This is a genomic window from Clostridium sp. KNHs214 (assembly GCF_000744935.1).
Classification (GTDB): domain Bacteria; phylum Bacillota; class Clostridia; order Clostridiales; family Clostridiaceae; genus Haloimpatiens.
This window is the reverse complement of the sequence record NZ_JQMW01000011.1, coordinates 288358-403700: the sequence shown is the minus strand read 5'-3', so window position 1 is coordinate 403700 and position 115343 is coordinate 288358. Positions and strand designations below refer to the sequence as shown.

General features: G+C 31.7%; 99 protein-coding genes, 5 pseudogenes, 3 riboswitches and 1 other annotated feature (1 of these 108 running past the window's edge). Of the genes and pseudogenes, 59 read left to right on the top strand and 45 right to left on the bottom strand.

Annotated elements, in window-relative coordinates:
• Positions 1–508: 508 nt before the first annotated feature.
• A pseudogene (locus CC89_RS10520) lies at positions 509–685 on the top strand (response regulator); the annotation flags it as partial.
• 152 nt (positions 686–837) lie between these two features.
• Here the strand turns inward: CC89_RS10520 and CC89_RS10515 are convergent.
• The 14 genes and pseudogenes from CC89_RS10515 to CC89_RS20525 form a co-directional block, all read right to left on the bottom strand.
• A complete protein-coding gene (locus tag CC89_RS10515) occupies positions 838–1641 on the bottom strand; it encodes an ExeA family protein (protein WP_035289163.1) in 804 nt (267 codons plus the stop codon).
• Positions 1634–2893 (bottom strand): DDE-type integrase/transposase/recombinase, encoded by a 1260-nt coding sequence (locus CC89_RS10510; RefSeq protein ID WP_035289160.1) that lies wholly within the window; start codon positions 2891–2893, stop codon positions 1634–1636. The genes CC89_RS10515 and CC89_RS10510 overlap by 8 nt, the downstream gene beginning before the upstream one ends.
• Before the next feature lie 107 nt (positions 2894–3000).
• Positions 3001–3576: a DUF6431 domain-containing protein gene (locus CC89_RS10505; RefSeq protein WP_035289157.1), complete on the bottom strand. Its 576-nt coding sequence runs from the start codon at positions 3574–3576 to the stop codon at positions 3001–3003.
• Between the two features lie 256 nt (positions 3577–3832).
• Positions 3833–4267 carry a hypothetical protein gene (locus CC89_RS10500; RefSeq protein WP_035291951.1) on the bottom strand — a complete coding sequence of 145 codons (435 nt, stop codon included), beginning with the start codon at positions 4265–4267 and terminating at the stop codon, positions 3833–3835.
• Entirely contained in the window at positions 4215–4619 is a 405-nt protein-coding gene (locus CC89_RS10495) for a PrgI family protein (protein WP_035291950.1), read from the bottom strand. The genes CC89_RS10500 and CC89_RS10495 overlap by 53 nt, the downstream gene beginning before the upstream one ends.
• A 21-nt stretch (positions 4620–4640) precedes the next feature.
• The gene (locus CC89_RS10490) at positions 4641–5510 is read right to left on the bottom strand and encodes a VirB6/TrbL-like conjugal transfer protein, CD1112 family (RefSeq protein WP_035291948.1); all 870 of its coding nucleotides are present in this window, start codon (positions 5508–5510) and stop codon (positions 4641–4643) included.
• 15 nt (positions 5511–5525) lie between these two features.
• Positions 5526–5624, bottom strand: a pseudogene (locus tag CC89_RS21130) (Maff2 family mobile element protein); the annotation flags it as partial.
• An 86-nt stretch (positions 5625–5710) separates the two neighbouring features.
• Positions 5711–7324, bottom strand: a complete 1614-nt coding sequence (locus CC89_RS10485) for a recombinase family protein (protein WP_035291946.1) — start codon at positions 7322–7324, stop codon at positions 5711–5713.
• A gap of 110 nt (positions 7325–7434) precedes the next feature.
• On the bottom strand, positions 7435–7629 hold the full coding sequence (locus CC89_RS10480; protein WP_035291944.1) for a transposon-encoded TnpW family protein: 195 nt from the start codon (positions 7627–7629) through the stop codon (positions 7435–7437).
• Positions 7630–7642: 13 nt separating this feature from the next.
• Positions 7643–8485, bottom strand: a complete 843-nt coding sequence (locus CC89_RS10475) for an ATP-binding protein (RefSeq protein ID WP_035291942.1) — start codon at positions 8483–8485, stop codon at positions 7643–7645.
• A complete protein-coding gene (locus CC89_RS10470) occupies positions 8482–9228 on the bottom strand; it encodes a phage replisome organizer N-terminal domain-containing protein (protein WP_035291939.1) in 747 nt (248 codons plus the stop codon). The genes CC89_RS10475 and CC89_RS10470 overlap by 4 nt, the downstream gene beginning before the upstream one ends.
• Positions 9218–9424, bottom strand: a complete 207-nt coding sequence (locus CC89_RS21125) for a hypothetical protein (RefSeq protein ID WP_009255336.1) — start codon at positions 9422–9424, stop codon at positions 9218–9220. The genes CC89_RS10470 and CC89_RS21125 overlap by 11 nt, the downstream gene beginning before the upstream one ends.
• 187 nt (positions 9425–9611) lie before the next feature.
• The gene (locus tag CC89_RS10460) at positions 9612–10133 is read right to left on the bottom strand and encodes a DUF5720 family protein (protein WP_035291936.1); all 522 of its coding nucleotides are present in this window, start codon (positions 10131–10133) and stop codon (positions 9612–9614) included.
• 42 nt (positions 10134–10175) lie between these two features.
• A complete protein-coding gene (locus CC89_RS20525; protein ID WP_185750737.1) occupies positions 10176–10418 on the bottom strand; it encodes a hypothetical protein in 243 nt (80 codons plus the stop codon).
• Positions 10419–10452: 34 nt separating this feature from the next.
• Between CC89_RS20525 and istA the strand changes: the two genes are divergently transcribed.
• Both istA and istB read left to right on the top strand, forming a co-directional pair.
• Positions 10453–12045: an IS21 family transposase gene (istA, locus tag CC89_RS10455; protein WP_051931461.1), complete on the top strand. Its 1593-nt coding sequence runs from the start codon at positions 10453–10455 to the stop codon at positions 12043–12045.
• Positions 12046–12804, top strand: coding sequence for an IS21-like element helper ATPase IstB (istB, locus tag CC89_RS10450; protein WP_035289149.1), 759 nt, complete (start codon positions 12046–12048; stop codon positions 12802–12804).
• A 399-nt stretch (positions 12805–13203) separates the two neighbouring features.
• Here the strand turns inward: istB and CC89_RS10445 are convergent.
• The 8 genes and pseudogenes from CC89_RS10445 to CC89_RS10410 all read right to left on the bottom strand — a co-directional run.
• Positions 13204–14347: pseudogene (locus tag CC89_RS10445) on the bottom strand (relaxase/mobilization nuclease domain-containing protein); the annotation flags it as partial.
• Positions 14319–14717 (bottom strand): plasmid mobilization protein, encoded by a 399-nt coding sequence (locus CC89_RS10440; RefSeq protein WP_035291932.1) that lies wholly within the window; start codon positions 14715–14717, stop codon positions 14319–14321. The gene CC89_RS10440 and the pseudogene CC89_RS10445, both read right to left, overlap by 29 nt.
• Before the next feature lie 557 nt (positions 14718–15274).
• Entirely contained in the window at positions 15275–15478 is a 204-nt protein-coding gene (locus tag CC89_RS10435) for a helix-turn-helix domain-containing protein (RefSeq protein ID WP_035291930.1), read from the bottom strand.
• The gene (locus tag CC89_RS10430; RefSeq protein ID WP_035291928.1) at positions 15468–15914 is read right to left on the bottom strand and encodes an RNA polymerase sigma factor; all 447 of its coding nucleotides are present in this window, start codon (positions 15912–15914) and stop codon (positions 15468–15470) included. Before CC89_RS10430 ends, CC89_RS10435 begins: the two co-directional genes overlap by 11 nt.
• A 150-nt stretch (positions 15915–16064) precedes the next feature.
• Positions 16065–17435: an MATE family efflux transporter gene (locus CC89_RS10425; RefSeq protein ID WP_035291926.1), complete on the bottom strand. Its 1371-nt coding sequence runs from the start codon at positions 17433–17435 to the stop codon at positions 16065–16067.
• A complete protein-coding gene (locus CC89_RS10420; protein ID WP_035291924.1) occupies positions 17428–17877 on the bottom strand; it encodes a MarR family winged helix-turn-helix transcriptional regulator in 450 nt (149 codons plus the stop codon). The genes CC89_RS10425 and CC89_RS10420 overlap by 8 nt, the downstream gene beginning before the upstream one ends.
• 683 nt (positions 17878–18560) lie before the next feature.
• Positions 18561–19163, bottom strand: coding sequence for an ECF transporter S component (locus CC89_RS10415; RefSeq protein ID WP_035291922.1), 603 nt, complete (start codon positions 19161–19163; stop codon positions 18561–18563).
• 357 nt (positions 19164–19520) lie between these two features.
• Positions 19521–20903, bottom strand: coding sequence for an MATE family efflux transporter (locus tag CC89_RS10410; RefSeq protein WP_035291920.1), 1383 nt, complete (start codon positions 20901–20903; stop codon positions 19521–19523).
• A 319-nt stretch (positions 20904–21222) separates the two neighbouring features.
• On the opposite strand from CC89_RS10410, the gene CC89_RS10405 reads away from it, so the two are divergent.
• Positions 21223–22614 (top strand): MATE family efflux transporter, encoded by a 1392-nt coding sequence (locus tag CC89_RS10405; RefSeq protein ID WP_035291919.1) that lies wholly within the window; start codon positions 21223–21225, stop codon positions 22612–22614.
• Positions 22615–22698: 84 nt separating this feature from the next.
• Here the strand turns inward: CC89_RS10405 and CC89_RS10400 are convergent, their stop codons facing one another.
• The 3 genes from CC89_RS10400 to CC89_RS10390 form a co-directional block, all read right to left on the bottom strand.
• Positions 22699–23163, bottom strand: a complete 465-nt coding sequence (locus CC89_RS10400; RefSeq protein ID WP_035291918.1) for a GreA/GreB family elongation factor — start codon at positions 23161–23163, stop codon at positions 22699–22701.
• Positions 23164–23354: 191 nt separating this feature from the next.
• Positions 23355–23699, bottom strand: coding sequence for a hypothetical protein (locus CC89_RS10395; RefSeq protein WP_035291916.1), 345 nt, complete (start codon positions 23697–23699; stop codon positions 23355–23357).
• 120 nt (positions 23700–23819) lie between these two features.
• Entirely contained in the window at positions 23820–24137 is a 318-nt protein-coding gene (locus tag CC89_RS10390; RefSeq protein ID WP_035291913.1) for a hypothetical protein, read from the bottom strand.
• A 606-nt stretch (positions 24138–24743) separates the two neighbouring features.
• On the opposite strand from CC89_RS10390, the gene CC89_RS10385 reads away from it, so the two are divergent.
• From CC89_RS10385 to CC89_RS10365, 5 genes are all read left to right on the top strand, one after another.
• A complete protein-coding gene (locus tag CC89_RS10385) occupies positions 24744–25430 on the top strand; it encodes a response regulator transcription factor (protein WP_035291912.1) in 687 nt (228 codons plus the stop codon).
• A gap of 21 nt (positions 25431–25451) precedes the next feature.
• Complete coding sequence (locus tag CC89_RS10380) at positions 25452–26501, top strand: sensor histidine kinase (RefSeq protein ID WP_035291909.1); 1050 nt, start codon at positions 25452–25454, stop codon at positions 26499–26501.
• A 119-nt stretch (positions 26502–26620) separates the two neighbouring features.
• A complete protein-coding gene (locus CC89_RS10375; protein ID WP_035291906.1) occupies positions 26621–27391 on the top strand; it encodes an ABC transporter ATP-binding protein in 771 nt (256 codons plus the stop codon).
• A 113-nt stretch (positions 27392–27504) separates the two neighbouring features.
• Positions 27505–29475 carry an FtsX-like permease family protein gene (locus CC89_RS10370; protein ID WP_035291903.1) on the top strand — a complete coding sequence of 657 codons (1971 nt, stop codon included), beginning with the start codon at positions 27505–27507 and terminating at the stop codon, positions 29473–29475.
• 46 nt (positions 29476–29521) lie between these two features.
• Positions 29522–31117 (top strand): FtsX-like permease family protein, encoded by a 1596-nt coding sequence (locus tag CC89_RS10365; protein WP_353601469.1) that lies wholly within the window; start codon positions 29522–29524, stop codon positions 31115–31117.
• Positions 31118–31277: 160 nt separating this feature from the next.
• Here CC89_RS10365 and mraY read toward each other — a convergent pair whose 3' ends face one another.
• Complete coding sequence (mraY, locus tag CC89_RS10360) at positions 31278–32231, bottom strand: phospho-N-acetylmuramoyl-pentapeptide-transferase (protein WP_035291901.1); 954 nt, start codon at positions 32229–32231, stop codon at positions 31278–31280.
• A gap of 446 nt (positions 32232–32677) precedes the next feature.
• On the opposite strand from mraY, the gene CC89_RS10355 reads away from it, so the two are divergent.
• From CC89_RS10355 to CC89_RS10320, 9 genes are all read left to right on the top strand, one after another.
• A complete protein-coding gene (locus tag CC89_RS10355) occupies positions 32678–33538 on the top strand; it encodes a helix-turn-helix domain-containing protein (RefSeq protein ID WP_035291899.1) in 861 nt (286 codons plus the stop codon).
• A gap of 217 nt (positions 33539–33755) precedes the next feature.
• Positions 33756–33938: a hypothetical protein gene (locus CC89_RS10350; RefSeq protein ID WP_035291897.1), complete on the top strand. Its 183-nt coding sequence runs from the start codon at positions 33756–33758 to the stop codon at positions 33936–33938.
• 294 nt (positions 33939–34232) lie between these two features.
• Positions 34233–34483: a binding site (T-box leader), on the top strand.
• A 67-nt stretch (positions 34484–34550) separates the two neighbouring features.
• Positions 34551–36329: an alanine--tRNA ligase gene (locus tag CC89_RS10345; protein ID WP_035291896.1), complete on the top strand. Its 1779-nt coding sequence runs from the start codon at positions 34551–34553 to the stop codon at positions 36327–36329.
• Positions 36330–36387: 58 nt separating this feature from the next.
• Positions 36388–36891, top strand: a complete 504-nt coding sequence (locus tag CC89_RS10340) for a kinase (RefSeq protein ID WP_035291895.1) — start codon at positions 36388–36390, stop codon at positions 36889–36891.
• Between the two features lie 76 nt (positions 36892–36967).
• On the top strand, positions 36968–37498 hold the full coding sequence (locus CC89_RS10335) for a signal peptidase II (RefSeq protein ID WP_185750736.1): 531 nt from the start codon (positions 36968–36970) through the stop codon (positions 37496–37498).
• A 106-nt stretch (positions 37499–37604) separates the two neighbouring features.
• The gene (locus CC89_RS10330) at positions 37605–37826 is read left to right on the top strand and encodes a hypothetical protein (protein ID WP_035291894.1); all 222 of its coding nucleotides are present in this window, start codon (positions 37605–37607) and stop codon (positions 37824–37826) included.
• A 26-nt stretch (positions 37827–37852) separates the two neighbouring features.
• The gene (locus CC89_RS20520) at positions 37853–38011 is read left to right on the top strand and encodes a hypothetical protein (RefSeq protein WP_185750735.1); all 159 of its coding nucleotides are present in this window, start codon (positions 37853–37855) and stop codon (positions 38009–38011) included.
• 88 nt (positions 38012–38099) lie between these two features.
• Positions 38100–38615 (top strand): GNAT family N-acetyltransferase, encoded by a 516-nt coding sequence (locus CC89_RS10325; protein ID WP_051931710.1) that lies wholly within the window; start codon positions 38100–38102, stop codon positions 38613–38615.
• Between the two features lie 178 nt (positions 38616–38793).
• Positions 38794–39258 carry a helix-turn-helix domain-containing protein gene (locus CC89_RS10320; RefSeq protein WP_035291893.1) on the top strand — a complete coding sequence of 155 codons (465 nt, stop codon included), beginning with the start codon at positions 38794–38796 and terminating at the stop codon, positions 39256–39258.
• Positions 39259–39823: 565 nt separating this feature from the next.
• Here the strand turns inward: CC89_RS10320 and CC89_RS10310 are convergent.
• The 5 genes from CC89_RS10310 to CC89_RS10290 form a co-directional block, all read right to left on the bottom strand.
• On the bottom strand, positions 39824–41149 hold the full coding sequence (locus CC89_RS10310; protein WP_035291891.1) for a DUF4317 domain-containing protein: 1326 nt from the start codon (positions 41147–41149) through the stop codon (positions 39824–39826).
• A 530-nt stretch (positions 41150–41679) separates the two neighbouring features.
• Positions 41680–42429, bottom strand: coding sequence for an ABC transporter permease (locus CC89_RS10305; protein WP_185750734.1), 750 nt, complete (start codon positions 42427–42429; stop codon positions 41680–41682).
• Positions 42423–43385, bottom strand: a complete 963-nt coding sequence (locus CC89_RS10300; RefSeq protein WP_035291887.1) for an ABC transporter ATP-binding protein — start codon at positions 43383–43385, stop codon at positions 42423–42425. Before CC89_RS10300 ends, CC89_RS10305 begins: the two co-directional genes overlap by 7 nt.
• A complete protein-coding gene (locus CC89_RS10295; protein ID WP_353601467.1) occupies positions 43386–43832 on the bottom strand; it encodes a GyrI-like domain-containing protein in 447 nt (148 codons plus the stop codon).
• 36 nt (positions 43833–43868) lie between these two features.
• Positions 43869–44732 (bottom strand): AraC family transcriptional regulator, encoded by an 864-nt coding sequence (locus CC89_RS10290; protein ID WP_035291881.1) that lies wholly within the window; start codon positions 44730–44732, stop codon positions 43869–43871.
• 285 nt (positions 44733–45017) lie between these two features.
• Here CC89_RS10290 and CC89_RS10285 point away from each other — a divergent pair, with 285 nt between their 5' ends.
• From CC89_RS10285 to CC89_RS10280, 3 genes are all read left to right on the top strand, one after another.
• Positions 45018–45500 carry a GNAT family N-acetyltransferase gene (locus CC89_RS10285; protein WP_035291878.1) on the top strand — a complete coding sequence of 161 codons (483 nt, stop codon included), beginning with the start codon at positions 45018–45020 and terminating at the stop codon, positions 45498–45500.
• Between the two features lie 90 nt (positions 45501–45590).
• The gene (locus CC89_RS20515) at positions 45591–45740 is read left to right on the top strand and encodes a hypothetical protein (RefSeq protein WP_185750733.1); all 150 of its coding nucleotides are present in this window, start codon (positions 45591–45593) and stop codon (positions 45738–45740) included.
• A gap of 118 nt (positions 45741–45858) precedes the next feature.
• Positions 45859–46458, top strand: coding sequence for an HAD family hydrolase (locus CC89_RS10280; RefSeq protein WP_035291875.1), 600 nt, complete (start codon positions 45859–45861; stop codon positions 46456–46458).
• Between the two features lie 212 nt (positions 46459–46670).
• On the opposite strand, the gene CC89_RS10275 is transcribed toward CC89_RS10280, so the two are convergent.
• From CC89_RS10275 to CC89_RS10260, 4 genes are all read right to left on the bottom strand, one after another.
• Positions 46671–47120 carry a GyrI-like domain-containing protein gene (locus CC89_RS10275; RefSeq protein WP_035291872.1) on the bottom strand — a complete coding sequence of 150 codons (450 nt, stop codon included), beginning with the start codon at positions 47118–47120 and terminating at the stop codon, positions 46671–46673.
• Positions 47121–47226: 106 nt separating this feature from the next.
• Positions 47227–47472, bottom strand: coding sequence for a hypothetical protein (locus CC89_RS10270; protein ID WP_035291869.1), 246 nt, complete (start codon positions 47470–47472; stop codon positions 47227–47229).
• A 71-nt stretch (positions 47473–47543) separates the two neighbouring features.
• Positions 47544–48515, bottom strand: a complete 972-nt coding sequence (locus tag CC89_RS10265; RefSeq protein WP_035291865.1) for a helix-turn-helix transcriptional regulator — start codon at positions 48513–48515, stop codon at positions 47544–47546.
• 318 nt (positions 48516–48833) lie between these two features.
• Positions 48834–49244 (bottom strand): lipase-like domain-containing protein, encoded by a 411-nt coding sequence (locus tag CC89_RS10260; protein ID WP_035291862.1) that lies wholly within the window; start codon positions 49242–49244, stop codon positions 48834–48836.
• Between the two features lie 128 nt (positions 49245–49372).
• Here CC89_RS10260 and tnpA point away from each other — a divergent pair, with 128 nt between their 5' ends.
• Positions 49373–49792, top strand: coding sequence for an IS200/IS605 family transposase (gene tnpA / locus CC89_RS10255; protein ID WP_035288110.1), 420 nt, complete (start codon positions 49373–49375; stop codon positions 49790–49792).
• 69 nt (positions 49793–49861) lie between these two features.
• On the opposite strand, the gene CC89_RS10250 is transcribed toward tnpA, so the two are convergent.
• The gene (locus CC89_RS10250; RefSeq protein ID WP_286161339.1) at positions 49862–50827 is read right to left on the bottom strand and encodes an esterase/lipase family protein; all 966 of its coding nucleotides are present in this window, start codon (positions 50825–50827) and stop codon (positions 49862–49864) included.
• 310 nt (positions 50828–51137) lie between these two features.
• Here CC89_RS10250 and CC89_RS10245 point away from each other — a divergent pair, with 310 nt between their 5' ends.
• The 26 genes from CC89_RS10245 to CC89_RS10120 all read left to right on the top strand — a co-directional run bounded on the left by CC89_RS10245 (position 51138) and on the right by CC89_RS10120 (position 87750).
• Positions 51138–51659, top strand: a complete 522-nt coding sequence (locus CC89_RS10245) for a GNAT family N-acetyltransferase (RefSeq protein WP_207641505.1) — start codon at positions 51138–51140, stop codon at positions 51657–51659.
• Positions 51660–51862: 203 nt separating this feature from the next.
• Complete coding sequence (gene sigY / locus CC89_RS10240) at positions 51863–52399, top strand: RNA polymerase sigma factor SigY (RefSeq protein ID WP_035291856.1); 537 nt, start codon at positions 51863–51865, stop codon at positions 52397–52399.
• Between the two features lies 1 nt (position 52400).
• Complete coding sequence (locus tag CC89_RS10235) at positions 52401–52778, top strand: hypothetical protein (RefSeq protein ID WP_035291853.1); 378 nt, start codon at positions 52401–52403, stop codon at positions 52776–52778.
• Positions 52778–52975 (top strand): hypothetical protein, encoded by a 198-nt coding sequence (locus tag CC89_RS10230; protein ID WP_035291850.1) that lies wholly within the window; start codon positions 52778–52780, stop codon positions 52973–52975. The genes CC89_RS10235 and CC89_RS10230 overlap by 1 nt, the downstream gene beginning before the upstream one ends.
• A 48-nt stretch (positions 52976–53023) precedes the next feature.
• Entirely contained in the window at positions 53024–53206 is a 183-nt protein-coding gene (locus CC89_RS10225; RefSeq protein ID WP_207641504.1) for a PLDc N-terminal domain-containing protein, read from the top strand.
• 155 nt (positions 53207–53361) lie between these two features.
• Positions 53362–54300 carry an ABC transporter ATP-binding protein gene (locus CC89_RS10220; RefSeq protein ID WP_035291845.1) on the top strand — a complete coding sequence of 313 codons (939 nt, stop codon included), beginning with the start codon at positions 53362–53364 and terminating at the stop codon, positions 54298–54300.
• Entirely contained in the window at positions 54290–55036 is a 747-nt protein-coding gene (locus CC89_RS10215; protein ID WP_035291843.1) for a hypothetical protein, read from the top strand. Before CC89_RS10220 ends, CC89_RS10215 begins: the two co-directional genes overlap by 11 nt.
• Positions 55037–55187: 151 nt before the next feature.
• Positions 55188–56729: a hypothetical protein gene (locus CC89_RS10210; RefSeq protein WP_035291842.1), complete on the top strand. Its 1542-nt coding sequence runs from the start codon at positions 55188–55190 to the stop codon at positions 56727–56729.
• A 176-nt stretch (positions 56730–56905) separates the two neighbouring features.
• Positions 56906–57110: riboswitch (cobalamin riboswitch) on the top strand.
• 327 nt (positions 57111–57437) lie between these two features.
• Positions 57438–60026 carry an LPXTG cell wall anchor domain-containing protein gene (locus CC89_RS10205; RefSeq protein WP_035291840.1) on the top strand — a complete coding sequence of 863 codons (2589 nt, stop codon included), beginning with the start codon at positions 57438–57440 and terminating at the stop codon, positions 60024–60026.
• A 182-nt stretch (positions 60027–60208) separates the two neighbouring features.
• Positions 60209–61687 (top strand): DUF4430 domain-containing protein, encoded by a 1479-nt coding sequence (locus tag CC89_RS21120; RefSeq protein WP_051931708.1) that lies wholly within the window; start codon positions 60209–60211, stop codon positions 61685–61687.
• A 14-nt stretch (positions 61688–61701) separates the two neighbouring features.
• Entirely contained in the window at positions 61702–62589 is an 888-nt protein-coding gene (locus CC89_RS10195) for an energy-coupling factor transporter transmembrane component T (RefSeq protein ID WP_035291838.1), read from the top strand.
• The gene (locus CC89_RS10190) at positions 62562–64469 is read left to right on the top strand and encodes an ABC transporter ATP-binding protein (protein WP_035291835.1); all 1908 of its coding nucleotides are present in this window, start codon (positions 62562–62564) and stop codon (positions 64467–64469) included. Before CC89_RS10195 ends, CC89_RS10190 begins: the two co-directional genes overlap by 28 nt.
• The gene (locus CC89_RS10185; protein WP_051931706.1) at positions 64433–65371 is read left to right on the top strand and encodes an ECF transporter S component; all 939 of its coding nucleotides are present in this window, start codon (positions 64433–64435) and stop codon (positions 65369–65371) included. The genes CC89_RS10190 and CC89_RS10185 overlap by 37 nt, the downstream gene beginning before the upstream one ends.
• Before the next feature lie 287 nt (positions 65372–65658).
• Positions 65659–65865, top strand: a riboswitch (cobalamin riboswitch).
• Positions 65866–66031: 166 nt separating this feature from the next.
• The gene (locus tag CC89_RS10180; RefSeq protein WP_035291833.1) at positions 66032–68923 is read left to right on the top strand and encodes an Ig-like domain-containing protein; all 2892 of its coding nucleotides are present in this window, start codon (positions 66032–66034) and stop codon (positions 68921–68923) included.
• A 78-nt stretch (positions 68924–69001) separates the two neighbouring features.
• Positions 69002–69760: a class B sortase gene (srtB, locus tag CC89_RS10175; RefSeq protein WP_051931704.1), complete on the top strand. Its 759-nt coding sequence runs from the start codon at positions 69002–69004 to the stop codon at positions 69758–69760.
• Between the two features lie 62 nt (positions 69761–69822).
• Entirely contained in the window at positions 69823–72420 is a 2598-nt protein-coding gene (locus CC89_RS10170; protein WP_035291831.1) for a prenyltransferase/squalene oxidase repeat-containing protein, read from the top strand.
• A gap of 45 nt (positions 72421–72465) precedes the next feature.
• A complete protein-coding gene (locus CC89_RS10165; protein ID WP_051931702.1) occupies positions 72466–73461 on the top strand; it encodes a DUF4430 domain-containing protein in 996 nt (331 codons plus the stop codon).
• On the top strand, positions 73461–74348 hold the full coding sequence (locus CC89_RS10160; protein WP_035291828.1) for an energy-coupling factor transporter transmembrane component T: 888 nt from the start codon (positions 73461–73463) through the stop codon (positions 74346–74348). The genes CC89_RS10165 and CC89_RS10160 overlap by 1 nt, the downstream gene beginning before the upstream one ends.
• Complete coding sequence (locus CC89_RS10155; protein WP_035291826.1) at positions 74321–76021, top strand: ABC transporter ATP-binding protein; 1701 nt, start codon at positions 74321–74323, stop codon at positions 76019–76021. Before CC89_RS10160 ends, CC89_RS10155 begins: the two co-directional genes overlap by 28 nt.
• Positions 76003–76947, top strand: a complete 945-nt coding sequence (locus CC89_RS10150) for an ECF transporter S component (RefSeq protein WP_081897029.1) — start codon at positions 76003–76005, stop codon at positions 76945–76947. Before CC89_RS10155 ends, CC89_RS10150 begins: the two co-directional genes overlap by 19 nt.
• An 859-nt stretch (positions 76948–77806) precedes the next feature.
• The gene (gene nuoE / locus CC89_RS10145) at positions 77807–78286 is read left to right on the top strand and encodes an NADH-quinone oxidoreductase subunit NuoE (RefSeq protein ID WP_035293517.1); all 480 of its coding nucleotides are present in this window, start codon (positions 77807–77809) and stop codon (positions 78284–78286) included.
• A gap of 9 nt (positions 78287–78295) precedes the next feature.
• Entirely contained in the window at positions 78296–80191 is a 1896-nt protein-coding gene (locus CC89_RS10140) for an NADH-quinone oxidoreductase subunit NuoF (protein ID WP_035291824.1), read from the top strand.
• Positions 80192–80209: 18 nt separating this feature from the next.
• A complete protein-coding gene (locus CC89_RS10135) occupies positions 80210–81943 on the top strand; it encodes an NADH-dependent [FeFe] hydrogenase, group A6 (protein WP_035291822.1) in 1734 nt (577 codons plus the stop codon).
• A 1092-nt stretch (positions 81944–83035) separates the two neighbouring features.
• Positions 83036–83137, top strand: a riboswitch (purine riboswitch).
• A gap of 223 nt (positions 83138–83360) precedes the next feature.
• A complete protein-coding gene (locus CC89_RS10130; protein ID WP_035293515.1) occupies positions 83361–84662 on the top strand; it encodes a nucleobase:cation symporter-2 family protein in 1302 nt (433 codons plus the stop codon).
• 235 nt (positions 84663–84897) lie between these two features.
• Positions 84898–85473, top strand: a complete 576-nt coding sequence (locus CC89_RS10125) for a xanthine phosphoribosyltransferase (RefSeq protein ID WP_035291820.1) — start codon at positions 84898–84900, stop codon at positions 85471–85473.
• Positions 85474–86247: 774 nt separating this feature from the next.
• Positions 86248–87750, top strand: a complete 1503-nt coding sequence (locus CC89_RS10120; protein WP_035291819.1) for a DUF1846 domain-containing protein — start codon at positions 86248–86250, stop codon at positions 87748–87750.
• 233 nt (positions 87751–87983) lie between these two features.
• On the opposite strand, the pseudogene CC89_RS21510 reads toward CC89_RS10120, so the two are convergent.
• The 4 genes and pseudogenes from CC89_RS21510 to CC89_RS10105 form a co-directional block, all read right to left on the bottom strand.
• Positions 87984–88100: pseudogene (locus CC89_RS21510) on the bottom strand (ATP-binding protein); the annotation flags it as partial.
• A gap of 549 nt (positions 88101–88649) precedes the next feature.
• Positions 88650–89021: pseudogene (locus tag CC89_RS21505) on the bottom strand (sensor histidine kinase); the annotation flags it as partial.
• A gap of 1084 nt (positions 89022–90105) precedes the next feature.
• A complete protein-coding gene (locus tag CC89_RS10110) occupies positions 90106–90807 on the bottom strand; it encodes a response regulator transcription factor (RefSeq protein WP_286161338.1) in 702 nt (233 codons plus the stop codon).
• Between the two features lie 122 nt (positions 90808–90929).
• Complete coding sequence (locus CC89_RS10105) at positions 90930–91568, bottom strand: hypothetical protein (protein ID WP_286161337.1); 639 nt, start codon at positions 91566–91568, stop codon at positions 90930–90932.
• 837 nt (positions 91569–92405) lie between these two features.
• Here CC89_RS10105 and CC89_RS10100 point away from each other — a divergent pair.
• The gene (locus CC89_RS10100) at positions 92406–92912 is read left to right on the top strand and encodes a GNAT family N-acetyltransferase (RefSeq protein WP_035291816.1); all 507 of its coding nucleotides are present in this window, start codon (positions 92406–92408) and stop codon (positions 92910–92912) included.
• 742 nt (positions 92913–93654) lie between these two features.
• On the top strand, positions 93655–93864 hold the full coding sequence (locus tag CC89_RS10095; RefSeq protein ID WP_035291814.1) for a hypothetical protein: 210 nt from the start codon (positions 93655–93657) through the stop codon (positions 93862–93864).
• Between the two features lie 627 nt (positions 93865–94491).
• On the opposite strand, the gene asnB is transcribed toward CC89_RS10095, so the two are convergent.
• Positions 94492–96363 (bottom strand): asparagine synthase (glutamine-hydrolyzing), encoded by a 1872-nt coding sequence (asnB, locus tag CC89_RS10090; protein WP_035291812.1) that lies wholly within the window; start codon positions 96361–96363, stop codon positions 94492–94494.
• A gap of 223 nt (positions 96364–96586) precedes the next feature.
• Here asnB and CC89_RS10085 point away from each other — a divergent pair, with 223 nt between their 5' ends.
• The 4 genes from CC89_RS10085 (at position 96587) to CC89_RS19550 (ending at position 101799) form a co-directional block, all read left to right on the top strand.
• A complete protein-coding gene (locus tag CC89_RS10085) occupies positions 96587–97285 on the top strand; it encodes a response regulator transcription factor (RefSeq protein WP_035291811.1) in 699 nt (232 codons plus the stop codon).
• 250 nt (positions 97286–97535) lie between these two features.
• A complete protein-coding gene (locus tag CC89_RS10080; RefSeq protein ID WP_035291809.1) occupies positions 97536–99440 on the top strand; it encodes a DUF4396 domain-containing protein in 1905 nt (634 codons plus the stop codon).
• Between the two features lie 38 nt (positions 99441–99478).
• Complete coding sequence (locus CC89_RS10075; protein WP_035291807.1) at positions 99479–100705, top strand: cell wall-binding repeat-containing protein; 1227 nt, start codon at positions 99479–99481, stop codon at positions 100703–100705.
• Between the two features lie 158 nt (positions 100706–100863).
• Positions 100864–101799, top strand: coding sequence for a hypothetical protein (locus tag CC89_RS19550; protein WP_051931696.1), 936 nt, complete (start codon positions 100864–100866; stop codon positions 101797–101799).
• Between the two features lie 349 nt (positions 101800–102148).
• Here CC89_RS19550 and CC89_RS10065 read toward each other — a convergent pair whose 3' ends face one another.
• On the bottom strand, positions 102149–102406 hold the full coding sequence (locus CC89_RS10065; protein ID WP_035291806.1) for a DUF1657 domain-containing protein: 258 nt from the start codon (positions 102404–102406) through the stop codon (positions 102149–102151).
• Positions 102407–102659: 253 nt separating this feature from the next.
• Here CC89_RS10065 and CC89_RS10060 point away from each other — a divergent pair, with 253 nt between their 5' ends.
• Entirely contained in the window at positions 102660–103148 is a 489-nt protein-coding gene (locus tag CC89_RS10060) for a hypothetical protein (RefSeq protein ID WP_341457741.1), read from the top strand.
• A gap of 755 nt (positions 103149–103903) precedes the next feature.
• On the opposite strand, the gene CC89_RS10050 is transcribed toward CC89_RS10060, so the two are convergent.
• Together CC89_RS10050 and ltaE are read right to left on the bottom strand one after the other, a co-directional pair.
• Positions 103904–105454: an FAD-dependent oxidoreductase gene (locus CC89_RS10050; protein ID WP_035291802.1), complete on the bottom strand. Its 1551-nt coding sequence runs from the start codon at positions 105452–105454 to the stop codon at positions 103904–103906.
• Positions 105455–106120: 666 nt separating this feature from the next.
• Entirely contained in the window at positions 106121–107149 is a 1029-nt protein-coding gene (ltaE, locus tag CC89_RS10045; protein ID WP_035291801.1) for a low-specificity L-threonine aldolase, read from the bottom strand.
• Between the two features lie 364 nt (positions 107150–107513).
• On the opposite strand from ltaE, the gene mscL reads away from it, so the two are divergent.
• Positions 107514–107945, top strand: coding sequence for a large conductance mechanosensitive channel protein MscL (gene mscL, locus CC89_RS10040; protein ID WP_035291799.1), 432 nt, complete (start codon positions 107514–107516; stop codon positions 107943–107945).
• 302 nt (positions 107946–108247) lie between these two features.
• Entirely contained in the window at positions 108248–110791 is a 2544-nt protein-coding gene (locus CC89_RS10035; protein ID WP_035291796.1) for a putative bifunctional diguanylate cyclase/phosphodiesterase, read from the top strand.
• Between the two features lie 956 nt (positions 110792–111747).
• Here the strand turns inward: CC89_RS10035 and CC89_RS10030 are convergent.
• Entirely contained in the window at positions 111748–112422 is a 675-nt protein-coding gene (locus CC89_RS10030; RefSeq protein WP_035291793.1) for a DUF421 domain-containing protein, read from the bottom strand.
• A gap of 492 nt (positions 112423–112914) precedes the next feature.
• Between CC89_RS10030 and CC89_RS10025 the strand changes: the two genes are divergently transcribed.
• Positions 112915–114381 carry a spore germination protein gene (locus CC89_RS10025; RefSeq protein ID WP_035291790.1) on the top strand — a complete coding sequence of 489 codons (1467 nt, stop codon included), beginning with the start codon at positions 112915–112917 and terminating at the stop codon, positions 114379–114381.
• A 70-nt stretch (positions 114382–114451) separates the two neighbouring features.
• A protein-coding gene (locus CC89_RS10020; RefSeq protein WP_035293507.1) for a GerAB/ArcD/ProY family transporter crosses the window boundary here: on the top strand, positions 114452–115343 show its 5' portion. 215 nt of this gene lie beyond the right edge of the window; the window shows 892 of its 1107 coding nt (coding positions 1–892); it begins with the start codon at positions 114452–114454; its stop codon lies beyond the right edge, outside the window.

Below are 115343 nucleotides of genomic sequence, written 5' to 3'. Positions count from 1 at the left end.
TAAATTCTTTATAAGCATGCAGCATTAGTAATTCTTGATGAACCTACAGCAACTCTTGACCTATTAAGTGAATATGATATATCAAAGATTTAATGATAAATTAAGTTAACGGAGGAAAGATTATTATGAAAAGTGTAGCTTTTATTTTTCAGTATATAATAAACAATTTAGAGTATAAGGCATTTCTTTAGAAAATCTTTAGAATTACCACAACTATATCTTAAAAAAATAGATATAGAATGGATTTGTAGAATAAATAAGGGGGGAATGCAGTAATATGAATGCAGAATTATATAAAAGCTATGATATTATATATTTATGACATTAGGTACATGAAAAGAAATAACAATTCAAAGATGTTAGTCTATTTTGTGTCAGGCAAGGAAACAGGTTCTGTCTTTGTTAGTACTATAGGCGAGTTCTGCTGACGCAGTATGACGCAAAATAGACTAGCATACTGACTTATTATTTATTTGAATGTGCCTTAACACAGAAAGAGGTAAGGAAAATGAATATGTATAATATTTTAGTTTTAGAGGATGAAAAAGATATAGCTATGGGAATAAGGACTTATTTGGTAAATCAGGGATATAAAGTTTTTATTGGAGAAAATGGAGTTCAGGGATTAGAAATATTAGAAAAGGAAGAAATTCATTTAGCTATAGTTGATATTATGATGCCTAAATGTTAAACGTCAAATTTCTCCTAATTTAAACGTCAGTTTATTTCTATAATTATAGTACAATTTACGTCAAATTATTTCTACAAAATCACTTTATTTTTAATGAAAAATCATTTTGCACCTAAAAGAAAAAGGAGCTAGCGCTCCTTGTGATTTTAATGCAGTGATATTTCATTGGCGGCAGCCATTATTATATCAGTATCGATTACGTTTTTTTCGTGCTGCGCACCTATTATTAAAGCCTTAGTTAATATCATATTTAAGCGTCTTATAGAGCCAGCACAGCTTCTATATGCAGCCAAAACAGCATTATTATCAAATATTTCTGGCGAAGCCCCTGCTAATGATAATCTAGAATTAATATATTCTAAAGCTTCAATTTCAGAAAATCCTTCAAAATTATAATTTATTATTATTCTTTGTTTTAATGCCTCGTGTATCTGCTTTTCTAAGATATTATTTAACACAGGTTGTCCTATCAAAACTAAGGAAAAGCAATCTTTTGAGTCCATAGAGAAGTTCATAAGTAGCTTTAAATCCTTTAAAATATCATTATTTAGATATTGTGCTTCATCCCAAACTAATATATAATGCACACGTTTATCTGTACTCATACTTTCCATATAGTCTTTTATGCTCTTAAACATGTCAGATTTACGAGAAGAAGGTTCAATTCCTAAGGAGATGCAAAATTGCCTATAGAACTCAGTAGTAGTTACAGTGGTAAAGCAAAGATATATAACCTTTGTTAAATTAGGGTTTACTTTTTTAGCAAAGCACCTTAAGGCAAAGGTTTTTCCACTACCTGGTGAAGCTGTAAATAAGCCGATTCCCCTAGCTTCATTAAGATACTCAAGTCTTGATATCATCTCTTTTAGATCATTTGACATATAGGCATCTTTTTCTTTTATGCCTTTTTCAAATGGATTCATTGTCATACCATAAAATTGTTTAAACATTTTTAACACCATCCTTTGAATAGTCTATAGTAAATGCATTCCTGCGTTTGGTTTTACCATTTTCAATCTTATTTGTTTTTCTAATGCTGTATTTAGCATTTTCATAATATACATATGCATTATCCATATCATCAGGTAAATATCTTACTTCAACTTTCTGTCCTATAAATTGCATAGGTACATCATAAGATATTTTATCAATGCTTATGGTTGAGTCATTATTAACTCTTCGTTGTATGCGATTCATAAAGCAATTATCCAGCCACTCACTATCAGTAGCTACCTTAACATGAGCTAAATCGCTTTTATATCTATCGATCGGACGTTGAGATGTAGCTGAATGTACTGTTACATTATGCTTGTTTATATATGCGAATAGCTCATCATTTAGCTCCGCTAAGGAGGATATAGATTCTACATCTAGAGTGTTTAGCCATCTACTTTTTAATGTTCTAAAATTTCTTTCTACTTTTCCTTTGGATGCTCCATCCCTTACCATAGTGTGCAGTTCTACTATTCCAAGAGATCCACAGATAAGACTTAATTGCTCATTTTTATAAGGAGAACCGTTGTCCAAGTAAAGTTTATTAGGTATGCCATATCTAGCGATAGCTTCTTTAAGTACCTTTTGAAAATTATAAGAGTTATCATTGTAAAAGAATCTTCCGCCAACGATAAGTCTTGATTTATCATCAATTAGCATAATTAGATATGTTCTTTTACGTATGCCATTTTCAGTAATATACGGGCCATAGCATGTATCACCTTGGTACATGCCAGTTGCAAACTCTTCTTCAAAGGCTTTTCTATCTTTCATATTTATGCATCTAGCAGATTTAAGATCATTATTTTTTATAAATCTTTGAACTGTAGATAATGATATATTTTTTTCATTGATAAAGCCATCTTCGATAAGTTTATGATATATAAGAGTAGCATTAATTTTAGGAAATGCATTTTTTAGCATATATATCTGTTCTATAGCTACATCATTTAACTTTCTGGTTTTCCCTATGTCGCTACGCGTCTTCGGTAGAAGGGCATCAAAACCAAACCTATTATAATCTGATTCCCAATTAGATAGTGTTCCAGGACTATATAAAACTGACTTACCGTTAGGTAATTTTACAGGAGTAGCAGCAACACGTCTATAGTAAGCAATTTTCGAGCTTTCAGTATAAGTATTATTTATAGCTGGAGCTATTAGTGCTAGTCTAATAGAAGCTATTTCAATCATTTCTTTGTTATTCATTTCAACATCACCTCTATAAAAATGCTATCATGGGGAAATTATAATATCCATTATCGTATTAAGTGGTATATATAAAATAAAATAAAAAGTATATAGCTATAGCTTAATTATGATGTTCCTTGAAAAAAGGATAAGCCGTTTCTATTAAAAAAGTTTGTTATAAAGGTTTCAATTTCAATAAAGGTACTATTTATAACACGCTGTATAAAACTTAGATTAGAAATAAGCTTGTCTTGTAGAAGTCCAAGCCATAGTTGTTTATGTTTTTTGAACTTATTTAAAATTCGATAGAATGTGGATATTGCTATACAATAATGTTCACACATAGCTTCTACAGAGGTAAATTTATGTACAAGATAATCATGAATAATAGACACAGTAAATTTAAAGCTAAATGACATGTAGGGCACAATTACCGAAGGTAGGATAGCATGAGTATGTCCACATGACGGGCAAATATATCTATTGATAGTTATTATATTATCGTGAACTTCATTATTATCATAAGTCACAAGATGGCGTTTATAAGAGGCAAATAGGGATAGATCGTGTTTAGATCCGCAGACTGGACATACCAAAGCCTCTGAATTAACCGTTTTCATATACTCTTCAAAAATATTTATCTCATTTTCAAAAGAAATTTGTTTAAAACACTTGCATAGTTGTGAAAATAATCTTATCATAATAATAGGTTGTAAGAGCTTACGCTCTTATTTTTAGGGAAGAACCTTCGCTTTGCACGGCTTGGGGTTCTTCCCTTTCCTTTCTCTAGTTTTTATAATAAGCTTAAAATAACCTCCAAATGATGTCAAGTCATTAGGAGGTTTTATTTAGCAATAATATGATTATTTAAAATGCATTTAATTACTGGATAGTTATTGGAGTTATAGTTATAATTTGACTTAGAAATGCAGTTTTCAAAAGCTATATTTTGACGCACTACAGCATATCCGAATACTCGGCGCGAATGGAATTAAAAGCGTCCTCCTGCGCCGGAATGTCGATAGCCTTTTGTGCTTCGCCGCGCTGCGTCCCTTGATTGATAAAGGAAAGCTGCACCGATACGGAAGCGTCAAAATAGTTTAAGAAGTCGCACCAGTTTTCAAAAATGCCCGTCTTTTCGTCTGCCTGTGCAAGCTGATAGTTAATATCTTCAAACGAAAGGCTCTTTGAATACCGTTTTTCCGTTACCCTGCATATCCCGTCCGGGTACATCTGCAAGTAGGGAATAGTCTGCTGCGCGGTGTGCGCCTTTCCGTCGCCCTTTGCCTTTTGGATAAGGGCGGCAATCTGTTTTTTCTCGGCGCGGGTCAGCTTGCGTTTAGCCTTTGCGGGGCTTGCCCCCTGCGCCTTTTTTGTTTGTGTCTTTGACAATAGCCGATACCTCCTTTTCAAGTTTTCTCTGCCGTTCTAAAACGGCGTATAGGTTATCTGTCTGATAGGGTCGTTCCTTTGGTCTTATAAACTTTGTCTGAATGATGTTTTTTACCACCACTTCAAGGGGCTGTCCATGCTTTTCATACATGGCAAGGAGAAAGCAGGGAAGCATGACGACAATCATCACCATTGCCGCAAGGCTCGTCCCTGCGCTGTCTTTGAGTAAAAAGAAAAGCGGCAGTCCTACAAGGAGAGCCGCCGAAAAGCAGACAATCTGCCGCTTCGTAAGGTTTAACGCCACCTTTGTCTTGACTTTGGATAAGTCTTTGGGTACGGGTACATACGCCAAGCGATAACCTCCTTTCTGCCCTTAATGGGCGTTAAAAATTGACTTTGCAAGCGCGCCGGATTTGAACAGGGAGAAGCACAAAATAACGGTATAGGCTGCAAGGGAAAAAATCGCGCTGTGCAGATTGTCCGCTATAATCATGCTGTTTACCAAAACCGCGTAAATGCCGACGCATACCATAATCAAGAAGCCTTGAAAGCCGAGGGCGATTAGAGCTTTGAGGTAGTTGTTCCCTATCTGCCCCCACTCCCTGTTAGTCATTGTTGCGAATGGGATAGGTGAAACCGAGCAATAGCAGTATATTTCTATCATTCTGCCGTATAGGATTACCGTTATCAGCACCGACATGATTTTCATGCAAAGGCTAACTAAAGACGTTTCCATAACAAGCAGTAAAAGTTCGGGGATTTCCATTGCGTCAAGCCCCTCCTGCATGGCTTCAAGGGCGGCGGCGACATCAATATTGGTGTCGCCGCCGATTACCCCCGCCGCGCCCGATACGACGTGCTGCGCCATATCGAACACCGCCATAGTGATAGTAAAGGTGTTCGTCACAAGGTAAACAGCGACAAATGCCTTAAAAAACCACTTAAAGAACATGAACGTGTCAACGTCGTGCATATTGTTCTTTTCCGTTACCATGCTGATTAGTTCCACGCATAGAACGTAGGTAATGACAAGCCCCGCAATGGGTACGATTATGTTTTCCGATAGGGTCTGTATCATGGAAAAGATATTCGCGTTCCACCCCTGCGGGGTCTTGCCTACCTCGGCGGCGATTGTGCCGACTTTCTCGTTTACGTCCCCGAACATAGTTGACAGATTACCGTTAATGGCTCCGATTAAGATACCTTTTATCCATTCGTTAATCGCGTCAAGTATGCTCTGCATAGGCTGTTACCCCGCTTATACGGTGAACAGGCCGGACAGAAGCGGTACAAGCACCATGCCGATAAGGGCAACGCCGCCGCCTGCCATGAGCTGTTTCATGCCCTGTGATTTTGCTTATGTGTGATAAAGAAGTAATAGAAGTGTAAAAAATTTTGCCGTTCCTATCCGGCACTTGCGCAGGGTGTCGGATAGGTCGGGCTTTATTCTTCGGGTAAGTCAATCTTGCCTACAAAGCTGTAATAAATATCAATGCGCTGGCGGCGTACTTCGTTCTCGTCATACTCACATTCATAAACAACGATTTTCTCCACCATTTCACGCAAAAGAGTGTGTGTCAGTTCTTCGATAGAAAGGTACTTGCGGACAACGCTCATAAACTTTTCAGCGTTTACCGTGGCTTCCTGTGCCTTGTCCAGCTCGCCCTGCAAAGCGGCGGCTCTGTCTTTCAGTTCCCGCTGCTCGGCTTCGTAGTCTGCGGACATTTCCATGAAACGCTCATCACTGATTTTCCCGTTTACATTGTCCTCATACAGACGCTTGATGTAGCGGGAAAGTTCTGCAATGCGGCTCTGCACCTGTTCAAGCTGCTTGGCTGCCGCCGCCAGCTTCCGCTTGCCGCCCATTTCATTCTGCTGGATAAGCAGCTTCACGAACCGGGCTTCGTGCTTCTGTGCATAGGCGGTCACTTTCCGCAGATTGTCCAGCACACCCGCCGTCAAAAGGTCGGTGCGGATGAAGTGCGCCGTACAGTCGGCGGTGCGCTTCTTATAGCTGCCGCAGATGTAGCAATCCTGCTTTCTCTTGTCGGTCTGATACCGCTGCTGGTACATCACATGACCGCAATCGGCGCAGAACAGCAAGCCGGAGAACAAGCCCACATCATCGTAGCGGTTGGGGCGTTTGCGCTGCTTGCGTAACTCCTGCACCCGTTCCCATGTCTGCAAGTCGATGATTGGCTCATGGTGGTTCTCGAAAATCGCCTGTTTCTCAATGGGATTGTCTACGCTGTGCTTCATCTTGTAGGATGGTTTTTCCGTCTTGAAATTCACAAGACAGCCTGTGTACTCCCGGTTTTCCAGAAGATGAACAACAGTATTGGTCGCCCACTTACATTCATAGCCAGGGTGGTAGCGGCGTGTGCTGCCTGTGCGCTGGTATTCCAGCGTCCCCGGCGTGGGGATTTGCTGCTCGGTCAGCATACGGGCTATCTTGGTAGGCCCGTTTCCGGCAAGGCAGAGTTGGTAAATCTGCTTGACTACCGGGGCGGCTTCCTCGTCAATGATGAAATTTTCGTCCTCGTCCATGAGGTAGCCGTACACGGGCTTGCTGGTAACAGGCTTGCCGCTCATGCCTTTTGCTTTCTTAACTGCCTTAATTTTTTTGCTCGTATCTCTCACCATCCATTCGTTGAAAAGATTACGCAGCGGGGTAAAATCGTTGTCGCCCATTGCGCTGTCCACTCCGTCATTGATAGCGATAAAGCGGACGCCTTTCTGCGGGAAAAGCATTTCTGTATACATTCCCACCTGTAGATAATTTCGCCCTAAACGGGACATATCCTTGACGATGACTGTGCCGACTTTCCCGGCTTCAATGTCTGCAAGCATGGCTTGAAATCCGGGTCTTTGGAAGTTCGCACCACTATAACCGTCATCCGTGTACCAGCAGAGGTTGGTAAAGCCGTTCTGTTTGGCGTAGGATTCCAAAATCTGCTTTTGGTTGGATATAGAGTTGCTTTCTCCTTGCAGTTCATCTTCATGGGATAATCTCGGATAAAGGGCGGTAATAAGGTTTTGGGTTGTCTGTCTTAACATGGTTTCCTCCGTTTCCGACAGCCAGCCCCACTATTCCGTACTGCGATTGTACCATACAGCGGGGCGGCTTGTATAGCGGCAAAGTGTAAAAAGTGCTTCTTTACCGCCCGTCATATTGCCGATTTTTGTGTAGCAGCTTCCGCTTCCAGCACCTTAGCCATTTTGTCGGCTGCGGTTTCCGTGGCACTCTGCTTGAAAAAGCCGGACACCACAAGAACAGAGTTCCCTATGCGGATTTCCGTCACGCAGTCGGCGGGGGCGGTACTTTTCATGCTGTGCTTGGTATGCGGGTTCTTATCTGTCATAGGCAAACTCCTTTCAATCGTTCATCAGCTTTTTCAGCCGTTCCATTTTCTCCTGTGCCTTTTCTCTGCGGAAGTTCACGCCGGAGAAGCAGACAGGGGTACACATTTCTGTTACCCGGTCATAAATCCGCTTGTGGGCGGTGTCCGGGGGATTGTTCAACTCGTCAAGGCTTAGATTGGTCGTGACGATCAGCGGCTTTTTGCTTCGGTAACGGCTGTCAATCACATTGTAGACCTGCTCTAAGCCATACTCTGTGCCACGCTCCATTCCAAAATCATCAAGGATAAGCAGCGGATAGCGGCAGAGGTTGGAAATATATTCGTTCCTGCCCTCAAAGGTGGCGGCAAGGTCATTAAGGACAGCGGCAAAGTTCGTCATTTTCACGGAGATTTCCTGCTCCATGAGGGCGTTTGCAATGCACCCGGCAAGATAGCTTTTCCCTGTGCCGACGCTGCCCCATAAAACCAAACCGTGGTTGCCCGCCTGCATTTTCTCCCATTTCGCAACATAGCTATGCGCCGTTTTTATCTGCGGGTTTCTGCCGTTGTCATTGGCAAAAGTCCATTCCCGCATAGCCGGGTCGGTAAAGCCCCGGCGTTTCAGTTCTTCTACCTTGTCCCGATGTTTGCGCTGCTGTTCAGCGGCTTCACGCTCCATGCGCTGCGTCCGCTGGCAGTCACATTCTGCCGGGTGGCGGTCACGCCCAAACAGGGCGATTTTATCCGCCGGGAAATAGGCTTCTTTCGGTGTCCGGCACTTGCCGCAGTAGAGCAGACCGTCCTCACCTGTGTAGTCCTCCGGCTCGGCGGTGGTTGCTGGTATCTGTAAATTCATATCTTCAAAAGCTGGTTTCATAGACTTTCTCCCTCCTTGTAGCTGTAATCGGGTATGCCCTGTTTCGGGGCAGCTTTAGCGGTATCGTCAGCCGCCCATCTGCGGATAGTGGCGGCATGGTTCTTGTATTTCCTCCCGGTGGAAGCGATATAGCCGGATAGCCGGTCAATGTAATACTCCCACTTGCCGGGAAGTTCTGCTTGCAGTTCGGAAAGTTCCATCTCTGTCAAAATCACATTTTTGTATCTGCCGTAAGCGGCGGGGGCGGCTCGTCCCTGTTCTGACTCTCTCTCTTTTTCTATCTCTATATCTATCTCTTTCTTTATCTCTATCTCTGGTGGACAAATGTCCGCTTTTGCTTCGGACACTTGTCCACTAAGCCGTTTTTGCTCTGAAATCTTCATTCTTGCCCTGCGCTTACGCTCCCCCTCGGTAGAGGACTGACCGATGAAAAGCTCGATATTGCTCATATACAAAGCCCCGTTGTCCAGCGGTTCAACAAGCCCCAGCTTCATAAAGATTTGCAAAGCCCTCTCGACTGTGCCGACCTGCTGGCGGGTAATGGTGGCTATCATTTGGGCGGTGTAGGGGATATTCTCGTCAAGCTGCAAAGTGCCGCCGTATTTCAGCGATTTTAAGTACAGCTTCAAGAGGATATTGGAATACAGCATACCGTCCTGCATACTTTCCAGCAGCACGATAGCGTCATCGTCAAAATAGCTTTCTTTCAGTTTGAGGTAATAATATTTGCGGTTATCTGACATAATCTTGGTTCTCCTTATCTGTGGGGCGGGCTTTCCATCTCTTTGAATAATACCGGGGGCAGAGTACCACGATAGCCCTAAAACTCTGCTTGCAGTCATGGGTACAGCCCCGGCAAAGGGCATTGAAAGTAATGCGGTTTCGCTCATTGAGGAAGAACGCCCATTCCAGCCGCCGCTTCTTGCTCATTCTCGGCATGAAAAAACGCTCCTTTCTTCGGTTTGGTCGGGTATGAGGGGACAGGGGCAAAATCTGTATGTTCCCGGTGTCATTTTCGGGAAAAATCTGCCCTGTAAGCCCCGTTGGAAAGGTCAGGGGTATTGCGGATAGGGTAAGCTATACCCCCAGACTTTTGTATGGTTTCGGTATCATTTCGGGGCGGTTTTTAACGGTCACGCCCCGGCTTTTTATCCGGGTACAGACTTCCGCAGCATACGGCGGCATGGCTGCGGATTTTAGCTTCTCCCCGCTGTTCGCTTGCCTTTGCGTTCTTGTAGCCCTCGTCAGAGAGGAAAAAGCGGTAGCGTTCCCCCTTGTACCCAACGGGGCTGTCATTGCTCAAAATATCAACCACAATCATGTGCCGGGTCTGTGACAGATAGCGTTCAAAACCCGTAAGGTCATGCCCCTGCATAATCGGCTCTTTCGCCTGTGCCTTTGCTTCGGCAAGCCGCTGCCGGATAGAGTTGTCCCGTTCTTCAAGGAAACGGGCTTTGGTATCAGCGATAAAGCGGCTGCACTCCGGCTCCGGGATTTTTTCCAGCTTGTCTATGGTGTTTTCCACGATTGCCTTTGTGAGAGGGTCTTTGAGTACGGGGACAATCTCTGCAAGCCCCGCAACGGTAGCCGCCCGGTCAGCAGCGGCGTACTGGTAAATCATTTCTAATTCGCTTCTTGTGAGTTTCATGGTGCATCCTCCTGTTCTTATTCGGTATCAATTCGGGGCGGTTTATCGCTCCTGTTCCTGTTTTTTCTGTCGGCTCGGTGTGCCGTGTAGTATCTGCTCTGCGTTCCGTTTGGCGGTGGCAAGCTGCTCATACTCGGCTTTTGCGGTGCGGTAGGTGTTGTAAGCTGCGTTTTTCTCGGAAATGAGGGCTTCAATCTCCGTATGCAAATAATATAATAAGAATGTAGGAAAAATACAAAATAAAAATGTATAAAAACCTACATTCTTATTTTGTATTTTGGACATAATTGCTATACTTCTACATGGAGGTATAACAACTATGATTAACAACTTACAAGGAGAGCTATTTCTAATGAATAGCATAGGAATTAAACCAAATTACGCCCAACTGGCAAAAAAATATGGTATGGATTGGAGGACTGTAAAAAAGTATGATCAAGGCTACAAAGGGAAACCAAAAACGAGAATTAAGAAAAGCAAGCTTGACCCATATCGTGTAGAAATTACTGATAAGTTAGCAATTCGTAGGATTACAATGAAAGGTGTTTATGAATTTATGGTGGATAAACATGGGATTAATACTATAGGTACCTATTCAAATTTCATCACTTATATCAAGAAAAACAAGTTACTACCTAAACAAAGTAATACTGGCCATCCACGTTATGAAACAAAAATTGGAAAACAAGGGCAAGTTGACTGGAAGGAGGATATAACACTTACTTCAAGATCTGGGGAAAAATACACTATAAATATTTTGCATGTAACACTTAGTTTTTCAAGATATAGCTACTTAGGACTATCCATTCAAAAAAAAACAGATGATGTTTTTAGATGTCTTATTAATTCCTTTGAAGCCTTTGGAGGAATACCAGAAGAGCTTTTGTTTGATAACATGTCCACTGTTGCAAATGTACATGGAGTAAAGAAAAAGATTACTGAAACAATGGGTAAGTTTGCAAAAGATTTTGGATTTAATGTCAGATTGTGTGGGGCAAGAAAGCCTGAAACAAAAGGGACTGTTGAAGCAAAAAATAAGGTAATTGACTGGATTCGGGCATATGATGGTGAATTTGATACATTAGATAATTTATTAGAGAAACTAAAGGAAATTAATTTAAAAATGAATATAAATATTAATACGGAAACAGGCATGTCGCCAACCGCTCTGTTTTATAAGGAAAAGGAATATCTGCATTCTTTACCAAAAGCTTCAATTATTGATACCTATCTATCACCAAATAAATATAAAGTTTCAAATGAAGCACTAATTAGATTTGGAGAGAGCAAATATTCCGTACATCCTAAGCTTATTAATGAGGAAGTTAGCGTTGATATCCTCGACAATAAACTATATATCTATTATAAAGGAAAACTTGTAACATTTCACTCAATTAATAAAAATCCAATTAATTATGTTCCAGAACATTACACGATACTTATGAAAGGGAAGGTTAAGGCTGCAGATTTAGAGGCTGTAGCTAATGAAAATTTAAAACTTATGGATAGATTATTAGAATCAAGAAAAATAGATATTTCAAATATAGAGGCTACAAAGTCACCCGAAGCATTATTAGCATATATGAATGGGAGCCCCTATGGTAACTGGATTATAGGGCAGTATGCCCATATGTCAAAAGAAAATCGAAGCACCTTTATTAAAGGAATGAATTTAGTACTTCCTTATGTAAAGAATAAAGAAATCTTCATGTCTAATTTAAAATTTTCAGTTAAAAACAATTGGTGTAAGCAATTAGATTATGATTGCTGGATAAATGATTTTATGGCAGTATGCGATGCAGAATGCATTCTAACAGATGAAGGATATAAAATAATTCATAATAAATATGAAAAAGAAATACAGGAGTTTACCTTAGGGCAGGCTCCAGGGATCGTGAGGATGAATTGCTAAATGAACAACTACAATACCCTTATTAATAACCTGGACACACTTGAATTAGTGCGAATTAGAGAGAACATTGATAGATACATAGATATGATGACAGACGGTAGCAAAACACCTGTTGATGCCTTATATGAATTAAGCCAATTAGAAATAAATTTCAAGAAGGATGCTGTAATAAAAGGGAATGTAAAAGTTGCTAATTTTCCGTTTTTAAAAGAAATTGATCAGTTTGACTTTGGATTTCAACCCTCAATAGATAAGGGAAAAATCATGGATTTTATAACACTTAGATTTTTAGAAAAGACGGAAAATATAATATTTTGTGGAAGTCCAGGAGTTGGGAAAACAAATTTAGCTGTATCAATAGGTATTGAAGCGGCTAAGCAACGTAATTGTGTGTATTTTATCACATTCCAGGAACTTATATCACAACTAAAAAAAGCAAGTGAAGAAAACAGGTTAGAAAGAAGAATAAAGTGGTTTTGCCGTTATAAACTTCTTATAATAGATGAACTGGGATATCAAAAGATGAATAATGAGTCTGCCAACTTATTCTTTAATCTTATAGCCAAAAGGTACGAGAAATCTTCTACAATAATAACAACTAATTCTCCCTTTTCAAAATGGGGTGATATTTTTCAGGAGCCAGTATTAACAAATGCTCTTTTGGATAGATTACTGCATCATTGCTCAGTTATCAATATAAATGGTCCATCATATCGCCTTAAAGATCAACTTCAATCAATCACTGCTGAGGAGGGGTAAAAGTACTAAATAAAAATGTAGGTTTTCCTACCATATTATTTTTGAAAAAACCTACATTTTTATATTGACATTTGCACGTATTCAGCTTGGAAGTGGCGGGCAGCTTCTTTCCCGGTGCAAGCACCTTTAGCTGGCGCAGGGCAGCTTCATAGATGATAAATTCCGCTTCGTGGGACTGGCGGTAGTTCTCCGCTTTTCTGCCGGACAGCTTTTTATGAGCATCAATGGTGGGGCGGGTGCGGCGGTAATCGCTGACAACCTTTCGCAGATTTTTCTTGTCGGAAATGCTCTGCTCAATGCCCCGCAGACTTTCCCTTGCTTCAGACAGGGCTTTCCGGCTGTCCTCCACGGCTGCACCCAGCTTGTCAAGGTCAAGCAATCCATTCTCCATGAGGAAGTTGTGGGTAGCCGCCATCTGTTTGAGGTTGTGCAGGGTAGCCCAGCGGTCATAGCCTGCGCCCTTGCCCTCGGCTCGTTTGGCTTCCCGGTCAACCATACGCTGTAATCCGTCCTGTTTCGGGGCGGTTTTGGCGGCTTTTGTCCGCTGTAAATGCCCCATAATGCTGTCGGGGTATTCGGGTATGGCTGCGGTCTTTTCGGCTGCTCTGTGGGCGTTCTGCTCCAAAATGGCAAGTACGGCAGTACGGTCAAAATCGTCCCCCAGCTTCCGGGCAGTAATGGGCTTGGTTCTGTCCGGCGTGAGATAGGACAGCCGCCCCCGGCTCTCTTTGACGGAGATTCCCGATTGTAAAAGCAAAGCTGAAAATTCGTCAAAGGTGGTGGCTTTCTCCAACGCTTTCCGTATGGTCTGCCGCAGCTTTGCTTTGTCGGTTTCAAACTTGGTGGGCTTGGTAGGAAGTCCGGCTTCAGAAAGAGAAGCGTTCTCCCGGTCAAGGGCAAGCTGCCCTTTCTTCTGCGCCCAGTATTCACGCTCGGTAATGCGGTTCTTGCTGCCATGCAACAGGTCAATCTGATAGAGATTTTCCCGGTGGCATAGTTCCATGACTTCGGACTTGAAATATTCCATAGCTGCGTCTGTGCAGCGGTGCTTGCAGCCGTCCTTGGTGTCCGCTGGTCTGTCCATGTAGGGCAGAAGTGGAACGGCTTCAATCCGCAGGGAATTGATAACGATATGCACATGAATGTTGCCGGAATGGTTATGCCCGTCCGGGTGGGTGCAGACAATGGCTTGATGTCCGGGGAACTGCTCTTTGCAAAATTCCTCGCCCAGCGACTGCGCCTTATCAACGGTCAGACCGTTGTCCGTTCCGTCCCGTGGGTCAAAGCTGATAATATAGTGGTGGGACTTCACATCTTCTCGTTTTTGGTTCTTGCCATAGCGGAGATTGGAGCGCATACACGCTATGGCAAAATCCTCATCACCGCAGTTCAGCGTGGCAAGTCGGTAGTCCTCACGGGGGACAAGCCGCCCGTTTTCATCAAGGGTAGGCTTCATGGTAAACTCGTCATGCTCAAAGGTAAGGTACTACTCGGCTGCCCCGTAGTCGGCATTTTTAGAGCTGATATGTTTGAATGTTGCCAACGGCTTCACCTACTTTCTGCAAGACTTCAAACTTCAAGGCTGCAAGGTCGGAAATGGCGGCTCGGACTTCGCCGGACAGGGCGTTGTACGGCACACCGTATTCGTTCAGATACCGGGCAATCTGATTGAGGTTGCCGCCGATTCTGCCATATTCGGCGGTCAGCTTCCCGACTGCGGCAAGCAGTTCATCATTGACCGGGGACACGGTAACAATGGGGCGTATGGTTGCCCGTGTAATGGCTTGCCGGATAAATTCAGACTGGCTCATACCATAAGGGGAAAGCCGGGCGGTAAAGTCGGCGTATTCTTCCTCGGTCAGCCGGGTTTTGATTACCCGGCTGCGGTGGGGCGTGTTGTATCGTTTCGGCATGGTTATAACCTCCTTTCGTTTGCCGCATGACAGCGGCAGGGATAAGCGGCAAAAGCCGCATAAGCAGGGTTTGGGGAAGGCACTCCCCAACAAGATTCCCGCAAGGACAAAATGAGCGAACAGCGAAATTTGGTACTGCGGTAGAATCTTGCTCTTAGTAACCTAAAATCCTGTCCTGCCTTTGTTACTAATACGATTGAAAATCCCGAACAGGCAAAGTGCGGCGGCATTTTTTGTAAATTTCCCGTCATTTCCTACAACACCACAAAAGGAAATTTTGCCAAACCTGCGGTGGTAGGAATTGAAATTTTCCCGTTCACTTCCTACAACACCGGGCAAGGCAAAAAAGACGGACAATAGCAGGATTTTTTTCTTTGTTACCCTCCACGGCTAAAATGGGATTTTGCCAAATCCGGTGGCAAATTTTCTTTTGTTTTTAATACAGGTGATTTCTAAAAACGCCAAAATGGGAACGAAAAAAGCAGCAAATCCATTGAATAGATTTACTGCTTTCGGTTGCCGACAAAGCGGTGGTTATTCAGTTGTAGACTGCGGGGCTATCCCTCAAAACGAAACTTGAAAAGTGCGGTAAGCAGCGTTTGGGTTATATAGTCCTCTGTATCTTGGTCTATCTGTCCGTTTACAAGGGCGGCATATCGTATGTGGCTGCGGTAGTGCTGCAATACGGTGTTGACCGCTTCCGGCTCCCCGCTGGCGGCTTGTACGATTGTTTCATAGGGGAGAAGTCTGCTATTCCTCATACGCCATTCCCTCCATTTCCGCTTGTAGCTGCCGCAGGGCTTTTCGGATATGATAGCCCGCTGTGCTGCGGCTGCGCCCGTACCGTCTGCCGATTTCATGCTGCGGCACTTTCTGGAAAAAGGACAGGTAAACCATTTCCCGTTTCTTTGTGTCCAGCCGTGACAGAGCTTCCACAAGTAAGGCGTTACTGAAAATGACGGTATCGCCGCAAAGGGTAAGCGTGTATTCCTCGTCCGGCTCCGGGGCTTGGAAATACTTATCTGCTGTGCTTAAAGGGTAGTGATTTTCTTCTGTGAGGTATTCAAGGGATATTTCTCTTTTGTACTTTCTGCTCCTTGCCCTTGCTGCGGTAATCGTTGCGTTGCGGATAACGACTTTGCAAAAGGCGTGAAAGGTATACTCGATATGTTCCCGGTAATCTTTTGTGCAGGTCATGGAAATTCCCCCTTTCCTCCTAAAAGGGTAGTGCATGATTGATAGTTGCTTTTATAATGTAAGAGGCGGCAGCACTTTTTGCTGTCGCCCCTTAGCTGCCTAAAAGCAAAGACAGGCGGGGCTGTCAATAGCGGACGTAGCCCGTTCATTTTACTGTGGACTAATATGTGTTGCATTTTTTTGCTTTCTTAATTCTGTTCCCACTAACACAATAGATAGCACAAACGCTGAAAAATCAGCAACAGGCCCCGCTAGCAATACTCCCATAATTCCGAAACGAAGCGGGAGCAGCAGGGTAAGCGGAATCAAGAAAAAGGTCTGCCTTGTTAATGCCAACAGAGCACCTTTTAACGCTTTTCCTATTGCGGTAAAAAAGCTGGAAGAAAGCAACTGCACACCATTTACCAACACCATGAAAAGATAGGTACGCATGAACAAAACAGCAAATTCAAAACACAGCTCGTCCCCGTCTCCGAATAGTGAAATGATAGATTGCGGGAAAAATTGAAATGCGATAAAAGCAATAGTGGAAACAACAAGATTCCACTTTACTGCAAGCATGTAAGCCTCCCGTACCCGATGATATTGCCTTGCTCCATAGTTGAAACCGATAATCGGCTGTGTCCCTTGCGAGATTCCTACAACAATCGCAAGGATTATGGCATTTGTTTTCATAACAATTCCGCAAGCTGCCAAGGGAATATCCGTTCCATATTTTGTTAATGCGCCGTAATAAGTCAACGAATTGTACTGAATGATTTGAATCACGGTAACTGCAATCTGATTTGAGCTGCTGCTTATCCCCATGCTGCAAATTTTCAGGCTTTCTTTAATGTCTAATAAAAACGACTCTTTTTCAAAATGGATTGTTTGGAAACGCCATAGATAACGGAGTGCGAGTATGAAAGAAAAAATTTGCCCAATAACCGTTGCCCAAGCTCCGCCGGCAATTCCCCAATCGCAAACAAAAATAAAAATGGGGTCAAGAATGGTATTGATAATAGCTCCCACAACCATGCAGACCATTGAATACTTTGGTTTTCCATCTGCTCGAATCAAATTGCTCATACCATTCGTTACAATGAGAAACGGCATTCCAATCAATGTTATGCTGGCATACTGCTTTGCATATGGAAATACATCTGTCGTTGCCCCAAATGCCTTTAGGAGCAAAGACAGAAAAGTTTCTCCAACCAGCAAATAAATAATTCCGAAAATTCCCATCAGAACAATACCATTTCCCGCTGCTTTGGCGGCAGCTTTCGGCTCTTTGCGTCCAAGACAGAGGGAAACACGGGAAGCACTGCCAATTCCGACCAGTAGTGCAATGGCAAGGCAGATGGTAGAAAACGGGTAGGCAACATTGGTTGCTGCATTTCCCAAATAACCGACCCCTTGACCAATAAAAATCTGATCCACAATATTGTAGATTGAGCCGACAAGAGACGCCACAATACTGGGAACAGCAAAATTTTTCAACAGCTTTGAAATTTTTTCATAGCCCAGAGGATTTTCAGTCATTGAACTCCTCCCCCCTTCTCTCTATATGGAGTTCCGATGTGATATTTCTGCCCGCCTGTATTAAGAAATCCATAAAAAGGTTCTGCTCGGATTCGCTCATACCCTGCAATAAAAGAGCTTCTGTCTTTTCGCATATCATCTGTATCTCGTCAATAATAGACAATGCTCTTTCTGTAGGATACAATTTACATGTCCGCTTATCCTTATCATTGGGAGAACGTGTAATCATTCCCTGCTTTTCCAATGTCGCAACCGTCCGTACAATATTGCTTGGATGAACATAGAACATATTCAACAAAGAATCTTGTAGAATACCGGGCGAACGACAGATTTTGATTAAGAACATATATTGACTGTTGTTGATTCCATAGGGGGCAAGTTGCTTGTCCAAATAGATTTTGTAAAATCGGCCTGTTACGGAAAGCCATTTTAATAGTTGCATAGATATATACCTCCAATCAGAACGTATTATACATCAATATGCGTGCGCACGCAAGTATTTTTTCTGCCAACAAATATTTCCAAATTAAGGTATTGAATCCTTATCGTGTTTTTGTAGATAGGTATGAGAGGGATTCCGTAGTAGTCGGCATTGTGGGAATGTGTATAACTGGCTGTCTTATGGAGTTGTGGGTAACTCTGTTTGCAGAATGTGGGAAAGCTGCACTTTAGCTTTTCCATGTTCTGTGAATAGAGTTATCCATGATTCCATAGCCTGTTATGCACATTTCCACAATGCTTGTCTTTTGGTCTTTGTTTTCTTTGGTTCGGAATAGTGTGGTGCTGGCGGTCTATCTCTTGTTTTCGGTTGCTTGCTTCTTTACCGTACATGAGCACTTGACAAGGGATTGTATCAAAAGCGTGGTGGGTTTATCTATTTTATTCTTATAAATTCTTTACGAGGATTTAGTATTGGTAATCCTTGATGAACCTATAAAACAGGGACAGTTAACAATTTTTCATCAAAATATTGCTAAAAAGAATTAACCGTCCCCAGGTATATCCCCAGGTATAATTCCACCGCATTGTACCTTTTGTGGTTTAATAATACTATATATTTCTTAATATATAACTTGGAAAGTTATGGAATTGAACAGGCAGTTTGTGGCTAATAGATTTTAGTTACTATTTATCTTTTCCTACTGGCAATAGAAAGCCTGATTTCTTTAAAAGTGGCAATATAGCATTATAAATTAAAGCTACTAGTATTACAGATACAACTGCGTTAAAAAATGTAGCAAATGCGCTTAATTTAGCTAGGATTGCCGCAGCCTTTTGAGGTTGTCCTAAAATATATTGTTTATAGAAATATCCTACTACAGGATCGAAAATTACATTAAAACCTAGTCCACAAATTGAAGCGATAATGCTCCATTTAAATATATAACCCTTATCATTGCTCTTGCTTATTTTTCCATACTTATGAGCAACTAATCCTGTTATTAAACCGATACATAATTTCAATACAAATGTTTTTGGTGCTACTAAAATATATACAGGATCTAGTAAATCTGCTATGGTCATTCCAATAGCGCCAGCCAATCCTCCATACCATCCACCAAGAAGTAAAGCAGCTAATACACAAAATGCATTACCTATGTGCAATGAAGTAGCATCTCCCCCTGGTACTGGAATTTTAATTTGAAGAAAAGTAAATGATACAAAGCATAATGCCGCAAATAATGCAGTTTGACATAATTTTAGTATTTTTAAATTTTTATTTTTCATATAATCCCCCCGCTTACAGCTAATATTTTCCCATAAAATTACTAGGCCTACTATAATAAATGTTATTTATCCGATGACTACCTGCCGTAACACTCCCACTTGTAACGAAGTGGGAGATAACGGCAGCTACGTCCCTGGATAACGAGCTCTAACCTTCAGTTGGAGTAAAAACTCCATCTGAAGCTAAGAGCTCTGTTTATAAATTCTATATAAATGTTATGTATGGAACATATGTAATTATAGTACATACAATAATTTTATATATTATTGGCCTTCTATGGTGCTAGGACTATTATATTGCTGAAAAAATATTTTGGCAATTGTATGGATACAATTATTACGGCGTTTCTGATATTTTTACGATATGCTGGACTCATTCAAGCATTCCTGTTTTTCTTTAAGGCGTGGCCAAATTGTAAGCAGCATTGTTATATAGCAAGCTAGTCCTCCTAAGAAATTAGAAATTGGCTCGGCCAAGAATACTCCATTAGTGCCTAAATTAAACATTTTAGGTAGCATCAATGTAAGTGGAACCACGATAATTATTTTACGTAGCAGTGAAAAGAATATTGCCTGCTTGGATTTTCCAAGGGCGACGTAAGTAGATTGCCCTGAAAATTGTAAAGACATCATAAAGAACCCGAAAAAGTAGATATTCATTGCAGGAACTCCTTTTTTGATTAGTTCAGGATCATTACTAAATATTCTTATAAAAAATTCAGGAAAAGTTCTTAAAATAAGCCACAGTACAAATGTATATATTATGCAAACTACAGACATAAATTTAATTCCACTTCTAACTCGACCATATTCTTTTGCACCGTAATTGAAGCCTAGAACCGGTTGAGAACCGTTAGTAATTCCCCTTACAGGCATTATAATAATTTCACGAACAGAATTAATAATAGTCATGATACCTATATATAAATCTCCACCGTAAATTTGCAAAGTAATATTACAAACAACTTGTACAACACTATTGGTAAGAGCCATAATAAAACTAGATAATCCAAGAAAAACAATCCTCTTTAATATTGAAAAATTTATTTTCAAATTTTTATATTTAAGCTTAAGAATTGCATCTCTGCCAGTTAAAAATTTTAAAACCCAATAACAGGATAAAAATTGCGATATTACAGTAGCTAATGCCGCACCTTTAACACCCATATGGAATAAAAATATAAAAATAGGGTCTAATATGATATTTGTAATAGCACCTAGTAAAATAGTCATCATGCCTATTCGTCCAAATCCTTGACAATTAATAAAACTATTCATTCCAAGGCTTATCATGACAAATATGCTTCCAATTAAATAAATTGTAATATAGTCATTTGCATATGAAAATGTAGAACTGCTAGAACCAAAAAGAAATAGCAGAGGTTTCTTAAAAATTAATCCTAATATAGTTAGTGCGGCACCAAATATAATTAAAAGCGAAAAAGAGTTTCCCATTATTTTTTCAGCTTCTTCAATATCACCCCTACCCCTAGCGATAGAACAAAGTGGAGCACCACCCATTCCAAAAAGATTAGCAAAAGCCATTATTATTGTAATAATAGGAAGTGTAATACCAATACCCGTAAGAGCTAGAGTGGATGCCCCTGGAATTCTACCAATATACATACGATCCACAATATTATAAAGAATGTTTATAAGTTGCGCTAAAGTCATTGGTAAAGCAAGACTTAATATGCGTTTTGGAACACTTCCCTTAGTAAAATCATTTTTTTGTCTCATTCTTGTTCCCCCCCACTGTTAAGTATACACCAAAATAATGGGGACGGTTAAGAAGTTTTAGTTATGAATCAAAAATAAAATAAAAAATACTGGGGACGGTTAAGCTATTTTAGCTATGAATTAAGCTAAAATAGCTTAACCGTCCCCAGTAATAGGATTACTTAAACCGTGCAAAATAAAGCTTTACGACGAATTTACAATACTATAGTGGGAAAACGCGGTAAATAAGGTGTAAAAAGGAATAATCGATGTTTTTGAAGAAATTTAGAATTATTGTCTGAGAGTTATGTTATAATTAATAATAGGGAGGGAGAAGAATATGGAAAAAATTTCAAAAATGTTTACCGCAAAGGATATGACTGAGGGCACACCATGGAAAAGAATTGTTGAATTTTCTATACCGATGCTAATTGGAAACGTAGCTCAGCAGCTTTATAACACAGCTGATTCTATTATTGTAGGAAAATATGTAGGTGATAATGCTCTTGCTGCAGTTGGCAGTGCAGCTCCAATACTAAATCTTTTACTTGTGCTTTTTGTTGGAATTGCAACAGGAGCAGGCATTATGGTTGCTCAATATTTTGGAGCAAAAAAACGTAAGCAATTATCCCATACCATTGGTGTTTGTATGACACTTACTGCTATTGCTTCTGTAATAATAATGATTGTAGGACCTATTGTTACACGTCCACTGCTTTTATTATTAAAAACACCAGCTTCTATAATTGATTGGTGTACAAAATACCTTATAATTTATTATGTAGGTATTGCAGGCTTTGCTTACTATAACATTTTAGCAGGAGTTCTTCGTGGACTAGGTGACTCTGTATCTGCACTTGTATTTTTGATTATTTCTACAATTTTAAATGTTATATTGGACATTTGGTTTGTTGCAGGTATGGGCTTGGGAGTCCCAGGAGTTGCCATTGCAACTGTTGTTGCTCAAGGAATATCAGCGGTGCTTTGTATTATTAAATTATCAAAAATGAGGAGTGTATTTGACTTTAATTTAAAAATGTTGAAAGTTGAGAAGGACTACTCTCTTCAACTTATAAAACTGGGATTACCATCTGGATTAACTCAGGCAATATTTTCCCTTGCCATGATAGTTGTACAATCTCTAACTAATAGTTTTGGAGAAATGGTTATTGCTTGTAATGTAATAGTTATGCGTGTAGATGGATTTGCTATGATGCCTAACTTTACTTTTGGAACTGCTATGACAACTTACGCCGGTCAAAATATTGGAGCTAGAAAAATGGATAGAGTAGAAAAGGGAACTAAGGATGGTACCATGATTGCAGTTGGAGTGTCCACTACTATAACAATTCTAATTTTGATTTTTGGAAAATATCTTATGGGAATTTTTACTGATACAAAAGAGCTAGTTGATTTAAGTATGCATATGATGAAAATTCTTGCCCTAGGGTATATTGCAATGGCTGTAACCCAAAGTTTATCAGGTGTTATGAGAGGCGCAGGAGATACAATGACACCTATGTGGATTTCACTAATTACTACAGTTATTATGCGTGTTCCTGTGGCTTATGGAATTGCTTATCTTACTAGAAGCGCAGCATATCCTACAGGAAGACCTGAATCTACATTTATTTCACTGCTTGTCTCATGGACACTAGGAGCTATTATAACTACAATTTTCTTTAAAAAGGGAAAGTGGAGAAATAAGGGTTTTGCTGAAAGTTTAAAGTAATATCATAAAACATATACAAAAGATTAAAAAAGAATCCAGTGGCAAACTTAATTGTTGTGCCTACTGGACTCATATATCAACAAATTACAATATTTCCAATACTTCTACTGAATATTTTTCTCCTGGAGCGTTAACTTCAACTACATCTCCAGCTTTTTTACCGGAGAGAGCTTTTCCTAAGTCTGATTCTATACTTATGTGCATATTTTCAGGATCTAAATCCATAGTAGTTACTAATGTTATAACATCTTCAAAATCATCATCTATGAATTTGATTCTAGCTCTACTATTAACTCCTAATATTGATTTATCTACATTTTCATCATCTATTACAGTTGCTGTAGAAATCATGGTCATTAAATATTGAATTCTATTATCATTTTCTCTATAGTTTGCACAAGCTTCTTTGTACTCTGCATTTTCAGACCTATCACCATGGGCAGCAGCTTCTAATTTTTCTTTTGCAATTTCAGCCCTTTTTACAGTCATTCTATATTCTAATTCTTCTCTTAATTTTTTTATATTTTCTTCTGTCAGTTTATTATTCATAAAAAAACAAAGCCTCCTAAAGTATATTATCTTAATATATTTATTATATAATATATATATATAAATGAAAGATAAAAGAGAAAAAATAGAAATCATTTAATTTGAATGAGGTTTTATTAAATAAATAGAAGAAAATAAGAACTACTCATGCTCTATGATAATAGGGTGAGTAGTTTTTACGGTAGAGTACTTTATGGTTCAGGTTCCTTATAGCCCCAAGCATAAAAATAATTAAGGTCAATATCTTTCATAATTAAATCATGATCTTTTATTTCATAGGTGAAGTATTTGAAGTGGGTTGTAGTTACTGAACCAATTATTTTTACTTTATAACCATAAGGTTCAATAAAAGGGTTTATTATTTCCATTCTTTCTATACTTGGTGGTGAAAAATAGAAAGGAGTATCGAATTTAACAATATAAACTCCAGGGTGTTCATGGGTAACTGTAAAACCATCTCCCTTTAGAATTCTTCCATCAGAAGCTATAGAGCCATCTATTTCTCTAACTTTGCTATTTTCTCGTAATTTTTCCATGATCATAATCTCCTTTCAGTTATATTATAATCTTATTTAATTTATTTTTATTAAAATAGAATTAAGTGTTTATAGTTATTTAAAATTCAAAATTAATATACATATTACAGTATCTTAAGTTTAATTCTTAAGACCCTTAGCTGAAAAATTTATTTCTAAATCCTGTAAATACATATCATATGGTTCTATTTGAAGGGTAAAGTATTTAAAGGCGTTTAAGTTTTTATCAATTACCATTGCTGTTGCACCTTGTGTTAGTCCAGATGCTTCTATGGTGATTTCAGGCGCTTGATAGAAGAAAGGATGGTCGAATTTAACCACATATACTCCTAAATAAGGATGGCTAACTGAAAAACCATCTCCTTTTAAAATCTTTCCATTATCACTGATGGTGCCTTCTATTTCATATTCTTTTGGTAGTATTATATCGCTTGGCATTGCTATATCCCCCTTTTGGATTTTGCTTTTTATAAAATAAATAATAATGATTAAACCACAATAAGGTATAATGTGATGGAATTATGAAATTTCTCCTCCATGACTTGTATAAGAGCTCGGAACAATAAATTTAATTTAAGAAATTCTAATCTTTTAGCCATATAAAATTATCTAACGCTCACATTCAGCGTCCTGCCTCAGGTTCGCTAGCCTGGCGTCCTTTTAAGGCTTACGATAATTTTATCTGTCTAAAAGAAGAATTTCTAAAATTAAATTTAAACAGTTCCTTCGCTTCTTATGCAAGTCATTCCAGAGAAATTTCATAATTCAGGTAATGTAATGCTTTTTGTGGGATAATCATAATAATATATTAAAGTTGTTTTCATATTGAAAATTTATAATGTTTAGGTAATATAGTATATGTTATTTAGTTTTTTTGGTGAAGAGTTATAATATTACTGGATAAGATATGTTATCTTAGGATAAATGATAAAAGCAATTTTATAAGTTTGTTAGTGTAAATGGAAATTAAACGGAAACTACTTTAGTTAATAAATTAAGTATTGTAAAATAAGTATATATAAATATTTAAAGGTTGTGGTAATTTTGTATAGTATTATGATTATAGAAGATGATAAGAAAATGGCTGAACTTATAAAAAATCACTTAGAGCGATATGGATATAAAGCATTTCTAGTTAAAGATTTTTCAAATATAAAAGATGAATTTTTGGAGTATAAGCCGCATCTTGTTTTGATGGATATAAACCTTCCTTTTTTTGATGGTTTTTATTGGTGTAGTGAAATAAGAGTTGATTCTAAAGTACCAATAGTGTTTATATCAGCTAGAGATTCGGATATGGATCAAGTAATGGCAATAAATAATGGAGGAGATGAGTTTATAACAAAACCATTTTCTTACGATGTGCTATTGGCAAAGATAAAAGGTGTGTTGAGAAGAGTATATGGCAGCTATGCTAAAAATCATATGGATTTTTTAAAAATTGGTGATTTTATATTACATACAGATAAGAATCTTTTAGAATATAAAGGCAAAAAAACTCAACTTAGTAAAAATGAGTTTTCTCTTTTATTGCATTTTGTGAAAAACATAAATAAGATTGTTTCAAGAGATACTTTGCTGGAGATTCTTTGGAGTGATACTGATTTTATTGACGATAATACTCTTTCTGTAAATGTTACACGACTTAGAAAGAGGCTAGAGGAAGTAGGGATTACTAATGCTATAGAGACAAAACGTGGTCAAGGATATATGCTTACTAACAATTGGTAGAGTAAAGAGTGGGTGACTAAAATGAAATTTATGGATTTTTTAAAAGATAGAATAGCTTATGTAATAGTTTATTTCATAAGTATATCTTTAGTTATTTTAATAATGCATTTGACCTTATTTATAAAGATAACAGATTTCCCCATAATAAATATATTGTATGCATATTTTATTTCCATAGTGATACTTATTATATTTTTGTTATATGAATATACCAGAGTGAGAAAATTTTACAAAAGTCTCTATAAAGCACTAAGCTCTGAAAATATTGTAGATGACATTATAAATGTAGGAGAAGCTAGAAGCATAGAGCAAAAACTTTTTAAAGATTTATTGAAAAAATTACATAAATCATATGAAGGTAAAGTTTATAAATATGAAGAACTCCAAAAGAATTATTCAAATTTTATAAATCAATGGGTGCATCAAATGAAGACACCTGTATCTGTAATTAATCTAATACTTCAGGAACAAAATGCATGCGGATATAAGGTGGTTTTTGACAGTATTGGCGAGGAAAATGAAAAAATATCACAAGGGCTTAATATCATGTTATATAATGCAAGGATAAATGAATTTAACCATGATTTTAATGTGCAAGATATAGATATATTATTGATTTTAAGAAAAGTAATAAATGATAATAAAAAATTACTTATTAAGAATAAAATATTTCCTGAAATAATAGGTCAATCTACAATTGTTCAAACAGATAAAAAGTGGATATATTTTGTTATAAATCAAATTGTTATCAATGCAATAAAATATACAATTGCAGCAGAAAAACATAAAAAAACCATAAACTTTAGAATAAAAGAAGAGATGGAAAAAGTAGTTATAACCATTGAAGACAATGGCATTGGTATACCAAAAGAAGACTTAGGAAGAGTATTTAATATTTTCTTTACAGGTAAAAATGGCAGAAAGAGCTCTGAATCTACAGGCATGGGCATGTATTTATCAAAATGTATTTGCACTGAGCTTGGAAATGAATTATACGTTGAATCAGAAGAAGGACAAGGAACAAAATTTTATATTGTTTTTTATAAAGGAAAAAATATATTTAAATTGTAACCTTTCAAAATTGTAATGTTAATACTCAAAATGAAAGAGAAATCGATACTAAGATTTCTCTATTTTTTTTATAATAAAATCATAGTCCAAAAGAAGATACAAAGCAGGAGGTTTTTATTATGTCAATTTTAAAAGTTGAAAATATAACAAAGATATATGGTGGAAAAAAAGGTGGGATGACCTTTAAGGCATTAGATAAATTTAGTTTGGAAATTGAAAAAGGTGAATTTCTTGGGGTAATGGGACCATCTGGTAGTGGTAAAACCACGTTATTAAATATAATGGCAACGATAGATAGTCCTACATCAGGAGAACTTTTTATAAATGGAACAAATCCTACAAAATTAGATGAAAAAAATATTGCTTTATTTAGAAGAAAAGAATTAGGTTTTATATTTCAAGATTTTAATCTTCTAGATTCTTTATCTATTAAGGAAAATATAATATTACCACTTGTATTAGAAAAAGTTAATGTAAGGGAAATAGAAAATAGAGTGGAAGATATTGCAAGGCTTTTAAATATTAAAGATATTTTAAATAAAAAACCATATGAAATTTCAGGAGGTCAGCAACAAAGAGCAGCTTGCGCTAGAGCACTTATTCATAATCCTTCTATAATTCTTGCGGATGAGCCTACAGGAAATCTGGATTCTAAGTCTTCACAGGATGTTATGGAAACTTTGACAAATCTCAATAATAAAAAAGAAGCTACTATAATGATGGTTACTCATGATCCTTTTTCCGCAAGTTTTTGCAAAAGAATAATTATGATTAAGGATGGAAAATATTTTTTAGAAATTGTAAATGGAGGAAATAGACAAGCATTTTTCAAAGAAATCATGGATTCTCTTTCGCTTTTAGGAAGCAGGGCAGACAACTACAAAATGTAGAAGAGCTTTTAATGCAAAATAAAAATAACTTTAGATGCTAAAAGTGAATAGTAAGAAAGGGGGAATTTAGTAAGAGCATGGTGATTATCTCACACTCTTGCTAAACATAATAAATGAAAATTAACAATATAGCTATTAAAAATATTAAGGGAAATTTAAATAAGTATGTTATGTATTATTTAAGTAATGTAATAGTTGTAACTATATTTTTTATATTTGCCAATTTTATATATAATAAAGGTGTGAGTAGTGGAAATATTGGTGATGCGACTATTGCCACTGTATCTAGTCGGTTGATGTATTTGTGTGAATTTGTAATAGTAATTTTTACTTTTATATTTTCAAATTATTCAATAACAAGCTTTTTAAAGTCTAGAGAAAAAGAGTTCGGACTTTTATCGATGTTTGGATTGACCAAAAGCCAAATAAGACGATATGTTATGTTTGAGAATATAATAATTTCCATTGCTTCTATTATTACAGGGCTGTTCTTTGGAATTCTATTTTCAAAATTATTCTTTTTAGCTGTGTCTGCAATTTTAGATTTAAACGCAGAAATTCCATTTTCAGTATCAAGTAAAGCTGTAAAAATAACAATAGTAAGCTTTTTTATACTTCTTAATGTTATAAGCTTTATTACAAGTTTCAAAATAAAAAATAATAATATTGCAGAATTACTAAAAGGTGAAAGAATACCTAAGACTACACCAAGGTTCTCTAAAATAAAAGCAGCACTAGCAATAATACTTATTGTATCTGGATATATTGTAGGCGTACTTTCTAAAACAGCTATTGTAGCTACAATGATTCCAATACTTATAGTTGTAATAATAGGAACCAAACTTTTGTTTTCACAATTTAGCGTGTATTTTGCAAATAAACTACAAAATACAAAAAAAGTTTATTATAAAGGTATAAATCTAATAACCTTATCTCAAATTATATATAAATTAAAAGATAATGCAAAAGTATTATTTATTACATCAATACTTAGTGGAATTACTCTTGCATCAGCTATATCAGTTTATTCACTACAAAAGATTAGTTTATCTTCAATGGAAGAAAATTGTCCACAAGATATAGGAATTATAGAGCAGGGCGTAAACTCCTATAAAGTTATACCTAAGGGTAAAGTTGAAGATATATTAAATAAGCATAAATTTGATATAAAATATAAAAACAAAGTAGAATTAATAAAAGCGAAAAATAATGATAAGGTAGTAGAAAATAAGAAAAGTACTTATGGTATAAAAATAAATAAAACTGATTTTAACATAATGTCAGAGGAGAGTTTTAACGAACTTGCAAAACATTATAATAAGAAATCTTTAGATTTAAAAAATAGACAAGTAGCAATATATACTTATGATTTAACTAGCAATATAGCTAATCAAAAAACAGAGCTTCCTTTTAAGCATCAGAAAATTTTAAATTTAAACATTGAAGGTTCTATAAGCAACTTTAATATATTAGGTAATATAAAAGGTGGAATTATAAATGCAGATGAGAAAAATACTAGTACTATAGTGGTCAGTAATGATGATTTTAGAAAATTGTGGAACGAAGTTTCATCTAATAGTAAGTGCACTTATTATGGATACAACATTAAGCATAATTTAAAAGCTTCTAATGCAGTAAAAGAAATAAAAAATTCAGTTACAAAAGGTAAAGAGAGTTTCTTTACTGAGAGAGTGTTAGGTGCAGCATCAATGATGAAAGTGTTATCTATGCTTTTATTTATAGGAACATTTATTGCAATGATATTTTTCATTGCAACAGGAAGTATATTATATTTTAAAATGTTTAATGAAATTCAGAAAGATAAACAAGATTTTATAGGATTAAAAAAGATAGGTGTCACACAAGAAGAAATAAAAAAAATAGTTAGTATTCAAAGCCTTATAATGTTTTTCTTACCGCTTACGGTTGCAACTCTTCATGCGGCTTTTGCAGTAAAATCTGTGGGGCTTTTGCATATTAAGTATTTTGCATTTATTGTTGGAATATATTTAGTCCTACAAACAATATATTATCTATTTGCTAAATGGATGTATGTTAAACAAATTAATAGCTGGAATATTTAATATAATTGATTATTGTTCACATTTTGCTTTTAGAATAATGTAATATATTTTAGGAACTTCAAATAAACAAATTAAAAAAATCATTGGAATTGAAAATGTATTAATTAGTTCTGTATCTGGAATATTTGGAGTTATATTAGGGCTTATTTTTTCGAAAATATTTTTAGTTGCTAGTGGAAAGCTATTGGGCTACAATGCTTTGAAATTTTATTTTCCAGTTAAAGCAATGATAATAACTTTAATAGCATTTGTTTTGATGGGAATTTTAATTTCAATTTTTGCGGCATCTATTATAAAAGAAGATAAAGTTTTAAATTTACTTAAGGGAACCCAAAAGCCAAAAAGTGAGCCAAAGACTTCATCTATTCTTTCACTAGTATGTGCAGCATTATTGATTGGAGGTTATTATTTTTCTATTACATCAACTGTGAATAGTATAACTAATAGAATTATACCTGTAACAGCGGTAGTTGTCATTGCAACATATTTGTTATTTTCACAATTTAGTGTTTTTATCATAAAACTTTTAAAAAAGAATAGGGAATTCTATATGAATAAAGTAACTGTATTATGGATTTCAAACCTTTTATATAGAATAAAGGACAATACGAGAATGTTGTTTTTAATCACAATAACTTCTGCTGTAGCCTTTACATCCATTGGAGGAGTATCTGCCTTTTGGATAAATAAGGAGTATGAAGTTGATAAAAACTTTCCTCAAGCATTTTTTTATGCCTCACATAAAGAAGATTATGAAAGAGTGGGTTTTATAGAAGATTCTTTAAATAAAGAAAAATGTAATTATACCAAAGTTCAAGGAGAAATTAAGTCCGTATTACCTAAGGAAAGTATTTCACCTATAAATATAATTAGTGAAAGTACTTATGGTAGATTAGCTAGAGCTTCTGAGCAGAAAACCATAGATATAAAAAGTAATGAGGCAATAGCAGGTACGATATTACTTAAGGAGAAGAAAGAGCATGTGCTTGTAGATAATATGAATATAAAAATTGTTTCAAAACTAAATGAGAGAGTTATTCCTGCATTATATGATGACTTGTATATAGTAAAAGATGATGAATATAATAAAATTAAAGGTTCCACTGTTTCATTTTCAGCATTTCAAGTGAAAGATTATAAGGAAACTTTAGCCATCTGTAAAAGTTACAATGAGAGATTTAAGGAAGATAAGTATAATGAGGAGCATGTTATTTTAATGAAAGCTGATATATTAGAAGCACATAAAATTGGATATGGAGTGGTAATGTTCTTAACTATATTTATAGGCATAATTTTCTTTGTAACTACAGGAAGTTTCTTATATAACAAATACTATATGGATGTTCAACAAGATAAGGTGAAGTATGAGCAGTTGAATAAAATAGGATTGACCTTTAAAGAAATAAAAAAGGTGTCAACTATTGATATAGGGGTGTTATTTTTATTTCCTTATATTGTTGCAGTAATACATTCACTTTTTGCATTAGAAGCATTAAAAAATACCTTTGGAATGGAAATAAATACTGCAGCATTTCTTGTAATGGGAAGCTTCCTAATTATACAAATAGCATACTTTTTAATTATAAGAGGGAGCTATTTGGTAGAGATAAAAAGGAGTTTATACGAGGGCTATCTACCGTAATACTCCCATATTCTATGAAAGTGGGGGATAACGGTAGATACGCACTTAGAAATTTATTTATGAAAGTGAATAGATAAATAATTATAAAAATAGTAGCCTATTCATTTTCCATGATTTAGGCTACTATTTTTTTATCTTCATTCCATGAAGATAATATTAATTAAAATGATAAAAATCCAATAAGGCATAAAATTGTTGTTATAATTGAAAATATTAAAACTATTTTAGTCTCATGCCATCCACATAGTTCAAATGAGTGATGGATGGGTGCCATCTTAAAAACACGTTTTTTTAATAATTTAAAGGATGTTATCTGAATTATTACTGAAAGTGTTTCAATAACATATATACCTCCAACGATAATAAGGATAAGTGGGTTTTTAAGTATCATGGCCACTGCTGCAACAACACCCCCAAGAGCTAAAGAGCCAGTATCACCCATAATTATTTTAGCTGGATAAGAATTATACTTTAGAAATCCGAGTAAAGAGCCTGCCACACACCCGCAAAATATTGATAATGAGTAATAACCCATATTAAAACTTATGAAAATAAAAAATGTTATTATAAGCAGTGTTATTGATGTAGCAAGGCCATCTATGCCATCAGTTAGATTTACTGCATTGGTTGTTGAAACATAATAAAAAATAATAAATGGTATGTAGAGTATTCCTAAATCAAATGATTTTTTAGTAAAAGGAATTATAATTAATGAACCAATTGAAGAATTGTAATATGAATAAAAGGCAAAGAGCGTTGAAACAAAAAGTAATAATACCATTTTTTCAATTTGAGTTAATCCTTCGTTCTTTTTATGCCTTTTCTTTAAAAAATCATCAATGAAACCTATGAATCCAAAAGCTAAAAAAGCGGATAAAACAAGTAGAATTTCTTTGTTACAGTTCTCTATAAAAATGAGCGTTGTAATTATTGATGAAAAAATAAATATAATACCACCAAATGTAGGTGTGCCAGTTTTCTTATTATGACTTTCGGGGGCTTCTTTTTTTATGTTTTGCCCCAATTTGAATTTATTAAATAATGGAATGAGAATCAATCCAGTGATTGAACATATCAAAAAGCTTAATAATATAGCAAAAATAATAGTAATCATAAAAATCCTTTCTAATTTAATATATTTTTAATATCAATTAAATTTTTAATTATGTTGTAATTTCTATGTTTTAATCTTATTTTTATCAAAAGTTTTTCCGTAAATTTTATGCATTGATATCCTCCTAATTTTTTAGAATTTAAAGATGTTTTTATAACTTCATGATTATGGTAATATAGTAATTAACTTATTACAATAACTATATATAAATATCAAATCTAATTGAAAAGTATAAAATATTAAGTTGAATATAATTCAAGTAACTTGATTATAACTATATTATAATTAGGTGGGGAACTTATTTTTGGGGTTATAAAAAATTATGAAGAAGTGAATAAGAATTAATAACTAAGGATGAATAATTAGAAATAAATAACTAGGAATAAATGCTTAAGAATAAGCGAGTATGCTAAATAAGATTAAATACTATAGAGAGAGGGATAGGTTTGAAGAAGGAATTATATGAACTTAAAGAAATAAGTGAGAAGGTAAAAAATCAATTGGAATATGTAAAAAACAATGAGGGCAGTATGTCCGTTGACATCAATGTTGTAAAGGGTTTAAAAAATAATATATATGAAAAGACCGCTAAGACGTTTATATATAATCTAAAAAAGTTTATTAGCCTAGAATCAACACAAAAGAATCTTGCTAAGAAAATAGGTGTTTCAGAAGATCTACTTTCTAAATATAAGTCAGGAGAAGCTTTTCCATCCATAGAAACTTTAATATATATTTGTGAGGTATATAATATAAGTATAGATAAACTTATTGGAAGTACATTAACAGCACTAGATATTGAAATTTTAGAAAATAATCAAGAAATTAAGATGAATATATTCGAAGAAAAATATTATGTTTATTTTTTAGTTACCAATATAGCTAGGGAAGGAGCTATACACGAAGGAATTGTTGATATTTGTAATGATGACGTAATATTTAAAATTCTCTCTGATGGTGAAATTGTTAAGTACTTTAAAGGCAATTACAGTACTTCGGAGAAACTTCTATTTTTTAATTTGCAAAGTGCTAATGATGGTACTGCCTATATAAATATGATTAAGCCTAATGTAAATAAAAATAAATACACGGGAGGACTAGCTATGCTTATGCTTCCTTCAGATGCAAATAGCAAGCCCTGTGCTCAAAAAATTATTTTCAGCAAAATTAGATTAGACAGGGATTTATATTATAATAAACTAAAGGATCTTTTGAATTTTTCTATTGAAGGTGTAACTTTGGAACATGTAAAGATATCACAAGCTGAAGATGAGGAAGTTTATAATTTTGTTAGAAAACTGATTTAATAATCTTATATGCAATTTAGGATTATAAAGGGTGAAGCGTACCTATAGTAAATGAGGTTTTTAGCTTTAGGCATTGGGTTTATTTGGTTAAAGCTATTTTTATTAATAAAAAAGCGTAGCATAAAAAATGCTGTATTTTCAAAGTGTGATATAATTAAAAGGGTGAGTAATTTTTAGTATAAGATTATAATAACTTGTAGTGGAGGATAAAATTGCAATGAAGAGTATTTTTCAAAATGATAAATCTTATAGCAGTAATTTAAAACTGTATACCATAAAAGACGGGCTGCTTTCCTTAACTCTTTTTGGAATTTTTATTTTTATGAAAACAAATTCATTATATGGAGCAATTATTCCACACTGGATTTCAAATCTAGCTTCAAGCATAATTGATAAATAACAACTTGCCAAATTACTAATTTGTGTAGTAGTTACTATTTCTATGTATTGGATTTGATTAAAATTATATAATATATAGCGAAAGCCATTGATAATAAGGACTTTTGCATTGTTCTCTCAATTATCAACATTTTACTTAAACATAGCCTTTTCATTTAATAAATTAATAATTTCTCTAGATAATTTATGAGGGAGTAATAACGATGATAGAAGTTAGCTATTTGAGTGAAAGTGGTTAATTTAAAAATAATACTTGAAATTTTTCTGGATATTGTGTATTATTAAATGTAATAATTTAAAAGCAATGAAAGAGAAGAGTAGGTATAGGGATTTTTTCAGAGAGTTAGAGGATGGTGAAAATCTAACAGATGTCTATATTGAACGCAGCTCTTGAGCTTCTGCTTGAACATTACTATAGCTTTTATAGTATTAGTAGAGTAAGACGTTTCCTTACGTTATAAGGGCACAGTATGATAGTACTGGTAGAGTGAGCATTAATATGCTAATTAGGGTGGTACCACGGATAATATCTCTTTCGTCCCTTTTCGGGATGAAGGAGTTTTTTTATTTAGTGGTTCTTTTATTTTTAATTATAATGTAGGAGGGATTTTTAATGAAGGCATTAGAAATAAGAAGAAAATTCATTGAGTTTTTCGAGAAAAATAATCATCAGGTAATTAAGGGAGCATCATTGGTTCCTGAGAATGATTCAAGTGTTTTATTTACTACCGCTGGGATGCATCCATTAGTTCCATTTTTGTTAGGGGAACCGCATCCAATGGGTACAAGACTAGTTGACTATCAAAAATGTTTAAGAACAGATGATATTGATGAAGTAGGTGATGATGTACATGTAACTTTCTTAGAAATGCTAGGTAATTGGTCTTTAGGTGATTATTTTAAGGAGGAGTCAATTAAGATGAGCTACGATTTTCTGGTAAACCATCTTAATCTTGATGTAAATAGATTAGCAGTTACAGTATTCGCTGGAGATGAGGATGTACCAAGGGATGAGGAATCTGCAAGTGTATGGGAGAGCCTAGGCATCAAGAAAGAAAATATATATTATTGTGATAAAAAACATAATTGGTGGGGACCAGCTGGCGTTACAGGACCTTGTGGTCCAGATACAGAAATTTTTTATGATAGCTTGAAGCCTAAATGTTCCGAGGGGTGTGGCCCTGCTTGCGATTGCGGTAAGTATTGGGAGATATGGAACAATGTATTTATGCAGTATAACAAGAATGAAGATGGTACCTTTTCTGCTCTAAAAAACAAGAATGTAGACACTGGTCTTGGGTTAGAACGAATGACAGCAATAATGGAGAATAAAGATAGTGTATATGAAACAGAGTTATTTTCTTCTGTAATAAATGAAATTCTTTCTATTGCTGTAAAGCCAAATGAAAACAGTGTTAGAATTATTGCAGATCATGTAAGAGCTTCATGTCTTATACTAGCTGATGGCATTGTTCCTGGGAATGTAGATCAAGGGTATGTTCTTAGAAGACTTATTAGACGTACAGTAAGACACATGAGAAAAATAGGTATGAGTCCAAAATATTTAGAAACCTTGGTTTGGGCAACTATAGAAAACCTCAAAGATTTATACGAAGAATTAGTAGTTCATAAAGAATTTATTTTAAAAAATATTTTAGAAGAAAAAGATAGATTTATAAGTACTTTAGAAAATGGTGAAAAGAAATTTAATAAAACTGTAGAGAAGTGCAAAGCTAATAATATGACACTTATCGATGGAAAAACTGTTTTTAATTTATACGATACTTTTGGATTTCCTCCTGAAATTATTGCAGAGTTAGCTGAAGAAAAGGGAATGCAGATAGATATGGGAGAGTTTGAAAGACTATTTAAGGGGCATCAAGAACTATCTAGACAAGGTGCTGCTCAGAAATTTAAAGGAGGGTTGGCAGACAATACAGAAGAAACCACTGCTCTTCATACCGCTACTCATATTTTGCATAGGGCACTACAGCTTGTGCTAGGAGACCATGTTATACAAAGAGGAAGCAACATTACTAAGGAAAGATTAAGATTTGACTTTTCTCATAATCAGAAAATGACTACGGAAGAGATTCATAAGGTAGAAGAATTAGTAAATACAATTATTAAAAGCTCATTACCTGTTATATGTGAAGAAATGTCCGTTGAAGAGGCAAAGGAGAACAATGCTACAGGGGTATTTACAGAAAAATATGGTAATGTAGTTAAGGTGTATTCTATAGGAGATTTTAGTAAGGAAATATGCGGAGGACCTCATGTTGAAAATACGTCAAAGTTAGGACATTTTAAGATTATAAAAGAGGAGAGTGCAGCTGCAGGAGTGAGAAGAATAAAGGCTATTTTAGAGTATGGTAGCGTTGATAAGTTCTAATATTTCTTAAACATAAAGGTCAAGATAGTATTTATATGGTTGGGGGGAGACATAATCAATGGATAAAGATATAAAGTTAATAATACTAAGAGGTAATTCGGGAAGCGGTAAAACCACAACAGGTAGAGCATTACAAAAGAAATTTGGGCATGGTACAATGTTAGTTTCGCAAGATGTTGTTAGAAGAGAAATGCTATTTGTGAAAGATGGACCTGATACAGAAGCAAGTCAATTATTAAATGAACTTGTACTATATGGTAAAAAACATTGCAGTATTGTAATTTTAGAAGGCATTTTAAATTCAGGGTGGTATAGAAAACTATTTGAAAATTTACTTAATGAATTTGGTAATCAAATTTTTGCATGTTACTTTGATATACCTTTTGAAGAAACATTAAATCGTCATAAACAAAAACCTAATGCTCATGAATTTGGAGAAAAAGAAATGAGAAAATGGTGGAATGAAAAAGATTTATTAGGCATTATTCCTGAGATACTTATACACAAGGAATTAAGTTTAAATGAAATAGTGGATATGATTTATCGGGATGTTATAAGGTAAATAACAAATAAATGTGATATGTACAAATTTGTAAAATCATAGGAAAAATATTTATATAAGGTGGTGCAGAATAAATTTGAAAATTCAAAATAAAAAGACATATCTAGCAGTGATTATTTTAGTAACAATAGATCAGGCTATTAAAATAGTAATTAACAACAATTTTTTTGACGAAAAATTTCGTATATTGCCTCCTTTGCTATATTTTGAGCCTATGTTCAATAGGGACTATTCATGGTTTAATTCTATGTTACAATTAGGTATCGGTAAATGGATACATATTTCAATAGTAGCAATTATGAGTATATTAATATGTCTGTTTTATCAATATCTAAATAATCAATTTGGAACTAACAAGATTATTAATATTATGTATGCTTTTATATTTTCTGGTGCTATATGTTCATTAATTGATAAAATCTTTTGGAACGGTAGTTTAGATTACATATTAGTAAATGTTTTTTTTACATTTGACCTAAAAGATGTATATATCAATATTTTTATTTGTTTGCTAATCTTATCATTACTTTTAAAAAATAAAGTTTTAAACCAAATTGATGATAATATAGTGGAAGATTTTATTACATATGTAATACGAAAATTATAATATTGAAAGAATAAGAATTACTAACGGCTGTAATTAAGTGACATTATATTCTTTTTTGATGAAGGAAATGAAACTCTTATGAAGATAGTACATGGAGGTGAATTGTATGTCAGAAGGTAATAGCGTAAAAATACTAGAATGGAACATTCATGGTGCTACTGACTTCAATAATTATTCTATACCCATATTTGTTGCTGGTGAAGTGATGAATCAAGATGCAGATATAGTTGTTTTTACAGAATTTATTATTACCGTCGGCTGGCATTACGTTAAAAGTGTTTTAGAAAAAAAGTACATTTCACTTACTTCATATGTAATAAGAATTTAGATGTTAAGAAAAATAGTAATGATGCTGTGAGCAGGAGGAAATGTTATAGTATGTTTGTAAAATATGACTGGAATTTCATCAGTAAGAAAAACGGATATGGAAGCTTAACAGCAAAAGATATAAAAACTATAGCGATTGGATTACCAGAACATGCAATTCTAACGGCAGAATTTGCCATGGAATAAATTTATATTGTGAGCATAATACGAAGAACAACAAATTTCAATTTAAGGTTGAGTAAATGTAAATAGTAAATTTACTGGGGGGATAGTTATGATTATACTTACAGAACCAAATGAAAAGTACTTGAAATCATATATTGAAGCATATGACGAATATGAGGATAACCACGTCACAACATATGCATTTGATGATGCAAGGTCCTATGATATATTTGTAAAATACAATAATTACAAAAATGAGCGTAATCTGCAACCCAATAGGGTTGGTGCGAATTATTTTTGGTTGGTTGATGATGAGAAAGACTTCTTTATAGGCGAAATCAGCATTAGACATAATCTCACGGATGCACTACTACGATATGGTGGTCATATAGGGTATGGTATTCGCTATTCTGAATGGAATAAAGGCTATGGAACTTTTATGCTTAAACTGGCGTTAGAAAGAGCAAAGAAAATGGATATTTCAAAAGTTCTAATCACTTGTGATGATGATAACCCTGTTTCTGCCAAAATAATGGAAAAGAATGATATGGTACTCCAAGATAAAGTAGAGAACCTTATAGATGGACAGAAAATAATAACAAGAAGATATTGGAAAACTTTATAGGCGTTAAATTCTAATTTGACGCACATCATCAACAAGGAAAAACTGAAGATTTTTTCGAGTCTTGGATGTTAGAAAACCACAAGTTATAAGGATTCCACCTATATTCGCATAATAAGGGATAGACCTTTTGATACTTTGCAAGTAAGATTTTAGTATCAAAAACAAAGGAGTGTTAAATATGAACCAATTATCTATAGGCAAATTTATTGCACAAAAGAGAAAAGAACACAATATGACACAGGAGCAACTTGCAGAAAAAATAGGCGTATCAAATAAGTCTGTTTCAAAATGGGAAACAGGAAAATGCATGCCTGATTACAGTGTGGTGCAAGAACTATGCAAAGAGCTTGAAATAACAGTTGCAGAACTAATTGACGGAGAAGAAATTGAAGAAAATAGTGTACGCATATACGATGAGAAACAGATTATGGACCTGTTAAAAAGGACGCAAGATTTAGAGCAACAAAAAAATACTATGTATGGGATTTTACTAATTGTAATGGGGATTGCTTCCTTGGCTGTTTCTCATAGTATTGGTGGTTCTGATATAAAAGATTTTTTTGCTGGATTACTTTTGGGGTTATCTGTGGGAGAAATGCTGGTTGGTGTTTATTGTCTGGGAAGAAGTTTAAGCAAAAGATAAATTCCAAATTTGTAGAGTTAAAGTAACATAATTATAGTATATGTACAGTTATAGGAAATAATAGGGCTATGTTCATGAAGCGTGCTACATAATAGTAGAATATTATGATATATGAGAGGCGTAAAACAATTCAGTAAATAGTAATTGTCGAGGAGATATCTTATATAACGGGAGGGGTAAAAATGTCAATAATTAAAGGTTTAGAAACCACATTTAACTCTGTTTACAGTGAATACGACAGGTGGCGTCCTAATTATGTTGAAGAGTTATATGATGATATTTTTAATGTACAAGAAATTTAATCTTGATAATTAACTTAGAAATAAAAAGATTATGTTTTAAAACTAGCCTAATAATATAGATTGTAGCAAAACTTGTTACCATTAATTCTAGCATATCTAATGCCCCCTAGCTATAGTGAAATAATTCACCGATAGACCAGAAGGCAAAAAAGTATGTAAATGCACCTTATCCCTTGTAATTATTTGAGATATAAAGAGGAGTAAAGAAAGATGGCAAACTTTATCTTTTAAAATTGCTACTTTTCTTTACTCCTTTTTATAAATTAAATCAAATGTTCTAAGCCATTAACTGTAGTTTGTTCATTCTCATTAATAGGAATAACTATGCATTTTTGACCATTAATTATTTGAGATTTTATTTCAGGTATTTTTTCAGGTTTTACTTGAAGTATAACGTCATAGTCAGAAGCAGCTTTATTATTTTCTGAATTTGTATCGTCAGCTTCTTCTAAGACCACATTATCATCATTAATTTCTGTAGACAGGTCAGCTTCATTATCTACAGCTGCCTCTTGTTTAACTTCTTTAAGTCTAGTTTGGAGTATTTCTACTTGCTTTTCAAGATGTTCTTCTTTTTTTCTTTGAGCATTTGCCTTAAGTACTTTTTGGTCAATTAAATTATCTGCTAAAGGCAGGTCATCACCAAAGCTTTCTACATAAGATTTTTCAATTTTAGTAGTAACTTCTTCAGGAACTCCGCTTTCTATTAAAAGATTTTGCATATCCTTTTGTGTTAAGGTTATAGGTTCGGCATCTGTATCATCATACATTTCATTGTATTCATCTATCATAGTATTTAGGTTTTCTTGTATTTCCATAAAAGTTTTTTCAGCTTTTTTTTCATCAGTGCTAATATGATCTTTAATAATTGCTTGGAAGGTTTCCTTTTGTATAGTGGAAGTTTGTTTTGAAGAACAACCTAAAACATTTTCCATTAATTCAGAATGTGGGTCCTTTGCATTTTTAGTGTAGTATATAACAGAGTTAACGTCTGAACTACGATCAATGAAAGCAGGAAATACAAAGCCAAGGAGAGGAGTATTCACCACCCAATCTCTAATACGTGCCTTTATTTTCTTTTCTTCTTCAAAGTATCTAAGTCCGGGATCTGAAAGTGAAACAGGACATATTGCACATAGAATATACTCGTAAATTTCTTCAGATTCATCTATCTTAGAATTATCATTAGTTTTAGTAATAACATCATAAGCATCATGAAAAACTAGTATTAAAAAATTGCCGGTATAATCATAATTATCTATAATAGATTTATAAAAATCTTGAAGTAGAGCATCATCTTTTAATTGACTTTTTTTAAGCTTAATAAGAGAAAGTTGTTTTTCATTTTCAAGATTCTCATTGAGTGGAAAATTAAGTTCTAAAATATTGTTGCCAATACTTCCAGATAGGACTTTTTTAGCAATTTCTAAATACTTAAAGTACTCATCCTCATCTAAATTTAAAAAATTTTCTCTAAAATTTAAAACAATATTTTTTTCACCATTAACATAGCAACCGCACAGTTTAGTAAAGGTGCAATGATCTTTCTTTAAACGTTTTTTTAATTCAAGTATATCTTTTCTTTTCATATATAAACCCCTCAATCTAGTTTTCCCTATTTATAGATATGATTATCCCACAAAAAGTATTAAATTACTTGAATTATGAAATTTCTCTGAAATGACTTGCATAAGAAGCAAAGGAACTATTTAAATTTATTGTTTCCAGCTCTTATGTAAGTCATGGAGGAGAAATTTCATAATTCCACCACATTGTACCTTTTTATGTTTTAATCATAGGTATTGCTTACTATACTATTATTAAGTATAATATTTTTTTTATATTAATTAAAGATTTTATTAGGAAAACTTAAGGAAAAAGATACGCAAACCATAAGCATTAAATCTTCTTTTAATAAGAATGATTGGGTAATATGTAATTTTAAGCAAAGTATTGCAATGAGCTGTAAAATGCATAAAGATATTAAAGTATATAAAACGAATATAAAACGAATATAAAACGAATATAAATCTTTTGTTACTATAAAAACCGTAATACATATTTGTAATACGGCTTTTATACATGAAGTTGTTACTAAATTAGTTAATTTATAATAACTTTAGTTAGTTGTTTCTTTTTTTAATCTCCACATGGCAAGTAAAAAGCTTAGAGTACACATTACTATAAACAATAAAATTACAGGTAATATATCTAAGAATAATATGGTATTTCCAAGTATTAAACTACGCAATGCATTAATAATATGTGTAAAAGGATTTATTAATACAATTGTTCGTAAAGCACCGGTTAAACCTTCAATAGGAAACAATGCTGTACTTAAAAAGAAAAATGGTAGTACAATTGTATTCATTATTGTTTCATAAATTACTTCATTGGGGAGTAGTAGACTTATAGAATACGAAAGTCCTGACATGAAAAATCCAGTCATGAAGATAAGTAAAATAATTAGTAATAGTCCAGTTAACCCTGTTTGAATTCTAACAGAAAAAAAGAGGCTTGCAATGCATAAAATGGCTACTTCTAAAAGGGAAACTAATACTGCCTCCAGCATTTGCCCTAAAACAATTGATTTTCGGCTAATAGGAGCAATTAAAATTCTATAAAAACTACCATTAGATCTCATAATAAAATTCATAAATCCGCAGCTACAACAAGCACCCAATGTAACTAAAACAATGATTCCAGGAAGTATAAAAGCAGTGTAATTTTGAATTCCTAAATTTTGCATTGTATAATTGGCAACTGTACTATACATAACTAACCATATAAGAGGTTGTATTATAGTAAAAACAATTGATAAAGGATTTTCAAAACGCCATTTCATATTTCTCCATAAAATATTTAACATTTCGATTCCCCCAATCTATGTTTATCTGAATTTGTTATTATAAGAAAAATATCCTCTAAGCTTGGTTCTACCATTTCAATTCCATTAAATTTTATATGATTTTCTAAAAGCCATTTATTAATTTCAATAAAAGCATTAGGAGTGTCAGCTAATCCTATAAATAAAGATTTATTTTTTAAAGTGGTAAATTTAGTGTTGAGCATATTGATTAAAATATCTTTATACTTTTTAGCGTCTTCCTTAGTAGAAAAAATAATACGTAGAACATTTTGTTTTATATAACCTTCTAAGTCCTCTCGTGAACCTTGCACTAATATTTCCCCTTTTTTCATAATGCATATGGTATCGCTTAGAAAATCGGCTTCCTCAAGATAATGAGTGGTAAGAAAGATTGTTGTCCCTAGCTGATCACGAATTTTAAGAAGCATTTTCCATAATGATGCCCTGGATTCTACATCCAATCCTACTGTAGGTTCATCCAAAAATAAAATTTTAGGTGAAGAAACTAAATTCATGGCGATGTCAAGTCTACGTTTTACACCACCAGAATAGGAGGAAGTAGGATATTTTAAATAACTAGAGAGGTTAAAAATATCTATTAATGTTTTTATTCTTTCTTCAGCTTCTTTAGCAGCAACCTTATATAATCTACTTTGAAAAATCATATTTTCCATTAGAGAGAGATGCTCATCTATTGAAATTTTCTGAGAAACACAAGCTATTTGACTTCTTACCCAATGAGGATTTTCCTGCAAGTTTTTTCCTAAAACACTTATTGTACTAGAAGTAGCGTTATAAAATGTTGTTAAAATATTAATTAGTGAGGATTTCCCAGCCCCATTGGGTCCAAGGAGAGAAAAAATTTCTCCTCTTTTAACCGTTAGACTCAAATCATTTAAGGCACTAACTCCATTTTTATAGCACTTATTTAGATTTCTAATTTCAATTGCAAGCATTTATTCCACCTCTTCTATTGGAAATATAATTTCAGTTATATATTTGTTTGGATTACCTTTAAAAAATAATCCAGGCCCTTTAATATAAACTTCACGGTAAGGTGATTTTAAAGAAATAGAATGTTCCTTAGCATACTTATATACTGCTTTATATGCAAGAAATAGATTTTCATATGAACCAATATGAGTAGTACAAAGTGATTTTATTTTAGGCATTTCTTTTATTGATATACCATTTTTATTTGGCGTTTCAGCAGTGGGAACACAAAGTTCCAATTCACCTATTTTGGTTTGCTCATCAAATGCATAATAGGAAATAAAAGGGGCTCCATTTGCCTTTCCATTAATTGCTTTAAAGACATTTGGAAAGAATTTATTTGCCTCAGCAACAACTCCATTATATTTCATATAAGCTACTCTAATAGGTTCAATACTCTTAATTTTCATACTATAATTCATTTTTTTCTCCTTTATAATTATTTTTTATTCACTTACTTTATTAATTGCTATCCACACTTCTGAATATCCGGAAGCAATATGGGATTTGGATATTGGATATATTTCTATATCTGGCAATCCTGCATACTCATAGTTTGAGAATGGAAGCCATTCTGTAAGAAATTTTTTAAATATGGTTTGAATAGATTCTTTAAAATTACCATTACATTCAAAAATAACCCAAGTTGCGGATGGAATAGTGTACTCTAGCATATTTTTTGGAGCATTCTTATCTGTAGAAGTAGCTATATAATAATAAATTTCTTTAGGGTTTTCATATACTGTTAAACCAAGAATGCCCTTAAGGGATTGATTGTTTAAGTTACAAATTTTAAAATAGTCCTCCTTTTTAAGTGTTTCATTCCAAAATTCAGGTACTACTTTAAAATTGTATTCAAAATTTTCTTGTAAACCAGTTCTTATTCCTACAATTCGAATAGGTCCTTTTTTTTCTATTCTATACTTCATACTTTCACCTCCACTAACTGATATTGAAAGACTGATTCGTGGATATGCTTCTAGTAGAGTTCCTTCTGACCTAGCAAGAGTTGGTGCTACACCATGAATACTTTGAAATGCACGATTAAAAGCAGTTGGTGAAGTATAACCGTACTTTAAAGCTATATCCATAATTTTAATTTCTTTAGTTTGTATTTCAAATGCAGCAGCTGTCATACGTCTACGCCTTATATATTCAGCTAAAGGAATACCTGCAATATAACTAAACATGCGTTGGAAAGAGTAAATGGAACAGTCGGCTATTTTTGATATTTCTTCATAAGAAATAGTTCCATCCAAATTGTTTTCTATATAATCTATAGATTGACTTAGTCTCTTTAACCACTCCATATCATCGCCTCCTAAACAAAGTTTAACATTATAAAAAATATATATCCTCTCTTTTATTGCCCAATTTTGTAAGGTAATGCTTTTATAAAAGCTATTATAAGATTTAGAAAGTCAATTATATATCCGTACATAGTTCTTTTAAACTTTAGTTTGCAAAAGAATAAGAGAAAAAGTATAGTCTACCAATTCATATGCTAAGTACAAATAATCAAAGCTAACTTAAAACATTATTCCACTAATGATATAATTAAATCATATGAACTTAAGCAAAGGGGGTATATAACTTTGGAAAATTTATTATTGAAACTACGCACACTTGAACATGTAAAAACCTTTTGGGAAAAGTCCCAGGACCAAGAGATAGAGAGGCTATTTCCATTTAACAGGGGTACATTAAGCGATGCAATCAAATTATATGAGGAATCATTAAAGCCTGGTGCAAGGAGTTTTGGAAAAGTTATCGATATAGATGGTAAATATATAGGTGATGTCTGGTGTTATGGAATAGACGAGGATGATAAGAAGGAGGCATTCGTAAGCATAGTCATATTTGATAAAACATGCTGGGGTAAAGGGATTGCCAAACATGCATTAAAAAAATTTTGTCAACTTGTTTTTGAAAGATATGCTATCAGTAAATTATGTGCATTTACTTATAAAGATAATAAAAGGTCTATAGGTGCTTTGGAAAGTGCCGGATTTAAAAAGGTTGAGGAATTTGAAGAAGATGGTATGCTTTCATGTTATTACGAATTATTAAGATTGTGAAAAATCTATAAATATATGTGGAAAACATAATGATTGACTAGTATATAAAATATAGAAAAGTATTTAAAGAAAAATAAAAACAACCATATTATGTCACCAGCAGGATATTGCAGAGATTTATTTCTACATGTGAAGGATGAATATTTGATAGAATTAAAGTCCATTCTTCAAGAAAAGTTACAGGGAGTAGCAAGTAAAGCTGAAATGGAAATACCATTTTTATTTTATATGTTTAAATAATATTGAAGCTTAAATGGCAATTTACTTAGAAAATCTAAACAAAAAGGATTTCTAAATGAAAGGAATATAAACTAAAAACACACAAAGATAAGTGCTTATATTATATTTGGAGGGCAAAATGATTAAAAATGTTGTATTTGATATAGGAAATGTTTTACTAAGGTTTGATCCTAAAAATTATCTTACTAAAAAATTTAATGATAAGGATAGGGTTGAAAAAATACTAGAGTTAGTATTTAGGAGTGATGAATGGTTAATGCTGGATAGAGGAACTATCACTGAAACTGAGGCAATAAAGGTACTTAGTGAAAGAAATACCTTTTATAGTGAATCAATAAAAGATACTTTTAATGGTTGGTATGATTTATTAACACCAATGGAGGATACTATAGAAATTTTAAAACAATTAAAAGAAAAAGGGATTAATACTTATTATTTGTCCAATTTTCATCACTTAGCTTTTGAGCATGTAATAGAGAAGAATGAATTTTTTAAATTATTTCAAGGTGGCATAGTTTCTTATAAAGAAAAGTTATTAAAGCCTGAAAAAGAAATATACATGAGATTATTAGAGAAATATAATATAAAACCAGAGGAAACTATTTTCATTGATGATACTTTAGATAATATACAGGCAGCAGCCAGCGTTGGAATTAACACAATACACTTTAAAAACTCACAAGACTTAATTGCTAAACTTAATGAGGTAGTTTATTAACCCACAAAAAAGTATTACATTATCTGAATTATGAAATTTCTCTGGAATGACTTGGATAAGAAGCAAAGGGACTATTTAAATTTAATTTTATATGGCTAAAAGATTAGAATTTCTTAAATTAAATTTATTGTTTCGAGCTTTTATGCAAGTCATGGAGGAAAAATTTCATAATTCCACTACATTGTACCTTTTTGTGGTTGAATCATAAAGTATTACTTAATTGGAATATATACGTCAAATTCTCCATTGTTCATGAATCTCTCATCATATAATTCAAATTGAGGTCTATAATCTATTTCATGTCCTGAAGTTGGAAGCCATTTTGCAAATATGTTGTTGTAAAACTCACAAATATCCTTTATAGCTCCTTTATAAGTATACACCAAGTAATTACCCTCTGGAACAACCTTTGTTACCATATCTGCTGGTATATCCTCAAAGATATCTACTTCTGCACAAGCAGTGTAGGGAAATCTACCCTGGGAATCTGCTTCATCATCACAGACACCGTAACAGAGCATAGATTTACTTTTTTGTTTTATATCTTTGTAACGTTTGTTAAATGTATTCCAAAGATTTGGTATTTCTCCATTTTTATTGTTACCAAAGTAAGTCATACCTACAGCTTTGAATCCTTTGATGGTTAATATTTTTCCTTCCATGTTAATATCTCCCTTCATATTTGTATTTATAGATGGACTAACAAATTTTAAATTAGTATATATTAAAATTTGTTAGCTATATTTATCACATACCATTTAATGGTATCTATTTATTAATTGTTTCCTCATATTTATTTGAATTTGCATTAGGGAAACAACAAATTACTGTATCTAGATATTCAATACCACAAAAATACTCACATATTGAAGTATCTTTAACTGCACATTTATGTTTATTTGATCCGTCTTTTTTATTCCAAGGACAAGCACTTTGCTTCCAATCAACTTTGCCATCACTTGTTAGATCTATGTCCATATTTGCCCCTGAAAGTTTTTTTATTTTTTCTTCCATTATCCCTCACCCCTTCAATTAATGTTATATCAATTATATCAATAAATCCCTGACAACATTATGTCAGGGATTTATTTAACTTTATATAAATTTAAGATTTTATTGATTTTTTCTAATATAAACTCTCTAAGCTCCATAGGTTCTAGAACTTCTATTCTATCACTAAAAGTAAATATTACATTGCAGGCAGTTTGAAAACTAATCATATCTATATCATAAACCCAATGGTCTTTTAACTTCATGGAAGAAAGCACATGAAAGCCTTCAAGAAGTTTTTTCTTTTCCTCATATAATTTGACCTTTACAGGGTATGCGTTATGCTCTATTTTAGATGAGGCCTGCTTCACAAATTTTTGTTTGTTTTTTTCCCAGAATTCCTCCAGATAAAAATTCTCGGACATATGGAAACTTTCACTTAGAACTTCAGTATTTTCAATTCTGCTGCATTTAAAAATTCTAATATCATTTTTTAATTCACAAAAGGCTGCCACATACCACTGAGAATTTTTTACTATTACACCATAGGGTCTTATAATTCTTTCTGATACCTCTCCATCATATTTTTTATAATATATTTTTATCTTTTTTAAATTGAGCACTGATTTTTTAATTATATCTATGTACTTATTTTGTGCCTTTTTACCCCACCAGGGTTCTGAATCAATAAAAAATTTTTCTTTAGCCTTAATAATTTCTTCTCTATGTTCAGTTGATATACTTTTTTCAAGCTTAATTATGGCATTTTGTAGCTGTTGAGCTGTTTCGCTATTTTTTTCTGGTCTTATGCCCATACTTGAAAGTAAAAGATTAATAATATCTCCGCTCTCAAAAACATTTGAATTTATTTTATAATCCTCCATAAAAGAGTAGCCGCCATTAGGACCTGGAAGTGACATAATAGGAATACCCGCTTCACATAATATATCAATATCCCTATATATAGTTCTTTCTGAAGTTTCAAGTATTTTAGCTAAATTTCCTGCTTTCATTGTTCCTCTTGAATCAAGCAGCATAATAATTCCTAAAAGTCTGTGAAGTCTCATAAATTCACACTCCGATCCTAAGCTTTTATAATTTAATAAAAAAAGAAAATATTGTATAAACGTATAAATTTATAACTTTTTAAAGACTAAATACTGGATAGTATTTATACTTATTATAAGTGATTACACAAATTAATTGAAGAAGTTTTGGAAAATCAAAAATATCTATATAAATACGATTATTTTAAATGCAGTAATAATTACATCAACGGGGCTGTCGCACTAAAAATAAATACTACAATATATTGTGTTAAGTTTAAACTTGCAAAACAGTATATTGTATGTAAACTTTTTAATGCCACAGCCCATATTATAATTTTAAGCAGGAAGATTAGTTAACATTTTTGCCCATTCAAAAAATTTATTTTGGAGATATTTACGATAAAGAGGGTCTTTTTGCCCTACTACTTCAATATGATCTATATTTTTAATTTCTCCTAAATAGTTCCACAAACCTCTTTTAGGTGCAATATTAGGATTGTAATTAACAATTTTATCTTCAGAGCCTTCATGAGGCTTTATAGCTGATCTAACACTAACAATACCGTCGTTTCTCCACCAGCTGCGATCAACTTGTACTTTACCAGGAATAAAACGTGTGTATTGCCCAAGGTATTTAGAACTTTTTAAAAGAATAGGATTCATATTAATATTAGGTACTTGGTGATCATTTAGTAAATTTTTATGTGTGTCTACGCAGGATATAGAAAAATAGTAAATAAATGACAAAATTAATCCCCATGCTATGCATGGGAGAATAGGGTAAGCAGTAGCGTTACATGGAATAATACAAAACCTCCTATGTTATAATGATATTGGTTTCGCAGGCCATATCAAAAACAGAGGAGGCGGTCCAAATGGACAATAGTAGTTTATCACATTGTAGATGGAATTGCACGTATCACATAGTTTTCATACCAAAGTATAGGAGAAAGATATTATATGGCAATATAAAAAGAGATTTGGGAGAGATATTGAGAAAGTTATGTGAAATGAAAAGAGTAACATTGGTAGAAGGGAAGATATGCAAGGATCATATACATATGTATGTAAGTATTCCACCCAAATTAAGTATATCAGAATTTATGGGTTATCTTAAAGGTAAAAGTGCACTTATGATATTTGATAAGTACCCAAATAAAACATCAAAGTGGGATAGACATTTTTGGGCAAAAGGGTACTATGTTTCAAGTGTAGGTAACGTAGACGAGGAAACAATATTAGAATATATAAAAAATCAAGAGGAGAAAGATAAGCAGGAAGATGGTTTAAGATAATACCTCTTTAGAGGTTGTAAGTACCATGGCCTGTGAAAGACACCTTTAGGTGTGGCTGGTAAAAAGCCCTTATAGGGCTGAAAATAAACCACCACTTGGAGTGGTGGTTGTTAACTTATCATCTTGAGCTTTTACCCAACTATTTAGTTCTTTTGCACCTTCTAGTGATAAATCCCAGATGCTTAAGTCCTTTGTTTTCCCCCAGATGTTACTATTAAAAACTCTTTTATAATAATTATCGTAGGATTCATTTGGTTGTTTTTTTAGCCCCCATTGCTCTAACTGAAAATCAAAATGAGGATTATCAGAATTTTTTATTTCAGCACTACTAGCCATAGCAGCAAAAAAATCATGAACAAAAGGTTCTAGATTTTGTTTCTTTTCATCTTCTTGACTTCCGTCATGTGGAGTGCAGATAGTTGTAATACTATCTATCCAATGATGATTTCCTTCAAATAGAGGACTGATATTGGTTTTAGTACAATTTATTTCATTAGGGTCCCCATTTTCTAATAATTGAGCTAATACTCTAATGGTTTGTCCACCCATACTGTGACCAATTAAGTGGATCTTTTTTAATCCATTAGCATCTGAAGTTCCCAGTTGTGGATAAACTCCAGGATAAGTTCTTCCATAACGTGCATGTCCAGCTTTTTTTGAGTGGAATTCTCCGTAATCCACTGTACCACCTTTTAAGTAAGCATATAATTCACAGGCTCTATCCCAATTACTAGATATAGGACCTATAGTAGGAGTGAAAACTGTATAGCCTTTTTTATTTAGCATATCTTTTAGACTATTTTTTCCACCCCAATAGTTAATGTCATAGAGTTCGTCATTTCCCCAACCAAATAATCCATGAACCATTACAATAGGATAATTGTTATTTAATTTAGGTAATGATGAATTTGTATTAGAATTTCCACAGGAAGCAGATGAAGCTAAGACGTTAGGAGTAAAGTTTAATGTTAATAACATAAAGGATAGAACTAATAAAAAAACTTTTTTAAAAACTTTATTAAAAGTTTTTTTCATAATAGAACACCTCCATTAATATTTTATAACGATAAAAACATTATACCACTATTTTAAAATAAAGTATAAAAATGTAAAAAAATAATAAAGAATAAATAAACATGTTTTAATCAATAGTACAAGCAGAAAGCTTTGAATATCTCAATAATAGTAATTTTTAAGAAGGATATAAGGGATAATTGAGCTATTTTTAACATAGATTTATTTTTTAGCAAAGTTTATAATTAAATAAATTGACAATGTGATATATTATATTCTAAATAAATATGGTGTAAATAAAAAAGGATGAGTAACAAGGGGGATATTTTGTGTGAATATTGAATTAAGAGATTTACAATCGTCAGATAAGGAGTATTTTTTTTCATGGATAAAAGATAAAGAAGTAATAAGATATTCTTTATCTATATTTCAAAAAATCAAAAATAATGATGAAATATCCAATTGGTTCCATAAGATGTTAGTAGATAAATCATCTTATAATAAGGCTATTATAGATAGTTCAAAGAAAAATCTTATTGGATATGCTGGTATAGTTCAAATCAGTGAAACAAACTTGTCAGGAGAATACTTTATATTTATTGGAGATAGAAATTATCATGGAAAAGGTGTTGGTACATTTGTAACAAAAGAGATTGTTAAACGTGGATTTCAAGATTTAGGTCTTAATAGAATAATGCTTACTGTTTCTGAAAAAAATATAGGTGCAATTGGAGCATATACTAAAGCTAATTTTAAAACAGAAGGTGTTATGAGACAAGCATTTTACAGAGATGGTGAATTTCATGATAAAATTATTATGAGTATTTTAAAAAAAGATTGGCTAAACTTATAATATTACGCATAAAAAGCTATGATCAAATTTTAGATCATAGCTTTTTATTATAATTTTTAGATAAAACTTTATAAATTATAATAAAAAAATTCTGCATAACTAAAAATTTTAATTTTTCATTGAACTTTTTTGAAATTAATACGTTTAATAAATGAAATGAATAAATAAATGAAATAAGTGTAATAGCAAAAGGAGTAAAACATATGAATCTTCAAAATCAAAATGAAGAAAATTTAATCACAAGAGCTAAGAAGGGGGATAAATATGCCTTGGAAATATTGATTAGTAATAATTTTTCAATTTTAAAGGGATATGTATTAAAACTCACTTGTAATAAAGATTTAACTGAGGATATTGTTCAAGACACCCTTTTATCAGCTGTTATTCATATAGAGTCCTTTACTCCAAAGGCAAAGTTTTCTACATGGTTAATAAAGATTGCAACTAATAAATATAAGGATTGCTTAAGAAAGGTTAAGGAAACAGATATACTATTAGATGTTTTGCCATCCTCTTATAATTTGGAGGAAGATATAATTATAAAGGAAGATTTAGAGGAGGTTTTGAAAATATTAAAAGCCATGTCTAATGATAAAAGAAGCGTTTTTATACTAAAGCACTATTATGGATATAGTTATGAAGAAATAAGTGATATATTAAACTGTCCAATTGGTACAGTACGTTCTAGATTACATTATGGAATAAAAGAAATTATTTCGAAATTTAAGGGAGGTAGCTAATATGAAATCCTTTGATGATTTAAATAAAAACATTGATAAGTACTATGAGGGGTCACTAGATGGTGCTACCTCTGATGAATTTGAACTAAAATCTATTTTAGATAAGATGTCCATTACAAATGATATGGAAAATAATATACCTGTTTCTATTGATATAAGTTCTATAGTAGAAAAGGGACAGGAAATAGGTTTTAATATTAAGCTTCGAAAGGCTACAATTAAATTCTTATTGGTAGCTACTTTAATGTCTATTTTCATTGGATTTATGTGTACAAAGGTTTCAATAGTAGCGATAGTGGAAGTCCAATTTGTATTACTTATACTATTACTAATAATAAATTCATTTATTATTAGAAGAAAAGCAAGGAGGGAAGGCTAGTGACAGGAAATACAGTACTTATTATATTGCTGCTTATACTTGTGACTATTCAAGGAACTATTATTTTCAGAGATGCGATGAAAAATAATATTCCAAATCCTTGGCTTTGGGGAATAATTGGGTTAATGAATGTGCCTAGTTCAGCCTTAATTTATTTAATATATAAAAAAATATATTTTAAGAAGAAAAATAAGTAATTTGTAGCTTATAAATAAATGCAAATAGGAAGTAAAGGAGTGGATATTGTGACTATAGATTTTACATTATTAATACCAATATTAATACTTCAAGCTATTTTTTCAATTTACTGTTTTATAATAATAGCAAAAAGTCCAGTGAAATTTATCCCAAAATGGGCGTGGACAATACTATGTTTTAATTCTATAGGATGTATTGCATTTTTAATAATAGGCAGAAATGAGGATTAGAAAATATGAAACAAATGTAAGGGAAGTGATGAAAATAATGATATTAAGAAGTAACGAAAGCAGTAATTTTAGAAAAATGAAATTAATAATTATGGGAAAATGAAATTAGTAATTTTATAAGGGAATTAAATAATATTAGGAAAGGATGAAGGCCAATGAATATATGTGAGGGGGACAATGATTTTACTTTAGAACTTATAAACTTAAATAAAAATTATGGCAATTTTAAGGTACTTAAAAATATAAACTTAAAGATTCCACAGGGGGTTATTTACGGATTTATTGGTGAAAATGGAGCAGGTAAAACTACTACTATGAATATAATATGTGGTTTGAAAAAAGCTTCATCAGGACAGGTAATCTTTTGTGAAAAAGAGCTTAATTATGATGATGAGAGAAAATCTATAGGGTATCTTCCTCAGCAACCTAAATTTTATAACTATATGAGAGTTAAGGAATATTTAGATTTTATACTAAGCCTTTCTCCTTCTAAAGATTCTAGTTTTTCTAGAGATGAATTACTTTCAGTAGTTGGTCTAAAAGAAGCATCAAATAAAACCATAAAAACTCTTTCAGGAGGCATGCTTCAGAGATTGGGGATAGCTACTGCTATATGTAATAATCCTAAGATAGTTATACTGGATGAACCTACCTCAGCATTGGATCCGGAAGGTAGAAGAGAAGTTATGAATATAATTAGAAGTCTCAAGAAAAGAGGTATGACAGTATTTTTTTCAACTCATCTTTTAAGTGATGCAGAAGATATATGTGATTATATAACTATAATTCATAAAGGTGAAATTGTTACTTCAACTACTCTTGACTCACTTAAAAAGCAGTATTCATCCTTTTATTATGAAGTGATTTTTGATGGCTGTGTACAAAAACAAAATTATCCACAATTTATAAAAAATATAAAACAAAATGAAGAAATAATGTTAATTTATGTGGATAATACTTTAAAAGATGAATGTGATTTATTTAGATATTTAGTATCTTTAAATACTCCTATAAAATCCTTTACTAAAAAAGAAGTATCATTAGAGGATATATTCTTTAATCTTGTTAAGGCAGGTGTTTGCAATGACATTTAAGGCATATATAAATAAGGAATTTATAGAGGCTAAAAGAGAACATAAACTAATAATATTATTTATGGGATTCTTTTTCTTCGCGCTATTAACTCCTCCTATGCTAAAAGTCACACCAAAGCTTTTAGAAAAACAATATGGAACTGATATGTCAAGTCTTTTTAAAACATCAGCAATGGATTCTGTGGCAAACTATTTAAGTAGTACCTTACCTCAAATTTGTGTATTGATTTTATGTCTTACACTTAGTGGAGTTTTATGCAATGAAATTTCTAAGGGAAACATAATATTTCCTATAACAAAAGCAGCAAATAAGGCATCAATTGTAATATCAAAATTTTGTTTTTATGGGGTTGTAGTATTTATAATAAGTACGCTTTCTGTAATCACAAACATATATTATTCTTTTATTGTATTTAAGCAGGATTTTCCTAATATAAAAACTGTGTTTATATGTTCTTCTAGTGTATATATTTATCTATTGTTTATTCTTTCATTGATATTTTTGTTTAGCAGCTTGTTTAAAAAATCTATGGCGGTTGCACTGTTATCTATGGGAATAAATATCTTGTTAACTCTTTTAAATACATTTAAATATTCTTTTAATCCTTTTACTCTTATAGCAGAAAGCTCGAAGCTTTCAAGTGAGTTCTCCAGTAAACCTCTAATAATAACAGTTATAATAACAGTCTTATCAATAATTTCTTCTATATTATTATTTACAAAAAGAGAAATTTAAAGTAAGAGGACAGTGTAGCTATCTGAAGCATGCAGAAAGTATCTTAAATGGGCCTAGTTGTACTGTTTTTCACACTCTGTAATTAATTTGATATCAATGATATAATAGTAAATAATGGTTAAAAATAATAGTTTTAAATGGGGTGAATTAATTGGGGATAATTAACGAAAAGAAGGTACTTGATTTTTATATTAATGAGATTGGTAAGGATTCAATAGCGTTTTTGAAGAATAAACCATGGTACAAGAAAGATATATTAAGGGAAATATCAAACTTAAGAGAAGCTGATGAAATGCATAATAAAATTAAAATTTGCAAGAAACTTTGGAAACTTCTATTTGAGGCATCCATGAGCTTTATAGATTCTGATAGAAGAGGTTATGATGATTTATTTGCATATTTTGATGAATATGTAAATTTTGAAGAGCTTATATTTGCATCGGATTCTTTTTATAGAGATCATACTATGCACTGTCTATGGGTATATTTTTTAGGTGAATATATTATAAAAAATCATGAATTTAAGATTTTTTTTAACAAATACGGTAAGGAAGATGAACAATTAAGGCAAATATCCGATGTGTTTAGAAAAAGTAAATATTCAGAAGTATTTCAGGATGTAATTGAGTTAGATGATCTTATTAAAGAATTTGAAGATTATAATGATTCCGTAAGATGTTTAGGAGCTTTAACTCATGATCTTGGCTATCCTATAAAGAAAATAAATTCTATAAATAAAAATATAAAAAGTATACTGCCTCATTTTGGAATAAAAGACTTTAGTGAATTTGATTTTAGTTATTCAGATATACACGATAATTTAATAAAAGATTTCATAAATCTTATAAGTTATAATTTTAGTTTTTTACGAAAATCAGGTGAAGAGTCAGAGCAAATTATTAAAAAGATATTTAAATTTAATGGATATAGTGGGGAGATAAAGGGAGTAAATGAAGAAGCAATTTTAAATTTAACAGAAGAGGAGAGTAAAATTTTAAAAAATAATAAACTTAAAATGCAGTTGTACTTTAGTTATTCTAGGCACATTAGATATTCAAAGGATTTTGAAAACTACCAACATGGAATAATGAGTGCTTTTCTTTTGTTTAGAAAATTGTCCGTATTTAGTAATAGACCTTTTAACTATTCAGATTACAAAACATTAAATGTAAATAAATATGATTATGTTAAGACAATGGTACTTGTATCAATACTTATGGCTATATCTGATCATACTAGTGAAGGTTTTCAAATGAAAGGAATTATTGATGATTCGTCCTTTTTGACCTTTATAGATGAGCTTGAGGAATTTTCGAGAATTTCTAGAGCTAATCAAAATAGACAATATATAAATGAGTTCTGCAAATCAAACATATATGCTGAGGATGGATATCTAAATATTGATTTTATCTTTGATAACACTGAAATAGATAATCTTGATCCTGAAGAAGCTTTCAAAGGAAGATGTAAAAGATTTCTCACTCTATTTAATATAAGTGAACTGGATGATAATTTTAAACTTAGACTGAGATGTATTGGAAAGCTACCTTATGACAATAATGTGTACATGCTAGAATTAAGAAGGAAATTTGCTAATATAACTATAAATAATGAGGAAAAGAACATACCTGAATATCTTAAGACAAAGCAGTTTTTAACAAGAGAAGCTTATGCTTTAAGCAGAGGAAAGTAAAGAAGTAGGGGGACGGTTAAGAATTTTTAGATAAAAGTTCTTAACCGTCTCTATTTTTATCTTATTTTTCTTAAAATAAATTATTTCTAAATTTCTTCTTTATTTCGTATTTCTACTGATTTCTACTATTGACAATATTATACCGTATAGTTAATATTATCTTGAACATGTTAATAATTTAATAATAAAATATGGGTTTCGTTGCTGAAGAGTTATTTATTAAGATTTAGCAATGGATTAAAAGGGAATCAGGTTAAAATCCTGAACGGTTCCGCCACTGTAATAGAGGAGTTTAAGAATATTATGTCACTGGGTAACTGGGAAGACATTTTTAAATGATGATACTTAAGTCAGGATATCTGCCTATATTTTTCACCAAAGTCTCTACGATTAATAGGGGGGTGTTAAATGTGGAAATGTTTTCATATTATTTATTCGCTGTCTTTTAACCTCGTGTTAGAAGATTTTTTTATGTGATTTTTTAAAAGTTTATGTTGTATACTTACTAGTTTTAAAGTTACATAAGGTACATGAAAAGAAATAACAAGTTAAATATACTAGCATACTGACTTATTATTTTTAAATTCAAACTGATGTATTTAAATTTAACTATATTAATAGAATTACTAAGTTTAAAATGGAAATTTACAGCATTTTAAAATAATATGTACTATATCTTAAATCAATAAATTAAAAGGTGTGTGAAAAATGAAAAAAAAGTTAAATATATTTAAACATTTTTTGGCCATGGTAATTATTATGGCTATGGTATTAACGAATTTTACCAGTGTATTTGCTGAAACGAAAAAAACAGATAAGTTAGTAGAAGCTGGTACTACTTTAAACTGGCCACAATTTATGGGAAATTTAAAGCTTCAAGGAGTATCTGATGCCAAAACCCCAAGAAATGGTGAAGAAATGGAATTAAAGTGGAAATATACTGAATCTAAAAGCGATTCGGATTGGGTTACTACTCCAGGCACTCCTATTATAGTAGGGAACTATACTTATTGTTATATATATGAAAAACTTATTAAATTTGAAACTAGTACTGGAAAAGTAATAAAAACTGCACCAGCTCCAGGAGATGCCGCATTTTTTATAAATTTGGCTTATGGTGATGGTAAGATTTTTGTTCCAAGACATGTTACAAGAAAAAACGGACAGCCAGGGAAAACATATTTAATCGCATATGATGCAAATACTTTAGAACAGTTATTTGTTACTGCTTCAATAGCAGAGGGTGCACAAATTCAAGCACAGGTATTTTACAATGATGGTTATGTATATACAGGACCAAGAGATCGTAATGGAAAATATGCTGCTTTTAAAACTACAGATGTAGATCCTTCAAAATCAGATGAAGTGGTAGAATCAGCATGGACTGTAGAAACTAATACAATGTTAGGATTTGGAACAAATGCGGGTCCTGCATTTGTAAATGGAGCAGTTATATTTGCAGATCAAGGTAAAATTAGAAGAGAGGGTAGTGTAGTAAGATCTGTTGATGCAAAAACAGGAAAAATAATTGATTCCATGGTTTTACCAAATAAAGAAGTGGTTTCATCCACTATTGTATATTATCCAAAGAATAACCGTATATATATATCTGCTAGCGGTGCTGGAAGTCTGGGAGCTGTAGTACGTTCATATGAGATAAATAGTGATGGGTCTTTTAAAAAAGAGAGTATGAAGGCATACATTTCTGATGTTGATGGTGGTGGAACTCAATCAAGTCCAGTAATTTATAATGATAGATTATATCTTGGTGGTGGTGGACATACTATGGGAAGTAATGAACCATTCCACGTAATAGATGCAAACACTATGGAAGAGATTTATAGGATAGATGAAATTATTACAAAAGGTACTCCTATATTAACTACAGCTTATGCCACAAAAGAAAATAATCAAGAAGTTTATTTATATATTATTCCTTATGCACCAGATAAGGAAAGTGACAGTTCAGTAATGTATATTGTTAGAGATAGTATAGGACAAACTAAACCTAAATATGAAAAGGTTACTAATATAGGAGAAAAACAATACGCTTCACAAAGTGTAGCAATTGCTCCTAATGGAGATATGGTTTTCTACAATGATGCTAGAATACTTTACAATTATGGAAAGAAAAATAATACTAATATAGGTGTTGCTGATATCATAAATCAAATTGAAAGACTACCAGACCCAGCTGGTTCTCCATATTATAATAGTTTTGAAATTAAACGTATATTTGAACGTTATGATGCTTTGAAAGATCAAGAGAAAGCTAAGGTTACTAATTTTGATAAGCTGCAAAAAATATTAGAAAATGTTGATCCAATAGAGTATTTAATAAAAGGTATTGATTCATTGCCAGAATTAAAAGATATAACATTAGATGCCCAGGGTAGAGTTCTAGCTTTAAAAGCATCTTATGATAGGTTATCAAATGAAGAAAAAGCTAAAATAACAAATTCAAATAAATTACTTAAGGCTGTTGCAAAAGTAGAAGAATTACAGAATGCTGTTTCAGCAAAAGGTGTTATGGAAGCAATAGGTAATATAAAACCAGTGGACAAAATTACTTCTGTAGACAGTGCTTCCATCGTATCTACAAGAGCAAGATATGATGAATTAAGTGATGGCGGTAAAAAATTAGTTACAAATCTTTCTAAATTAGAAAAAGCTGAAGAAAAATTAGAAAAAGTATTAAATCAAATAAAAAAAGTAGACGAGCTTATTAAAAATACATTAATTGGTGTAGCCATTAATACTAATAGTAAGTCGTTAATAGATAATGTAGATAAAGCCATTAATGGACTTACTAAAGAAGATTTAGCTACTATTACTAGTTATGAGCAGTATTTTATTCCAGCGAAGGTTGACTTTATAAATGCATTAATTAATGAAAAACTTATGGATGGAGATAAAAAGATTACTGTAGATAAGAATAATGTAGATGAGATAAAGAATATTATAGATGAAGTAGAAACTAACTATAAATCTATACCAGAATCAGAGAAAAAATATATTGAAAATTATAATATTATTCCTGAAATATCAAAAGATGTAGAGAAAATTAGTAAAGAGAAAGAAAAATCATCAGATAAAAATTCAATTAAAGACAATGCAGATAGTGATAATAAAAACTTAAAGTCTGATAAACAAAATAGCAGTGAATATAAAGAGGATAATGATACCTTGCCTAAAACTGGTTCAAGAAATTATCCAGCTATTATTGCAACAGTTTGCATATTAATAGGAGTAATTCTATTTGTATATAATAGAAAAAAATCTGTTAAAGTACAATAGGTAAAAAATCAAATAGAATAATCAAAAGGGTAAATAGCAAAATTAAAAAGAATAATTAAAGGTAAGGGAATGGAAGTATAAAATAATAATTACAAATGAGAGGTTATAACTATAGAAAAATAATTAAACAGTGAGAGATCATATAATGTGGTCTCTCCAAATAATTTATAAGGGGTTTGGTTATGAAAAGAAAAAGGATAAGAAGGATAATACTCATCAGTATATTGGCCTTTTTTGTAATAGGTGGACTTTATAAATTGTCTATCGAACCATCGGATTATAATAAAGCTATTTCTACACAGATAAAGAAAGCAAATACATTATTAGATAAGGCTAAGCTGGGAAATGACAAAGGCGATTACTCTAAGAATAATATTATTAAGATAAAAAATGCTATTGCTGAGGCTGAAGTTTTAGTTGAAGAGGAAGCACCAGATATTGATGATATGAGAAAACAATATAAGAAAATTAAAGCTGATATTAAAGAATTCAAATCTTCCTCTAATAAAAATTGTCTATCAAGTGAAGAGTTAGAAAAGATAAAAAAAGAAAATAAAATCTTTAATAAGGAAATTAAGGTAGGATCTAATAAAAAAGTAGAGTGGAATATATTAGGAAGTAAGGGTAAGGAGATACATCCAATAAATTTAGATATAGAAACTGATACAGTGTATGAGGAATTTATTAAAATCATTGCTAAGGACAATAGCATGAAAGTGGACATGTTGTCTTTCCGCCATAATAATAAATTGCCTCTAGAGGTAGACATAAAACTTCATAATCCATCTAAGGAAAAAAAATATCTATATAAATATAATGAAGCTTCTAATCATTTAGTTTATAAATCTGAAATACAGTTTAAAAACAGCATGGCTTCATTTAGCATAGATGAAGGTGGAGATTGGGTATTATCTGATGTAAAGACAGAAGTAGCAAAAGTAAAATTTGATGAAGTAAAACCTAAAAATGAAAATAAGGATGAATCATCTAAAGCTGAAAAGGATAAAGCAAAAACTTCAGAGATTGCCGAAGATAAAAATAATACAGATAAAAATAACTCAGATGAAGTAAATAGTAATAAGGATAATGCTAATAAAGAAAACAAAGATGTAAAAAGTAGTAATAAAGAAATTAATAATAGATATGTAAGCAATAAAGCAAATAATAATACTAATAATAAAACAGTAGCAAGTAAAGAAAGAACTAAAAGTACTTCTGCCAATTCAAGAAGGACTAAAAAGAGATACTGTACTATAGAAATTCGTTGTAATACAATACTTAACAATATGGATAGACTTCCAAAAGGAAAAGCCTCTTATATTCCTAAAGATGGTGTGATTTTGCCACCTACGAAAGTCCAAATAAAAGAGAATGAAAATGTATTTGATATATTGAAGCGTGCAACTAGAAGTAAAGGGATTCAAATGGAATTTAGGAATGATCCATTATATAGCGGAGCATATGTGGAAGGAATAAATCATCTATATGAATTTGACGGTGGAGAGTTGAGTGGCTGGATGTATAAGGTAAATGGTTGGTTTCCTAATTATGGCTGCAGTAGATATAATGTTAAAGAAAATGACTATATATCTTGGAATTACACCTGCAATTTAGGTAAGGATGTAGGAGATCAGGATTACTCTAAATATAATAAGGACTAAAGGAGGGTGTGAATATGGAGACAGGATTTAAAACATATCATCCTATTGTGAATTTTTGTTACTTTTTAGCAGTGATTTTGTTTACGGTTTTTTCTATGCATCCTTTATTTCTTATAATCACATTAGTAGCATCCTTTACTTATTCTGTTGTTTTAAATGGAATAGCATCATTGAAGTCTAATTTGAAGTTTTTAATACCGATGCTAATAATTATGGCTATAATAAATCCATTATTTGTTCATAAAGGGGTAACTATACTTTTTTATTTAAATGATAATGCCATAACTTTAGAAGCAATAATATATGGTGTAGCTTCAGGAATTATGATGATAAGCGCTATAATGTGGTTTAAATCTATTAATTACATAATGACTTCGGACAAGGTTATATATCTTTTTGGAAGAATAATTCCCTCACTTTCTTTAGTTTTATCAATGACATTTAGATTTGTACCATTGTTTAAGAAAAAATTAAAGAATATTTCAGAAGGTCAAAGGAATATTGGAAGAGGTATTTCACAGGGGGGAGTACTTAAAAGGGCTAAACAATTTATGAGAGAATTTTCTATACTTATAACATGGTCAATGGAAAATTCTATTGAAACATCAGATTCTATGAGAGCTAGAGGATATGGCCTTCCACATCGTTCAAGCTTTAGCATATACCGTTTTGACAGAAGAGATGCAATTACTTTAACCATCATAGCTTTTCTATCACTGATTGTTTCAATGGGCTGCTATTTTGGTATGAATAATATAATATATTATCCAGCTATCGGCATTGAGCATATAACAATAATGTCTGTAATTGTGTATTTGGCATATTTTATTTTACTTATGATACCTGTAATAATTGACCTATTGGAGGAATATAAATGGAAATCATTGAGTTCAAGAATATGAGTTTCACATATCCAGGATGTGAAAAAGAAGCAATTAAGAATTTAAATATTAAGATATATCCATCAGAGTTTGTTTTAATTTGTGGAAAATCTGGTTGTGGCAAGAGTACTTTTCTTCGCCATATGAAGCAAGAATTAGCACCGGATGGAGATGTGTTAGGGGAAGTGCTTTATAATGGTATATCTATAGACAAGCTAAGTGCCTTTATTAGTGCATCAGAAATTGGATTCGTTCATCAAAGTCCAGATAAACAAATTGTTACAGATAAAGTCTGGCATGAGCTTGCTTTTGGACTAGAAAGCTTAGGGATGAAGACTAAATTTATAAGAAAGAGAGTTGCTGAAATGGCAAGTTTCTTTGGTATACAGAGCTGGTTTAGAAAAAGTGTTTTTGAATTATCCGGAGGACAAAAACAGATATTAAACCTTGCTTCAGTTATGGCTCTGCAGCCAAAGGTTCTTATATTAGATGAACCTACTTCACAGCTTGATCCTATAGCATCTGCAGAATTTATATCAACTTTAAGAAAGATAAATCTAGAATTGGGTACAACAATTATATTATCGGAGCATAGATTGGAGGAGGTTTTTCCCATAGCTGATAAAGTTCTTGTAATGGAGGATGGACAAGCTCAGATTTATGACAATACATTAAAGGTGGGAAATTTTCTAAGCTCAAAAGGAAAGAGACATCCTATGTATGATGGACTTCCAACGGCTATGAAGGTTTATTCTGAAGTGAAATCTGAAATGAATCATGGAATGAGTTTTCAAGTGAATACTGGAGTGAAATCTAAAGTAATTTCTAAAATGAATCTAAAGGCAAATTGTGGGATGAATTTAGAAACAAATTGCAAGATGAATTTACAAGGGAATTTTAGTATGAATCTAAAAGAGGATTCTAGGATGAATTCAGAAATTAATTTTGAGACCAACTGTCCTATAACAGTACGAGATGGAAAGATGTGGCTTACTAATTTATTAGGGAATAAGCCAAGGATTCAAAAAATCGATTGTAAAAATAAATCTTCTATAGATAAGTCCTGTATAAATGAATCCTATGCAAATATAAAGAAACCTATTATACAAATAAAAGATTCATGGTTTAGATATAGTAAGGAAGGTAATGATGTTATAAGAGATTTATCCCTTACTGTAAACAAAGGAGAGTTATTTTCTATAATAGGGGGAAATGGAGTGGGAAAGAGCACTCTTTTAAAGCTTATTACAGGTACAAAAAAGGCTTATAGAGGCAAGATAATAATAGATGGTAAGGAAATAAATAAATATAAGTATAAAGAATTATTTACAGAAAATATATGTATGCTGCCTCAAGACCCTAAGGAATTATTCACAGAGCCAAGTGCTTTTGAGGATTTATTAGATATGGTTCAGGATATAAATGCTACAGATGATGAGAAAATAAGTAAAGCTAATGAAATGTTAGAGATTTTGGGTTTATCCAATTTAGGTGATTTACATCCCTATGATTTAAGTGGAGGAGAACAGCAAAGGCTTGCTTTAGGTAAAATTTTATTGTTAAATCCTAAGATATTATTATTGGACGAGCCTACAAAAGGACTAGATCCTTTTTATAAAAAAGTCTTAGCTAAAATATTTAAAAAACTTCAAAAAGAAGGAGTAACTATAATTATGGTTACTCATGATATAGAGTTCTGTGCCCAGTATTTTGATAGATGTGCCATGTTGTTTGATGGAACTGTTATTTCAGAGGATACACCAAGGGAGATTTTCAGTAGCAACAGTTTTTATACCACAGCGTCAAACCGCATGTCAAAACATATATTTGAAAATGCAATAACCTGTGAGGATGTGATTCAATTATGTCAAGAAAATATGATCCAAAACGTTATGAATTAGCATTTAGGAAAAGAACAGCTGTATCAGCATTTATAATATTTGTAATAATTCCTATTACTATATTTATAGGAATTAAATATTTAGAGGATAAAAGGTATTTACTCATAGGATTATTCATAGTATTTTATACAATGCTACCATTTTTCATGGTGTTTGAAAAAAGACGTCCAAGAGCTAGAGAGATAGTAATGATAGCAGTAATGTCTGCTTTAACTACTGTTGGAAATTTAATGTGTTTTATGATGACACCTTTTCAACCAGGGACTGCAATGGTTATTTTGTCAGGCATATCTCTTGGACCAGAAGCAGGATTTTTAGTAGGTGCTATTTCAAGATTTGTTGTTAACTTTTTTGCAGGACATGGTCCATGGACACCATGGCAAATGTTTTGCTGGGGTATATTAGGATTTTTGTCAGGGTTAATATTTAATAAAACCCAGGTGGATAAGGTAAAATCAAGAAGTTTTCAAATTATAGTAGGTCCAGTATTAAGTATCATAATATCCGTATCAATAGGTTATGTGATATATCTTTATACAAAGTCTACGGGGACTTTTTTTGGATGGTGGCTATACGCATTTGGAGCAGTAGGACTTGTGCTTGGACTTTTTATACAAAGAAAGAGATTGCCCATAGATGACATAACTTTATCTATATATGGTTTTTTTACAACCTTCATAATATATGGTAGCATAATGAATATGGCTGCTATGGTCATGGCCAGTTCAATACCAGCTTCAAATGTAACTATAAGTTTTAAATCACTAGCTATGCTTTATGTTTCAGGTGCTCCCTATGATGCTGTTCATGGTTTTGGTACAGCCTTTTTCCTATTTGTATTTGGAGAAAAGATGATAAAGAAAATGGAAAGAGTAAAGATAAAGTATAGATTATATGTTTAAAATCATGGAAACAATATGAAAATGAGATGGCTTTTACGTTTTTTTTGTTTGCAATATTATATAGGTAATATTATCCTAATTACTATTATGCTTGGGGTTGCATCAAATTTTTTTGGATAAGACTTTTGGAACCATGGTAAATATTTAGTTTGGGATAATAGAATTTTTTTCATTTCTAGTAATGTAATTTTTAGAGCATAAAAGATAAATATTTCAAAATATATTGTATTATGGATACATAAGATATATAATACAGTTGTGTGATTAAATTTAAACAATTGAAATTGAATAATTATTAGATGTAGGGTTGTACATTCAAACGTACATTAAAAGGGAATATGGTGAAAAACCATAACAGCCCCCGCTACTGTGAGAAAGACGAAAGCTTATAGAAGAACATATTTTAATGTTCTTAGTCACTGGTAAAACTGGGAAGACTTTAAGTTAGTAGGATGATTTCAAGTCAGGAGACCTGCCTTATGTTGTTATTTAAGCAATATCGGTGGGATTTTAGCTTGATTATTTTAATGCAAGTAATAAGTATTATTAGTAGTACTTATTGTTTACAATTAATTTTTTAATAATCTGTTTAAAAGAGAACCGAATTGTGGTTCTCTTTTTTTATTTATAATTTAGATTTTTTATAGGGGGGAATATGAAATGAAACTTAAGAAAGTTGTGGCGCTGTTATTGTCATTGTTCATGATGATGATAGCAGTTCCACCATCAGTCTATGCGGTTGAAAAAGGGCAGATTTCTTTAGAAACAACATTAATTGATGGTGCTACACTAAAAGGTAGTAAAAAAACCTTCGATGTTGTTGCTAGATTGGATGGCAAAAAAATATCAAGTGAGGTTACCTTAAATGGAGAAAAGGTAAATCCAAATTGGGATGACGAAAACAAAACAAGCTATACACTTAAATTTAGTCAAGAGGGTAAAAATACAGTTGTTGTAAGAGCCTTTTCTGGTGATATTGAAGCAATTAAAACCTATAACATTATATATGAAAAAGCTGCCAAGGGTGAGTTAATTGGTTATGCCACTTGGACAGTAGAAGCATTAACAATTGGTAGAGGTTTTATAATTGAACCCACACAAGTTCCAATTTATGAAGGTGAAAATGCGGCACAGGCACTAGATCGTATTTTGACTGAACATGGTTATTCATATGAACATACTGGAAGATTGGAGGATAGCTTTTATTTGTCTATAGTAGGAGATGGAGGGGTACTTGATCATGGATGTACAGATCAAGATAAAGCACAACTTTTGAATGCTCCTGTCAATATTGAGGATAAAGTACCACAAGGACTAAAAACTGTTTTAGAGAGTAAAGGTAACTGGCCACCAGATAATTTAAATGATGCTAGTTGCTTGGGAGAGTTTGATTACACATTTATGTCTGGTTGGATGTATGCTCTAAATAATGTATTCCCAAATGTAGGTTTTGCTGATTCTTATCCAGCCGATGGAGATGTGATTCGTGTGCAATTTACTTTATATGGATATGGTGCCGATATCGGTGGCGGATATGCCATGGGTGGTGAAAATACCGACTTTTATGAAGTAGCCAATAAAGATAGATTGATGACATTACTTTCTTCTATAAATTCTGCTAAATATAAAGAAGAAATATTAGCAAAAAATTGGATTAAGTCAGTATATGACGAGGCAAATAAGATAGCTGCTCAATTGGATGCAACACAAAAGTCTGTAGATGAAATTTATATGAAATTAGATAAAGTTATAAAACAATTTGAACTACAAAAACTTGTTATAAAAGATATAGATAATTTACCAGAAAATATTACATTAGATGATCAAGAAAAAGTTATGAAAGTAAAGGAAAATTTTGATAGACTAACTGCTGATGTTCAGAAAGAGATAACAAATATTGAAAAGTTAAACAATGCAATTAAGAAGATTGAAGAAATAAAAGAAATTTTACAAAACGTAATAAAAGATATAGATAATTTATCAGAAAGCATTACATTAAAAGATGAAGAAAAAGTTATGGAAGTAAAGAAAGCATTTGATAAATTAAGCAGTAGTGATCAGAAAAGGGTAACAAATGCTGAAAAATTAGATAATGCGATTAAAAAGATTCAAGATCTTGTAATAGAAGAGATAGATAAATTACCAGAGAATATTACATTAGATGACGAGGAAAAGGTTATAGCAATAAAGTCCAATTTTGACAATCTAACCAGTGATATTCAGAAACAAATAACAAATGTTGAAAAATTAAATAAGGCAATAGAAAAGATTCACCAAATTAATGGAGCTTTACAAAATGTAATAAAAGAGATAGATAACTTACCTAAAAATATTATATTAGATGACCAAGAAAAAGTTATGGAAATAAAGAAGCAATTTGATAAGTTGAGTAGTGCTGATCAGAAAAAAGTAACAAATGCTGAAAAGTTAAACAAATCAATAGAGACCATTGAAGAACTTAATAGAAATTTACAAAAAATAATAAAAGATATAGATAGTCTACCAGAGGATATTACACTAAAAGATGAAGAAAAAGTTATGGAAGTAAAGAAAGAATTTGATAAATTAAGTGTTAATGATCAGAAAAAGGTGACAAATGCTGAAAAGTTAGATAATGCAATTAAAAAGATTCAAGATTTAAAGATTCCTTTGACTGGCATATCACTTAATAGTACATCTTTAGTATTAGAAAAAAATGCTCAGGAAAATTTAATAGTTAGTTATAAAGAAGAAAATACCACAGATGATAAAACTGTACAATGGACAAGTTCAGATGCTACAGTTATAAAGGTAGAAGATGGAAAGATTACAGCGCTAAAAGCGGGAGAGGCAGTTATTACTGCAAAAGTTAGTAATTTAACTGCTACTTGTAAAGTTACAGTTCCTAAACTAAGCACTAAACCAGTAGAGAATCAAGACAAAGATACTGGAATTAAGGTAGAAATGCAGTCTAATGTTGTGCCAGTGGATACAAAACTGGTAGTAGTACCAGTAATAGAGTCAAATGCAACGGTTTTCAATAAGATTAAAACAGCATTAAAGGGTACTTCGGAAAAATTTAAATCCTTCGATATTTCACTAGAAAGTGAGAAGAAAAAAATTCAACCAAATGGTAAAGTGAAGGTTACAATGAATATACCTACTGATTATGATCACAGTCGAGTACTTGTGTACAGAATATTAGAAGATGGTACTCTACAAGATATGAAAGCAACTATTAATGGTAATACTATATCTTTTGAAACAGATCACTTTAGTTTGTATGCTATTGCAGAAAAAGCTAAAGCTACTTCAGAGAAATCAAAATCAGGGGAAACATCAGAGAAACCAAAATCAGGAGAAAATGCAGAGACAAATAAAACAGAAAAAGCTACAGAAACATTTAAAGCTGCAGATGTTGAAGATACACCTAAATCAGCAGAAATTACGGAAACACCTAAAACAGGAGACAAGTCACCTATTCTCATGATGAGCATTGTAGCTATTACAGCTTTAGCAACATTAGTAGTGTTGATTGTTTCAAAAAGGAAAAAATACAATAAAAATATATAAATTCATAATGAAAACTTTGGTGCCCTAAAGAAATATAGAGCAAAGATTTTTGATTGTTTTTTGAGAAAGGGGTTAAATATGATATTTAAAGTAGAGGTTAAGAAAGGAAGGAAGATACTATTTTTAATTGCACTAATAGCTTTTCTCTTTTCTACAGCGAGCCTTGTTTATATGGGATATAAATTTTACTATAATAAAAAATTAAATGATAATTTATCCAAAAAGCTTTCTCAAATAATCGAAAATGGATCAAGTAATAATAGTGAAAATAGAAATATTATGCAAAGTTTAATTGATATAAATAGTGACATAAAAGGGATTATAAAGATTAATAACAGTAAAGTTAATTATCCAGTAGTCCAATGTGCAAATAATGAATTTTATATTAAACATGATATTAAAAAGAATAAAAGTAAGTATGGCACTATTTTTATTGATTACAGAAACAAATTAAACAATAATAGTCTAGCTGGACAGAACATAATTTTATACGGACATAACATGAAAGATGGAAGCATGTTTGCAGACTTAAAACTTTTTAAAAATAAAGAGTTTTATAAGAATAATCAATTAGTAGACTTAGCTATTCTTCCTAAAAAATATAAATTTGAAGTTTTCTCTGTTTTTGTTGTAAATGCAGACTTTGATTATAGAAAAATTTATTTTAATAATGATGAAGAAGTGAGCAATTATTTAAAGTTAATCAAAAGCTCCGCATTGTATTTTAGAAATGTTGAATTTAACTGTAAGGATACAATGATTACTTTGTCTACCTGTGCATATGATTGGGAAAATGCTAGGCTTGTAGTTCAAGGAAAGTTAATTAAAGTTGAATAATAGAGCATAATTAATACAGTTTTATGTTGACATAGTAATAAATTAGAGGGGAAGTGTATATTTTGAAAATTAAAAAAAGGTTACTAAGTATTATACTTTCGATATTTATGATACTTGGAATGACCACTAATGCTTTTGCAGAGGAAGTAAAAGTAAATTCTATTTCCAATGCAAAGCTAGAAGAAACCATTGAAGGAATAATAAAATGGGCAAAGCAGGGAAATGAAAAGTTATTAAATCCTGAATTTTTAACAATGGCAGGAACCACACCAGGTGATTGGTTTCCAATAGGTGTTGGAAGATATGGATATAAAGATGATTATGCTGCATATCTTTCTGCTATAGAAAAAAATGTTACTGAAAGATACAAAGAAAAAGGTAAATTGCATGCTGTTAAAGGTACTGAGTGGCATAGAATTTCTTTAGCAGTTCTCGCTATGGGAGGCGATCCTACAAAGATTGGAACTGACCCAGAGGGTAAGCCTATAAATCTAATTGCAGATGGAACTTATAACTGTGTTACAAGAAGAGGAATTAAAGGACAGGGTATAAATGGAGCTATTTGGGCACTTATTTCTTTGGACAGCATGAAATATGAGGTTCCAGAAGGAGTTAAATATACAAGGGATGATATTATTAAGGCAGTACTTGAAGAACAGATAGCAGATGGTGGATTTGCTCTTTGGGGAAATGTATCTGATGTAGATATAACAGGTATGGCTATACAAGCTTTGGCACCATATTATAACAGTGATAAGGTGTACACATATAAATCAAAAAAGATTAAGGACGCACAAGGAAATTATATAGAGTGTAATAAAACTATAAAACAAATTATAGATGAAGGTCTAGATTTAATGGGTACAAGACAGAATAATGATGGGGACTTTACTAGCTGGGGAACTGAAAATGTAGAAAGTACAATTCAAATTCTTACTGCATTGTGTTCTATTGGAATTGACTGCGAGAAAGATTCTAGATTTATAAAAAATGGAAAAACTCTAATTGATGGAATAATGAAATATAGAAATGAAAGGGACGGGGGATTTTTACATTCATATAAGTATGATCCTGAAAATCCATCTTCTAAACCTGATGCATCAAATAGTATGGCAACAGAACAGACTCTTTATGGATTGGTATCTTACTGGCGCTTAAGAAATAATATGAGAAATTTATATGATTTTCGTCCAGAAACCAATCAAAAGGAATTCATTATAAAAGGTAATGGAAATAATTACAACATAGCTTTTGATAAAGATAAGCAAAGCTATTCTCTTGAAATCCCATCCAATGTAAAGAGTTTTAGCTTTGTAAATATACCAATGGGTGCTTATGATACAAGCAGTATACCACTAAACTCTGAAATAAAAGCTGTGGATGGAGATAAAATACAGATTGAAATAAAAAATAGAAAAAATGAAGTAAAAAAATACCAAATTAGTATCACGGTAACAGATGAAGCCATGATAAATGATGTAATAAATTCTATTAAGAATCTTCCAGAAACAATTACCTTAAATGATGAGAAAAAAATAGTAGAAATAAATGAAAAATTTAATAAACTAAGCGATGCTGATAAGAAAAAGGTAACAAATATTGAAAAATTAAATAATGCAAATAGCAAGCTTAAGGAACTTAAAAAAGAATTAGAAAAAGAAAATCTTGCTAAGTTAAAATTGATTTTAGAAAATATTGACAGATTACCAAGTGATATTGGACTTGATGATAAAAATAATGTTTCTCAACTTTTAATTGCTCTAAAAGCATTACCAGATTTACCAGATAAGAAAACTGGCTGTGAAAAATTAGAGTCATTAATGAAAAAGATAGAAGAAATTGAAGCTAAGGTAAAGAAAATTGATGATAGAATTTTTAGTGAAATATATCCTATGAATATAACTTTAAAGGATAAAAACACTGTTTTAGAGTTAAAGGCTGAATATGAAAAACTTAATGAAAAGGATAGAAAGCATGTTAAAAACTATAAGGATGTTTTATTTGCAGAAAAAGTAATTAATGAACTTGAAAATAATAAGACAATAATAAGTGATGTATTTAAAAATATAATTGGTTCTGACGAAGTGTATACCTTTAAAGATAAGACTATAGAAGGTAAGGACTATTCAATAAGCTTTAAGGGTAGTGAAATTACAGATCCAACTATTAGTTTTAATACAAAGATTTCATTTACATCTGAAAATTATGGAAAAATTAAAAGTATTGCAAAAGATGCTACTATTTTAAGTTTTGATCATGAAGGTAAGCTACCAGGAAAGGCAAAAGTAACTATAGATGTTGATTTAGCAGATGGAGATTATTTCTTATACTATTTTAATGAAAAAACAGGTAAAAGCGAATTAGTTAATGAAATTTCTGTTAAAGATGGAAAAGCAGTATTTGAAATTGATCATTGTTCAGATTATTTTATTAGTGCAAATTCTAAGCTTGGCATAAAGGATGAACAATCATCATCAAATAACCAGGGTGAAGATGAACAAGGCGCATATGCATTGGGTGGAGAAGTACAAGATGAAAATGCACAAATAGAAAATGAAAATATGTCAACTCCACAAACAGGAGATAATTCAAAAACTATGCCTATTGTTATTTTGTTTGTTTGCAGTGCAGGAATATTGTTTGTTCTAAAAAGAAAATAGGAGATTATTAAAAAATATTAAATTGTCAAAGTAGGTGAAATGTTAATGAAAAAAAATACAATGACAAAAAAGAGATTGTCTATAGTAGCTTTTGTGGCTGCAGTATTTATGTGTATAAGTGTGACGTGGGTTCGCGCTAAGGTAGAAACGCCAGATGAGCATGCTGAAAATGCTTCTAAAATTGTTCAAGTAGCGGAAAAAGGAAAATCTGAAGTTTCCAGTGTTCCAGAAGAGAGTAAACAAGATCCAGAGAGTAAATCAAAACCAGTTGACAAAGAGAAGGAAAAGGCTGAAGAGAAAAGTAAAAGTGAGGCTAGTAAAGCTGTAACTAGTAAAGGAACAACTAGTAAAGCAGCAGATAGTAAGTCAGCTTCAAACCATAAGTCATCAAAAAAAAGTAAAGTAAGACCTAAATTTAAAAAAGATGATCCAAATAAAGTAGATAGAAGTTTAGTTCAAAAGCCAACTTCAGGGGTAAGTACTAGTGATAGTAATTATGCTAGGTTAGTTGCAGAGGCTAATAAGCATACAGATTCTAATAAAAAAGATAAATATATGACAGACCCTACTCCTAAGGGAATGCCAACGCCTGTTGAACCTCAAGATGTAAAGATAGATCCTAGTAGAGCACATTACTGCATTTTATCTGTAAGATGTAATACTATATTAGATAATATGGAAGATTTACGTAAAGGAAAAGAATGTATGGTTCCACGTGATGGAGTAATATACAAGAGAAGAAGAGCCGTGTATTATGAGGGAGAATCTGTGTACAACGTACTTTCAAGGGAAATGGCAAGAAACAGAATACACATGGATTTTGAGTTTACCCCAATGTATAACAGTGTTTATATTAAAGGAATTCATAACTTATATGAATTTGACTGTGGACCTTTAAGTGGTTGGATGTACAAAGTAAATGGATGGTTTCCAAACTATGGATGTAGCAGATATCTTCTTAAACCTGGAGATAATATAGAATGGGAATACACATGTGACTTAGGAAGAGATGTAGGATGTGAATGGATAGGTGATAAATAATGTGTGATGCATTTTCAAGATTACATCCTATAATTAATTTTACGTATTTTACTGCGGTTATTCTATTTTCAATGTTTTTTATGCATCCTGCTTTTCTTGTAATATCATTGATATGTAGTTTTATATATTCAGTGTATTTAGGAGGCAGTAAGGCAGTAAAATTCAATTTGCTTTCTTCTTTGTGTATAGGATTAGCTATAGCTATACTAAATCCAGTATTTGTTCACCAAGGAGTAACTACATTGTTTTTTTTTAATGATCATGGAATAACCTTAGAATCAATGGCATTTGGAGTAGGTGCAGGTATAATGTTTGTATCAGTACTTATATGGTTTTCTTGTTACCATAAAGTTATGACATCAGATAAGTTCATGTATTTATTTGGTCGCATTATACCAGCACTATCCCTAGTGCTGTCTATGACACTAAGATTTGTGCCTAAATTCAAAGCTCAACTAAAGGTAGTGGAAGAAGGACAAAAATCTATTGGAAGGGGGGCTTCCCAAGGTACTATTTTCAGTATGATAAGAAATGGTGTAAAAGTAATATCTATAATGATAACTTGGGCCCTTGAAAATGGTATTGAAACATCAGATTCTATGAAAGCTAGAGGATATGGATTAAAGGGTAGAACTAGCTTCTCTTTGTATAGATTTGATTCTAGAGATAAGAAATGTTTAATCTACATAACTTTAAATATATTAATTATATTAATTGGAGCATATTTAGGATTTAACACAATAATGTTTTTTCCTATGATAAAATACAAAAGTATATCCATAGTAAGTGTTTTGTTTTATATATCATATACTTTATTGTGCATTTTTCCAGTGATAGTAAATGTAAGGGAGGACATGGTATGGAAACGCTTAAGGTCAACAATTTAACATTTGCCTATTCAGGTAGCAATGAAAATGCTTTAAATGACATTAATTTTTCAGTAGAAAGTGGAGATTTTATAACCATATGTGGTAGATCAGGATGTGGAAAATCAACACTTCTAAGGCATCTAAAACCAGCTTTAACTCCTGCAGGTACTGTAAAGGGAAATATATTATATAAGGGTAAAAATATAAAATCTATAGATTTACGTAGTGAAGCTAGTAGTATAGGGTATGTACTACAAAATCCAGATAACCAAGTAGTTACTGATAAAGTATGGCATGAATTGGCTTTTGGACTAGAAAGTCTTGGATATGACACAAATACCATACGCTCAAGAGTAGCTGAAATGGCCTCATTTTTTGGAATACAAACTTGGTTTACAAAATCAGTTACAGAATTATCTGGGGGACAAAAACAGCTTTTGAACTTAGCTTCTATAATGGTTATGCAGCCAGATATGCTACTATTAGATGAACCTACGTCACAGTTAGATCCTATAGCTACAGTAGATTTTTTAAATACCATTAAAAGAATTAATATAGAACTTGGTACTACTATAATAATAGTAGAACACCATTTAGATGATGTATTACCATTGTCTGATAGAGTGATAGTAATGGATGAAGGAAAAATTGTAGCAGATACTGTTCCAAATAAAATTGGTTCAATTATTTATGGTGAAAATGAGGCTATGTTTAATGCTCTTCCAATACCAATGAGGTTGGCTGTAACTTTAGGTAGTAATGGAAATCCTGTTACTATAAAAGAAGGTAGAAAATGGCTTAGCTCATACCTAAAAGATAATAACTTAGATAAGAATACATGTGATGTAGCTGCAACCACAACTAAATCTACACCGATACCGATACCAGAGGTTTCTAATGTAAAATCCTTAATAAACTTAAAAGAGGTATGGTTTAGGTATGAAAAAAAAGGTGATGATATAATTAGGGATTTATCATTACAGGTAAATGAGGGAGAAATTTATTCTATAGTAGGTGGTAATGGTACAGGTAAAACCACTACTTTAAGGTTAGTAGCTGGATTATGTCAGCCATATAGAGGTACTGTAAAATATAATGAATTAGATGTATTTAAAAAGAGAGAAAGCATACTTGCTAACAGTGAAATAGTTTTAATGCCTCAAAATCCACAGGCACTATTTGTTAAAAAAACAGTTGAATTAGATTTAAAAGAAGTACTAAAAGGTAGAGGAATTAAAAAAGCTAAGATAAATGAAAAATTTCAAGAAATAATAGATTATTTTGGCATAGAGTCACTTTTAAAGAGACATCCCTATGATTTAAGTGGTGGGGAACAACAAATAGTAGCTATGGCAAAAATCTTAATGCTTAGTCCTAAGGTTTTACTTTTAGATGAACCTACTAAGGCTTTGGATAGCTTCTTTAAATACAAACTAGGGGAAATAATTAAAAAGTTGAGACAAGATGGAGTTACCATTATAATCGTTTCACATGATTTGGATTTTTGCGCTAAATATTCGGATAGGTGTTCTATGCTTTTTAATGGAAATATAGTTTCAACAGATATACCTAAAAAGTTTTTTAGAAATAATAGTTTTTACACCACATCATTAAATCGTCTGACAAGAGGAATATTAGATGATGTTAGCAGCTACGAAGAGGTGATATCCATATGTCAGCAGATGGTATAAATAATACCGGCAATACAAATAATCGCAGTAGTTATGCTAATGGCAGTAGTTACACTAATGATGATAGTTATGGAAATAGTGATAGTTCTAAAAATGAGAGTGGATATGGAAATAGTAGCAGTTATACAAATAGCGGTGTTGAATATACAGAGAATAGTAGTGATGATATAAATAGTAGTAATACAGAGAATAACGGTACAAGTAACAGTAATATAAAGAAAAAGGTGCCCAAATTTAATATACAAAAATTAATAACATTTTTTATAATAGTAATACTTATACCGTTAACTATTATTTTTGGTATATACAAATTAAACGATAGAAAATATTTTTTTATTAGTATAATGATAGTTATTTATACCATGATACCATTTTTTATGAAATTTGAAAAAAGGAAACCTCAACCTAGAGAACTTATACTAATTGCTACCATGGCAGCTATAGCTGTTGTTGGAAGAATGGCATTTTTTATGTTGCCTCAATTTAAACCAGTGGTGGCAATTGTTATAATAACGGGTGTTTGTTTTGGCCCAGAAGAGGGATTTTTAACAGGAGCTATGGCTGGCCTTGTATCAAATTTTTTCTTTGGACAAGGTCCATGGACCCCATGGCAAATGTTTAGCTTTGGTATAATTGGATTCATTGCAGGAATTGTATTCAAAAAAGGAAGACTAAAAAGTAATCGCATTATTCTATGTATTTTTGGAGGATTATCAACATTTTTGATATACGGTGGAATAATGAATATATGTGCCATAACTATGATAATGCCTAGATTTACGCTAAAAGCCCTATTATCTACTTACGCAACAGGGATTCCCTTTGACTTAGTACATGCTTTTGCAACGGTTGTATTTTTATTTTTTATTTCTCAGCCTATGATAGAAAAGTTAGAAAGAATAAAAGTAAAGTATGATCTATTTTAAAAAGAAAAAGAGAAGAAAATAACGGTTTGTTTTAAAAAGGTAAAAAAATAAATTAATGGGATAGTTAAAGAATTTTAACTATCCCATTTTATTTTTTATCCATGTTTTCTATGATTTTTCTATTTTATTTTTTTCGAGGAAAAATGATAAAAAATTAACATATAAATATCTTAATTTTAAATAGTTTACATAAAATGGTCTTGTATCGGTTATTTAAAATTTCGAGGAAAAATGATACTTTGTGAAACTAATGCATTTATAAATTGCAAAAATAATAAATATACATAATGAAATTATATAGTACAATATTTTAAATAATAAATGAATATTATCATATTGCTATGTTTTGACTATAGTAAATACTATAACAGTTATCTATAGAAAATAAACAGTTATAAGGGCATAAATGGGAATTTTGACTTAAGTGTTGATTTGAACATTCAAAATGAGTGTTAAAGAAATATCTATTTTAATACTAGAATATACCAAAAAAAATTCTATTTAATCATGTACATAATATGAATCTTTAAAGGGGAAAAAATTATATTAACAAATATTTAGAAAAATGATATAATTGAAAAAGGCCATATAGGTATATAAAAATATGGTAAAAGTTAAAGAAATGATAAGAAGAGATTGTTAATAACTTATCAAACAGTGAATTGAGAATTAATTTTTAAGCTTTAATTCAAATTTTTAATTTAAAGCTATGAAGCTAATGAAATTAATAATTAATAAGACATTAAATAGTAAAACTACTAATGGTGAATTTATGACGAATATGTATAACTAATTTATTAAGAGTGTATTTTAGCACAGACAATTTAAATTCAAGGATAGTGGAAGGATGGGATATAAATTGTGTACAGGCTGTAATAACTGTTCAAAATTTAAGGAATTAGAAGAATTTATACAAAAACAAGATAATAAAGAAGCGGCGTTAATAGCTGTATTGCATAAGGCACAGGGACTTTATGGATATTTGAGTAAGGAGGTTCAACAGTTTATTGCTGATAAATTGGAAATACCTGCTTCAAAAGTATACGGGGTAGTAACCTTTTATTCATTTTTTACTACTGTACCTAAGGGCAAGTATGTTATTAGTGTGTGTACAGGTACAGCTTGTTTTGTTAGAGGAGCAGGAGAAATTCTTGAGGAGTTCAAGCAAAAGCTTGGAATAAAAGAAGGAGAGACCACAGAAGATGGGCTTTTTACTCTAGATGTATTGAGATGTGTAGGAGCTTGTTCTATAGCTCCAGTGGTACTTGTGAATGATGAAGTTCATGGTTATTTTAAGAAGGAACAAGTAGAAACTGTTTTAGAAGGGCTAAAGGAGTGATAAATAGTTATGGAGAGAATAGTAGACTATAATAAATTGCTACAAATAAAAGAGCAATATAGCAAAATCGTTAGTTTGAGATATAACCAAGAAGGTAGTGACATCAAAGAGAGCAAGGAAATTAAAGAAAGACAAATATTAGTATGCGGTGGTCCAGGATGTAAATCAGCTAATTCACATAAGATAATAGAAAAGTTAAATGAGGAAATAAAAAAGGCAGGGATGGAAGAAAGTACCAAGGTTATAATGACTGGGTGTTTTGGATTCTGTTCAGAAGGACCTGTGATAGAGGTAGTTCCTGATAATGTGTTTTATGTTAAGGTTTCACCTGAAGATGCAGGAGAAATTATTAAAAGTCATATAGTTGGAGGGAAAGTAGTAGAGAGACTTTTATATGATGAACCTGAAACTAAGAAAAAAGTAAGAAACAAAAAAGACATTCCTTTTTATAAAAAACAGGTAAAAATTGCGTTAAGAAATTGTGGTGTAATAGACCCAGAAAATTTTGAAGAAGTTCTCGCTTCAGGAGCTTATACCGCTCTTGGGAAGGTGCTTACTGAAATGACACCTGAGGAGACTGTAAAAGAAGTAACAGATTCAGGATTAAGAGGAAGAGGGGGCGGAGGATTCCCTACAGGTAGGAAATGGCAAACTGCCCTAAGAGCTAAAGGCGACATTAAATATGTTATATGTAATGCTGATGAAGGCGACCCAGGTGCTTTCATGGATAGAGCCATATTAGAAGGAGATCCTCATAGTGTATTAGAAGCTATGGCTATTTGCGGATATGCTACAGGTTCTAATAAGGGATATATATATATAAGAGCAGAATATCCTTTAGCTGTTCACAGATTAAGAATAGCTATAAGTCATGCTGAAGAAGCAGGGCTTTTAGGAGAAAACATATTAGGTACAGGTTTTGACTTTAGTATAGAAATAAAATATGGTGCAGGAGCATTTGTTTGTGGAGAAGCTACAGCACTTATTCACTCCATAGAGGGACAAAGAGGAGAACCAACCATGAAGCCACCTCGTACTTCTGAGAAAGGTTTGTGGAAAAGACCTACTTGTGTAAATAATGTAGAGACCTTTGCAAATATTGCGCCTATAATCAATAAAGGAGCAGCTTGGTATAGTTCCATAGGAACAGCTAAATCTGCTGGAACTAAGGTGTTTTCATTGGCAGGTAAAATAAATAATGTAGGACTTGTAGAAGTGCCTATGGGAATATCTCTAAAGGAAATTATATATGAAATAGGTGGAGGAATAAAAGACGGTAAAGAACTAAAAGCTGTGCAAACTGGAGGACCATCTGGTGGATGTATACCTAATTCATTTATAGATATACCTATTGAATATGATACTTTAACAGAAATAGGTTCTATGATGGGTTCTGGTGGAATGATTGTTCTTGATGAGGATAACTGTATGGTTGATGTGGCAAAATTCTATTTGGAATTTACTGTAGATGAGTCCTGTGGTAAATGTACACCTTGTAGAGTAGGAAATAAGAGACTATTAGAATTATTAAATAGAGTTACTGAAGGCAAAGCCTCAGAAGAGGACTTGGATAATATGGAGGAACTTTGCAAAGTCATAAGAGACACTTCACTTTGTGGTTTAGGAGTATCAGCTCCAAATCCAGTGCTAAGTACATTACAGTATTTTAGAGATGAATATGAAGCTCACGTGAATAATAAAACATGTCCAGCTAAAGTTTGTAAAAAACTTTTGGCTTACAAAATTACAGATAAATGTATAGGATGCACAAAATGTGCTAGAACTTGTCCGGTAGGAGCTATACAGGGTAGTGTCAAAGAAAAGCATGTAATAGATAAAGAGATATGCATAAAATGTGGAGCTTGTTATAATGCATGTCCAGTTAAGGCTATAACAATTGAGTAGCGTAGGGAGGGAAGAAAAATGGATATGATTAATTTAGTTATAGATGGTGAAAGAGTAGAAGTGGAAAAAGGCACCTCCGTATTAGATGCAGCTAAGAAATTAAACATAAATATACCTACTCTTTGTCATATGTATATGAATAATGGTAAAACCAGAAATTGTAAAGGAACTTGTAGAGTTTGTGTAGTTGAGCAGGAGGGAAAAGGCAAATTAATTCCATCTTGTTCTGTAGAAGCTACAGAAGGAATGGTTATTAAAACTCATTCACCAAGAGCTATTAAGGCTAGAAGAACTATAGTGGAGCTTTTATTATCTGATCATCCCAATGATTGTTTGCAGTGTGAAAGAAATGGAAAATGCGAACTTCAAAAAATAGCAGCAGATTTAGGTATAAGAAAAAATAGATTTCAAGGTGAGATATCAGAATATGAAATAGATAGATCTTCAAAGGTAATAGTTAGGGATATGGATAAATGTATTTTGTGTAGAAGATGTGTTACCATGTGTAATGAGGTTCAGAAAATTAATGTCTTAACTGAAATTGATAGAGGATTTAATTCGGTAGTATCAACCTTTTTTAATGAACCTTTAGTAGACACTAACTGCACTTATTGTGGACAATGTGTTGCGGTTTGTCCTACAGGAGCTTTAAGTGAAGAGAGAGATTACGATAAAATATGGCCTTTATTAGATGATAAGAATAAACATGTGGTAGTTCAAGTGGCTCCAGCAGTAAGAGTTGCATTAGGAGAAGAATTTAATATTGAAGCTGGCGTTAATATAACTCCTAAGATGGTAGCAGCATTAAAGAAAATGGGCTTTAATGGAGTTTATGATACAAACTTTGCAGCAGATATGACTATTATGGAAGAGGCTACTGAGTTCATAGAAAGATTTACTAAAGGTGAAAATCTTCCGCTTATGACCAGCTGCTGTCCAGCATGGGTTAATTTTGTGGAAAATCAGTATCCAGAAAACACAAGATTCTTATCTAGCTGTAAGTCACCACAACAAATTTTTGGTGCTATGGCAAAAACTTATTTACCTAAAAAGTTAGGCATAGATTCTAAGGATGTAGTGGTAGTTTCTATAATGCCATGTACTGCTAAAAAGTATGAAGCTAATAGAGAAGAAATGGCCAGAGAAGGAATGAAAGATGTGGACATAGTAATTACCACAAGAGAATTTTCACAAATGTTAAAAGAATCTGGTATAGATTTAAAAAATTTAAAAGATGCAGAATTCGATAACCCATTAGGAGAATCTACTGGAGCTGGTTCTATATTTGGCACTACTGGCGGTGTTATGGAAGCTGCTTTAAGAACTGCTTATGAATGGGTAACTGGTGAAACTTTAGAAAATGTAGACTTTAAAGATGTAAGAGGTCTTAAAGGTATAAAGGAAACTACTATAAGTTTAAACGGAAAAGATGTAAATATAGCAGTAGCTAGTTCACTAGGTAATGCTAGAAAAATTATGGATGATATAAAAGAGGGAAAATCAAAATATCATTTTGTAGAAATCATGGCATGTCCAGGCGGATGTATAAATGGTGCAGGACAACCATACAGTAAGTGCGATACTGAAATAGTTAAGAAGAGGATGGAATGTATATATTCCGTAGACTCCAATAAAATCATAAGAAAGTCTCATGAAAATCCAATGATAAAACAGGCTTATGATGAGTTTTTCGAGAAACCAAATAGCCACATAGCGCATGAGCTACTTCACACTCACTACAGAACAAAGTAAATCAACAAAAGAATATATTACGAAGCAAGTGTTGCAAGAAAAATCTGTCTTTAAGTCCACAATAAATATATTTTATTAGACTGTTCGCAATACGCCAAGAAATTCTAATGTTTTCAAATTTTAATACCCTAAAGCTTTCAAACTCGCTTCTAACGGCGCTCAAACATGAAAGCTTCTTAACGGGTATTGAAATTTGAAAACAAAGAATTTCTAAGGCTAGCTCAATAGTCTAAAAAAATATATTTATTGTTACCTTAAAGACAGATTTTTTGGTTCATATGTACATTACTTATGGGAGAGACAGCCTACTAAAGGATGATTTTTCTCCACTACGTTACGGAAAATCTTTAATTGTTAGATAAATAAGAACTTGTAGATAAGTAATAGGTAATAGCTAAGAAGTAATAGTTATGGTGAAAATTCAGCTTTGCTGAATTTTTTCAAGAGCTCTTACTTCTAACTTATTACCTTTTACCTGGTCTACCCTACAAATTTAAGATTTATACAAATTAATGCCTTAAGGCAAAATATATTAATTATTACACATTAATGCATTTTTATAATCAATTATTTACTAGTACACAATCAAAGTTAACAATTATATTTCACGATTAGTCAAAATAATATTTGTAACTATTAATTAGAGACTAAACGAAAGGCTTCGCCTAAAAAATATTATGAGCACCTTTATATTTATTTTATGAATTAAAGATTTTCCATAGCGAAGAGGAGGAAAATCATCCCTTAGTAGGCTTCTACTCTAAAACCACATACATATTAAACTAAAAATCTGATTTTAATGTAGTAATAAATGTGGAATTTGGGACTATTGAACTAGCCTTAGAACTTCTTATGTCTCACAGTTAAAGACCCGTTAAGAAACTTTCATGTTTGAACGAGGAACGAGTGAGTTTGAAAGCTTTAGGGGCTTTAACTGTGAGACATTTAGAAGTTCTTGGCGTATTGTGAACAGTCCCAAATTCCACATTTATTACGGAATTAAAATCAGATTTTTCTTCAATGTATTGCTTCGCAATATTCTCATAACATTAATATTTTACCATATGATTATTAAAAAAATATGATATAATGCAGTATATCATACAGAAAGCTCGTATATCATCGGTAATATGGACCGAAAGTTTCTACCTGCTAACCGTAAATTAGCAGACTACGGGGTATTGTTTTTTAATAATTAGATGGAATTTATATCTGTTTATTTTAAAATCAACACCTCATATATTATATGTATATTGAGGTGTTTTTTGTTTTACAAATTTGCCTTATAAATTTGTTATATAGCTATGTTTTATATAAATAATTATATGACTTTAATCATATCCATTACGAAGCTCCTTGTATGATAGAAAATATTTTTAATATAAGTATTTTTAACAAGAGAGGAGTAAAAAAGAATATGAAAAACAATGAAGCTCAAGTGCAGTTGAACTATGGAGTTGATGATAAACCTAAGATTCCAGCTCAGATTCTACTAGGATTCCAGCATATATTCGCAGCCTTTGGTGGAATTATTGTAGTACCTATAGTTATTTCAGGAGCATTGGGATTGGATGCTAAAATATCCACAGCTCTAATTAGTGCTGCAATTTTAATGGCAGGGGTTGCCACTGTTATTCAATCTAAGGGAATAGGTCCAGTGGGAGCTCGTGTTGCTTGTATAATGGGAACAGACTTTACTTTTGTGGCACCAGCCATTGCTGTAGGTTCTCAATATGGACTAGCAGGTATTTTTGGTGGTACCATTTTAGGTGCAGTTATAGTTATTATGCTAAGTTTTTTTATTAAGCCTTTAATGAAATTATTTCCTCCAGTAGTAACAGGTACAGTAGTATGTTTAATTGGACTAACTTTATTACCTGTTTCTATAGATTGGGCCGCAGGAGGGGTTGGGTCTCCTAACTATGGAAGCTTAAAAAATATTTCTATAGCTCTATTCATAATGATAGTTACACTACTTTTAAACCATTATGGAAGGGGACTTACGAGCAGTGCATCTATACTAATTGGTATGGTTTTGGGATATATTATTTGTATACCTATGAATATGATAGATTTCTCATCAGTAGCTGAAGCAAGTTGGGTATCTATGCCTAATATTTTTGCATATGGTGTTAATTTTAATATAAAATGTTTACTTCCATTTATTCCAGCATATTTTGTAACTATTATAGGAACAGTAGGATGTCTTAAAGCTATATTGGAAGTTTCAGGATTAAAAGAAGATGAAAAGCGAGTTGGAGCTGGTGTTTTATCAGATGGAGTAGGTAGCATGATTGCAGGATTTTTTGGAGGACTTCCTAATACGTCTTTTAGTCAAAATATTGGATTAATTCCATTAACAAAAGTAGCTAGTCGTCATGTAACCATGACTGCTGGAATACTTCTAATATTTTTGGGGTTATTCCCTAAAGTTGCAGCACTTATTAATATAATGCCACAACCAGTGCTTGGAGGCGTTGGAATTGTTATGTTTGGAACAGTAGCAGCAGCGGGAATTCAAACTTTAAGCAAAGTGAAGATAAATAACCGTAATTTATTAATAATTGCCACAGCTATTGGGCTAGGATTGGGAGTTACTTTTAGACCAGAATTTATAGGTAAATTACCAGAAGGCTTGAAGATGATTTTTTCCTCAGGGATTTCTACTGGAACTATAGTGGCACTCATATTGAATGTGTTATTGAAGGAAAGAGATTAGGTACATTTTTAACACGAAGCCCCCACTTCAACGAAGTAAGTGGGATGCAGTTCACATATTAGCAAATAAAATAGTTCCGTGTAACCATAGGATACATGAGACAGTGCCATATTTTAACCAGTAAGCCCCCACTTCAGCGTAAGCAAGTGGAGGGTGAGTTTCACATAAGGCAAAGCCATAAGCTAGTGAAATATAGCCTAAGCTACACGAGATATAGAATAGAGGAGATATACAAATGGAGATTTTGCATAAGAAAATTTTACAAGAAGGGCATGCATTAAATGAAAATGTATTAAAGGTTGATTCTTTCTTGAATCATCAAGTAGATCCACAATTAATGTATCAAATGGGAACTTATTTTAAAAACTATTTTCAGGATAAGGGTATTACAAAAGTATTTACAATAGAAAGTTCAGGCATTGCTCCTGCGGTTATGACTGCTATGCAGATGAATTTGCCTATGGTAACTTTAAAAAAGCAATCGTCAAAGATTTTAAAAGATGATGTATATCAAACTACAATTCACTCTTTTACTAAAGGAGTAGATTATGAACTAACCTTGTCAAAAAAATATATAACAGCAGAAGATAAGATACTAGTTATAGATGATTTTTTGGCTAATGGAGAGGCTGCTTTAGGTGCTGCAAGATTAGTAGAACAGGCAGGAGCAGAAGTTTCTGGTATTGGCATTGTTGTCGAAAAATCATTTCAACCAGGACGTGATAAATTAAAAGAAAAGGGATATGATGTTTATTCTTTGGCACGTATTGGTAAACTAGCAAAGGATTTAATAGAGTTTATTGCTGAATAGAAAAAATGAAAAAAGTATAATGATTAAACCACAAAAAGGTACAATGGGATGGAATTATGAAATTTCTCCTCCATGCCTTGCATAAGAGCTGGGAACAATAAATTTAATTTGAGAAATTTCATAATTCAGGTAATGTAATGCTTATTGTGGATTAATCGTATAATGAAAAAATATAATGAAAAAAATTATAATTTATAAGGTAATACTCTCAAGTTAAAATTTGGGGGTATTAATTTTTGATCAATAGTTGATTATAGAAAATTTCTATAATTATAAAATATTTTATGGCATTAATAAACCCTAAGTCATATATGATAAGCTTAAAGGGTTTTTTTCGAAAATAAAGAAAATTTATATATTATATTTACTGCCTAAATGCTATTTACATTATGAGAAAACTATGCAATAATGAAATGTCAAAGAAATTTATTGAGTTAATATTTGTATTTTATATTTTAAAATCTATTAGAATTTTTATTAGAGAATCTATTAGAAATTCTTCATTAAAATCTGTTTATTCTTTTTAATTTATGTATCCTTAATTTGGATACAAAATTTTATATATTATTCAGGAATGTTGCATTCTTATTAATTTATGTATCACTATAACAATAGGAATTATAATCAATTGGTTAATTAAAATATATTTATTCTTATTAATTAGTTTCTACTATAGAAATTACATTAGAAACTACAATAAGGCTAAATATATTTATTTTTGTTAAAGGCATTATTTAAACTTATAAAATTATTTTAGGATGGTGAAGCGTAAACATGCGTATAGGATTTGATCACAAAAAGTATTTAGAAGAACAATCAAAGTATATCTTGGAAAGAGTTAACAACTATGACAAATTGTACATAGAATTTGGAGGAAAACTTCTATTTGATCTTCATGCAAAGAGAGTTTTACCTGGATTTGATGAAAATGCAAAAATAAAACTTCTACACAAATTAAAAGAAAAAGTTGAAATAGTTATTTGTGTATATGCTGGAGATATCGAAAGAAATAAGATAAGAGGTGATTTCGGAATCACTTATGATATGGATGTTTTAAGACTTATTGACGATTTAAGATCCTATGATTTAGAGGTAAATAGTGTTGTTATTACTAGATACGATGGACAACCAGCAACTACTGTTTTTATAAATAGATTAGAGCGTAGAGGTATAAAAGTATATAAACATAGAGCTACTAAGGGATACCCTACAGATGTAGACACAATTGTAAGCGATGAAGGATATGGTAAAAATCCATATATTGAAACTTCAAAGCCTATAGTTGTAGTAACAGCTCCAGGTCCAGGTAGTGGTAAATTAGCTACATGTTTAAGTCAGCTTTACCATGAATATAAAAGGGGGAACGTGGCAGGGTATTCAAAATTTGAAACCTTCCCAGTATGGAATGTTCCATTAAAGCATCCTTTAAATATAGCTTATGAAGCTGCTACAGCAGATCTTAAAGATGTAAACATGATCGATTCATTCCATTTTGATGCTTATAATAAAGTAGCTGTAAACTACAATAGAGATATTGAAACTTTTCCTGTGCTTAAAAGAATTATAGAGAAGATAACAGGTGAAGAGTCTATATATAAATCACCAACAGATATGGGGGTAAATAGAGTAGGCTTTGGAATTACTGATGACGAGGTTGTAAAAGAAGCTTCTAAGCAGGAGATAATAAGAAGATATTTCAAAACTGGATGCGAATATAAAAAAGGTTATACAGATAAGGAAACTATGCAAAGAGTTAAACTTATTATGGAAGAACTTAATTTAAAACAAGAAGATAGAAAAGTTGTTATACCTGCAAGAATGCGTTCAGCTGAATTAAAGGAGAAATCTCATAAAAATGAAATTTGTCCAGCAGTAGCATTAGAACTTAATGATGGCACAATACTTACTGGTAAGGGTTCAAATGTAATGGATGGAACAGCAGCGGTAATTTTAAATGCTGTTAAACACCTAGCTAATATATCTGATGAAATTCACCTTATTTCTCCAGTTATACTTGAACCTATAATAAACCTAAAATCAAAAACTCTAGGTATTAAAAACACTGCTTTAACTTGTGAGGAAGTTTTAATTGCTCTTAGCATATGCGCAGCAACAAATCCAACTGCACAAGTGGCTATGGAAAAACTATCCATGCTAAAAGGTTGTCAGGCTCACTCTACTACAATCATAAGCACAAATGATGAGCAAACCTTCAGAAGACTTGGCATTGATATAACTTGTGACGCAGAGTATCCAACAGAAAGCCTTTATTATTAATAAGGTGCCAGGCACCTACCGAATTATACCGAATTATGCCGATTTGTGTCTAATATGTCTAATATGTTTAATGTATATAATGTATCTTGTAACTGGCATATGCGTTTAATATATAAAATAAAAGCTATATTCCCCATGGAGTATAGCTTTTATTTTATTACAAAATTAGTAAGTAAAATACTCTAATAAAGTTCAATTATAGATTTAAAAAGGTCACCATCAAAATCCACATACATTTTTCCTCCATGCAGCTCTACTATGCTTTTAGCTATAGCAAGACCTAATCCATTGCCATCTATATGTGAATTTCTGGATTCATCCCCTCTGGTAAATCTTTCGAAGATTTCTTCTTTGTCAAAATCTAATGCGGTAGAGGAGATATTTTTAAAGATTATTTTAATTCCGCCAAATGCATTAGAATTATTTTTAGTGTCTTCATTGCCAATAGAATTATTGGCATTATTATCATTATTGTTATTGGTAGTAGTATTATTGTTAATATTGTTATTGGTATTATTGGTAGTAGTATTATTGGTGGTATTATTGGTAGTATTATTAGTATTGTAATTACTAGAGTTACTATAATCATTGACAATGCCACCAGTATTGCTATGTCCATTATGATTAAGGGAATTGCTACTATTTAGAGGCTCAATATCCACATAGACCCGAGTATCTTTCAAAGAATACTTTAGGGTGTTATTAATTATATTTTCAAAAACTCTAGACATTTTATTTCCATCTAAATTCATTTCTATATTTTCTTTAAAAGGCCTTATAATAAAATTTAAGTTCTTATTATTGTAGATGTCTGTATCAGAGTATTCAGCTATGGATTGATTCACTAGCTCTAAAACATCCACATTTTCCTTGTTTAATTCCACTTTACCACTGTTAATTTTTGATATTTGAAATAAATCTTCTATAAGTTTTTTTAGTTTTAGGCTTTTTCTATGGAGAATTTTCAAATATTCTTCTCTTTCTTCCACTGAAATATCTTCTCTTAATAATATATCGGTTGAATTTATTATAGAAGTAAGCGGAGTTTTTAAATCATGGGATACATTGGCTACTAGCTGACTTTTTAATCGTTCGTTTTTTATTTTATCCTCAATGGACACCTTAAATCCCTTATTAATTTTATTTATATTATGAGCTAATTTTTTGAGAGATTTATCTCCCTTTTCAGGAATAAGATAATTTAAATTTCCACTGGTTATGTTGTCTGAGCCCTTTATTATATCATTTAGATATTTCAAAAATTTAATCATCCTAGGCAATATAAATATAAAATATATAAATGTCCAAGGTATAAATAAAACTAATAATCCTATAATACTTGAATTTAAAGCAAATAGGCTAATAAGGTATATAAAGAATGTAAATACAGTGGATAGAACAAAAAATGTAACTTTAAAAATAACACCTTTATTTTGAAATTTATTATCTATAGATTTTGCAGCTCTCCATAAGAAGTTATTTTTTATGCCCCTAAGAATGCGGGTTTTTCCTAAACAATAAAGAGCAAACAAAATTATAAAAATTAAAATGCAACAAATAACTATTGCTACTTTAGCTTTAGTTATATCATTTTTCATTCTTACAATGTTGGATTTTAAAGAAGTTACTTGAGAAGTTAAATTTTGTTTGGATTCATTAAATAATTTTTCAAGTAATAAGTTATCTTCTCTAGAATATTCATAGTCTATTGGAAACCAATATGCCTCAACAAAATTTCCAGGGTTGTGTATAATAATATTTGAATTGTTAGAATTTGAATCATCATAGTTGTGTGCAGGTGCCGAAGAAGAATTATAGGACAAATTGTACCACTTGCCTTTACTGGAAACATAATTATAAAACTGACCATCTTCTTGAGAAAATGCTTTAACATTGTTTTTAATAAAATCTATATTATCCATATCGTTAGTGATAAATGTAAGCTTGTTTTTATCAATTACTATAAACTTTACTAATCGACTATAATCATTTCCAGCCCATGTAGGTTTTAAATTTTTGCTTAATTTAGTAAGTTCTTCTTGAGATTTTTCAGAGAGTATTCTCAAATTATTGGTTTTTTTATAAACAGATAAATTACTAGGTGTTGCGCAATGTAGCATCCAGGCGTTGAAATCTATCAAATTAATATCTATTTTACCCTTTTCATAGTTTTTTACAGTATCAATTTTTGAATTTATTTGCGTTAAAGAACTTTCTGTAGAATTAATGTCTTCTTTTTTATAGTGAATAGAAGACATATTGGAATTTATTATAGTAAAAAGAATTATAAGCGCTATAAATAAAATAAGTATAAATCTTTCTAGAAAATTGCACAAACTTGAGTTATTTAGGAGCTTATTTTTCAATTTTGTATCCAACTCCCCACACCACCTTTACATATCTAGGCTCTTTAGGATTTATTTCGATTTTTTTTCTAAGCCTTCGTATATGCACTGATACGGTATTTTCTGTCTTAAAGGAAGGCTCATTCCAAACCCTTTCATATATTTCATTAGAAGGGAAAACCCTGCCTCGGTTTTCAGCTAAAAGCAGAAGTATATCGTATTCTATAGGGGTAAGCTTTACAGAGCTTCCATCAACAGTAACCTCATGTCTTGTTTTATTTATGACTAGTCCATCTATAACTATTTGATCATTAGAGTTTTTAGGGAAATTCCCAAAATTTATATATCTCCTGAGTTGAGATTTTACCCTTGCCACTAGCTCCAATGGATTAAAGGGCTTAGTTATATAGTCATCAGCGCCTATATTTAGTCCCAAAATTTTATCTGTATCCTCACTTTTAGCAGATAACATTATAATAGGGATATTTCTTTTTTCTCTTATCTTCATGCAGGTTCGTATGCCATCCAATTTAGGCATCATTATATCTAAAAGTATTACGTGAACCTCATTATTTTCTAGAGCATCTAAAGCATCTAATCCATCCGCTGCTTTTATTATTTTTATGTTTTCCATACTTCTTAAGTATACTTCAATAGCATCCCTAATTTCTTTTTCATCATCCACTACAAGTACATTATAAGTGTCCTCCACGTCCATCCCCCCGTATTAGTATATTTTAGTATCAGCCTGTTTAGTGGTTAGAGTGCAATCGACAGCTATTAGTGCACAATCACTAGCTTTACTGTTTTAAATGTATATAATAAGTATAGAAATTATTTTTTATACATAAAAAAGCTAAAAGGTTCCTTAACGTTTTTACCCATCTTTTCTGCTTTTGTTATGTTTCTTAAATGATATATTTTGCCATTATAATCTTTAGCTTGATTGTCACAAATATAGGCATAATCATAATTTCCTTCTTTTTTCCATCCCATAAATATATAGGTGTGGGTTGGAGTTCCATTCTTATTCAATAATTCATCAGTAGTAAAGCAAATATCTCCTGGCTTTAACTTTTTATAATTTCTTTCTATTTTCCAGCCGTCCCTTTTCATTATATCTAAAATTTTAGCAGTATTACAAACACTAACATCAATTTTTTCGCCACTCATTCTTAAAACCTCAGCTAAAAAATATACGCAGGTATTTTCAGAATAGCCGCCATTGAGATATACAGCGCTGACATAGGCCTTTGTTCTATTTTGTTTATCATTCATTGATGTATATATTTTTTTACCTAATTTATAATTGTAATTTTTATCATTCATTAAATTACTTGAAAAATAAATTAGGAGGATGATAATAAGCAGGGTGAGGAACATTATTTTGTATTTAAATCTATTAATCTTAATATTTCGTTTTTTTAATTTTTTTCTCTTGTAAATTTGATTATCATTGCACATGCCTTCCATAATAACCTCCTTAAATATCAGTGATATAATATCCATATATGGATTAGCTATTTTAGTACTTTGTTTATAGAATTTAGTGTAAAAACTTGTGGTTCGAGCAGTTTAAGTTAAATTAATATTATAATTTAATATTAAAGGAAACATATTACAAAATGCATACTATAAAAATGAAGAATTTCTTACGAAAATGTTAATTAACTAACTTTTTTTTCAATTAATTTGGATTTAATGGAGTGTAGTTAGATTAGGGAGCAAAACTAAGGGAAAGGCACTTTTTAACTTCCATTTTTAAATAAACCTTAGTAGAGGTAAATTCCAGCCATTGACAGTACAATACAGTATTTGATATAAAAGATTGAGGCTTACACGCCTTACATATATTTGATTTAAAACCCACTGAGATGTAAGAAAATCCCTAAGTAGGGTTTTATTATTTTATGGAGGAGGTGAACTGTTGTATTAAATCTACCAAAATATAACGGAATGTAATATAAATTCACATGTATATTTTATCTTATTTTGTGTATAATATTAATTAGCTATTGTGAATCCCATACATTGCGAAAGTGGTGTAATCATAGGGTAAAACCTAGAGGGGGTTAGTGTATGAATAAGACTACTTGCGTAAGTAGTTAGCGACAACCAAGCAAAATAAGTAAATACAAGATATTACACTTAAACGTAAACTTGTATATGTACTGTGCGTTGTGCAGGAATTTAAGCCTTTGGAGCAACATATCAAACTGGAGTAGTCTTATGACGAAACAGGTTGCGTTGAATAAGGAATAAATCTCTAAATATTAGCTTTTAGTAGATTTTATACAACAGGTATGCAAAATGAATGGTAAGGTGCAATTGCGTCAGGAAGTGTTTAAATCAGATGCTTGGATGATCGTAGATTGGCTAAAAGATTATGAAGTTACGCAATATTTAAATGAAAGACAAAATGTTAGTAAGAGTATTGAACAAGTAATATACAGAGTTAACATGCCAATTTTAACTCATTTATTTAATCAAGATGGAAGTTTTTTTATGGTAACTACTAAGGAAGAAGAGCCTGTTGGCTTTTTAAGACTTGTTCCTAAAAGCAGTGCAGCAGAAATGGTAATAGTAATTGGCGATAAGGAAAAGTGGGGCAAGGGATTAGGCACTAATGCAATATTTGAAGGATTAAAACATGCATTTTTTCAATGGAGAGTTGATGAAGTGGTGGCTAAAATTAATTATAAAAATAGACGTTCTCAAAGGGCGTTTAAAAAATTAGGTTTTACAGAGGATAAGGAATTACCAAAGGAAATTCAATATTCTATAACTATGGATGAATTTTTACAGTTAGCATCATAAGAAAATTGTGAAGCAAGTGCAATAAGAAAAATCTGTCTTTAAGTCCAGAATAAATATATTTTCTTAGACTACTCGCAATACGCCAAGAAATTCTAATGTTTTCAAATTTCAATACCCTAAAGCTTTCAAACTCGCTTCTGACGGCGCTCAAACATGAAAGCTTCTTAACGGGTATTGAAATTTCAAAACAAAGAATTTCTAAGGCTAGCTCAATAGTCTAAGAAAATATATTTATTGTTACCTTAAAGACAGATTTTTCAGTTCATGCATAAAATGAAAAAGGGAGCTGTTGCATTAAGGAATTCACATGCAATATATTGTTTTGGAAGTTTAAAGTTAAAACAATATATTGTAGAATTTATTCTTAGTGCAACAGCTCCTTTTCTCTTTAGCGCTTTAAAAATCTTTTATTGGGCGGTAGCCAGCGTAAATATGTAGGTATGATTAGGATTTATATATAATAATATATAACTTTAATTGTTGGATAAATAAGAACTTGTAGATAAGTAATAGGTAATAGCTAAAAAGTAATAGTTGTGGTGAAAATTCAGCAAAGCTGAACTTTTTGAAGGACTCTAACTTTTACTAACTGTTCTCTTGTTACTTATTCATAAATTAATTACTTTAATTCTGCAAAATAAAAAGTTGAATTGGTACTATTACCAAAAAATAAATATGGTACACTGACTTTTTCCGTGTTAAATATAAGTTACAACACAAATATTACCTGGAGGTGGTCAGTATGCCAAATAAATTTAATAATATTATATCCATTAATGATGAACTTTACAATTACTTAAATGATGTAAACTATGGAATGAATAAGCCACAATTTCATCATGTAATCACTATTATTAATGGATTAATAAATTTAGATGGCACAAAGTCTTTACTTAAAATCTCAGAACATATACTAACTGCTAAAATTAGTAGCTCAATATATAGATTTTGAGTCACTTAAAGTGGGACGATAGTCTCATTGATAGAAATCGCATTAACTATTTAAATTTACATTTCAATAAACTCATAAAATAAAAAATTTCTCCATTAGGAATCACAATGCAAATTAAGGAATTCGCTAAATATATAAATCCATCAAAAGCCTAGCGGCTAAAGAACTAGTATATTTTGTTTATGAGCAAGTTAAAAAAGATATACCTATAGAAAAAGTACTTACCGAGCTAAAGTTAGCCTGTTAGAAAATTTTATTTGATGACTAAGGATTTATATTAGTCCCAAAATGATTTAGTGGCAGTTCTTAATTTTCAGGCGGAGTTTATTTAGGCTGGCTATGGCCAATAAAAGATTTTTAAGCCCTTAAAGAAAAGCTATAACTACTCCATTTAATGGAACAGTTATAGCTTTTTGCTATCCCATTTATTTAATTAAAGATTTTCCGTAACATAGTGGAGGAAAATCCTCCTTTAGTAGGCTTCTCTCTCCAACTATAAACAAATTAAACTAAAAATCTGATTTTAATGTAGTAATAAATGTGGAATTGTGAACAGTCCCAAATTACACATTTATTACGCAATTAAAATTAGATTTTTCTTCAATGTATTATGTCACAATATATTCTTTAAATAGCTTTAGCTTCGCAGCTGACTTCTTCAATAAACACTTTATGCCATAAAATAAATGTAATTATTGTCCACAGCTTTCTGCTGTAATCTATATGACCAGTTTTGTGTATTTTTAGCATTTTCAAGGTATTTTCCTTATTTATATATTCATCTGCCATGCTATTTTTAATAGTGGATTCAGCCCAAGAATAAAGTTCGTTTTTTAGCCAGTGGCGGATAGGCACTGGATATCCTAGTTTTTTTCTAATTATATTATCCATAGGCAAATCATCCTTGAAAGTTTCCCTAAGAAGATATTTAGTGGTACTATTATGTACTTTATCAGAAGTCATAAGGCTAGAAGCAACTTTAAACACTTCCTTATCTAGGAAGGGAACTCTTAATTCTAAGGAATTAGCCATGGACATTCTATCAGATTTTATGAGAATATCACCTTTTAGCCAAGTATTTATATCTATATATTGCATTTTTGTAATGTCATCATAATTTACAGCGGCTTCATAAAGAGGCTTTGTAACCAAATTGTATGTGAAAGCTTTGTTATAATTCTTAAGAAAATCCATTTTCTCATAGTCCTTAAAAATCTTAGCATTTCCAACATAGCGTTCTTCTAAAGGAGTACAGCCTCTTTCTATAAAGCTTTTACCTTTAACCCCTTCCGGACAAATATAAGCAATATGTTTTAAAGCCCTTTTAACAGAGGCCGGTATGTGAGAGAACATTTTCAAAGATTGTGGTTCATGATATATTCCATATCCCCCAAAAAGTTCATCGGAACCCTCACCAGATAGTATTACTTTCACATGTTTTCTGGCTTCTTTTGAAATATAGTATATTGGTATAAGTGAAGGATCTGCCACTGGCGAATCCATGTGCCATACTATTTTTTCAATGTCTTTTATAAATTCATCACAATCTATGGTTCGGCTTATATTTTCAAGTTCTAATTCTTCTGCAGTTTCTTTAGCTAAATCTACTTCACTATAACCATTTCTATTAAACCCTATGGTAAAAGTTTTGATGTGAGGATTAAATTTTTTAGCTAGCAAAGCTATTATAGTGGAATCAATACCACCAGATAGGAAACACCCAACTGGAACATCGCTTCTCATATGTATTTTAACAGAATTCTCTAAAACGGTTTTTATTTCCGATATTTTTTCGTTAGTGTCTTTAATTATAGGATTAAACTTAGGATACCAATACTTTGTAATATTAATTTTTTCATTTAAGCTTTTTTCTAAAATACATCCTGATTCTAAGAGTTTTATATCATTAAACATGGTGTTAGGTTCAGGGACAAACTGAAAGGTTAAATAATTATGTAGTGAATCTTGGCGGATTTCATTAGAATATTTATCAGTTATGCCCGTGAAACTTTTAAGTTCTGATGCAAAATAAAGGCTATTATCATTATCTATATAATAAAAGGGTTTAATACCAAAAGGATCTCTAGCACAGAAAAGTTTTTTATTAACTTCATCCCATATGGCAAAGGCAAACATGCCCCTAAGTTCTTTTACAAAGTCTCTACCCTTGTGTTTATAGAGTGCTAATATAACTTCTGCTTCTGTATCTGTAGAAAACTCTAGACCTTCATTTATAAGCTTTTCCTTTAATTCAATATAATTATAGATTTCACCATTAAAAATAATGTGGTAATTGTCATTGTTATAGGAAAAAGGCTGTTTACCTGAGTCTAAAGCTATTATGCTTAACCTTCTAAAAACTAACAAAATATTATGACCATAGTATATACCTTCATCATCAGGACCCCTATGCTGTATCTTGGAATTCATCTTCCTTATATTTTCAATATCAGTATTTTTAACTTTTTCATTAGTGAAAAAACCTACAAAGCCGCACAAAATTATCTCCTCACTTTCTTTTGCTTACTATCTAAATGATAAATAGTGCTATAATATAAATTTCACAAAAGTGCTATATATAAGTTTCTATTATTTAATTAAAGCTTCTTTGTTATATCTAAAGATTATATTCTATAAATGTTTCAATATAAGGCTAATTTGTATCTGATTTGTAACTTTTTACATATGCATCCTGTAATAAAATTTAATATGGGTGATATTTATGGAAACAAAAAAAATTCTCATTATAGAACCGGAAAATTTAATATCCAAAACTATTTGTGAAGCACTTCATAAAGAAGGCTTTAATGCCATTGCTATTAAAGAGGGCAAGAAAGCCATATATTTTTTGCATAAATACAAACCAGATATGTTGGTTTTAGATTTGAATATTCCAGATATAAATGGAATTGAACTATGCAAAGTTGTAGCAAGAGAGTTTATAATCCCCATAGTGACCATAACTGATGCAAAAGATATTACTGAAGAAATTTTAGCCATTGAACTAGGTGCAGATGATTATATACCAAAACCTTTCGATATTAGAGAATTTACAGTTAAAGTTAAAGCTATTTTTAGAAGAATAAAACTTTGTGCAAAAGATAGTAATGGAGAATTGTGTCAGGTATTGAATTTAAAAAAACATATAATTATATACAAAGAAAAAAGAAGAGTATTAAAAAACAGCATAGAAGTTAAGTTAACCAATAAAGAATTTGATTTATTAGTATTTCTTGCAGAAAATAAAGGCAGAGTATTCTATCGGCAAGAACTTTTAGAAAGAGTTTGGGGGTTTGATTTTATAGGCGATACTAGAACTGTAGACATACATGTTCAAAGAATAAGAAAAAAACTCAAAGAGAACAAAGTAAACTCAATAATAGAAACAATTTTTGGAGTTGGATATAAAATGATAGAATAGGTGACAGTCATCGACAGGTGACTGTCACCTACCGTATTATGTCGAATAAATACACAAAAGGCGTGATGAAAAATTGTCACGTCTTTTGTGTATTTTTATAGATAGAAAAGCAAATATTAATATATAGGTAGGTATATTTTAAACAAGAAGCTCCCATTTCAGCGTAAGCAAGTGGAGGGAGAGTTCACAGGGTGTAAATTCATAGATAGATTAATAATGATTAAGGAGCAATTAGTGGAGAGTGATATAAATGAAAAAAGCATCTGTATATGTAGCTACACTTTTATGTATTGTATTAGTTGTAGGTCAAATGAGAATTTTAAAAAATGCTATTTTCCCAGAAAAAATAAATTTAAAAAATGAGAGGGTTCATTTAAATACAGGAAATACCGTACGAGTTATGGGAAAATCTAAGGAGGATATAGGCATAAAAACTGCTGATATTTTATTTCCAGTTGGGGATTATAAAAGTAAGCCTAATGGATTTATAGTAATTAAATCAGATGAATGGCAACAGGTTTTGAGTTTAATGCCATTGGTAAAAGAGTACAATAGCCCTATTCTACAAATAAATAGCAGCAATAGAGAGAGTATTTTAAATTACGCTAAGAGTACACTTCCCAAGGGTATATTATCTTTAGATAATTCACAGATATTACTTTTAGGATCAAATATAGAAGATTTAAGAAAAGACTTTGAAAATACTGGACTTAGAGTGAAGGCTGTAAGCTATGAAAATACAAATGAACTTTTATCAAAGGTGTACGAAATGCAAAACTTTCAGAATGGAAATGAATATAATCAAGAAAAGTATGGATTTATAATCTCAGATAAAGAGCCTTTGATGGCTATACCAGTAGCACCTTGGATAGTTAGAAATGGAGGACTATTACTATACTTAAATAAAGATAATCAGCTTTATAATGCATCAAAACAGGCAATAAAAGATGTAAAGTTAGATAAACTATATATATTAGGCAAGAAGAATAATGCTGGAGAAGATTTTGTACAGAATTTAAATAAAAATTTAAATACACCAACTAAAGTTATTTCAGGGCGCAGTGCAGATAGCTTTGCCATTAATTTTTCCAGGTTCTATGATAATGAGGAGGGTGTTGGCTGGAATATAAATAGAAGTAGAAACGACAATCACCAAAGCTTTATGATTTGTTCAAGGCAAGAACCTACTATGGCTATATTAGGTAGTCAGCTTTCTCTGAAGGCCAAAGCAGGGCCGATTTTATGGACGGATAAAGATAAATTGTCTACTTTAACAGAAAATCATCTGTGGAGAAATAAGCCTAATTATTGGGTTAATCCTACAGAAGGACCATTTAATAATATTTGGGTAATAGGAAATGAAGATGTAATAGATTTTTCTGTTCAGGCTAGAGCAGATTACTCTCAAGAAATACAACCATATAAAACATTAGGACCTCAAGGAGTTAGCGGAGTAGATGTAATTTCTATAATACTCAGTTTAATCTCATTAATGGGGGCTCTTTGGACCGGACTACATGCTTTTTACAGGATGAAAAGATTAAATACTTTAACTAAAGTTATGTGGATATTGGCAGTACTGGTTTTGGGACCTGTGGGATTATGGCTTTACATAATATGTTATATAAACTCCCCTTGGATGAAAATGAACCAAAATGCAGTTTGGCTAAGACCATTATGGAAGCAGGCTGCTGTTGCCACAATTATGAGTATAGCTTTTGGGGCATCGGCAATAATAGGAGTTAACTACATATCTACTTATGTAGGATCACCTTTAATATCTTTCTATGGAAGATACGGTTCCTACCTATTAGGTAATCCTATGATTTTAAATATGATAATATCTTTTATAATTGCTTTTTTGTTAAATTTATTCGTATTTATGCCAGCTATGATAGCTGAGATGAAGGGAATAGAACATAAGGAAGCAGTTAGGGAGAGTTTACCTCTTACAATTATTTCTATCATTGCAGTTTCAGTGGGTATGTTCATAAGTATGTGGTGGCTTCATAGGGTATATTTACCAGTAATTCTAAGTGAAGAAAATATATCTTGGTTTGGATTTATGCAGTTTTCAGCTTTTATAGGATTTTTAACTTCATACATACCAAATTGGATACTTGTTAGGAATGGTAGAAAAATAGGTATTATGTAAGGAATTATAATACAACTGATGGAAGAAAGGGATTATTTATGACTAATGAAATTTTAAGAAAAATATATAGAGTAGTTTTGACAATTGCATTAATTCTTTTAGCTGTAGCTATATATTTCTTGTTCATATACAAACCTTATTATCATAGGAGTAAAACAATTTTAAAGGGAAATTCTATAGAGCAAAAAGTCACCAGTAATACAGTAAGAATTCAAGGGAAAACTTTGTATGGAACTACAGTAGCTATAACTCAAGTGGCCTATCCATCCTCATTTAAGTATAACAGGCCTAATGCAGTTATATTAGTGAGAGATGATAAAATGAAGGATGCCATGTTGGCAGCTAGAATTTCACATGAACCTATAAATGCTCCAATACTTTATACTAAAAAGGAGCATGTACCAGAGGAAACCTTAAAGGAGATAGATAGACTAAAGCCTGAAGGAATATTTCTAGATGGAAATACGAAAATCATTGTAATAGGAAATGTGGATGCTAGTGTATTAAAAACTCTAGATAATAGGAAACTTAAGTATAGGCATATAAATGGTGATAACGTTTTTGCTTTAAGTTTAAACATAGATAATTATTTAGCAGCATTAAATGGAGATCACAGAGATGCAGTAATAATAACCTCTATTGAAAATCCACAGTATGCATTACCACAAGCAGCATGGAGTTCTCATTCAGGCGATGGTTTCTTTTTTATACAAAAAGATAAAATTCCAAAAGAGGTTGAAAAAGCTCTAAAAAACAGACACGGAAAAGCATATATATACATTTTAGGAGGGCAAGAACTTATTTTAAATTCTACAGAAAAGCAACTTTCCAAATACGGTCATGTGCAAAGAATTCCATTAGGTAATGATGTATACAGTACATCGGTAGGATTTGCAAGCTATAAGGATTTAGGTAAAAATTTTGCTTGGTGGATAGGAAAAAGACCTAGAGATTTTGGATGGGGTATTTCGGAACCTGGACATAATTTCATATTTGTAAATCCAAAGCAATGGCAAATTGCTGTAACATCCACAGTTTTATCTCATAAAGGTAAGCATGCACCAATACTTTTAGTTCAGGAAAATGAAATACCAGATGTGGTGAAAAATTATCTTCAAGTAATAAAGCCAGCCTATAATTCACCACAAGAGCATGTATACAATAGTGGTTGGATAATAGGTTCTGAAGATGCCATAAGCAATCTTACTCAAACTAAAATAGATGAGTTATTAGAGATAAGCATGCCTTCATTTCAAATGAAGTAACTGGATACAGGTCGTTAACTCATTAGAAGTTTAATATTTGTCTTACAGAAAATCTTATAAGTTTGAATTAAGTAAAGAACAGTTATAAATTTTTAAGTTGTTAAAAGTGCATAAATAAAAAATAATAAAAATAAAAGAATTTTACAAAGAGGAGAAAAATGTGTAGAGAAGAAAAAAATGAAAATGAGCAAATAAAAAATAATATAGATAAAATAAGAAAAGAAAATATAGATAAAATAGGAAAAAATAATGCAGATGAAATAGGAAAAGAAAATATAGATGAAATAGGAAAAGAAAATATAGATGAAATAGGAAAAGAAAATATAGATGAAATAGGAAAAGAAAATATATATAAAATAAGAAAAGATAATATAGATAACGTAGAGAAAAATAATGAATTAAAAATGGAACAAAACCTAGATGGGGTAGAATATAAAGGAAAACTTAAAGTAGAAGATAACAAAGAGGTGATAGGAAAAAAAGAAAAAGTAGAAATTAAAGAAGAGTTGAGAAGAAAAGAAAAAATGAAAGAATTAGATAGGAAAGTTAAAGCAAAGATAGACCAGGAAGAAGCTCAAAATGCATTACATGAAAAGATGAAGAATAAGCTGGAGAACATTCCTAGGTACACCTATAGAGTTACAAAAATATTTTCTAAAAAAGAGGAATTACAGGGAGCTATTGATGACTTTAATAATAATGGAATCTACAATTTAAACAGCAAACAGCTTACAGATAATTATGTAGAGGAAGTATCCAGTACTTGTATTATATTCAAGCGAGAAGTAAAAAGTATTTTAAAAGCAGCGGTCTGTGGAGGCATAATAGGCGCTCTTATAGGATTATTTCATGGGAATTCAGTAATACCCATGCCTATTTTAAATCCTATTTCGTCAGGAGGTTCACTGGTATCTACTATTTTAACGTCAGCTGTATTTTCTATAGTGGCAGCTATAAGCACAGCCATAATAATGCTATTCAAGCCTATAGAAGAAGTGAACAAGGGATATTACATGCTTACAATATATGCAGACCGTGAAGATAAACAAACAATAGATGCAATCCTAGGAAGATATATAACTTTTGATATATAAGGAATTGAGTCTTTCTAATGCTTGGTGTATCATTCTACCTTTGAATAGTAATTTCATATTAATTTTCAACATCCATTTAAGACAGAGGTAAAAAATAAAGGGGCTGTTGCACTAAGAATAAATTCTACGGTATATTGTGTCAACTTTAAACTTGTAAAACAATATATTGTAGTGAATTCCTTAATGCGACAGCCATTTATTTTAGTTCACTTTAAATCTTTTATGACCATAGCTAACTAAACACTATAGTTAAGACATATAAAACCAGTGTCTTATGGAGGAATATACTAAATTTTAGCTGAGTGGCAGACTAGCATAATTAAGCCATAAGGTGCTTATTAATTTATATTTACTGTTGTTGATTTTCAGCTTGTATTTGTTGGTCAATTTGCTTTTGTTGTTCTTGAGGTTGATATTGAGGTTCTTCACTCATAATGTAGTTAACTCTACTTTGAAGCATACCTTCACACATCTTTAAGTTTTCAGCCACTTGATTAAATAATTTCTTTGCTTGAGGATCATCTGTATCCATAGAAAAAGTTTTGCAGCTGGATTCTGATGCCTTAATCATTTCTAAAGTTTGAGCTAATTTATTTACAACGGTCATTCTATAAAACTCCCTTCAAATTAAATTATTTTTCTATAATAGTATTTGAATTAATGAAAGAAAATATTCAGGTGTCAGGCACCTACCGATATATAGGGAATATAGTCGAAGTTTGATATATTAGAAATTTATGAAATTGAGATAATCTATAGATAAAATATTGTTTATAAATAATCCATATTGGAATTGTGGATGGTTGGAGAATAGAATATAAGATGAAGTATAATATATATAAGATTTGGAGGTTAGAAGTATGTTTATGGACAATGATACTTTAAAAGGTTTAGAGGCACAGCAAAGAGAAAAAATAATGAGAGAAGAGCTAGGCCATGAAAAGTGCAAAATACTAGATAAATACAATCTTCATCCAAATGAAAGACTTTACTGGGTAAGACTTCAGGAAAAATACCCGGATCAGGAATATTTTAGTCACAGATTTGCAAAAAAGAGTTCAGCTTTGGGAATGATTTTTCATATATATAGATTATGTTTTGCTAAAACTAAATATTTTGAAAATAACTGGGATAACTTTGTACCTTGTGTATATAATTATAAAAAAGGTTTTGTGGAAACACCAATATATAATATGGAATGTATAAAACAAAAAAGCACAGGCATAGTTTTAGATTTAAGAGAACTTGCCAAGATTAAGTGGATTCAAGACTTTAAGGATATATGTAATTACTTAGAGGAAAAACAAAAAGATGCAGAGGAACACTATGCTTCTCATAAAATAGTTTAATAAATGACATTTTGTAAGAAAATTGTGACGTAAGTGGCGTAGGAAAAATCTGCTTTTAAGTCCACAATAAATATATTTTTTTAGACTGTTCGCAGTACGCTAAGAAATTCTAATGTTTTCAAATTTGAATACCCTAAAGCTTTCAAACTCACTCGTTCCTCATTCAGGCAATGAAAGCTTCTTAACGGGTATTCAAATTTGAAAACAAAGAATTTCTAAAGCTAGCTCAATAGTCTAAAAAAATATATTTATTGTTCCCTTAAAAGCAGATTTTTCAGGTCATGCGTATATCGTCACGGGGAGAGAACAGCCTACTAAAGGAGGATTTTCCTCCGCTTCGCTATGGAAAATCTTTAATTTATAAATAGGAAAGCGCTCATAATATTTTTTAGGCGTAGCCTTTCTAAAAATTATATGATACTTATCAAAATAAGATAATGGCTAAAATTTAATTCATTTTGCCGTGAGGCATAGGGTTGTATAAATTTTAGTTTTAGTATTTTCGCTGGCTATCGCTAATAAAAGATTTAAGTTAAGCCAAAAAGAGGCTGTTGCATTAAAGAATTCACATACAATATATTGTTTTGCAAGTTTAAATTTAGCACAATATATAGTAGGATTTATTCTTAGTACGACAGCTCCTTTTAAAATTGTAAAATTTTCATAATGCAATGAAGAAAAATTATCCTTTACTAGCCCTCTAGCCCACTGGCTAACTAGCACACTTAAGCCATAAATTGCGTCGCAATTTATTCTTAGAGTATATTGGGGGATATTTTATTAGGAGACTCCTTGTAGTGGTTTAAATCTCTTGTGGCAGGACCTTCAATTACGTGTCCTTCGTAGGAAAATCTTGAACCGTGGCAAGGACAATCCCAGGATTTTTCTGCTGCATTCCAGTTTAAATCACATCCCATATGTGTACAAGTAGTATCAACTATATGAAGATTTTCAGTGGAATCTCTATAAACACCATACTTTTTGCCGTCTATTTCGACTACCGTACCTTCACCTATAGAGACATGAGCGTCCTTTTCACCTGCAGTTAGCTTCCCTTTAACAAGATGTTTTGCTGTATCGGAGTTTACAGTTATGAAGTTTTTCGCGGAGGCTGTAAAATTAGTCCGTGAAGGACTATATGCATTCTGCCATGGACTCTTACCGTTTATTATCAAGTCTCTTATAATCATAGCGGAAGCTGTGCCGTTGGTCATGCCCCATTTTCTAAAACCTGCGGCTACATATATGTTTTTTTTCGAAGAGGTTAAATTTCCCACATAAGGTATATAATCAAGAGTTGTATAATCTTGTGCGGACCAACTATAAGGAAAATCTTCTATTTGGAATAAGGAGTTTCCGAATTCCTTTAATCTTTCAAAGTGGTTTATAGTATTTTCTCCATGAGCTGTTCTGTGATTTTCTCCTGCTATAAGAATTAACTCACCGTCATTATGTTTTTGGCGTCTAAGGGAACGAGTGGGGGTTTCGGCATTTATAAACATTCCAGTGGGAAACTTATCTTTAGATTTTGCACATACTATGTAAGATCTTTCAGGCTTCAATCTAGCGAAATATAATCCAAAACCATCGTAAAATGGAAAATGTGAACATAGAATTACTTTTGAACAAGTAATTTTTTTCCCTTCTTTTGAGGTTAGAACACAAGGATTTCCATATTCAACATCTACTATGGCAGTGTTTTCAAATATACTACAATCGTTAGTGGAGTTGCCACTAGATATTTCTTTTGACAAACCCAATAAATACTTTCTAGGATGAAATTGGTACTGGTCTTCAAAGCAAATGCCTGCTTTTATAGGTAAGTTAAGAGGAATTTCATTTACATAGCTAGCTTTCAGTCCTAAATTTACAGCAGCGCCTACCTCATCTTCTATTTTATGTATGTAATTTTTATCTTCAGTGTACACATAAGCAGGTAACTTCTCAAGATCACAATCTATTTTTAAATTCCTAGAGAGTTTATTTACAAGTTCTATGGCTTTTTCGTTAGCATCAGCATATTCCTTAGCTATAGTATTTCCAAGAGAATTTATTAACTTAGAATATATAAGGTCATGCTGAGACGTTAATTTAGCAGTGGTGTGCCCAGAAGTAGATTTTGCTATCTTATCGCTATCTATTAGAGCAAGTTTTACACCTTCCTGCTTTAAAAGATAGGCACAGGTTATTCCACTTATACCTGCACCTACAATTGCTACATCTACATGAATATCTCTATCTAGTGAAGGAAAGTTTGTGTCCTCTGTGGAATCTATCCAATAGGATTTGGTATTTTTCTCATTCATATTTATTTTTAGTGAGAAATATAAGAATATATTTTCTCAAATCTCCTTTCTAACGTATTATGTTCATTAATTATAATTTAATTTTTATAATAGATTTATGTATTTGGGAAAAGCATTGTAATTACTTTATTATTTTTAGTAATTGCATACAAAAATATTCATAAATCCAAAGCTTATAATTAAAGAGCTAATTTATTATTTAACTAGAAAAATAAGTAACTGGTTGAATATGGACTTCAAATTAAGTAATTAAGAAAAAAAGTTTAAAAATTAAGCGGAAAAATTCAAAAGTTAAGTAAAAAATTAAAATGATAAGTAAAAAATTAAAAAACTAAGCAATTAAATAAGCAGAAAATTAAAGAATTAATTACAATGACAAAAATAAAACTAGAGCAATACTTTTAAAAAGTAAAAACTCTAGTTTTATATAAACAAGCAATTTTATGAAAAATAGTTTAGTTGATGTATATATAACTGATTAATCCACAATAAGGTACAATGTGGTGGAATTATGAAATTTTTCCTCCAGGACTTGCATAAGAGCTGGGAACAATAAATTTAAATAGTCCCTTCGCTTCTTATGCAGGTCATTCCAGAAAAGTTTCATAATTCAAGTAGTGTAATGCTTTTTGTGGGTTAATCATATAACTAAATTTTACGTATTAATTACAAAAGTTCCCTTATGCATTTCACAATATAATAAACGTCTTCTTCCTTAATCCAGTAGTGAGTTACAAACCTCATAAGGCCATTTTCAGGAGGATTTATCTTTATACCTTTCTTTAACAGTTCATCTTTTAGTTTTTCCCCAGATACGCTGCTGTCCTCCATGCTGAAGAAAACCATATTTATTTGAACATCATCTTTGAAAACTTTAAATCCAGGTATTTTAGAAAGTTCATCTGCTAAAATTAAAGCATTTTTGTGGTCATCTGATAATCTTTTAGTCATGTCTTTTAAAGCTAACAATCCAGCAGCTGCAAGAATTCCACTTTGTCTTAATCCTCCACCCATTAATTTTCTCTTTTTCTTAGCTCTATCTATAAAATCCTTATCTCCAGCTACTATGGAGCCCACAGGAGCACAAAGACCCTTTGAAAGGCAGAACATCACTGAATCGCAGTATTTAGTTAATTCTTTAGGGTCAACCTTTAAATAAGTTGCAGCATTGAAAAGTCTAGCACCATCTAAATGAACCCTTAAATTATTTTTTTTAGCTATGGAAAAAACCTCTTCCATATAAGTAACAGGTGGAACAATACCATTAGAATAGGCATTTTCAATACATATTAAGCTTGTACCAGGATAGTGTATGTCTTCCTCAGCAGTTCTAATTTTTCTTTGAATTTCTTCAGTATTCATCATGCCTTTATGGGTATTAATTGTTCTAAGTTGGACTCCAGCAATAACAGAAGCAGCTCCCACTTCATGCATTATTATGTGGCAGTCATCCCCTAAAATGACTTCATCTCCTCTATTGCAGTGTGTGAAAAGACATAGCTGATTTCCAAAAGTACCACTGGGAACAAATAGAGCGGCTTCTTTTCCCACAAGTTTTGCAGCATATGCCTCTAGTTCTTTTACAGTAGGGTCGTCACCGTAAACATCGTCTCCTACTTCAGCAGAAAACATAGCTTTTCTCATTTCTTCTGTCGGGTTTGTAACTGTGTCACTTCGTAAATCCATGAATTTCATATTCAATACCTCCGTATGATTATTATATTTTAATTATATATCTTATAAATGGGTAAAATCTATAACATAATTTTACAACTGATAATTAAAACTCAAATATGTATTTCAGAGAAGTTTTTAAAATTATATTTAGAATATATATTTAAATTAAATCTTTACAAATAAGTTATTAATAATTATAATTAAATAATAATGAATATATTAAGTCCATTTAAAAATGAATTTTTATTCTAGGAATATGTACTTGAATACTCCTATTATCTATAAAAGTTAGGTATGATGGTATATTGACTCTGAATAACAAGTTCTATTTAATTTAATATGAAGGGAGGGAATGCTAACTTAATTAAGGTTAGCCATTGCCATGTTAAAAGAATTTAAAAAATTTGCTTTAAAAGGGAATGTAGTAGACTTAGCTGTAGGTGTTATCATAGGAGGGGCTTTTGGTAAAATTGTTTCATCCTTAGTAAATGACATAATAATGCCTATAATAGGAAGCTTAGTAGGAAAAGTGGACTTTTCTAATTTATACATAAACTTAAGTGGACAAGAATTTAACTCATTAGCAGAAGCTAAGAAAGCTGGAGCAGCCACTATAAATTATGGATTATTTTTAAACAATGTAATTGACTTCTTAATAATTGCCTTTTCAATATTTATAGTTATACGTCAATTTGATAAATTTAAGAAAAAAGAGGCACCTGTTGTAACCACTAAGAAATGCCCATACTGTTGCACTGAAATAGATATAGAAGCAACAAAGTGTCCAAACTGTACTTCAGAAATAGGTGCCTGACACCTCCCGGAAAATGTCGAAGATTGCTGATGAATTTATGTATCAGCAGTCTTTATTTTTTGTAATAATATACGAATTAGTATATGGGGGATTATAATGAAATAAATCATAATTATAGGAGTTTTAGAATAATAATCATATTAAAAATGATAAATTTAATTAATCTACTACCTATCTCATTTTCTACAAAACATATGAAAAGTATGTAATATTTTGACGTATGTTTTATAATGGTATAAGAGGTATTGTGTAGATACGTTGTTTGGCTATAAGGGGAAATTGAAAGAAAGGGGTATACCATTATGAAACTTTTTCAATATAAAAGGCGAAAAAACATAGTAAAATATTTATTGAGAATAATGATACCCTCATTTTTAATATTAGTTATAACTATATACTCTGTTTATTTATTGCAAATTAAAAATGAAAGGCAACTAATAAAAATAAAGCAGCAAAAGGATGTACAATTACTGAAATATGATTTAGAATATACTCTTAATTCAGTGGTTACTGATTTTAAAGTAATAAAAGACTCCAACGAAGTAAACGATTATATAAATAATTCTAATGGTGAGAATATAAATAATATGCAAAAAATGTTTGAAAGATATGCTAATAATAAAAAAATATATAGAAGCATAAAATTTATAGATTCACAAGGGAAAACGGTGGCTTATTTTCAAAAGAAAGAAGATTTAGCCATAGATAAAGCTTTTATGGAATTTAAGATAGATGTAGAAGATAAAAATAAGCAAAAGGTGGGACAATTAGTTTTTGAATATGAATCTGAATATCTTTGGAAAAAATTAAAGGGATATATTAAAAATAATGGAGATTTTGCATTTGCACTTCTAAGCCATGATAAAATAATATTTACTCAAGGAAATTATGTGAGTATACCGGATAATAAAAAGATAGGAAATGTGGAAAATAATAAAGGCATATATTGTATAGAAAATGTTGAGCCAATTAGAATAAATGAAGAAAATATTTATGTTTACGGAGATAATGTACGAGACAACTGGACGTTAGTATGCTATTTTCCAAAGAATAAATTGAATTTAATAAAGGAAAGTTGGTTTAAAGGTGTAGTAGGCATAATAATAATATTTACAATAATAATAGTATTGTTATCATACGTAAGTGCTGTGATAATTTATAAGAGAAAAAGGACAGTTAGAAGATTAAAACTGGTTATGAGTATTCTTGAAAATTCAGGAGAAGCCATAATTTTTACAGATGCACATACAAATATAATATATGTAAATAAAACCTTTTGTAAAATTACAGGATATTATGATAAAGAGGTGATTGGCCTTCAGACATCCTACTTTAAATCAGGAAAGCATAGTAAGAAATTCTATAAAAAGATGTGGGCAACAATTATAAACGAAGGAAGATGGCAAGGTGAAATATGGGACAAACGAAAGAATGGTAAAATTTATCCAAAGTTACTCACTATAATAGCTGTAAAAGGAGATTACAAAAAAGTTAGTGGATACATAGGAATTTTTAGGGATTTATCTGACATAAAAAATAAGGAAGAAAGTATAAATAAGCTTAAAAATTATGATACTATTACATCTCTGCCTAATGCAAGTTTAATGAAAAAGATATTTAATCGTAGATTTTCAGATGCGAATAAATTAGATGGAAAAAATATATACATAATATCTATAATTATAAGTAATTATGATACTATTAAAAATAGCTTAGGTGTAAATACTATAGATAATTTAATGCTTCAATTTACTGAAAGAATTAGAGAAAACTGCAAAGAAGAATGTATACTTTCTAGGATGAGTAGCGATGAATTTTTAATATTAATAAAGGAAGAAAATAATGAAGATATAATTCTTCAGTTTTCGAAATTAATAACTAATTCTTTAAAATTACCTTTTACTATAGAAGAGCAATTTGTATATTTAAAAGGAGATATAGGAATAAGTAATTATCCAAAGGATTCAAATAATATAGATGAGCTAGTAGAAAAGGCTAATATAGCTAGAGCTTATGCTAAGGATATTGGAGAATACAATGTAGTTATGTATGAGCAAGGACTTAGAGATAAATATTTAAAAGATATAAATATAGAAAATCTGCTTAGAAGTGCTATAAAAAGAGGAGAGATCTACTTAAACTACCAGCCACAAGTTGAATTAAAAAATGAAAAAATAGTTGGTGCAGAAGCACTTATTAGATGGAATAGTCATGAAATGGGAATGGTGTACCCTAATCAATTCATACCTATAGCAGAAAATACGGATATGATAATTCCTATAGGAAAATGGGTTATAGAAGAGTCTTGTAAAAATCTAAGCCTATGGAGAAAAGAATATAATAGGGATATAACCATTGCAGTTAATATATCACCTATACAGTTTAAGAAATCAGATATGTATAAAACCATAAAGGAAATTTTAGAAAAGTATAATTTACCAGGCCATTGTTTAGAGATAGAAATTACAGAAGGAGTCTTAATAGATAATATAAACAATATACAAAAACAGTTAAAATCTATTAGAGAATTAGGAGTGAAAATGGCTATGGATGACTTTGGAACAGGATATTCATCTTTAAGTTATTTGAGAAGATTCCATTTTGATAAAGTAAAAATAGACAGGGAATTTGTGAAGGATTACCCAGAAAAAGAAGATGGAACTTTGGCTAAAACAATAATAAACTTATCCCATAGCTTAAAACTAAAAGTATTAGCTGAAGGAGTTGAAACAGAAGAGCAAATTGAATTTATGAAAAAAAATTCTTGTGATGAGATACAAGGTTATTATTATAGTCCACCAGTAACAGAAGAAAAATTTCAAGAACTACTAAAAAAAGACATGTAGAAAATATAAGAATATTGTGAAGCAATACATTGAAGAAAAATCTGATTTTAATTCCGTAATAAATGTGTAATTTGGGACTGTTCACAATACGCCAAGAACTTCTAAATGTCTCACAGTTAAAGACCCTAAAGCTTTCAAACTCACTCGTTCCTCGTTCAAACATGAAAGCTTCTTAACGGTTCTTTAACTGTGAGACATAAGAAGTTCTAAGGCTAGTTCAATAGTCCTAAATTTCACATTTATTACTACATTAAAATCAGATTTTTAGTTTAATATGTATGTGGTTTGGGAGGCGAAGCCTTTCGTTTTAGTCTTTAGTCTCTAATCCCTAGTCATCAATCCCTAGTACCAAAGGTTTTTTAGGTGCTGGGTTATAGGGATTAGATGCTAGAATCCGTTGTTATAATCTATATTTATGTGTTTCAACCTATATCTCGATCACTCATTATAAATCAACGGGCTCACGCCAAAAAAATTTTAAGCGCTAAACTTCTAGAATAATAAATAATTACTTATTTATTAAAATAAAAAAGTAGAAAACGTTTAATATATTTTGATGTAAGGTATTGTTTTATATCAATCTTAGTTTTACTATTTAGCCTGGCTGCCGCCAATAAAAGATTTTCAGTAGCGCAGCGGAGGAAAATCATCCTTTAGTAGGCCGTATTCTCCCCTAGATAAACTATGCATGAATCGAAAAATCTGTCTTTAAGGTAACAATAAATATATTTTTTTATACTATTGAGCTAGCCTTAGAAATTCTTTGTTTTCAAATTTCAATACCCGTTAAGAAGCTTTCATGTTTGAGCGCCGTCAGAAGCGAGTTTGAAAGCTTTAGGGTATTGAAATTTGAAAACATTAGAATTTCTTGGCGTATTGCGAACAGTCTTAAAAAATATATTTATTGTGGACTTAAAGACAGATTTTTCTTATGGCACTTGCTTCACAATATATTCTCACTCCGTTATATCATTTTCTTTTTTAAAGTGATCCTCCACTTTGTCTACAAATAAATTATTATTATCATCTAAATAAGCAAAAAATACATCTTTTATGTCTTTTACGCCCATAAAGCTCAAATTATCTAAAAGCCACTTCACATCTAAATTTCGCTTTTTTAAATTTTCATATATTATATTACCTGTAATTACAACTTCTTTTTGCAAATACATTTGGGAGTCATCATTTTTTAGAATACTTATTTCTCCAGTAGTTTCTAAAATTCCATATTTAACAGTATTTAAATCAAATATATCTTTTTTTCGAAGAAGATGAGTTAAGTCATCTGCAGTATAGTGGAATTTTGATAAATTACCTTCTAAAATTTTACCATTTTCTATTACTATAACTGGTTCTCCTTGAATTATTTTAGAAGCATTTCTATTTTTCATACATATATAGGAGAGTAAAAAAGTTAAAGAACCAAAAATGAAAAGTCCTATAAGGTGCTGCCAAGTTTTTTGATTGGTGTCAGTGGCAAGGGTGGCAGCTATAGAGCCAAAGGTTATGCCATTTATATATTCAAACACAGTAAGTTGAGCTACTTGCTGTCTTCCCAGTATTCTAGTTATAAAAAGTATGGAAAAAAAGGCTAAAAGGGTTTGTATAGTTATTTCAATAAATAATTTCATATATACATCTCTCCATTGAATAAATTTTCAATAATTAGCACATTAATAATATGATACATAATTTTGAAATTATACATTAGATATTTATTCATATATAGATAAATAAATTTAGTAAACTCCCTAAATTGGCTAAATGTCATTATTGAAGGACAGCAATTTAAAAATACTAATTCAAATATACCAGCTAAAAATATTATGAAAATAATTTTTTAGCTAGTATATTTGAAAGTCAATCTATATACAATTTATTGTTGGAGGAATTAGAAATGGAGTTAATAGCAGAAGGAATATTTACTTTTGTGTTTATAATAGTTGGGTTTATTATCATAAGACATCTTCATAAAAAAGGAAAGATATAATAGTGAAAATTAAATTTAACGTTGTTTCATCACCATAGCATAACCTAGGGATTGTAGAATATTTTTTGTAAAAATACACAATATATAATGTGGTTAGAAAAATTGTGGGAAACTGGATTAGGGTGGTGATTTCATGAAATTTAAATCTAGTGTAATTGAAAAAAAACAAGAAGAAATCAAAGAACTTTTAGGAAATCCAGCACAACTGGTTATAAAGGATATATTAATTGGGAAGGATGAAATTGAAGGTAAAATATTCTATATAAATGGATTGGCAAGTAAAGAAACAATAGATAGAGATATATTGAGGCCCTTAATGTTGGGTACAAATATAAATTTGGGTGATATAGATAAAATAGAATATATAAGTAAAAAATATATAACAGCATCTGATACTAAAGTGCTTTCAGATTTAGTAGAGATTGGGAAGAATTTAAAAAGAGGAAAAACTGCTATAGTAGTAGATGGTTTCAATGAAATTATAGTTGCAGATACTGTAGGGGGAGAGTACAGAGGCATAAGTGATCCTGAAAATGAAACTAGTATAAGAGGCAGTAGAGAAGGATTTGTAGAAAATATTGAGGTAAATATAAGTATTTTAAAAAGAAAGATAAAAGATAAAAATTTAAAGATGGAGAATTTTACCTTGGGAAAAAGAAGCGATACAGATGTTGTTATAATGTATATTGAAGATATTACAGATGATAAAATCCTAAGCAGTATTAGGGAAAGAATAAAGGCAATAAATGTAGATAAAGTTTCAGGTGCAGGTATAATAGAACAACTTATAGAAAAACATACTTTTTCTGTATTTCCACAGGCACTAGTTACAGAAAGACCAGACATAATTGAGGCAAACTTATTGGAAGGAAAAATAGCAGTTTTTATATCGGGAACTCCTTTTGTAATGAGCATTCCTAGCATTTTTATAGAATTTTTTCAAGCTGTGGAAGATTATAATCAGAGAACAATAGTGGCTAGCTTTTCCAGGCTTGTTAGATTTCTATCTGTAATTATAATAATAAATTTACCAGCGGTATATATAACATTAATAAAATTTAATATAGAATTAATACCCATAGATTTTATAAAGGGCATATTACAGTCAAGAAAGGGCATAGCATTGACACCTTTTATGTCAATCATATCAATAAATTTAACTGTAGAGTTTTTAAGAGAGGGAGGCCTAAGACTTCCAGGTAAAGTAGGCCAAATATTAAGTGTGGTAGGCGGTATTATCATAGGGGATGCAGCTATAAAAGCAAAAATAGTTAGTCCCACGACACTTTTAGTAGTAGGTATAAGTACTGTAGCTACTTTTTTAATACCGAACTATGAAATGGCTTTATCCATAAGAATGATTTCTTATCCAATGCTGATCTTAGGAAATTGGTTAGGAATGTATGGAATAGTTTTAGGAAATTTCTTTATAGTATCTTATTTATCTTCATTGGATAGTTTTGGTGTAGCATACTTCTCATTTAGGAAAAAAGACCTAAAGGACAGCTTTATACGTGCACCTATTCCAGAAATGAAAGAAAGACCGGAAGTTATACCACTAAAAGATAGAATTAGATTAAAGATGAAAAAAAATACGTAACCGTAAATGCAAGAAAGGAGTACCGTTGTTTTCGGTATAGCGTTGTAAATCAATGCTATTATGCATATTTATGAAAAAAAATAGCGAAATATACTTAACTAACCACCAGTATACATTAATACTCATAGGCAGTATCATAGGAATAGGTATGCTTAGTTTACCTAATAGTGTAGTAAAAATAGCAAAACAAGACGGATGGATATCTGCGGCTATAGGAGGAATATATGTAATTTATATGGTCTTAATAGGAAGCTATATGTGTAAAAAACATCCAGACAATAATATATTGGATTTAAGTAAGATATATTTTGGAAATTTTTTAGGCACTATACTAAATTTGATTTTTACAAGCTATTTTATTTACTTACTCACAGGACTTTCTTCTGGCATAAGCAACGTGCTTATAATGTACATAACTCCTTTTTTAACTACTAAAAAAATATTAATAACAATACTACTAGTACCAGCATTTATATCATATAAAGGAATAAAAACCTTGGGAAAAATGAACGAAGTGATATTTTATTTAACTTTTATATTTTTTTTAGTACCCATGGTGGCCCTAAAAGACGGAAATATACTCAATATAATGCCAGTATTTTCATCAGGATTTAAAAATATTATTAAAGCTTCTAAAGAAAGTTTATTTTCGTACTTTGGAATAGAAATTTTGTTTTTAATCTATCCATTTTTAAAAGATAAAAAGAAAGTAACATCTTCAGGTATTAAGGCTTCCATAGTAGCTATAATAATATATACATGGATAACTTTTATAACCATTTATTATATAGGTATAAATATAATTCCTAAATTTTTATGGCCTGTGGTAACGGTGAGTGAAAGTATAATGGTTCCTGGAATAAATTCATTTAGGTACATAAGCATGTCGTTATGGACATTGATGATTTTTAAAACCATATCTATAGACTATTTTTCAATTGCTTACTGTTTAGGTGAAATAT

Coding starts and splice junctions, on each gene's coding strand:
- CC89_RS10515 (WP_035289163.1), bottom strand. CDS start 1,641: ATGTTTAAACAATTTTATGGTATGACAATGAATCCATTTGAAAAAGGC.
- CC89_RS10510 (WP_035289160.1), bottom strand. CDS start 2,893: ATGAATAACAAAGAAATGATTGAAATAGCTTCTATTAGACTAGCACTA.
- CC89_RS10505 (WP_035289157.1), bottom strand. CDS start 3,576: ATGATAAGATTATTTTCACAACTATGCAAGTGTTTTAAACAAATTTCT.
- CC89_RS10490 (WP_035291948.1), bottom strand. CDS start 5,510: ATGCAGAGCATACTTGACGCGATTAACGAATGGATAAAAGGTATCTTA.
- CC89_RS10485 (WP_035291946.1), bottom strand. CDS start 7,324: ATGTTAAGACAGACAACCCAAAACCTTATTACCGCCCTTTATCCGAGA.
- CC89_RS10480 (WP_035291944.1), bottom strand. CDS start 7,629: ATGACAGATAAGAACCCGCATACCAAGCACAGCATGAAAAGTACCGCC.
- CC89_RS10475 (WP_035291942.1), bottom strand. CDS start 8,485: ATGAAACCAGCTTTTGAAGATATGAATTTACAGATACCAGCAACCACC.
- CC89_RS10470 (WP_035291939.1), bottom strand. CDS start 9,228: ATGTCAGATAACCGCAAATATTATTACCTCAAACTGAAAGAAAGCTAT.
- CC89_RS21125 (WP_009255336.1), bottom strand. CDS start 9,424: ATGCCGAGAATGAGCAAGAAGCGGCGGCTGGAATGGGCGTTCTTCCTC.
- CC89_RS10460 (WP_035291936.1), bottom strand. CDS start 10,133: ATGAAACTCACAAGAAGCGAATTAGAAATGATTTACCAGTACGCCGCT.
- CC89_RS20525 (WP_185750737.1), bottom strand. CDS start 10,418: ATGTCCAAAATACAAAATAAGAATGTAGGTTTTTATACATTTTTATTT.
- istA (WP_051931461.1), top strand. CDS start 10,453: ATGATTAACAACTTACAAGGAGAGCTATTTCTAATGAATAGCATAGGA.
- istB (WP_035289149.1), top strand. CDS start 12,046: ATGAACAACTACAATACCCTTATTAATAACCTGGACACACTTGAATTA.
- CC89_RS10440 (WP_035291932.1), bottom strand. CDS start 14,717: ATGCCGAAACGATACAACACGCCCCACCGCAGCCGGGTAATCAAAACC.
- CC89_RS10435 (WP_035291930.1), bottom strand. CDS start 15,478: ATGAGGAATAGCAGACTTCTCCCCTATGAAACAATCGTACAAGCCGCC.
- CC89_RS10430 (WP_035291928.1), bottom strand. CDS start 15,914: ATGACCTGCACAAAAGATTACCGGGAACATATCGAGTATACCTTTCAC.
- CC89_RS10425 (WP_035291926.1), bottom strand. CDS start 17,435: ATGACTGAAAATCCTCTGGGCTATGAAAAAATTTCAAAGCTGTTGAAA.
- CC89_RS10420 (WP_035291924.1), bottom strand. CDS start 17,877: ATGCAACTATTAAAATGGCTTTCCGTAACAGGCCGATTTTACAAAATC.
- CC89_RS10415 (WP_035291922.1), bottom strand. CDS start 19,163: ATGAAAAATAAAAATTTAAAAATACTAAAATTATGTCAAACTGCATTA.
- CC89_RS10410 (WP_035291920.1), bottom strand. CDS start 20,903: ATGAGACAAAAAAATGATTTTACTAAGGGAAGTGTTCCAAAACGCATA.
- CC89_RS10405 (WP_035291919.1), top strand. CDS start 21,223: ATGGAAAAAATTTCAAAAATGTTTACCGCAAAGGATATGACTGAGGGC.
- CC89_RS10400 (WP_035291918.1), bottom strand. CDS start 23,163: ATGAATAATAAACTGACAGAAGAAAATATAAAAAAATTAAGAGAAGAA.
- CC89_RS10395 (WP_035291916.1), bottom strand. CDS start 23,699: ATGGAAAAATTACGAGAAAATAGCAAAGTTAGAGAAATAGATGGCTCT.
- CC89_RS10390 (WP_035291913.1), bottom strand. CDS start 24,137: ATGCCAAGCGATATAATACTACCAAAAGAATATGAAATAGAAGGCACC.
- CC89_RS10380 (WP_035291909.1), top strand. CDS start 25,452: ATGAAATTTATGGATTTTTTAAAAGATAGAATAGCTTATGTAATAGTT.
- CC89_RS10375 (WP_035291906.1), top strand. CDS start 26,621: ATGTCAATTTTAAAAGTTGAAAATATAACAAAGATATATGGTGGAAAA.
- CC89_RS10370 (WP_035291903.1), top strand. CDS start 27,505: ATGAAAATTAACAATATAGCTATTAAAAATATTAAGGGAAATTTAAAT.
- mraY (WP_035291901.1), bottom strand. CDS start 32,231: ATGATTACTATTATTTTTGCTATATTATTAAGCTTTTTGATATGTTCA.
- CC89_RS10350 (WP_035291897.1), top strand. CDS start 33,756: ATGAAGAGTATTTTTCAAAATGATAAATCTTATAGCAGTAATTTAAAA.
- CC89_RS10345 (WP_035291896.1), top strand. CDS start 34,551: ATGAAGGCATTAGAAATAAGAAGAAAATTCATTGAGTTTTTCGAGAAA.
- CC89_RS10340 (WP_035291895.1), top strand. CDS start 36,388: ATGGATAAAGATATAAAGTTAATAATACTAAGAGGTAATTCGGGAAGC.
- CC89_RS10330 (WP_035291894.1), top strand. CDS start 37,605: ATGTCAGAAGGTAATAGCGTAAAAATACTAGAATGGAACATTCATGGT.
- CC89_RS10325 (WP_051931710.1), top strand. CDS start 38,100: ATGATTATACTTACAGAACCAAATGAAAAGTACTTGAAATCATATATT.
- CC89_RS10320 (WP_035291893.1), top strand. CDS start 38,794: ATGAACCAATTATCTATAGGCAAATTTATTGCACAAAAGAGAAAAGAA.
- CC89_RS10310 (WP_035291891.1), bottom strand. CDS start 41,149: ATGAAAAGAAAAGATATACTTGAATTAAAAAAACGTTTAAAGAAAGAT.
- CC89_RS10305 (WP_185750734.1), bottom strand. CDS start 42,429: ATGTTAAATATTTTATGGAGAAATATGAAATGGCGTTTTGAAAATCCT.
- CC89_RS10300 (WP_035291887.1), bottom strand. CDS start 43,385: ATGCTTGCAATTGAAATTAGAAATCTAAATAAGTGCTATAAAAATGGA.
- CC89_RS10295 (WP_353601467.1), bottom strand. CDS start 43,832: ATGAAAATTAAGAGTATTGAACCTATTAGAGTAGCTTATATGAAATAT.
- CC89_RS10290 (WP_035291881.1), bottom strand. CDS start 44,732: ATGGAGTGGTTAAAGAGACTAAGTCAATCTATAGATTATATAGAAAAC.
- CC89_RS20515 (WP_185750733.1), top strand. CDS start 45,591: ATGTCACCAGCAGGATATTGCAGAGATTTATTTCTACATGTGAAGGAT.
- CC89_RS10280 (WP_035291875.1), top strand. CDS start 45,859: ATGATTAAAAATGTTGTATTTGATATAGGAAATGTTTTACTAAGGTTT.
- CC89_RS10275 (WP_035291872.1), bottom strand. CDS start 47,120: ATGGAAGGAAAAATATTAACCATCAAAGGATTCAAAGCTGTAGGTATG.
- CC89_RS10270 (WP_035291869.1), bottom strand. CDS start 47,472: ATGGAAGAAAAAATAAAAAAACTTTCAGGGGCAAATATGGACATAGAT.
- CC89_RS10265 (WP_035291865.1), bottom strand. CDS start 48,515: ATGAGACTTCACAGACTTTTAGGAATTATTATGCTGCTTGATTCAAGA.
- tnpA (WP_035288110.1), top strand. CDS start 49,373: ATGGACAATAGTAGTTTATCACATTGTAGATGGAATTGCACGTATCAC.
- CC89_RS10250 (WP_286161339.1), bottom strand. CDS start 50,827: ATGAAAAAAACTTTTAATAAAGTTTTTAAAAAAGTTTTTTTATTAGTT.
- sigY (WP_035291856.1), top strand. CDS start 51,863: ATGAATCTTCAAAATCAAAATGAAGAAAATTTAATCACAAGAGCTAAG.
- CC89_RS10235 (WP_035291853.1), top strand. CDS start 52,401: ATGAAATCCTTTGATGATTTAAATAAAAACATTGATAAGTACTATGAG.
- CC89_RS10220 (WP_035291845.1), top strand. CDS start 53,362: ATGAATATATGTGAGGGGGACAATGATTTTACTTTAGAACTTATAAAC.
- CC89_RS10215 (WP_035291843.1), top strand. CDS start 54,290: ATGACATTTAAGGCATATATAAATAAGGAATTTATAGAGGCTAAAAGA.
- CC89_RS10205 (WP_035291840.1), top strand. CDS start 57,438: ATGAAAAAAAAGTTAAATATATTTAAACATTTTTTGGCCATGGTAATT.
- CC89_RS21120 (WP_051931708.1), top strand. CDS start 60,209: ATGAAAAGAAAAAGGATAAGAAGGATAATACTCATCAGTATATTGGCC.
- CC89_RS10195 (WP_035291838.1), top strand. CDS start 61,702: ATGGAGACAGGATTTAAAACATATCATCCTATTGTGAATTTTTGTTAC.
- CC89_RS10190 (WP_035291835.1), top strand. CDS start 62,562: ATGGAAATCATTGAGTTCAAGAATATGAGTTTCACATATCCAGGATGT.
- CC89_RS10185 (WP_051931706.1), top strand. CDS start 64,433: ATGTCAAGAAAATATGATCCAAAACGTTATGAATTAGCATTTAGGAAA.
- CC89_RS10180 (WP_035291833.1), top strand. CDS start 66,032: ATGAAACTTAAGAAAGTTGTGGCGCTGTTATTGTCATTGTTCATGATG.
- srtB (WP_051931704.1), top strand. CDS start 69,002: ATGATATTTAAAGTAGAGGTTAAGAAAGGAAGGAAGATACTATTTTTA.
- CC89_RS10165 (WP_051931702.1), top strand. CDS start 72,466: ATGAAAAAAAATACAATGACAAAAAAGAGATTGTCTATAGTAGCTTTT.
- CC89_RS10160 (WP_035291828.1), top strand. CDS start 73,461: ATGTGTGATGCATTTTCAAGATTACATCCTATAATTAATTTTACGTAT.
- CC89_RS10155 (WP_035291826.1), top strand. CDS start 74,321: ATGGAAACGCTTAAGGTCAACAATTTAACATTTGCCTATTCAGGTAGC.
- CC89_RS10150 (WP_081897029.1), top strand. CDS start 76,003: ATGTCAGCAGATGGTATAAATAATACCGGCAATACAAATAATCGCAGT.
- CC89_RS10140 (WP_035291824.1), top strand. CDS start 78,296: ATGGAGAGAATAGTAGACTATAATAAATTGCTACAAATAAAAGAGCAA.
- CC89_RS10135 (WP_035291822.1), top strand. CDS start 80,210: ATGGATATGATTAATTTAGTTATAGATGGTGAAAGAGTAGAAGTGGAA.
- CC89_RS10130 (WP_035293515.1), top strand. CDS start 83,361: ATGAAAAACAATGAAGCTCAAGTGCAGTTGAACTATGGAGTTGATGAT.
- CC89_RS10125 (WP_035291820.1), top strand. CDS start 84,898: ATGGAGATTTTGCATAAGAAAATTTTACAAGAAGGGCATGCATTAAAT.
- CC89_RS10120 (WP_035291819.1), top strand. CDS start 86,248: ATGCGTATAGGATTTGATCACAAAAAGTATTTAGAAGAACAATCAAAG.
- CC89_RS10105 (WP_286161337.1), bottom strand. CDS start 91,568: ATGGAAGGCATGTGCAATGATAATCAAATTTACAAGAGAAAAAAATTA.
- CC89_RS10100 (WP_035291816.1), top strand. CDS start 92,406: ATGAATGGTAAGGTGCAATTGCGTCAGGAAGTGTTTAAATCAGATGCT.
- CC89_RS10095 (WP_035291814.1), top strand. CDS start 93,655: ATGCCAAATAAATTTAATAATATTATATCCATTAATGATGAACTTTAC.
- CC89_RS10085 (WP_035291811.1), top strand. CDS start 96,587: ATGGAAACAAAAAAAATTCTCATTATAGAACCGGAAAATTTAATATCC.
- CC89_RS10080 (WP_035291809.1), top strand. CDS start 97,536: ATGAAAAAAGCATCTGTATATGTAGCTACACTTTTATGTATTGTATTA.
- CC89_RS10075 (WP_035291807.1), top strand. CDS start 99,479: ATGACTAATGAAATTTTAAGAAAAATATATAGAGTAGTTTTGACAATT.
- CC89_RS19550 (WP_051931696.1), top strand. CDS start 100,864: ATGTGTAGAGAAGAAAAAAATGAAAATGAGCAAATAAAAAATAATATA.
- CC89_RS10065 (WP_035291806.1), bottom strand. CDS start 102,406: ATGACCGTTGTAAATAAATTAGCTCAAACTTTAGAAATGATTAAGGCA.
- CC89_RS10060 (WP_341457741.1), top strand. CDS start 102,660: ATGTTTATGGACAATGATACTTTAAAAGGTTTAGAGGCACAGCAAAGA.
- CC89_RS10050 (WP_035291802.1), bottom strand. CDS start 105,454: ATGAATGAGAAAAATACCAAATCCTATTGGATAGATTCCACAGAGGAC.
- ltaE (WP_035291801.1), bottom strand. CDS start 107,149: ATGAAATTCATGGATTTACGAAGTGACACAGTTACAAACCCGACAGAA.
- mscL (WP_035291799.1), top strand. CDS start 107,514: ATGTTAAAAGAATTTAAAAAATTTGCTTTAAAAGGGAATGTAGTAGAC.
- CC89_RS10035 (WP_035291796.1), top strand. CDS start 108,248: ATGAAACTTTTTCAATATAAAAGGCGAAAAAACATAGTAAAATATTTA.
- CC89_RS10030 (WP_035291793.1), bottom strand. CDS start 112,422: ATGAAATTATTTATTGAAATAACTATACAAACCCTTTTAGCCTTTTTT.
- CC89_RS10025 (WP_035291790.1), top strand. CDS start 112,915: ATGAAATTTAAATCTAGTGTAATTGAAAAAAAACAAGAAGAAATCAAA.